This window comes from Acinetobacter sp. UBA3106 (assembly GCA_002365595.1).
Taxonomy (GTDB): domain Bacteria; phylum Pseudomonadota; class Gammaproteobacteria; order Pseudomonadales; family Moraxellaceae; genus Acinetobacter.
The window spans coordinates 1-82,315 of the sequence record DFAM01000024.1 but is presented as its reverse complement, the minus strand read 5'-3'; the positions used below and the strand labels follow the sequence as shown (position 1 = coordinate 82,315).

The 82,315-nt window shown below is 42.4% G+C and carries 76 protein-coding genes and 2 pseudogenes; 33 read left to right on the top strand and 45 right to left on the bottom strand.

Annotation, left to right across the window (positions count from 1 at the left end; translation table 11 throughout):
- Positions 1–284: 284 nt before the first annotated feature.
- The 3 genes from B4C48_RS13495 to B4C48_RS13485 form a co-directional block, all read right to left on the bottom strand.
- A complete protein-coding gene (locus B4C48_RS13495; RefSeq protein ID WP_291357368.1) occupies positions 285–779 on the bottom strand; it encodes a flavin reductase in 495 nt (164 codons plus the stop codon).
- Positions 780–905: 126 nt separating this feature from the next.
- Positions 906–1,934 carry a methionine synthase gene (locus tag B4C48_RS13490; RefSeq protein WP_291357366.1) on the bottom strand — a complete coding sequence of 343 codons (1,029 nt, stop codon included), beginning with the start codon at positions 1,932–1,934 and terminating at the stop codon, positions 906–908.
- A 42-nt stretch (positions 1,935–1,976) separates the two neighbouring features.
- A complete protein-coding gene (locus B4C48_RS13485) occupies positions 1,977–2,978 on the bottom strand; it encodes a putative oxygenase MesX (protein ID WP_291357364.1) in 1,002 nt (333 codons plus the stop codon).
- Between the two features lie 574 nt (positions 2,979–3,552).
- On the opposite strand from B4C48_RS13485, the gene B4C48_RS13480 reads away from it, so the two are divergent.
- Entirely contained in the window at positions 3,553–4,248 is a 696-nt protein-coding gene (locus B4C48_RS13480; protein WP_291357362.1) for a DUF1826 domain-containing protein, read from the top strand.
- A gap of 62 nt (positions 4,249–4,310) precedes the next feature.
- Here the strand turns inward: B4C48_RS13480 and B4C48_RS14225 are convergent.
- From B4C48_RS14225 to B4C48_RS13460, 5 genes and pseudogenes are all read right to left on the bottom strand, one after another.
- Positions 4,311–4,433, bottom strand: a pseudogene (locus B4C48_RS14225) (hypothetical protein); the annotation flags it as partial.
- 60 nt (positions 4,434–4,493) lie between these two features.
- Positions 4,494–4,616, bottom strand: a pseudogene (locus tag B4C48_RS13475) (hypothetical protein); the annotation flags it as partial.
- A gap of 94 nt (positions 4,617–4,710) precedes the next feature.
- Positions 4,711–5,979, bottom strand: coding sequence for a DcaP family trimeric outer membrane transporter (locus B4C48_RS13470; RefSeq protein WP_409515224.1), 1,269 nt, complete (start codon positions 5,977–5,979; stop codon positions 4,711–4,713).
- Positions 5,980–6,085: 106 nt separating this feature from the next.
- A complete protein-coding gene (locus B4C48_RS13465; protein WP_291357360.1) occupies positions 6,086–7,453 on the bottom strand; it encodes an aromatic acid/H+ symport family MFS transporter in 1,368 nt (455 codons plus the stop codon).
- A 307-nt stretch (positions 7,454–7,760) separates the two neighbouring features.
- Positions 7,761–8,675: a LysR family transcriptional regulator gene (locus B4C48_RS13460; protein ID WP_291357358.1), complete on the bottom strand. Its 915-nt coding sequence runs from the start codon at positions 8,673–8,675 to the stop codon at positions 7,761–7,763.
- 115 nt (positions 8,676–8,790) lie between these two features.
- On the opposite strand from B4C48_RS13460, the gene B4C48_RS13455 reads away from it, so the two are divergent.
- From B4C48_RS13455 to B4C48_RS13395, 13 genes are all read left to right on the top strand, one after another.
- Complete coding sequence (locus B4C48_RS13455; RefSeq protein WP_291357356.1) at positions 8,791–9,900, top strand: muconate/chloromuconate family cycloisomerase; 1,110 nt, start codon at positions 8,791–8,793, stop codon at positions 9,898–9,900.
- A gap of 15 nt (positions 9,901–9,915) precedes the next feature.
- The gene (gene catC / locus B4C48_RS13450) at positions 9,916–10,206 is read left to right on the top strand and encodes a muconolactone Delta-isomerase (RefSeq protein ID WP_291357354.1); all 291 of its coding nucleotides are present in this window, start codon (positions 9,916–9,918) and stop codon (positions 10,204–10,206) included.
- A 158-nt stretch (positions 10,207–10,364) separates the two neighbouring features.
- Positions 10,365–11,285, top strand: coding sequence for a catechol 1,2-dioxygenase (gene catA / locus B4C48_RS13445; RefSeq protein ID WP_291357352.1), 921 nt, complete (start codon positions 10,365–10,367; stop codon positions 11,283–11,285).
- Positions 11,286–11,366: 81 nt separating this feature from the next.
- Positions 11,367–12,752, top strand: a complete 1,386-nt coding sequence (benA, locus tag B4C48_RS13440; protein ID WP_291357350.1) for a benzoate 1,2-dioxygenase large subunit — start codon at positions 11,367–11,369, stop codon at positions 12,750–12,752.
- Positions 12,749–13,240 carry a benzoate 1,2-dioxygenase small subunit gene (gene benB, locus B4C48_RS13435; protein ID WP_291357348.1) on the top strand — a complete coding sequence of 164 codons (492 nt, stop codon included), beginning with the start codon at positions 12,749–12,751 and terminating at the stop codon, positions 13,238–13,240. Before benA ends, benB begins: the two co-directional genes overlap by 4 nt.
- A gap of 80 nt (positions 13,241–13,320) precedes the next feature.
- Positions 13,321–14,337 carry a benzoate 1,2-dioxygenase electron transfer component BenC gene (gene benC / locus B4C48_RS13430; protein WP_291357346.1) on the top strand — a complete coding sequence of 339 codons (1,017 nt, stop codon included), beginning with the start codon at positions 13,321–13,323 and terminating at the stop codon, positions 14,335–14,337.
- 300 nt (positions 14,338–14,637) lie between these two features.
- Positions 14,638–15,423 (top strand): benzoate diol dehydrogenase BenD, encoded by a 786-nt coding sequence (gene benD / locus B4C48_RS13425; RefSeq protein ID WP_291357344.1) that lies wholly within the window; start codon positions 14,638–14,640, stop codon positions 15,421–15,423.
- 58 nt (positions 15,424–15,481) lie between these two features.
- Positions 15,482–16,702, top strand: coding sequence for a benzoate/H(+) symporter BenE (gene benE, locus B4C48_RS13420; RefSeq protein ID WP_291357342.1), 1,221 nt, complete (start codon positions 15,482–15,484; stop codon positions 16,700–16,702).
- 37 nt (positions 16,703–16,739) lie between these two features.
- A complete protein-coding gene (locus tag B4C48_RS13415) occupies positions 16,740–17,411 on the top strand; it encodes a 3-oxoacid CoA-transferase subunit A (protein ID WP_004731110.1) in 672 nt (223 codons plus the stop codon).
- A 19-nt stretch (positions 17,412–17,430) separates the two neighbouring features.
- Positions 17,431–18,087, top strand: a complete 657-nt coding sequence (locus tag B4C48_RS13410) for a 3-oxoacid CoA-transferase subunit B (RefSeq protein ID WP_005246228.1) — start codon at positions 17,431–17,433, stop codon at positions 18,085–18,087.
- Positions 18,088–18,274: 187 nt separating this feature from the next.
- Positions 18,275–19,480 carry a 3-oxoadipyl-CoA thiolase gene (pcaF, locus tag B4C48_RS13405; protein ID WP_291357336.1) on the top strand — a complete coding sequence of 402 codons (1,206 nt, stop codon included), beginning with the start codon at positions 18,275–18,277 and terminating at the stop codon, positions 19,478–19,480.
- 93 nt (positions 19,481–19,573) lie between these two features.
- Positions 19,574–20,350 (top strand): 3-oxoadipate enol-lactonase, encoded by a 777-nt coding sequence (pcaD, locus tag B4C48_RS13400; protein WP_291357334.1) that lies wholly within the window; start codon positions 19,574–19,576, stop codon positions 20,348–20,350.
- Between the two features lie 427 nt (positions 20,351–20,777).
- Positions 20,778–21,377 carry a hypothetical protein gene (locus tag B4C48_RS13395; RefSeq protein WP_291357332.1) on the top strand — a complete coding sequence of 200 codons (600 nt, stop codon included), beginning with the start codon at positions 20,778–20,780 and terminating at the stop codon, positions 21,375–21,377.
- A gap of 36 nt (positions 21,378–21,413) precedes the next feature.
- On the opposite strand, the gene B4C48_RS13390 is transcribed toward B4C48_RS13395, so the two are convergent.
- The 9 genes from B4C48_RS13390 to B4C48_RS13350 all read right to left on the bottom strand — a co-directional run bounded on the left by B4C48_RS13390 (position 21,414) and on the right by B4C48_RS13350 (position 31,998).
- Positions 21,414–22,781 (bottom strand): amidohydrolase family protein, encoded by a 1,368-nt coding sequence (locus tag B4C48_RS13390; protein ID WP_291357330.1) that lies wholly within the window; start codon positions 22,779–22,781, stop codon positions 21,414–21,416.
- A gap of 26 nt (positions 22,782–22,807) precedes the next feature.
- Entirely contained in the window at positions 22,808–23,728 is a 921-nt protein-coding gene (locus tag B4C48_RS13385; protein WP_291357328.1) for an ABC transporter permease, read from the bottom strand.
- 27 nt (positions 23,729–23,755) lie between these two features.
- A complete protein-coding gene (locus B4C48_RS13380) occupies positions 23,756–24,850 on the bottom strand; it encodes an ABC transporter permease (protein WP_291357326.1) in 1,095 nt (364 codons plus the stop codon).
- 18 nt (positions 24,851–24,868) lie between these two features.
- Positions 24,869–26,467 carry an ABC transporter ATP-binding protein gene (locus tag B4C48_RS13375; protein WP_291357324.1) on the bottom strand — a complete coding sequence of 533 codons (1,599 nt, stop codon included), beginning with the start codon at positions 26,465–26,467 and terminating at the stop codon, positions 24,869–24,871.
- A gap of 62 nt (positions 26,468–26,529) precedes the next feature.
- Positions 26,530–27,630, bottom strand: a complete 1,101-nt coding sequence (locus B4C48_RS13370) for a BMP family ABC transporter substrate-binding protein (RefSeq protein ID WP_291357322.1) — start codon at positions 27,628–27,630, stop codon at positions 26,530–26,532.
- A gap of 400 nt (positions 27,631–28,030) precedes the next feature.
- Positions 28,031–29,014 (bottom strand): isopenicillin N synthase family dioxygenase, encoded by a 984-nt coding sequence (locus tag B4C48_RS13365; protein WP_291357320.1) that lies wholly within the window; start codon positions 29,012–29,014, stop codon positions 28,031–28,033.
- A gap of 98 nt (positions 29,015–29,112) precedes the next feature.
- The gene (locus B4C48_RS13360) at positions 29,113–30,135 is read right to left on the bottom strand and encodes a BMP family ABC transporter substrate-binding protein (RefSeq protein ID WP_291357372.1); all 1,023 of its coding nucleotides are present in this window, start codon (positions 30,133–30,135) and stop codon (positions 29,113–29,115) included.
- 236 nt (positions 30,136–30,371) lie between these two features.
- Positions 30,372–30,860 (bottom strand): nucleoside deaminase, encoded by a 489-nt coding sequence (locus B4C48_RS13355; protein ID WP_291357318.1) that lies wholly within the window; start codon positions 30,858–30,860, stop codon positions 30,372–30,374.
- Between the two features lie 82 nt (positions 30,861–30,942).
- A complete protein-coding gene (locus tag B4C48_RS13350; protein WP_291357316.1) occupies positions 30,943–31,998 on the bottom strand; it encodes an aromatic ring-hydroxylating oxygenase subunit alpha in 1,056 nt (351 codons plus the stop codon).
- Between the two features lie 267 nt (positions 31,999–32,265).
- Here B4C48_RS13350 and B4C48_RS13345 point away from each other — a divergent pair, with 267 nt between their 5' ends.
- Together B4C48_RS13345 and B4C48_RS13340 are read left to right on the top strand one after the other, a co-directional pair.
- Complete coding sequence (locus tag B4C48_RS13345) at positions 32,266–33,195, top strand: LysR family transcriptional regulator (RefSeq protein WP_291357314.1); 930 nt, start codon at positions 32,266–32,268, stop codon at positions 33,193–33,195.
- A 62-nt stretch (positions 33,196–33,257) separates the two neighbouring features.
- Positions 33,258–34,610 (top strand): 8-oxoguanine deaminase, encoded by a 1,353-nt coding sequence (locus B4C48_RS13340; RefSeq protein ID WP_291357312.1) that lies wholly within the window; start codon positions 33,258–33,260, stop codon positions 34,608–34,610.
- 67 nt (positions 34,611–34,677) lie between these two features.
- Here B4C48_RS13340 and B4C48_RS13335 read toward each other — a convergent pair whose 3' ends face one another.
- Both B4C48_RS13335 and hpxO read right to left on the bottom strand, forming a co-directional pair.
- Positions 34,678–35,565: a DMT family transporter gene (locus B4C48_RS13335; protein WP_291357310.1), complete on the bottom strand. Its 888-nt coding sequence runs from the start codon at positions 35,563–35,565 to the stop codon at positions 34,678–34,680.
- Positions 35,566–35,734: 169 nt separating this feature from the next.
- Positions 35,735–36,892 carry an FAD-dependent urate hydroxylase HpxO gene (gene hpxO, locus B4C48_RS13330; protein WP_291357308.1) on the bottom strand — a complete coding sequence of 386 codons (1,158 nt, stop codon included), beginning with the start codon at positions 36,890–36,892 and terminating at the stop codon, positions 35,735–35,737.
- Between the two features lie 212 nt (positions 36,893–37,104).
- On the opposite strand from hpxO, the gene alc reads away from it, so the two are divergent.
- Together alc and B4C48_RS13320 are read left to right on the top strand one after the other, a co-directional pair.
- On the top strand, positions 37,105–38,112 hold the full coding sequence (gene alc, locus B4C48_RS13325) for an allantoicase (RefSeq protein WP_291357306.1): 1,008 nt from the start codon (positions 37,105–37,107) through the stop codon (positions 38,110–38,112).
- Between the two features lie 11 nt (positions 38,113–38,123).
- Positions 38,124–38,621, top strand: coding sequence for an ureidoglycolate lyase (locus tag B4C48_RS13320; protein WP_291357305.1), 498 nt, complete (start codon positions 38,124–38,126; stop codon positions 38,619–38,621).
- 58 nt (positions 38,622–38,679) lie between these two features.
- On the opposite strand, the gene B4C48_RS13315 is transcribed toward B4C48_RS13320, so the two are convergent.
- From B4C48_RS13315 to ureE, 14 genes are all read right to left on the bottom strand, one after another.
- On the bottom strand, positions 38,680–39,393 hold the full coding sequence (locus tag B4C48_RS13315) for an outer membrane protein OmpK (RefSeq protein ID WP_291357303.1): 714 nt from the start codon (positions 39,391–39,393) through the stop codon (positions 38,680–38,682).
- A gap of 123 nt (positions 39,394–39,516) precedes the next feature.
- Positions 39,517–40,875, bottom strand: a complete 1,359-nt coding sequence (locus B4C48_RS13310; RefSeq protein WP_291357301.1) for a nucleobase:cation symporter-2 family protein — start codon at positions 40,873–40,875, stop codon at positions 39,517–39,519.
- Between the two features lie 31 nt (positions 40,876–40,906).
- The gene (gene uraH, locus B4C48_RS13305; protein WP_291357299.1) at positions 40,907–41,227 is read right to left on the bottom strand and encodes a hydroxyisourate hydrolase; all 321 of its coding nucleotides are present in this window, start codon (positions 41,225–41,227) and stop codon (positions 40,907–40,909) included.
- Positions 41,224–41,727 (bottom strand): 2-oxo-4-hydroxy-4-carboxy-5-ureidoimidazoline decarboxylase, encoded by a 504-nt coding sequence (gene uraD, locus B4C48_RS13300; protein ID WP_291357297.1) that lies wholly within the window; start codon positions 41,725–41,727, stop codon positions 41,224–41,226. The genes uraH and uraD overlap by 4 nt, the downstream gene beginning before the upstream one ends.
- Positions 41,728–41,869: 142 nt before the next feature.
- Positions 41,870–42,832: an allantoinase PuuE gene (gene puuE / locus B4C48_RS13295; protein WP_291357295.1), complete on the bottom strand. Its 963-nt coding sequence runs from the start codon at positions 42,830–42,832 to the stop codon at positions 41,870–41,872.
- An 86-nt stretch (positions 42,833–42,918) separates the two neighbouring features.
- On the bottom strand, positions 42,919–44,049 hold the full coding sequence (locus B4C48_RS13290) for a hypothetical protein (protein ID WP_291357293.1): 1,131 nt from the start codon (positions 44,047–44,049) through the stop codon (positions 42,919–42,921).
- Positions 44,050–44,217: 168 nt separating this feature from the next.
- On the bottom strand, positions 44,218–45,918 hold the full coding sequence (ureC, locus tag B4C48_RS13285) for an urease subunit alpha (protein ID WP_291357290.1): 1,701 nt from the start codon (positions 45,916–45,918) through the stop codon (positions 44,218–44,220).
- Between the two features lie 33 nt (positions 45,919–45,951).
- Positions 45,952–46,263: an urease subunit beta gene (locus B4C48_RS13280; RefSeq protein WP_291357288.1), complete on the bottom strand. Its 312-nt coding sequence runs from the start codon at positions 46,261–46,263 to the stop codon at positions 45,952–45,954.
- A gap of 9 nt (positions 46,264–46,272) precedes the next feature.
- Positions 46,273–46,575, bottom strand: coding sequence for an urease subunit gamma (gene ureA / locus B4C48_RS13275; RefSeq protein WP_291357286.1), 303 nt, complete (start codon positions 46,573–46,575; stop codon positions 46,273–46,275).
- Between the two features lie 323 nt (positions 46,576–46,898).
- A complete protein-coding gene (locus B4C48_RS13270; protein WP_291357284.1) occupies positions 46,899–47,774 on the bottom strand; it encodes an urease accessory protein UreD in 876 nt (291 codons plus the stop codon).
- A 37-nt stretch (positions 47,775–47,811) separates the two neighbouring features.
- Positions 47,812–48,378 (bottom strand): HupE/UreJ family protein, encoded by a 567-nt coding sequence (locus tag B4C48_RS13265; protein ID WP_291357282.1) that lies wholly within the window; start codon positions 48,376–48,378, stop codon positions 47,812–47,814.
- A gap of 14 nt (positions 48,379–48,392) precedes the next feature.
- On the bottom strand, positions 48,393–49,007 hold the full coding sequence (gene ureG / locus B4C48_RS13260; protein ID WP_291357280.1) for an urease accessory protein UreG: 615 nt from the start codon (positions 49,005–49,007) through the stop codon (positions 48,393–48,395).
- A gap of 81 nt (positions 49,008–49,088) precedes the next feature.
- Positions 49,089–49,754: an urease accessory protein UreF gene (locus tag B4C48_RS13255; RefSeq protein ID WP_291357279.1), complete on the bottom strand. Its 666-nt coding sequence runs from the start codon at positions 49,752–49,754 to the stop codon at positions 49,089–49,091.
- A complete protein-coding gene (gene ureE, locus B4C48_RS13250; protein WP_291357277.1) occupies positions 49,741–50,223 on the bottom strand; it encodes an urease accessory protein UreE in 483 nt (160 codons plus the stop codon). Before ureE ends, B4C48_RS13255 begins: the two co-directional genes overlap by 14 nt.
- A gap of 248 nt (positions 50,224–50,471) precedes the next feature.
- On the opposite strand from ureE, the gene B4C48_RS13245 reads away from it, so the two are divergent.
- Complete coding sequence (locus B4C48_RS13245) at positions 50,472–51,176, top strand: phospholipase D family protein (RefSeq protein WP_291357275.1); 705 nt, start codon at positions 50,472–50,474, stop codon at positions 51,174–51,176.
- An 87-nt stretch (positions 51,177–51,263) separates the two neighbouring features.
- Here B4C48_RS13245 and urtE read toward each other — a convergent pair whose 3' ends face one another.
- From urtE to B4C48_RS13215, 6 genes are all read right to left on the bottom strand, one after another.
- Positions 51,264–51,962, bottom strand: coding sequence for an urea ABC transporter ATP-binding subunit UrtE (gene urtE / locus B4C48_RS13240; protein ID WP_291357273.1), 699 nt, complete (start codon positions 51,960–51,962; stop codon positions 51,264–51,266).
- A gap of 10 nt (positions 51,963–51,972) precedes the next feature.
- Entirely contained in the window at positions 51,973–52,791 is an 819-nt protein-coding gene (urtD, locus tag B4C48_RS13235) for an urea ABC transporter ATP-binding protein UrtD (protein ID WP_291357271.1), read from the bottom strand.
- Complete coding sequence (urtC, locus tag B4C48_RS13230; RefSeq protein WP_291357269.1) at positions 52,788–53,861, bottom strand: urea ABC transporter permease subunit UrtC; 1,074 nt, start codon at positions 53,859–53,861, stop codon at positions 52,788–52,790. Before urtC ends, urtD begins: the two co-directional genes overlap by 4 nt.
- 3 nt (positions 53,862–53,864) lie before the next feature.
- Complete coding sequence (urtB, locus tag B4C48_RS13225; RefSeq protein ID WP_291357267.1) at positions 53,865–55,505, bottom strand: urea ABC transporter permease subunit UrtB; 1,641 nt, start codon at positions 55,503–55,505, stop codon at positions 53,865–53,867.
- A 95-nt stretch (positions 55,506–55,600) separates the two neighbouring features.
- The gene (gene urtA / locus B4C48_RS13220; RefSeq protein WP_291357265.1) at positions 55,601–56,881 is read right to left on the bottom strand and encodes an urea ABC transporter substrate-binding protein; all 1,281 of its coding nucleotides are present in this window, start codon (positions 56,879–56,881) and stop codon (positions 55,601–55,603) included.
- A 400-nt stretch (positions 56,882–57,281) separates the two neighbouring features.
- Positions 57,282–59,480 carry an OsmC domain/YcaO domain-containing protein gene (locus tag B4C48_RS13215; RefSeq protein ID WP_291357263.1) on the bottom strand — a complete coding sequence of 733 codons (2,199 nt, stop codon included), beginning with the start codon at positions 59,478–59,480 and terminating at the stop codon, positions 57,282–57,284.
- A gap of 593 nt (positions 59,481–60,073) precedes the next feature.
- On the opposite strand from B4C48_RS13215, the gene B4C48_RS13210 reads away from it, so the two are divergent.
- Positions 60,074–60,514, top strand: coding sequence for a DUF2147 domain-containing protein (locus B4C48_RS13210; RefSeq protein WP_291357370.1), 441 nt, complete (start codon positions 60,074–60,076; stop codon positions 60,512–60,514).
- Positions 60,515–60,657: 143 nt separating this feature from the next.
- Here the strand turns inward: B4C48_RS13210 and B4C48_RS13205 are convergent, their stop codons facing one another.
- Positions 60,658–60,996 carry a hypothetical protein gene (locus tag B4C48_RS13205; protein ID WP_291357261.1) on the bottom strand — a complete coding sequence of 113 codons (339 nt, stop codon included), beginning with the start codon at positions 60,994–60,996 and terminating at the stop codon, positions 60,658–60,660.
- 50 nt (positions 60,997–61,046) lie between these two features.
- Positions 61,047–61,316, bottom strand: coding sequence for a hypothetical protein (locus B4C48_RS13200; RefSeq protein WP_291357259.1), 270 nt, complete (start codon positions 61,314–61,316; stop codon positions 61,047–61,049).
- A gap of 1,031 nt (positions 61,317–62,347) precedes the next feature.
- Between B4C48_RS13200 and otsB the strand changes: the two genes are divergently transcribed.
- Entirely contained in the window at positions 62,348–63,196 is an 849-nt protein-coding gene (gene otsB, locus B4C48_RS13195; protein ID WP_291357257.1) for a trehalose-phosphatase, read from the top strand.
- Entirely contained in the window at positions 63,184–64,617 is a 1,434-nt protein-coding gene (locus tag B4C48_RS13190) for an alpha,alpha-trehalose-phosphate synthase (UDP-forming) (protein ID WP_349678584.1), read from the top strand. Before otsB ends, B4C48_RS13190 begins: the two co-directional genes overlap by 13 nt.
- Positions 64,618–64,709: 92 nt before the next feature.
- Here B4C48_RS13190 and B4C48_RS13185 read toward each other — a convergent pair whose 3' ends face one another.
- The 4 genes from B4C48_RS13185 to B4C48_RS13170 all read right to left on the bottom strand — a co-directional run bounded on the left by B4C48_RS13185 (position 64,710) and on the right by B4C48_RS13170 (position 70,066).
- Complete coding sequence (locus tag B4C48_RS13185) at positions 64,710–65,900, bottom strand: MFS transporter (protein WP_291357255.1); 1,191 nt, start codon at positions 65,898–65,900, stop codon at positions 64,710–64,712.
- A gap of 846 nt (positions 65,901–66,746) precedes the next feature.
- A complete protein-coding gene (locus B4C48_RS13180; protein ID WP_291357253.1) occupies positions 66,747–67,247 on the bottom strand; it encodes a pyridoxamine 5'-phosphate oxidase family protein in 501 nt (166 codons plus the stop codon).
- A 402-nt stretch (positions 67,248–67,649) separates the two neighbouring features.
- Positions 67,650–69,338 (bottom strand): AMP-binding protein, encoded by a 1,689-nt coding sequence (locus tag B4C48_RS13175; protein ID WP_291357251.1) that lies wholly within the window; start codon positions 69,336–69,338, stop codon positions 67,650–67,652.
- Positions 69,339–69,439: 101 nt separating this feature from the next.
- Positions 69,440–70,066 (bottom strand): TetR/AcrR family transcriptional regulator, encoded by a 627-nt coding sequence (locus B4C48_RS13170; protein ID WP_291357249.1) that lies wholly within the window; start codon positions 70,064–70,066, stop codon positions 69,440–69,442.
- A 146-nt stretch (positions 70,067–70,212) separates the two neighbouring features.
- Between B4C48_RS13170 and B4C48_RS13165 the strand changes: the two genes are divergently transcribed.
- The 11 genes from B4C48_RS13165 to B4C48_RS13115 all read left to right on the top strand — a co-directional run.
- Positions 70,213–71,385, top strand: a complete 1,173-nt coding sequence (locus B4C48_RS13165; protein ID WP_291357247.1) for an isovaleryl-CoA dehydrogenase — start codon at positions 70,213–70,215, stop codon at positions 71,383–71,385.
- A gap of 42 nt (positions 71,386–71,427) precedes the next feature.
- Positions 71,428–73,029, top strand: coding sequence for a carboxyl transferase domain-containing protein (locus B4C48_RS13160; RefSeq protein ID WP_291357245.1), 1,602 nt, complete (start codon positions 71,428–71,430; stop codon positions 73,027–73,029).
- Between the two features lie 11 nt (positions 73,030–73,040).
- The gene (locus tag B4C48_RS13155) at positions 73,041–73,841 is read left to right on the top strand and encodes an enoyl-CoA hydratase/isomerase family protein (RefSeq protein WP_291357242.1); all 801 of its coding nucleotides are present in this window, start codon (positions 73,041–73,043) and stop codon (positions 73,839–73,841) included.
- 13 nt (positions 73,842–73,854) lie between these two features.
- Positions 73,855–75,849: an acetyl-CoA carboxylase biotin carboxylase subunit gene (locus B4C48_RS13150; protein WP_291357240.1), complete on the top strand. Its 1,995-nt coding sequence runs from the start codon at positions 73,855–73,857 to the stop codon at positions 75,847–75,849.
- The gene (locus B4C48_RS13145) at positions 75,846–76,748 is read left to right on the top strand and encodes a hydroxymethylglutaryl-CoA lyase (protein WP_291357238.1); all 903 of its coding nucleotides are present in this window, start codon (positions 75,846–75,848) and stop codon (positions 76,746–76,748) included. Before B4C48_RS13150 ends, B4C48_RS13145 begins: the two co-directional genes overlap by 4 nt.
- A 107-nt stretch (positions 76,749–76,855) precedes the next feature.
- On the top strand, positions 76,856–77,563 hold the full coding sequence (locus B4C48_RS13140) for a CoA transferase subunit A (protein WP_291357236.1): 708 nt from the start codon (positions 76,856–76,858) through the stop codon (positions 77,561–77,563).
- A complete protein-coding gene (locus tag B4C48_RS13135; protein WP_291357234.1) occupies positions 77,564–78,193 on the top strand; it encodes a CoA transferase subunit B in 630 nt (209 codons plus the stop codon). It abuts the gene before it with no gap.
- Between the two features lie 418 nt (positions 78,194–78,611).
- Complete coding sequence (gene yddG, locus B4C48_RS13130; protein WP_291357233.1) at positions 78,612–79,538, top strand: aromatic amino acid DMT transporter YddG; 927 nt, start codon at positions 78,612–78,614, stop codon at positions 79,536–79,538.
- Between the two features lie 115 nt (positions 79,539–79,653).
- Complete coding sequence (locus B4C48_RS13125; protein ID WP_291357231.1) at positions 79,654–80,598, top strand: ABC transporter permease; 945 nt, start codon at positions 79,654–79,656, stop codon at positions 80,596–80,598.
- The gene (locus tag B4C48_RS13120) at positions 80,598–81,479 is read left to right on the top strand and encodes an ABC transporter ATP-binding protein (protein ID WP_291357230.1); all 882 of its coding nucleotides are present in this window, start codon (positions 80,598–80,600) and stop codon (positions 81,477–81,479) included. The genes B4C48_RS13125 and B4C48_RS13120 overlap by 1 nt, the downstream gene beginning before the upstream one ends.
- A gap of 77 nt (positions 81,480–81,556) precedes the next feature.
- The coding region (locus B4C48_RS13115; protein WP_291357229.1) for an isopenicillin N synthase family dioxygenase at positions 81,557–82,315 on the top strand (759 nt) is incomplete at its 3' end.

Genomic DNA, 82,315 nt, shown 5'->3' with positions numbered 1-82,315 from the left:
CATTTCTATTTTGGAGTTACAGTTTGATTTCGTATAATGTATATTATGTTAAATTGGTTAACTGATTTATACCTGACAATAACTTCATATCCTTCTTACTTAAACCAAAATTCAATAACTTAAGTAATTTTTATTTCACTTATAAAATATGATATGTTGAGCTTTGAAATAGTTCATACACTTTATTAGGTTTGCTATTAAGAAAATTCATCTAGAAAAAATTTCAAATGGACATCTAATTATTTTGTTGTTTGATTTAGATTCAGCATGTCCATGTTTGTATCCTAAGCAAGTTCTAATTGACCGACTTGATGGTAAGCACGGTTAAAATACACCAAACTTTCCTCTTGCTGACTTTGTTGGATCGCGACCACACGGCATATAAAAATACTATGTGTTCCAACTTCCTGAATTTGTTCAATGTGACAATCAAAACTCACCAATGCATCTTCTAACACAGGTGAACCGGTTTCTAGTGTTGTCCAGGAACCCAATTTAAAGCGTTCTTCAGAGCTGAATTTGCTTGAGGCAAATGCATTCGAAATCTGCTCATGCTGTGCACCCAATACATTCACTGACAGAATTTTATTCTCAATAAAATGTGCATGTGAGCGAGATGATTGATTCATACAGACCAGTAATGTCGGTGGTGTATCGGTCACGCTGCATACTGCCGAAGCAGTAAATCCATGAACACCTGTTGCGCCCCTTGTTGTAATTACATTCACTGCGGTCGTTAACAAAGACATTGCGTTTCTAAAGTCAGTTGCTTCAATCATCTCTTAAATCTCAAATTTGATTATCATTTATCTCTCGCTGAAGTCAGGGCGATTCATTATTCGATTTATCAAAATGATTGAATCAAATAATACTGCACCCTTCCCTTATTTGGCGACGGCGCAAAATTACGCTGTGAGTTCTTGACGAACCATCGCAGCACCTGCACTTAAGGCATGAAGTTTGCCTTGTGCAACTTGACGTGATAAAGGTGCCATGCCGCAGTTTGTTGAGGGATAAAGCTTGTCAGCATCTACAAACTGAAGCGCCTTACGTAAAGTATCTGCAACTTCTTCAGCCGTTTCGATTTGATTAGTTGCCACATCAATGGCACCGACCATCACTTTCTTGCCACGAATCAGTTCAATCAAATCCATCGGCACACGTGAGTTTTGACATTCAAGTGAAACGATATCGATTTTAGACTGTTGCAATTTAGGAAAGGCTTTTTCATATTGACGCCATTCAGAACCCAAAGTCTTTTTCCAATCGGTATTGGCTTTAATGCCGTAGCCGTAGCAAATATGTACCGCAGTTTCACATTTCAGACCTTCAAGTGCGCGCTCTAAAGTCGCGACGCCCCAGTCATTGACTTCATCAAAGAACACATTAAATGCAGGTTCATCAAACTGGATGATGTCTACTCCTGCAGCTTCCAGTTCAAGCGCTTCTTGATTCAAAATTTTGGCAAATTCCCAAGCCAGTTTTTCTCGGCTCTTATAGTGCCCATCATATAGCGTATCGATCATGGTCATTGGACCAGGCAACGCCCATTTGATCGGTTGATTGGTTTGGCTGCGTAAGAACTTCGCATCATCCACAAACACAGGTTTCTTACGCGATACGGCGCCCACCACTGATGGCACACTGGCATCGTAACGCTTACGGATTTGAACCGTTTCGCGCTTCTCAAAGTCAACCCCTTCAAGATGTTCAATGAATGTGGTCACGAAGTGCTGGCGGGTTTGTTCGCCATCGCTGACAATATCAATACCCGCTTGCAACTGCTCATGCAGTGATAGACTTAAAGCATCTCGCTTTGCTGCCAGCAATTGCTCACCCTCCAATTTCCAGGGTGACCAAAGTTTTTCAGGTTCTGCAAGCCAGGATGGTTTCGGTAAGCTGCCCGCAGTTGATGTTGGTAATAAAATGGCCATGTCTAATCTTCTATCTCTATTTTCGTTAATCTCTGCTGTGAATCAGGCAGCGTGTTGTTGGTCAGCAGTGTTTTTAATCTTGAACTCGGCAGCCCATTGCTCAAGAATGTCTTTATAAGGCGTAATAAAGTTTTCTTCAGTCCATTTGCCTTGTTTCACTGCAAGTTGCCCACGCTCTTCACGGTCATAAACAATTTGAGTCAATGAATAATCCTGATATTTCAAACTTGGCTGATAAACTAAACCTGCAGCTGAATTCGTATTGTAAATTTCAGGACGATAAATCTTTTGGAAAGTTTCCATGGTGCTGATCGCACTGATTAGTTCGAAATCGCTATAGTCACGCAACAAGTCGCCTGCAAAGTAGAATGCCAATGGTGCATTGCCATTTTCAGGTTTGAAATAACGTACGGTTAAGCCCATTTTTTTGAAATATTCATCTGTACGCGAATATTCATCATTTTTATATTCCACACCTAATACAGGATGTACATGTGCTGTACGGTAATAGGTTTTAGTAGTCGAAACACTGAGACAGATGACAGGCTGTTTCTTGAACTCAGCTTTGAAGACTTCTGAATGAATTAAGTGTTGATAAAGCTTGCCGTGTAAGTCACCAAAGTTTTCTGGTTTCTCGCCAGTTTTACAGTCCAATTCTGGTAAGACAACGCTAAAGTCATAATCACGTACATAAGATGAAAAGCTATTCCCAATCATGCCTTCAATACGTTGATTGGTTTGGTGGTCAGTAATGGTGCTTTTGAGCATTTCAATGAACGGAAAAGTGTGGCCCTTGCCTTCAACGTCGAGTTCAGCAGAAATAATATCGATTTCAAGTGAATAGCGGTCGCCTTTCGGATTGTCACAACTGGCCAAACTATTAAAACGGTTGTTGATCATCGCTAAAGTTCGACGAAGATTCTCTTGACGGCTTTCACCACGTGCCAAATTGGCGAAGTTTGTGGTTAAACGGGTGTTATTTGCGGGTTGATAGTTTTCGTCAAAACGAATGCGTTTAATTGAACAGGCAAACTCTTTACTCATGGTGATCTACTACCCTAATTTTTTAGATAAAACCAAAATTTCTGTATGAGAGAATTTATACCCTAACTATAAGATGAATAAAAATGATTTAGACTCACACAAAAATGAATAAAATTCATGTTTAGGGTTTTATTGTATTGACGAGAGATGCAAGATAGAAAAGAAGAATTCCCTCTCTTGGATAAGTTAATTCAATTTAACCAATATAAAATGGTGGAGAATAAGGATTTTTAATTTGTCTGATTAATTATAAAAAATGTATAAAATACAATAATTCATAAAAAAATATATCGAAAAAGCTAAAACAGATGTTTAGAAAATTGGCTTTAAAATACATCAATTTAATTCTGTATAGGAGATAAAAAACTTCTCTCTATAAGGCATTTAAATTTTATGATCTGAGTAAATAAGAGCAGTCATGATCTACAGCATATAAAATCACCAAAATGAATTTAGCTCATCTCAAACTTAGAAAATATCAACATATTCACCCTGTCTAAATGTATCTAAATAGGTCGTTATAAAAATAGCTAAGCGTATATAATAATAAATAATTTTTTTATTTTATTTCTCGATGCAACCTCCCTTCTCTAACCACAAACACATTCAAGTCGTATCGACATTTTCTGACCTGATTGATTTACAGCTTCAAGGCGATACCAATGCGGTGTGCTGGTCTAGACAATTACACGGCGATTTTCAGGAAATCGTGAATCAACTGGAATTAATTGAGAATATTACTGAAATTACAGTTGAAGACTTACAAGCCTTACAACTATCAGAACAAGGTATAGTGGCACGAGAAGTCATTATCAAAGATATTGAGCGCCTCACTGAATGTGGTGCATCCCCCTCGCTGAATTTACTGAAAAGTTATGAACGGGATGATGAATTCGATTTCATTTCTACAGATGTCTATTCCTACCATGTAGATCGCTCACCGATCGCAACGGATACCTTTTTATGTACCTACTACGGCGCGGCCAGTGACATTTTGCCGAATGAACAAGCGATACAGAAAATTTTAATACCCGAAATTCGAGCAAAATTAAAAGAACTGTTTGACGGTCCTGAAGCTGAATTTGAGAACTTTTTAGCAGAGTATTTCTTTGATCTTCATTACCAAGCACCTGAAGATGCCACCCCAATTAATCTGGGTGTGGGACATCTTTGGCGCTTGGCAGTTGATCATCCCACACAAGCGGTCTTGCCCTGTGTGCATAGAGCACCTAGTGAAGCTGGTGAATATAGGCTGCTCTTGATTTGTTGAAAATTGATTTGAACCTATATGCACAAGGCAAACCGATTAATTACCTTATGCATTTTTTCATTTTAAGAAGGTTTTGTGGATTCTAAAGATAGGTTGTGTTGACTGCTATTCATCCATCGATAAAGCACTAGCAGCAATACCAAAGTCAGCAAGGTGGATGAAATAATTCCGCCAATAACTACAAAAGTGTATTTCAAACGCATTTCCTTAATAAACGAAAGCCAATGCCTGCTGACATGGATAAACGAGTTAAAAGAGCGTAAGTAATAATCTTGCGTTGCTGCAAAGAATACTAAGCCACTTTGAGTTGCCATAGGACCGTCAATCATTGGCATGCAAATCGGTGCTTTCAAGCTCATTTGAATGCCCAAATGAACAGCTTGAAAAGTAGTGTTTAAATTTTTTTATTCTAATAAGAATGAGGGAATAATAAATTATATTATTCCCTAAGTTTATGACTCATTAAAAGTTATATATCGCCACCAGATTAACGCGGTTATCTTCACCGCCATCACTGCCATTTGGCGCTGCAATAACTGCCTTACGCTCACCATAAACATATTCCACACCAAAGCTTAATGGCTGGGTCGGACTATAAAAAACATTCGCCCAACCTTGCCAAAGCGCTTTATTGATTTCAGTTAAATTAACGACACCCTGTTTATAAGCTTCACTCACATCGGCTTTCATATAGCCATAGCCTAATGTACTGCGCCATTGACTGTTCCATTGCGTAGTCAGGCCCAAGGAAATGGAATCAAATTCATTTTCATCCAGTATGTCACCGGCAGCATTTTTACTCACACCCGGATTGCTCCAGGATACAAAACTGCTATCCCCTTTTACATGGTAATAATCTGCTTTTAAGGTATTGCTGTCATTGACTTTATATTGAAGCCCTAAGCCTATTCCCCACGCCGTAGTTTTATCATTCATGGTGCGTTTTTCATCGGCCATGGCACGTAAACTCATTTTGGCATTATTTCCCAATTGTTGATTTAAACGTGCACTCAACGCTGGCAAGCGCATATTGGAGCTGGCATCTTTGGGGTCTTCTGCCGCCAGGATTAGGGCTGTTTCAGGACTGAACTGATACTGGTACCGCAGTTGTGGCGTACGTTTCACTGCACCGCCCACATAACCCAAGGCATCAATGGTTTCTGGCATATAATCCGGAATGGCAAAGTTGGACCAAGTTTGTCCGACCAGCCAGTTGCCATAATTTAAATAAGCATGGCGTATGCGCAAGTTATCTGAATTTGTACCGCCCAAGAAGTCGACTTCAAGTTTGGCATTCAGCGTTTTGGCATTGACCTGATGATTGATATCCAGTCCCAGACGTGTTGCAGCCAGTGTCGATTTCAATCGGTCACTATTTTCGCCATTCCCTTTTAGAGGCACTTTATTAATGTTGTTATACAGTCGATCTGCCGCGCTGCCTTCTGCCTGATAGGAGGCATCCGCACGGACATTGCCATAAAACTTAAAGCTGTTTGCATTTTTTGATGCTTGAGCTGGTGCATTCGTAATCTTTGCCTCTGGCTGAGCGGTTAAAGGATGATTAATCTTGGAAGATGTCATTTGTTGCTGTTCAATCAAGCTACGTAAATCTTTTACTTCCTGACGTAACTGTTCAATTTCAGTTTTGTCACTCGCGACTGCAACGGTTGGCAGGGTGAACATTGCCATGGTTAAAAGACTGAATTTAAATTTAAATGCAGGTGTGATCATCCTAATCTCACTTATTTTAGATAAAGTTAGACTGGAGATAGCTTAAAAATGGGCTATCTCAAGACTTAGTTAAAATTGATAATTCTTAATAATTAAAGCGGTGCAATTAATGGGTCTTTTCAGCCAATGTACTGACATTTGCTAAATTCTTCTGAGCCGCATCTCCATCGACCGAGGTTTTCAGATTCACCAGGAAGATGGCCAGGGCGGCAATTACACCGGGAATGGCGATGGCAAAGAAGTTCATCTGGTGCGGTAACTCAAAGGTCAATAAAGTTCCGGTCAGTACCGGTCCGACAATGGCGCCAATACGGCCAATTCCTGACGCCCATCCCATACCGGTTGAACGCACCGTGGTTGGATAATACTGGGCCACAAAGGTATACAGTAAAATTTGGGAACCAATGGTCGCTGCACCCGCCACAGCAATCAGCGCATATAACACGAATTGTGGACTGTTAAATCCGAGTAAGATTAACGCTGCCGCACCACATAAGAACATAATGGTCAGGACTTTTTTAATATGGAAACGGTCTGCCAAGGCACCACCGCCAATCGCGCCAATCATGCCGCCAATATTCAAGGCAAATAAGAAAATCATACTGGCGCCGAGTGAATAACCCGCCTGGATCATGAGTTTTGGTAACCAGCTGCCTAGCGCGTAAACCATCAACAGGCACATAAAGAATGCCAGCCAGAACATAAAGGTACTAAAGCTACGGCCCTGCTGGAATAAAGCTTTAAGCGGAGCTTCATCACCTTTTAACACGTCATTCAGGACAAATTTCGTATCCGGCTGAATGCTGAGTTGAGGTGCAATTTTCTGGATAATGCCGTGCGATTTTACGGTCTGATTTTTCGCGGTTAAATACATCAACGATTCAGGCAGGAACATCCAGATAACAGGCAAAAGTAATAATGGAGTACCGGCAAGAAGGAACATGATTTTCCAGCCAAACTGCGGCACCAGCCATGCACCCAATAATGCAGAAGTCATTCCGCCAATGGCATAGCCACTAAACATCACCGCCACCAACGTACTGCGAATACGTTTTGGCGCATATTCAGTCATTAAGGCAACCACGTTGGGCATTACGCCGCCAATGCCTAACCCGGCCAGGAAACGCAGAATACCGAACTCAGTCGGGTTACTGGCAAAAGCACCTAAAAAGGTAAAGCCACTGAATAGTCCGACACAGATCATAATGGTTTTTTTACGGCCAATTTTATCGGACAGGGTCCCGAAACTCATGGCACCGAACATCATGCCAAATAATGCGGTACTGGCCAGTAAACCCGCCTGTACAGTATTGAGGGCCCATTCCTGCATCAACAGCGGGAGCGCCACTCCATAAATCACCAGATCATAACCGTCAAAGATGATGATGATTAGACACCAGATCAGTACGCCCCAATGAAATCGGGTAAATTTTGCTTCATCAATTAGTGTATTGATATTTATTTTATTGGACATGCTTCACCTCCTTATTGTGAAGTCCTGTTTGTGACATCACAATGCAGAAGATGCGGAAAAATGTCCAAAACCGATTGCATATATATTCATACCTTAAAAGTTGAATGCTCTTTTTTTGTTATTGTTGCGATACTTTAAAGATATCTACAAAAGGTAAAATTCAAGCGAATCTTGGTTTTAAGTCATTCTTTTTCTATAAAAGAATATGCAGACCATCCATTTCGTTAGAATGAGTCTGCATAATGGGGTGGTTCTGAAAATTTTGAGTTTATCCGGCCAGAAATTTGCGGTGAATGCCGGTCGAGCTTCAGATCAAGCTACGGTCATAAGCAATGGCTTCCAGGTCATAGACCTGATAAATACAGTCAAACAGCGAACGGACGTGTTCACTTTCATCCATGCTGCGAATGGCCAGAAAGATGGGACTGACCGCAGCATCATCCAGCAAGGGAATATAGTGCAGATGCGGTAACTGAATGGTTTTGGCACTTTCCGGAACGATGCAAATCCCCTCTCCGGCAGCCACCAGACCCAGAGCCAGCTGGATTTCACGTACTTCCTTCAAGCTTTTCGGATCCAGGCTATATTCTGAAAACAGCGATCTGACCTGGGTAGAAAAATTCGGTTTGGGATGGCTAGGATATAAAAACAGGTTTTCATCCACAATATCGGTCAGGAATATTCCTCTTTGATGCTGCACCAGTGGATGGCTGGAATGCATTGCGACCATTAGCGGCTCTTCACGCAACAGGATGCGCCGTACCGCCGGATCGGAAATTCTTAAACGGCCAAAACCGACATCAATCCGGCCTTCTTTTAAGGCCTGGATCTGGTCTTTGGTGCTCATTTCAATCAGTTCAATTTTTAAATGCGGCTGTTGCTGACGAAATAAATAGACAATTTTCGGTAATAAGCCATAAAGCAAAGAACCGACAAAACCCATAGTAATGGTTTTTTCCGCCATACCGACCCGTTGGGTCATAGCTTTAATCTCTTCGGCATTAGACAAAAGTTTAACCGCATGTTGATAAAAGAACTGACCGGCTTCGGTGGTCAATAATGGCCGGCTGCCACGCTCAAAAAGTTGTATACCCAGTTCAGCCTCAAGGTTCTGTATCTGGCGGCTTAAAGGTGGTTGAGCAATAAACAGTTTTTCTGCCGCCTTGGTGAAACTCTGCTCTTCTACGACTGCTACAAAGTAGCGTAAATGTCTTAGTTCCATGATACTCCATACCTTTAAGGCATAACAAAATGCAAATTTGATCTTAGACAACCAATAATCATTCTTTTAAGGTATATCACAAGACGGGCATAAAGCAAGATCGAGAATTTTAAAGATGTACAAATCCATAGAAACGTTGCTGGTGGAAATTCCAACCATTCGTCCACACAAGATGGCGGTGGCAACGATGCAAACTCAAACTCTGGTACTGGTCAAAATCACCACTGAAGATGGTTACATCGGTTGGGGTGAAGCCACCACTATTGGCGGCTTGGGCTATGGAGAAGAAAGTCCTGAAAGTATTAAAACCAATATTGAAACCTATTTTGCACCGTTATTAAAAAGCCTTGCCGGTCTAAATATTGCCCAGACCTTTGCGGTGATTAAACGCAACATCAATGGCAACCGTTTTGCCAAATGTGCCATTCAGACCGCTTTATTAGATAGTCAAGCCCAGCGTTTGGGCTTACCTCTGAGTGAATTGCTTGGTGGCCGTTTACGTGACAGCGTGCCGGTACTTTGGGTATTGGCTTCAGGCAATACCGAAAAAGACATTGCTGAAGCACAAAACATGATTGCGGCAAAACGTCACAATATTTTCAAACTGAAAATTGGTTCTCGTGCAGTCGAAGCCGATGTTGAGCATGTATTAGCGATTAAACAAGCGCTCGGTAAAGATGTTTCCATTCGTGTCGATGTCAACCGTGCCTGGTCAGAACTAGAAGCCATTAAGGGCATTCAGCTGTTGCAAGAGGGCGGTGTCGATCTGATTGAACAGCCCTGCGCGATTGACAACATTGATGCCATGCAGCGTCTGACCCGTAGATTCGATATTGCGATTATGGCTGACGAATCTTTAATGGGTCCGGGTACTGCTTATAAATTGGCGAAAACCAATGCAGCTTCTGTCTTTGCGGTAAAAGTGGCCCAGTCTGGCGGTTTGCTGGAAGGCCGTGATGTTGCCACTGTGGCTGATCTTGCCGGTATCGATTTGTACGGCGGCACCATGCTGGAAGGTCCGGTCGGTACCATTGCCTCTGCACATACCTTCTCGACTTTCACCAATTTGGCTTATGGAACCGAACTGTTTGGCCCATTGCTACTGACTGAAGAAATTCTAAAAACCCCAATGCAATACCAAAATTTTGAGCTCACTGTGCCAAAAACAGCTGGCCTCGGTATTGAGCTGGATGAAGACAAAATTGACAACTTGCGTCGACAGTAATTAAAGGATTTTCCCATGCTTTTCCAAGTACGAATGGATGTAAACATTCCACGTGATCTGCCGGTTGAACAGGCGAATGAAATTAAGGCCGTTGAAAAAGCCTATTCACAAGATTTACAGCGTCAAGGCAAATGGCGTCATATCTGGCGCATCACCGGTCAGTATTCCAACATCAGTATTTTTGATGTGGACAGCAATGAAGAGTTGCACAACATTCTGCAAGGTTTACCGCTGTATCCCTACATGAATATTGAAGTCATGCCATTGAATCGCCATCCCTCTTCAATTCGTGAAGACGATCGCTAATTTTAACCAGATGCAAAAGGGTGAAGTCATTCACCTGCTGCAAAAAAACCACCCTAAAAGGTAACGCCAAGGATTGTGGCCAGCCAGCTTTAGCCAGCAAATGTAAATGCTAAACAGCCTGCCACCAAAAAATGTATACATACTTCAGGAGCAATAGTATGAATCGCCAAGAAATTGATGCACTTGTTAAAAAAATGAATGTCGACACAGCGACAGGTCCTGTCGATGAACGTGTACAACAGGTTGTTGTGCGTTTATTGGGTGATCTTTTCCAAGCGATCGAAGACCTTGATATCTCACAATCTGAATTGTGGAAAGGCCTGGAATATTTGACTGATACAGGTCAAGCCAATGAATTGGGACTTTTGGCGGCAGGTTTAGGTCTGGAACACTACTTAGACTTACGTGCAGATGAAGCGGATGCTAAAGCAGGTATTACTGGCGGCACACCACGTACGATTGAAGGCCCATTATATGTCGCTGGTGCACCGGAATCGGTAAGCTTCGCGCGTATGGACGATGGTTCTGAAGAAGGCAAAATCCCGACTTTAATCATTGAAGGTACAGTGACGGATACTGAAGGCAATCTTGTTGAAGGTGCCAAAGTTGAAATCTGGCATGCAAACAGCCTGGGCAACTATTCATTCTTTGACAAGTCACAGTCTGACTTTAACTTGCGTCGCAGCATTATTACTGCTGCCGATGGTCAATATATTGCATTGACTACAATGCCAGTCGGTTATGGCTGTCCTCCAGAAGGCACGACTCAATTTGTTCTAGACAAACTTGGTCGTCATGGTAACCGCCCTTCTCACGTGCATTATTTCATCTCTGCACCAGGTTACCGCAAATTAACCACGCAATTTAACATCGAAGGCGACAAGTACCTTTGGGATGACTTTGCATTTGCAACCCGTGATGGTTTGGTCGCGACTGCAGTTGATGTAACAGACGAAGCTGAAATTGCAAAACGTGGTCTGAATAAACCATTCAAACACATTCAGTTCAATGTTGAACTTGTGAAAGAACAAGCTGCAGCACCATCGACTGAAGTTGAACGTCGTCGCGCAAGCGCTTAATGAGCTCATGATAAGGAACCGAGATGTCAATTTAATGACATTTCGGGGACTTGCCTTAATTTGGAAAGTCGGAGAACGGACATGCCTCGTATCCCTGTAATTAACACCAGCCATCTCGATCGCATTGATGAATTACTTGTTGAAAACTATGAAACAGGTGAATTTAAGCTTCATCGTTCAGTATTCACAGATCAGGCCTTATTCGATTTAGAGATGAAATATATCTTTGAAGGCAATTGGGTTTACTTGGCACATGAGAGCCAAATTCCGAATAATAATGATTTTTATACGACCTATATGGGTCGCCAACCGATCATCATTGCGCGTAACCGTCAAGGTGAGCTGAATGCCATGATCAATGCCTGTTCACACCGTGGCGCACAACTTTGTCGCCATAAGAAAGGTAATAAAGCAACTTATACTTGCCCTTTCCACGGTTGGACATTTAACAACTCGGGTAAATTGCTCAAAGTTAAAGATCCGAGTGATGCAGGCTATTCTGACTGCTTTAACAAAGACGGTTCGCATGACCTGAAAAAAGTAGCACGTTTTGAAAGCTATAAAGGTTTCCTGTTTGGCAGTTTAAACCCGGATGTTCCACCCTTAGAAGAATATCTTGGCGAAGCCACCAAAATTATGGACATGATTGTAGATCAGTCTGATCAAGGTCTTGAAGTTTTACGTGGTGCGTCTACTTATACCTATGAAGGTAACTGGAAGCTCACTGCTGAAAATGGTGCCGATGGTTATCACGTTTCTGCCGTTCACTGGAACTATGCAGCTACAACTCAGCAGCGTAAAGAAAAAGAAGCTGGTGATAATGTCCGTGCCATGAGTGCAGGATCTTGGGGCAAACAAGGTGGTGGTTCTTACGGCTTTGACAATGGTCACATGCTGCTTTGGACTCAATGGGGCAATCCTGAAGACCGTCCGAACTTTCCGAAAGCGGCAGAATATACCGAAAAATTCGGTGCTGCCATGTCGAAATGGATGATCGAGCGTTCGCGTAACCTGTGTATCTATCCAAACGTTTACTTCATGGATCAGTTCGGTTCACAAATTCGTGTCCTTCGTCCTTTATCTCCCTCTAAGACTGAAGTCACCATTTACTGTATCGCACCTAAAGGTGAAGACAAAGAAGCACGTACACGCCGTATTCGCCAGTATGAAGACTTCTTCAATGCTTCAGGCATGGCAACTCCAGATGACCTGGAAGAATTCCGTGCATGTCAGGCGGGCTATGCCGGTATTGCGCTTGAATGGAATGATATGAGCCGTGGTGCAAAACACTGGATTCAAGGTCCGGATGATGCAGCCAATGAAATTGGTTTAAAGCCAAAACTGTCTGGCATTAAAACTGAAGACGAAGGTTTATATCTTGCTCAGCATGAACACTGGTTACATCTGATGAAAGAAGCGATTGCTTCTGAAAAAGAACTTGCTGCAACTGAAGGAGAAAACGCATGAGCGCGATGACTTTAGAAAATATTGCTCAGTTCCTGTATCAGGAAGCACGCTTTCTGGATGATGAACAATGGGATGACTGGTTACAGTGTTATGCCCCTACTGCGTCTTTCTGGATGCCGGCTTGGGATGATGATGACAAACTGACCCAAGACCCGGAGTCTGAAATCTCCCTGATTTACTACCCTGACCGTCAAGGTTTAGAAGACCGCGTGTTCCGCATTAAGACTGAGCGATCTTCTGCGACCATGCCGGACACCCGTACCAGCCACAACATTTCTAATATTGAGCTTGTCGAGCAAAACGGTGATCAGGTGATGGTTCGCTTTAACTGGAACACCTTGAGTTTCCGTTACAAGACCAACTATAGCTACTTTGGCATGTCACGTTATGTGATCGATTTCTCGGGTGAGAAACCACAGATTTTAAGCAAATACGTGGTGCTGAAAAACGATTACATCAATCAGGTCATTGATATTTACCACCTCTAAAATTTGCCACTACGTCTTCAGCCAAATGGACAGTTGGCTGAAGCAGGTCACACGTTTTAAATATTTATAGGATTCTAGCCATGTCAAACCTTAATGTTGCACTTCAATTTGAAGATGGGGTTACACGTTTTATCAGCGTTGCTCAAGGTGAAACCTTATCTGATGCTGCGTACCGTCAAAAAATCAATATTCCTCTGGACTGCCGTGATGGTGCTTGTGGAACATGCCGTGCGTTTTGCGAGTCAGGTTCGTTTGACATGCCTGAAGAAACCTATATTGAAGATGCATTAACGCCTGAAGAAGCCGCTGAAGGCTACATCCTAGCTTGTCAGTGTAAACCGACTTCAGACGCAGTATTCCAAATTCAAGCTTCATCAGAAGTCTGTAAAACTGAAATTCACGCCTTCCAGGGTACGCTTGAGCGTGTTGAAAAATTATCAGATTCAACCATCACTTTTGATATTCAACTCGATGAAAGTCAACCTGACATTCATTTCCTCGCAGGTCAATATGTCAATGTCGGTATTCCGGGTACGACAGAAACTCGTTCTTATTCTTTCAGCTCTAAACCGGGTAACCGTTTAACCAGTTTCGTGGTACGTAACGTACCGAATGGCCAGATGAGCGAATTCTTAAGTAGCAATGCCAAAGCGGGCGACAAAATGACTTTCGCCGGTCCATTTGGCAGCTTCTACCTGCGCCCTGTAACCCGCCCTGTCTTGATGATGGCGGGTGGTACAGGGATCGCACCATTCATGTCGATGCTGCAAGTGCTGGAAGAAAAAGGTTCAGAGTATCCAGTGCGTTTGGTATTTGGTGTGACCAATGACTTTGACCTGGTTGCCATTGAAAAGCTGAACGAACTGCAAGAAAAATTCCCGTGGTTCGAATACCGTACAGTGGTTGCTAACCCGGAATCTGCACATGAACGTAAAGGTTATGTGACTGGTCATATCGAAAACGAATGGCTAAATGCTGGTGAGGTTGATATCTACCTGTGTGGCCCTGTACCAATGGTTGAAGCGGTTCGCGGTTGGCTGGATGCTGAAGGCGTAAAACCTGCAAGCTTCCTGTTCGAAAAATTCTCTGCGAATTAATGATTTGAAGATGCGTATTTGTTTAGAAACTATTTGATACGCGTAAACGTCATCCGCTGCTGTACGAGGCAAACCAAATTCAGATACATCTAAGTTTCTGCGACAAATTTAACTTACATGATGCAATGGACGAGTTCAGCGGATGACAATGGTTTTGCCTACTTTTGCCAAAACAAAAGTAGGTCGAACCGAAGGTTAAACCTTATGTTGATTTATAAAAGCAAGACTCCGTCTTTCCTAAATCAAATTTAAAGGTTTTTTAATCGCAGATATAAAGATTGGTTCATGAGTTAAAAAAATATGACTTCAAATCAAAGATTTTTAAACAAAGTCGTAATCGTGACCGGTGCCGCGCAAGGCATCGGTCGCGGTGTCGCGTTGCAAATGGCGAGCGAAGGCGCTCAAGTCGTCATGGCTGACCTTTCCCCTTATGTGGAAGAAGTTTTGGCTGAAATTGAAGCGACTGGCGGTGATGCAATTACCGTCAAAGCCAATCTGGAAACGTTTGCCGGTGCTCAGTCAGTCGTTGAAAAAGCCCTTGAGACTTATGGCCGTGTCGATGCCCTGATCAACAACGTCGGTGGCGCGATCTGGATGAAACCTTTCGAGGAATTTTCTGAAGAGGAAATTATCAAGGAAGTGAACCGTTCATTGTTCCCGACCTTGTGGTGCTGCCGTGCAGTTCTGCCTGAAATGATTAAAAATCAGAAAGGTACCATTGTAAACGTATCTTCTATTGCCACACGTGGTATTAATCGTGTTCCCTATTCAGCATCCAAAGGTGGCGTAAATGGCCTGACGGCTTCCCTTGCCTTTGAACATGCCAAAGATGGTATTCGCGTTAACGCAGTTGCAACGGGTGGCACCGAAGCACCTCCCCGTAAAGTACCGCGCAATACCAATCCACTGACTGAATCTGAACAAGAATGGATGCAGCAAGTGGTAGATCAGACCATTGACCGTACGTTTATGGGTCGCTACGGCACAATTCAGGAGCAAGTGAATGCGATTGCATTTCTGGCTTCCGATGAATCATCTTATATGACAGGTACGGTAGTACCGGTCGGTGGTGGTGATCAGGGCTAGTCCTGATCACCACGATTTTTAACAGGCTCATGGTTCGACGCAAGGAGGCACATTACCAATGAACACCCTGTTTCAGACATTAAAAAATGACTGGTCAATTTCAGCGACTGTTGCAGGATTTTTAGCAGTGCTGATTTCCTATTCAGGGCCACTGATCATTTTTTTCCAGGCGGCACAGCAAGCCCAGGTTTCCCCAGCCATGATGATTTCATGGATTTGGGGAATTTCTATTGGTGCGGCGCTCGCAGGTATCTTTTTATCAATTAAATACAAAATACCTGTCGTCACCGCTTGGTCTGCGCCCGGAACGGCACTATTGGTCACACTGTTTCCCGATATTTCGCTCAATGAAGCGGTTGCGGCCTATATCACCTCTGCTGTGGTGATTTTTCTCATTGGGATCACCGGTTATTTCGACAAGTTACTGTCCTGGATTCCTCAAGAAGTGGCTGCCGGAATGATGGCCGGAATTTTACTGCAGTTTGGTTTAGGGTTGTTTACCGCTACCGATACCATGCCCTATATCGTCTTTGGCATGCTGGCGGTATTTTTACTGGCCAAGCGTTTTAGTCCACGTTATGCCATGGTCTGGGTGCTGGTTGCCGGTGTGGTTTTAAGTATGTTACTGGGCAAGATTAACCCGGTCACGGCAGATTTTAGTCTAGCGATTCCGCAATTTATTGCACCAGAATGGACCTGGAGTTCAACCCTGAATCTGGCTCTCCCACTCATTCTAGTCAGCCTGTCTGGCCAGTTTTTACCGGGAATGGCGATTATCAAACTCAGTGGTTATGACATGCCAGCCAAGCCAATTATTAGTGCAACCAGTATTGCCTCGCTTGCAGTGGCCTGTGTAGGGGGTATTACCATCGTACTGGCATCTATCACGGCTGCTTTATGTTTGGGTAAAGACGCGCACGAGCTGAAAGAAAAGCGTTATATCGCCGGTGTGGCAAATGGGCTTTTTTATATTTTAGGCGGCTTATTTGCCGGCAGCATCGTCATGCTGTTTAGCCTGATGCCCAAAGAATTAATTGCGGCTTTGGCAGGACTGGCATTACTGGGTGCGATTGCCACCAACATTTCCGTAGCCATGGGCAAAGAGTCGCAACGTGATGCAGCACTGATCACCTTTTTAGCGACTGCTTCCGGCATGCATTTCTTGGGACTGAGTTCAGTCTTTTGGGGAATTTGCATTGGCCTGGTAGCACATTTTCTGCTGTCACAGAAAAACCGTAATGCTGTTGCGGTTACAGCATCAGATTCAAAACGAGTTTAAAGACATCCATCAGTTTAGGATATGTAAGGACCAGATTATGATAGATAAAAGTTCATTATCATTGAAAGAAGCACTCTCCCAGATCAAGGACGGTTCTACCATTATGATCGGTGGTTTTGGTACAGCAGGTCAGCCTGCTGAACTGATTGATGGTCTGATCGAATTGGGTATTAAAGACCTGATTATTGTCAACAACAATGCCGGTAATGGCGATTATGGTCTGGCAAAACTGCTTAAAGCTGGTGCTGTTCGCAAGATTATTTGTTCTTTCCCGCGTCAGTCTGATTCCTGGGTATTTGACGAGTTGTATCGTGCTGGAAAAATTGAACTGGAACTGGTACCACAAGGTAATCTGGCTTGCCGTATTCAGGCGGCTGGTATGGGCTTAGGTCCAATCTATACCCCTACCGGTTTTGGTACTTTGCTGGCTGAAGGCAAACCGACCATGAACTACGAAGGCAAAGACTACGTTTTAGAAAATCCGATTAAAGCTGACTTTGCTTTAATTAAAGCTTCTAAAGGCGATCGTTGGGGCAACCTGGTCTACCGTAAATCTGCGCGTAACTTTGGTCCGATTATGGCGATGGCGGCTGATGTGACGATTGCTCAAGTTTCTGAAGTGGTTGAACTCGGTGCACTGGATCCAGAGCACATCATCACCCCGGGAATTTTTGTTCAACACGTTGTTCAAGTTAAACCTGCACAATAATTGGCATCGGAGATAAATAATGAGCTATAGCAAACTGACCCGTGACCAGATCGCTGAACGTGTGGCACAAGATATTCCTGATGGCGCTTATGTGAACCTCGGTATTGGTTTACCGACCAAGATTTCAAGCTACCTGCCAAGCGATAAAGACGTCTTCCTGCATTCTGAAAATGGCCTGTTGGCATTCGGTCCTCCTCCTGCTGAAGAAGACCGCGATCCTGAGCTGATTAATGCCGGTAAAGAATTCGTGACCTTACTTGAAGGCGGTTCTTTCTTCCATCATGGTGATTCATTCGCAATGATGCGTGGTGGTCACTTAGATATCGCGGTATTGGGCGCATTCCAGGTGGCTGAAAATGGCGATCTGGCCAACTGGCATACTGGCGCACCGGATGCAATCCCAGCAGTCGGCGGTGCAATGGATCTGGCTGTGGGCGCGAAGAAAGTCTTTATTACGACTGACCACGTGACCAAAAAAGGCGAGCCAAAAATCGTGGCTGAACTGTCTTATCCGGCTACTGGCCTGAAATGTGTCGACCGTATTTATACTGATCTTTGTGTGATTGATGTCACGCCTGAAGGTATGAAAGTGATTGAGAAAGTTGAAGGTCTGTCATTTGAAGAATTACAGTCAATGACTGGTGCCAAACTGATTGATGCGACTCAATCAAATTAAGGGGAAGTCCCTCCTTTCTTGCACTTAGTTTTAAAAGCAGTGCTTTAAAACATGTTCAGGAGGGATTTAGGGAGGATTTTTTTGAAGAATAAAATTACTTCATTAAATCCCTCCCTTGCGAAGCAATGCTTCTCACCCTTTAAAAAGGGAGGAGTTTTCTTCTTTTAAATATGTGAGCAAATACACAATGAAAAACGCATATATTATCGATGCCATCCGTACCCCATTCGGTCGTTATGCCGGTGGCCTCGCGCCTGTCCGTGCAGATGACTTAGGTGCACTTCCAATTAAAGCCTTAATGGAACGTAATCCATCGGTGAACTGGGAACAGGTCGATGACGTCATCTATGGCTGTGCCAATCAGGCCGGTGAAGACAACCGTAACGTCGGTCGTATGTCTTCTCTGCTTGCAGGTCTGCCTTATCAGGTGCCAGCAACGACTGTAAACCGCCTGTGTGGTTCATCGATGGATGCAGTCGCGATGGCAGCGCGTGCGATTAAAGCCGGTGAAGCCCATCTGATTATTGCCGGTGGTGTAGAAAGCATGTCGCGCGCGCCATTCGTGATGGGCAAGTCAGAAACAGCGTATGGCCGTAGCCAAAAGATTGAAGACACCACCATGGGCTGGCGTTTTATCAATCCTAAGCTGAAAGAAATGTACGGCGTAGAAACCATGCCGCAAACGGCTGAAAATCTGGCGGAACAGTTCAACATCAACCGTGAAGACCAGGACAAGTTTGCCCTGACTAGCCAGCAACGTACCGCAGCAGCGCAGGCCAAAGGTTTCTTTGCCAAGGAAATTATTCCTGTGGTGATCCCGCAGCGTAAAGGCGATCCGGTGGTTGTCGATACTGATGAACATCCACGTGCATCTACCACTGCAGAAGCTTTAGCAAAACTGAAACCTGTGGTGAAAGCAGATGGTACGGTTACAGCGGGTAATGCTTCTGGTATTAACGATGGTGCGGCTGCTCTTTTAATCGCATCTGATGAAGCGGTTGCTCAACACGGCTTAAAACCACGCGCCAAAATTATTGGCTCAACTGTCGTGGGGGTTGAACCACGCATCATGGGCTTTGGTCCTGCGCCTGCCATCAAAAAACTGCTGGCACAAACTGGTCTGACTTTAGAGCAGATGGATGTGATCGAGCTGAATGAAGCCTTTGCTGCTCAGGCGTTGGCATGTACCCGTGACTTGGGTATTGAAGACGGTTCAGAGAAAGTCAATCCAAATGGTGGTGCAATTGCTTTGGGTCATCCACTGGGTGCCTCTGGCGCACGCTTAGTCACAACCGCACTGAACCAGCTTGAACAAACTGGTGGTCAATACGCTCTATGTTCAATGTGTATTGGTGTCGGTCAAGGCATTGCTTTGATTATTGAACGCGTCTAACAACCTATTAAAAAGATAAACCTCCTCCCTGAATGTAGATTCAAAGTACTGCTTTGAATGAAATGCAAGAAAGGGAGGTCGGGAGGGATTTCAATGCCAACATTTACATCCAACGATGCCCAGATCAATTACCAGACTTTTGGTAATGCAGCCAACCCAGCCTTGATTTTTTCTAATTCACTTGGAACCAACTATGGGATGTGGCAAAAACAATTTACTCACTTCATAGATGATTATTTTGTGATTTGTTATGACACCCGTGGTCATGGTGCATCATCTGCCCCACAAGGCCCTTATACCTTGCAGCAACTTGGGCAAGATGTGGTCAATCTGCTTAATCATTTAAACATCCAGAAAGCTGCATTCTGTGGTATTTCTATGGGTGGCTTGACCGGTCAATGGTTAGCGATTAACAAACCTGAACGTTTTAGCCATGTGATCGTCTGCAATACTGCGGCCAAAATTGGTCAGGAACATGCGTGGAATGAGCGTGCTGCTCTGGTACGTGAACAAGGTCTGGCTCCGATTGCATCGACTGCAGCATCACGCTGGTTTACAGATAAATTTATTCAAAGCAATACAGCAGAAGTTGAAAAGTTGCAAAATAGCTTGGCAGCCGGCAGCGCTGAAGGTTATGCAAGTTGTTGTGAAGCTTTGGCTAAAGCGGATTTACGCGAACTGCTTAAAGAGATTACTGTACCCGTATTGGTCATAGCAGGCCAGCAAGATCCGGTGACCACAGTGGCTGATGGTCAATTTATGGTTGAGCACATTCCAAACAGTCAAATGCTTGAAATAAATGCTTCGCATATTTCGAATATTGAGCAACCAGAACAATTTAATCATCTCCTGCAATCATTTTTATCTTAATGATCAAAATGGTGGTTAATATTTCATAATGGCAGCCCAATAAAGATACAAGCTAAAGCCACAGAGCTTTCATGGTTCTGCTTTAGCTTGTCATAACCCCTTATAATTACTATTAACTATTTTATTTATACCAATATCTGAGTCATGCAAATGCATTTTCCACTCAATATCATATTTTATATCAACGCTCTTCCATAAAATCATTTGATCAGTTTTTGGATTTTTGGAAAATATGGTTTCTAGTTTGAAATCTTGTTCTTTGTGGAAATTTATCCTGATCTGTTCATCCTCATGATTAGCCAATCTGGTTGGGTGATCTATTCAATTTCTAAATATTTTACCGCATACTTTCTTATGTTTTCTTGAAATTGTCTGGGCACAGCCTCATCTTAAAATTTAAGGCTTATATTTTAAAGTGAGTACCATCATGACTCCTGAACAACGCTTTCAAGCCGTATTAGCCCAATCAAAACAACATGATGATGAAAAATCTCAGCGATCCAAATTGGAAAATAATTTAATTGTCATCAGTCATGAACTTAAAGAACTGGCAGATCGAATTGAAGAACAAGTGACCGATCTGATGTTCATCGAAATGGATCATTTTTTAGAATCGCAAGGCTGGAATTCTGAATTTATAAATGCCAAAAATAAAAGATACAGCCTAAATGATAAAAATATTTATATCAGTGCACTAAAACCCGCGATTGGAAAATTTTTATTTGTGGTCAAGCATGATCTTTTTGAAAGTACTGAACATCATATTGAGGCATGTTTTAAAGACAGTACGACCTTAAGCCATTTTAAAACCGCCATGCAAGGTGGAGATCTTAAAAATGATATTCCCATCAAAGCACTTGAGGAATGGTTAAAGGGCTTACAGTTAACCCTGCAAAAGTTAAAAATAGAAAGTGAAAATCTTCAAGCTGATGGATTGACTTATGAAGTCATTAAGGTGGGCCAGATTCATCATAAAAGACTGCCTAACTTTATCGAAGCTTTTTTATCCATACTGGAACATAGATAAGCCTGTTTAAAGTTAGGTCTATATTTTTTATATCCTTTATAGGCGCTGTAACTCATTCACCACAGTTCCCTGCTCTGACAGCCATTTGTCACGGCGTCTGAATAACGCAGGTGCGGCCTGATTGACCTGATCGATTAAGGCCTGCATATCTGCATGCACCAGTTTACGATTTTCCACCACCACTTGCCCATTGACCATGGTCATATGCACATCTTGGCCTTGTACCGCATGTACCAGATTCGTATGCAGGTTCATTAAGCGTCCGTGATCGATCAAAGGGGTCATTCTTGGCGTCGCCATATCAACGGCAATGATATCGGCCAGTTTACCTGCTTCAAGCGATCCAATCTGATGCTGCATGCCCAGTGCTTTTGCACCTGTCAGCGTTGCCATTTGACAGACTGACCATGAATCGAGTGCTGCGGCATCTAAATTGGAAAATTTGGCCAATAAAGAGGCAGTTTTCATTTCCTCAAACATATCCAGATTGTTATTTTCTTTTTCACCATCCGTGCCTAACCCAACCGCAATGCCATGACGCAGCATTTCGGTAATAGGTGCCGCACCTGAAGCCAGTTTCATATTGGAGATCGGATTATGCGCAACGCCCACATCATAATGCTTAAGAATTTCGATCTCGTCTGAATTGGCCCAGACACAGTGTGCCAACAGACATTTAGGAACATCAAACATGCCTAAACGTTCGAGCGTCTGGATGGGACGCATGCCATAACGTCTAAGGTTTTCTTCCACATCGAACTGGCTTTCATTGCTATGGGTGTGAAAACCGGTCTGATAATCCTGGCAAAGTTTCTGAATACGGGCCAACGCTTTTTCTTCTGCATAAAACAGATGTTCCAGACCGACCCAGACATTAATTCGCCCAGCTGCGCCTTGATGCCATTTTTGAATCAGCGCTTCATTGCTATTTAAGGTTTCAAAATAGTTGTGATCAGGATGTTCTGCCACATAAGGCACCAGTACCGCGCGGATGCCAAGTTGCTCTGCTGCTTCGGCACTGCCATCCATATAACGCCACATATCCACGATGGTGGTGGTTCCTGAAAGCAGTGCTTCGGCATAGCAAAGATAGGAAGCTATTTTGGCATCTTCAGGCGTTAAAATCCGGTGCATCGGATCGATAAACTGCTGCAACCAGTCCCAGACAGGTAAACCTTCGGCGGTGCCTCTTAACAGTCCTGAATGGCAGTGGGTATTGATTAAACCTGGCATCAGTAAACTGTTCGGATATTGACTCACTTCTACATCTGGGTATTGCCGGGTTAATTCTTCCAGTGTACCCACCTGCTTGATATATGCACCCTCAATTAAAATAGCCCCATGGCGAATACAATCCAGCGTCGAATTCATGGTCAGGACATAATCTGCAGTCATGATTTTCATTGTTATATTTCCTCTGCTCTGTCCAGTTAAGGGCTAAATGTCTTACCCAGCGAAGCAGGCAAATTCAGTTTCAGTAGTTTTTTATCACGTGAAATGATCACCAGAACCAAAATCGTTGCGATATAAGGTAATGCCGATAAAAATTCATTTGGGATGTTCAGACCGAGTGCTTGAGCATGAAATTGCAAAATGGTGACCCCGCCAAATAAATAGGCACCCAGCATTAAGCGAGTCGGTTTCCATGCGGCAAAAACGACTAGAGCAATGGCAATCCAGCCACGTCCGGCTACCATGTTTTCAATCCACATTGGGGTATATACGGTTGAGAGGAAAGCCCCGCCAATTCCGGCCATGGCCCCGCCAAAAAGCACCGCGCCATAACGAATCGCTAAAACGTTGTAGCCCATGGCATGTGCGCTTTCTGGCGACTCGCCTACGGCTTTTAACAATAAGCCCAAACGGGTTTTGGCCAATACCCACCACACCACAGCAAATGCCAGAATCGATAAATACACTACATAGTTTTGCTGAAATAAAATTGGACCAATAACAGGAATATCAGCCAGTCCGGGGATATTTAAATTTTGTAATCCCGGCAATGCAGTACTGACATAATTCTGCCCGATAAAAGCCGAAATCCCGATACCGAAAATGGTCAAAGCCAGACCGCAGGCCGACAGATTCGTGCTCATCGATAAAGTGAAAAAGGCAAAAATCAGTGCCATCAAGCTTCCAGCCAGTCCTCCCATAAACAAAGCACTTAAGACACTGGCATCATATTGAGAGGCAAAGGCAAAACCGGCAATCGCACCGACCAGCATCATCCCTTCTACGCCCAAATTAATCACGCCTGTACGTTCTGCAACAAGTTCGCCTAAACCTGCAAATATCAATGGAGTCGCTGCGGCCACAGTACCGGCAAGAATGGCGGTAATTTCTATACTCATCTCTGGTTATCCTTTTTATTGACAGCATTAAGCCGCTGGTTGAACAGTTTCAGCGGGTGGCTGCTTCTTCTTGGCGAAACGGTAGCGATTTTCAATTAGCGCATCAGACGCCAACAGGAAAAACAGCAATAAACCCTGGAAAATACCGGTAATGGCAACCGGAAGCTGCAACTGCATTTGTGCCAGTTCACCGCCCAGATAAATCAGCGCCATAAGCAAGCCGGACAATACAATGCCAATCGGGTTTAAACGGCCCAAATAGGCCACAATAATTGCGGCATAACCATAGCCCGGAGAAATATTTGGATTGAGCTGACCAATCGGACCTGCGACTTCACAAATCCCGGCAATTCCCGCCATTAATCCAGAAATGCCCAAACTGAACCAGATGGCTTTTCTGGACGAAAAACCGGCATATTGGGCCGCCATAGGTGCCTGACCACTGACTTCTAATCTATATGCGCTGACACTTTTACGAATAAATATCCAGAACACAGCCACCGCTAACAGGGTCAGAAAAATAGAGGCATTGACCCGGGTTCCCTCAATTACATAGGGTAAAACCGCACTGTCACTAAACATCACTGATTGTGGAAAATTCATGCCGTCCGGATCACGCCATGGCCCATTGACCAAATACATCAGCAGAAAAAAGGCCACATAGTTCATCATCAAGGTGGTCAGGGTTTCTTCTGCATTAAAATGGGTTTTTAACAGCGCTGGAATCAGCCCCCAAATTGCACCCCCGATGGCTCCCATAATGATCATCAATGGTAAAATCCACCAGCCTAGCTGTTCAAAAAACAGGATCGCAATACCGCCACCAAAAATGGCGCCCATGGTCAGCTGCCCTTCGGCACCAATATTGAATAATTTCGCGCGAAAACCGACCGCCAGACCTAAGGCAATCAAAATCAATGGACTGGCTTTAATTAGCAGTTCACTCAGGTTATAAGCACTACTGAGCGGCTCAATAAAGAAAATATACAAAGCCTGAAGCGGATTGACCCCAAGCATTAAAAACAGCAGGCTACCGACACAGAGCATGGCCAATAGCGCAATAAAAGGAGACAGCCATTTCATAAGTTGAGAAGGATGTTCTCTAGGTTCGAGTAAATGCATCAAATCACCTATTCTTCTCTAAACTGAAATTGGTTGTATTTCAGTTGCAGCCTGAGCGACTGGATTGTTTTTAATTCCAGCCATTAGTAAACCGATCTCTTCAGCATTGGTGTTATGGGTGGCAATCGGTTCAGATAATTTGCCACTGGCCAGCACACAGAGCTGATCGCTAATTTCAAAAAGCTCTTCCAATTCTTCGGAAATTACCAAAATGGCCACTCCCTGACGTGATAGATCAATCAGGGTCTGGCGGATAAACATGGATGCCCCAATATCAACCCCCCAAGTCGGCTGCGAAACAATCAGTACTTTCGGGTTCTGTAGAATTTCCCGGCCTACAATAAATTTTTGCAAGTTACCGCCAGACAAGCTGCGGGCTTCTGCCTGCGGACCGGCTGCCTTGACATTGAACTTTTCAATGCAATGCGCAGCAAAGGCTTTGGTCTTTTCAAAATTGATCAATCCAAAACGGCTTAAACCCTGACGAAATGCAGTGAGGAAAGCATTTTGTGACAAGCTCATATTGGGCACTGCACCGCGTCCCAAACGTTCTTCCGGAACAAAGCCCAAGCCCAAATCACGGCGCTCACCTGCATACAATCGGGAGACATTTCTGCCTTCAAACAGGATTTCGCCCTGATCAGTCAGCTTTTCGCCCGATAGCAACGCCAGCAATTCTGCCTGACCATTACCAGAGATCCCGGCGATACCAGTGATTTCACCAGCTTTTAATTCCAGATCTATATTGCTTAAAGACACGCCAAAGGGATCATCAGATGCATAATTGAGTTGCTTGACTTGCAGCAAGATGCTTTGTTCGCCAGAAAATGCTGAATGCTGATAGGTCGGAAGTTCACGTCCAATCATGAGACGGGCCAATTCACTGGTGCTTTTTTCCCTCGGTTTGACGTGACCCGTCACCCGACCATTTCTTAAAATGGTAGCTTCATCGCACAGCTCTTGAATTTCATGCAGTTTATGGCTGATATAGAGAATCGATACCCCTTGCGAAGCCAGCAATTTCAGGGTTTTAAACAGCTGTTTCACGGCTTGCGGAGTCAAGACCGAAGTCGGTTCATCTAAAATAATCAAAGACGGTTGCTGCAATAAACAGCGGATAATTTCGACACGTTGCCGCTCACCGACGGACAGCGAATAGACTTCACGGCGTGGATCTATCGGCAAGCCATATTGTTCTGAAACTTCGACAATTTTTTGCCTGAGCTCAGCAAGGTCGTATTTTTCATCCAGCCCCAGCAGAATATTTTCCGCAACGGTTAAAGTTTCAAAGAGTGAAAAATGTTGGTACACCATCCCGATGCCAAGCTTGCGCGCAGCAGCCGGGTTTTCGATGCTCACCTCTTTGCCATTCCAGATGATCTGGCCCTGATCCGCCTGTGTCGCCCCATAAATAATTTTCATCAGGGTGCTTTTACCAGCCCCATTTTCACCCAAGATGGCATGAATTTGCCCAGCCTGAACTTTAAGATCAATCTGATCGTTGGCTTTTAGCGAATTATAACTTTTACCAATATTGACCAGTTCCAGGCGTGGAACGGTCAGTTCTACAGCCTGTTGTACGTCAACATATGTCGCATTATCGGATAAGTCATTCATAGACAAGCTCGAAAAAATGAAAAAAGAAAGGCATGAATGAAAGCTCATTCATGCCATCTGTTTTATTTAGGTAAAGCGCCTTCTACGCCTTTGACGTAGTAATTCATTTTGCCTAGCTCTGCATCAGACAAAACTTTACCTTTCGCAATGACCAAACCGCCATCCTGTTTATATAAAGGTCCCTGGAATGGATGCAGCGAACCTTTATGAATCCCACTTTGTGCATTTAAGGCAGACTGTTTCACTTTGGCTGGCACTGCAGGACCAAAGTTTTCAATTCTCACCGCATCCTGTTTAATGCCGTACCACATTGCACTTGGCTTCCAGGTTTTTTGCGCAACTTGTTGTAAGACTGGGGTATAGATTTTTTCCCAATGCAATACTGAAGCTGCCAAGTGGGCTTTAGGACCAAACTTGCTCATGTCCGAGTCCCAACCAAAGGCATAAACGCCTTTTTGCTGTGCAGCTTGGACAACGGCGGGTGAATCGGTGTTTTGCATCAGCACATCAGCTTTCTGTGAAATCAGTGCCAAAGCTGCATCACGTTCTTTACCCGGGTTAAACCACGAATTGACCCAAATCACTTTGGTTTTCACTTTAGGATTGACACTCTGCGCGCCCAAGGTATAGGCATTGATGTTACGTACCACTTCAGGAATCGGGAAAGATGCCACGACACCCAGAGTATTAGTTTTAGTGGTTTGCCCAGCAACTACACCTAGCATGTATGCACCTTCATAGGTACGTACATCATAAATCCCTAAATTTTTGCCCTGCTTGTAGCCAGTGGCATGCATAAAGACGGTATTTGGAAACTGTTTAGCCACCTTTTCCATCTGGTTCATATAACCAAACGAAGTGGCAAAAATGACTTTATTACCCTGCTGCGCCAGATTACGGATTACACGCTCTGCATCTGCAGTTTCTGGCACATTTTCAATATAAGAAGTTGTGTATTTTCCGGCCAAGGCTTTTTCTGTTTTGATACGCCCCTGGTCATGTGAATAAGTCCAGCCATGATCACTGGTTGGGCCAATATAAACAAAGGCCGCTTTGTCAGCCGCATGTGCCAAGCTGATAAAAGATGTCCCCAAAACAGTGGCTGTACTGAATGCCAGTACAAGTTTTTTAAGCTGTGATTTAAAGCTGACTTTTTTTTGCATAAAACTGCTCCATTATGAATGGTGTATTTCTAATTCAAGCAATAACAATGAATTAGAAATGTGAAATTTGAACATCAGTTTAATTTTTCTGTTCACTTTCTCTTAATTAGCAAGTTCTATTCCAAAATTGATAAAAATTAGAACATAAACATTACGTTCTGTTTTTTAGAACAAAAATATTATTTTTTATTGATGAAATACAATGTCTTATATTTTAAAGTTCTTTTATTTTTCTCTTTTTTTTTATTTTTATTTTGACTACAAATCAAAGTTATTCGATCAGCCAGCAGAAATGCTTTTTTTTAGCGCAGGCAGAATAATCACAGTTCAGTAATGATAAAAAAAAGCCCAAACTTGTTCAAAGTTGGGCTTTTTTATTTCTGAGTCAGCTTTTTCGTATTTAAATTTTTTCTAGCACCTTTTGTTCTTCTGCATTTAAGGCATAGGCTTTCATGTACATTTCTTCCATGTGTTCACCTGCGGTGCATGGCTTATAACGGTAACTTTCCGTATCTTTGACTGTGCCGGGCAATGCATAAATATGGGTCATATAATTTGGACCATAAAAGAAAGGGATCGAATAACGAGATTTTCCGTCTGCATACATATTCCGTACCCGGTGTGGATTAGATTTAAATAAATCGTTACTCCAACGTGGAATCAGGTCACCTAAATTGACGACAAAAGTTCCCTCAATGGGTGGTGCAGTGACCCAGCTTCCATCGGGCAGGCAAACTTCCAAACCGCCACAGTTGTCTTGCGCCAAAATCGTAATTGAACCCCAATCTGTGTGCGCACCGACACCAAAGCTGTTTTCATCGGCATCTGCCGGATGAGGCGGATAGCGCAGCATTTTCAAGGTCATCATGGGATCATGACAACACTCATCAAAATAATGCTCATCCAGCTCCAGAGATAAAGCCAGTAACTGCATAATGCGCTTGGCCAGCAGGCTCAGTTCTGCAATATATTCCTGGCAGTATTGCTCCATTTCAGGCACTTCACTCGGCCATTGATTAATGCCATAGCCTTGATATTTGGCTAACACATAGGGATGGTCAGCACTATAAGTTTTACCGCAATAAAAACCTTCCTTAATATCCGGCTTGGCATTGTAATCTGACTTTTGTGCAGACAACTGCTCAAACCCCAAATGACTGGCATTCAGGCTTTGATCATATTTCATTTTAGTGCTTAAAGGCAGGTCAAAAATCTGTTCGCATAGTGCAAATTGACGCTGAATTAAAACTGGATCAATGCCATGATTTTTGACATAAAAGAAACCCGAACTGGTTGCAGCTTGGCGCAGCAGATGTACAACCTCATTGACCTGTTTAGATCCAGCAGCTAAAGCGCCGCTTAAATCAATCACTGGAATGCTCATAGGACAATCTAACCTCTGTTAAATCAGTGCGCTATTTCAAAAAAATAACTCTGAATTTAAAATAAAATGAGTCATTTGCATTTAATTACGCAGTCTGGTTATTTAGGAAAACTTCCTTCTACACCTTTGACGTAATAATTGGTTTTCGCTAAATCTGCATCTGTTAATGAATTGCCTTTTGCCACCAGCAAGCTGCCATCCTGTTTATAGATGGGACCAGTGAATGGATGCAAGCTGCCTTTTTGCAGTGCATTGCGCACGGCAATTGCTTTGGCTTTCATTTCAGCCGTGGTGGATGGACCAAAATTTTCAATGTTCACTGCGCCCTGTTTTACTCCATATTTAATCGCCGACGTTTTCCAGGTTTTGGCCTCAACCTGTTGCATAACCGGCTCATAAATTTTCTCCCAATGCAGCACAGCTGCTGCCAAGTGCGCCTTAGGACCAAATTTACTCATGTCCGAGTTCCAGCCAAAAGCATAGATACCCTTTTGCTGCGCAGCCTGTACCACTGCCGGCGAGTCGGTATTCTGCATCAACACATCGGCTTTTTGTGCAATCAGCGCTAACGCCGCTTCACGTTCCTTGCCCGGGTTAAACCAGGTATTTGCCCAAATCACTTTGGTTTTCACTTTCGGATTGACACTTTGTGCACCTAAGGTATAGGCATTGATGTTACGTACCACTTCAGGAATCGGAAAAGATGCGACCACACCGATGGTATCGGTTTGAGTTTTTTGTCCTGCCACGACACCTAGCATATAAGCACCTTCATAGGTACGCGTTTCATATACACCCAGGTTTTTAGCTTGTTTGTAGCCGGTTGCATGCATAAATACGGTATTTGGAAACTGCTTGGCGACTTTTTCCATCGCGTTCATATAGCCAAATGAGGTACCAAAAATGACCTTATTGCCTTGCTGGGCAAGATTACGGACCACACGTTCCGCATCTGCAGTTTCGGGTACATTTTCAATAAATGTGGTTTGATATTTACCAGCCAGTGCTTTATCTGCCTTTATACGGCCTTGTTCATGTGAATAAGACCAGCCGTGGTCACTGGTAGGTCCCAAATAGATAAAAGCCGCTTTTTCTGTGGCTTGAGTCTGACCGGGAATCATTATAGCCAAACTGCCCAAAACCAGAAAGGCGTTCCCCAAAGTTTTCTTTTTTAAACTCATTAATGCAACTCCATCTATATTTGTTCAAAGAAAATGTTTATAAAAATATTTAAAATCGGTTTGAGTAAAGCAATTAATATTCCAACTGGATAAAAATGAATATTTTTAAGTTAAATATTTAAAAATCTTTTATTAAATTTAAATCGACTTAAAAATAACAATGCATAAAAAATTGATTATCTTTTCGACCAAAAACCATTTTGTAATTGGGCTATTTCATCTTCCAGTTCAGGCACTGGACCAATCAGTTCCACCTCTTTTTGGCAATGGGAAAATACATAGGCAGAGGACACGCTCATCGTCGGGTTTTCATCATGATTACCGGTACAGGCCAGCAGTTTTTCTTCGGTCATGCAATACACAACACGGCCGATATTGGCCCAATAAATCGTGCCAGAGCACATACAGCAAGGTTCTACTGCAGTATATAAAGTACATTGCCATAAATATTCAGCCTGATAGTTCGTAGCTGCAATCCGTGCCAAGGTCGATTCGGCATGGTTCACGGTATCAATATTACATTGGGTCAAAAGTACCGTTTTATGATCCGGAGCCACCAGAACTGCACCAAAAGGATGATGTCCTAAGCTGATGGCACGTTTACCCACCTCATTGGAAAGTTTGAGGAATTTAATAATCTGCGCTTGGCTCGGACTATTTATCATAGGTAATGCTCGTTAATATAAATTTTACAGTGGGCTTAAAATAAAAAAGCACCTGATATATAAAGGTGCTTTTTTAAAATATTTAAACGATATAGCGTTTACTTAATCCCCATTCGGCCAATATACGACGGTAAGTGGTAGATGAACGATCTGCTTCAAAATGGGCTTCCATACTAATATCCAGGGGTAATTCTTCTGGTTTTTGGCTTTCTACCATCTCCTGATCTTCTGCAAAAATTTGTGCATTAAAATCATACACTGCCTGTAAATCTCCAGTGGTGTCGAAGTTACGGGTCAGCGGCACAAATAGTCGGGTTTTATTATGGGAAACCGGACAGCACGCATTTAAAATTTTTAAAATGCCATCATTGGGGAAATACACTTTCAATGTTGCTGAAAATGGCGGATACACATCAAATTCACGGGTCCACATAAAACCTTCCGACTCTAAATGTTGTAGACCATGCGGATAGTTACTGACATTGGAAATATAAATGCTTTTTAAACCGTAGTCTGTACGTTCGGTATGGTACTTCGGCACTACCTGGTTTTCACGGTCTGCAAATGCCTGATGATGCACCCAGGCAAAATGTGCAACATCAATAAAGCCTTCTAGTTGCCGGCCGCTGGAACCATTAATATCCACAAATGGCGGCAAAATGGCCTGATGACCTTCCGCATCCCAGGTTTCCAGCACCGGAAAATTCGTCTCGCTTTGATCACGGTTAAATAGACTGGTCCAAATCAGGCCATATTTTTCTACCACAGGAAATTTGGTCAGGCTAAAACGCTCAGAAATTTTTGTCAGTTCTGGCTGAGCCGGAATTTTCGAACATTTGCCTTCGGTATTGTAATGTAGTCCATGATAAGGACAGACCAGCTCTTCCCCTTGTACCCAGCCTTTGGTTAGTGGGACACCACGGTGCGGACAGATATCCCGGGCCAAATGGATTTGACCGCTTTCGGTTTTATACAGCGCCATTTTTACGTCCAGCAATATGACTTGCTGTGGTGTGGTACTGACGTCCTGAATACGTGCAACCGGATACCAGTGCTGCGCCAAAATATTCCAGTCAGATGGATCAAACGCACTACCATGTGGTTGAGTAAATAGATTAAGTACTGGTATGGCGTTCATATAAAATCCTTCTTTTCAATTTCGTGGCCAAGCCTTTTTCAAGGTCAAAATACTGACCTTTTGCTTTAACTTGTATTTGAAATTAAATGAATTTTTAGCATTCTGTCTATTAGAATGTTTCGTACTTATTATTCTAAAAATTAGAACACTAAGGTGGATTGAAATGTTCTTGCAGACTAAAAATGTGAATTTGGCATAGAACTCGCATAGTCAGAACCATCATGCGCTATAAAAAAGACAGTTAGGCAAACTTGCCTCAATACCTATATGAATACACCCTTTTCACGTTTTTCCGAATATTTTATTGCGGTCGCCAAAACTAGCAGCCTGCGCAAGGCAGCAGATCAGCTGTTTATTTCAGTTTCTGCGGTACATCGTCAAATTGCGCTGGCTGAAGAAGATTTGGGCATCATCTTGTTTGAACGTTTGCCGAATGGTTTAAAGCTGACTCTGGCAGGTGAATTGCTCTATGCTGACTTACTGAAATGGCAAAAGGAGTTTCAGCATACCCGTATCCGTTTTGATGAAATTCAGGGGCTGAATCGGGGCACCATCGAATTTGGCCTGATCTCGGCTTTAAGCGATGGTTTTATCATGCAATCCATACAGTACATGTATGAGAATTATCCCTGGATTCATTTTAATATTCGGGTGGCAGACAGCGAAATTATTGCCAAAAAGATTATGGATGCCGAACTGGATTTTGGATTAATTTTAAATCCCAAAGCGCATCATCATCTGGAGATGATCCATTTTCTGGAATTACCGGTCGGTTTTGTCATGAGTAATGATCATCCGCTGGTTCACGCTAAAAAAATCTATTTTTCCGATACTTTAGGCGATAACCACTTTATTCCGTCGGAACCACTGATTATTCATGATTATGTACAGGCCCTGTATAAGCACCATCAATTTATTCCGGCCAGAAAAACCGAATCTAATGATATTCGGCTGATGAATGCCCTGATCCAGAAAAATTTAGGCATAGGCATTTTAAGTTTTTTAGATGTCTTGCCCTATCTGGAACGTAAAGAGTTGGTATTCAAGCCGATTCTGGAAAAAGGTCTGCATCCACTGACCATTGCTCTTTGTGTTGCTCCGAAACGGCAAATTTCCAGAGCATCGCAGTTAATGATCAAGCATATCAGTGAACAGATGGAAGCGCTAAAACAGCAAGTTCCTGTACTCTCAGCCTAAAATATATCAGTTGGTATAACTCTTGCTTTTTTAAATGAAATTTCACTGATTAAGGCAATGTTATGTCAACAATCTGGATTAAACATCCACTGGCAATTTTTACTGGCAATCAAAGTGATGCACGCGGTGGTCTGGTCATTCAATCGGGAAAAATTGTTGAACTGGTGGCGTTAGGACAAACACCCATTACGCCCTTTGATGAAACATTTGATGCCAAGAATCTGGTGATTTTGCCTGGACTGATCAATAGCCATCATCATTTCTATCAAACCTTGACCCGTGCCTGGGCACCTGTGGTGAATGCGCCGCTTTTCCCCTGGCTTAAAACGCTGTATCCGGTATGGGCCAAGCTAAATTCGGAACAGCTCTATTTGGCGACGCAAGTGGCTTTGGCTGAATTATTGATGTCCGGCTGTACTTTTGCGGCAGATCACCATTATTTATTTCCCCAGCAACTGCATGATGCGATTGATATTCAGGTACAGGCTGCACAAAGTTTAGGTATCCGGGTCATGCTGACCCGCGGTTCGATGAGTCTGGGTGAAGATCAGGGCGGTCTGCCACCGCAGCACACGGTACAGGATATGCAAACCATCTTGCTCGATTCGGAAAGGCTGATTTCGAAATATCATGACCGTAGTGCAGATGCGATGGTGAATATTGCCCTTGCACCCTGTTCTCCTTTTTCGGTCACGCAGGAAATTATGCGTGAAAGTGCCCAACTGGCGCAGCAGCATGATGTGCGGCTGCATACCCATCTGGCGGAAACTCTGGATGAAGAAAACTTTTGTCTGGAAAAATTTGGCATGCGCACAGTTGATTATCTGGGCAGTGTTGGCTGGTTGAATCATCGTACCTGGCTCGCACATGGTATTCATTTCAATGCCGATGAGATTCGCCGTTTAGGTGCAGCGCAGGTCGGCATCTGTCATTGCCCGCATTCCAATATGCGTCTGGCTTCCGGGATTTGTCCGACTATAGATTTAATCCAGGCCGGCGCAAAAATTGGTTTGGGTGTGGACGGTTCAGCCTCCGGAGATGCATCCAATTTAATTCTGGAAGCGCGTCAGGCCATGTATCTGCAACGTCTGAAATATGGTGCTGAAATGATTACTCCTGAACTGGCCTTGAGTTGGGTGACCAAAGGTTCAGCACAATTGCTGGGTCGAGATCAGCATTTGGGGGAAATTGCCCCTGACTTTCAGGCGGATTTGGCTTTTTATACACTAGATGACATCAAATTTTCAGGCAGTCATGATCCTGTTGCAGCGCTGCTGCTCTGTGGCGCAGACCGTGCAGAACATGTCATGGTTAAAGGCAAATGGGTGGTCAAAGATCAACAAATATTGGGTCTTGATATGGACAAGTTATTGGCTGAACATCGTCAGGCCGCAAAAGATTTATTAGCTGCTTAAACCATGAACTCTATGTATCTTAGTCGTTGAACTGAGGGCTAAGATACAACTTGTAATTTCAATCGAACTAGGCCCAAATCACCAGTATGGCGGCAATCACCACCAGTAATAATCCCCAGTGCTCTGCTTTGGCCAGTTTTTCCTTAAAGAAATAAGCAGAAATGAGCAAGCTAAACAGGATTTCAATCTGTCCCAGTGTTTTGACAATCGCGACAGATTGCATGCTCATGGCGGTAAACCAGCCCAAGGAAGCGATAAAACTGCAGACACTGACTTTAAAAGTCAGGCCTATTCTTGCCCACATCGCCTTTAAAGTCTGACGACTCAATAAACTTAAATAGATCAGCATACTGAGACATTGAAAGCCAATAATACTGACCAATACCCATGCGGCGCGATGAATAAATGGCAATTGCGGCAATTCCAGGCTGGCTTCACGTACCAATAAAGAGGTAAGGGCAAAACATAATCCACTGCCAATTCCAATCAATAAGGTCGGCAGGGAAAGTTTTTCTGTTCTTGGTCCTTTACTGAGTAAAAATACGGCAAGGCCACCCAAGGCAACTCCGAACCACGCCAGTAAACTTAACTGATCACTCAATAATGAAGCACCAATCAGCGCAGCCAAAATGGCTTCACTTTTCGCTAGCCCCACCCCAATGGCATAGTTTTTCTGTTTAAATAGCTGCACCATCAAGGCTGTTGCTGCAATCTGGCTGATCCCGGCAATCACAATGTAAATCCAAAACCTTGGAGTAAAAGTAATGGCAGTCCGGATAGGCTGGTAATGATATAAACCTGTCAGGTAAATGAGAGCAAAAGGAAAACCGAAAAGAAACCGTGCCAGAGTCACGCCATAGACATCTACAGTTGTACTGAGCTGCTTTTGAAACGCATTACGCCAAGCCTGCATAAATGCAGCCATAAGGGTAAAGAGAATCCATGTAGATGCCATCACTTGACCTGTTTTAAGCGTTAAAGTGCAGTAATGTACTCCTTCAGCACTGAATTGACGAATCTTTTTCCATGAAAATAGTTATTTCTCCCAAGCAAGTTGAGTCATTTTTTATAATAAAAAACTCTTCATCACGAAGGGTTTCTAAACAAAAAACCGAGTCCAATAATTAATCTAATGGATTACCAATAATATTGCTGATAATGCCTTTCATAATATGTGGCCCCTGTTCCTTTCTTAATTCTTCATACCATTCTTTGGTCACCACTTCATCTTTCATATGAGTCACATCACAGCGTTTTCGTGCACGTAGTACCAGCTCATTGGCGCGTTCATTACGTTTATTTTGATAACGCTTTAAAGCATCCTGTAGACCCAAAGTATTAATTTGTAAGGCACGGGCCAAATAAATCGCATCTTCCATGGCCTGGCAGCCGCCCTGACCAATATCCGGCGTGGTACTGTGTGCTGCATCGCCGACAATCACCACACGGCCTTGATAAAATTGGGCAAAAGGCTCAATGTCATGAATTTCTACACGGTTGGTTTTTTGTTCATCTAAAGCATCAATCAAGTGCTGAACCGGTGCACACCAGCCATTAAAATATTGTTTCAGTAAAGTTTTATATTCTGCTTTATTGTTTTCTAAACCTACCGGTAACGGCACATCAAAAAAGAAATAGAATTTTCCATCTGCAACAGGCATCAGCGAAACACGTTTACCCTCACCAACAAAAGTTGTCCACTGGTCTGCCGGAGAAAGATCATCACTAATTTCGACCAAGCCATTCCAGTTGACATAACCCGCATAACGACGTGAAACCTGTTCACCCAGCACATAAGCACGCGTAATCGAGTGGGTTCCGTCGGCACCAATCAACAATTCGGTTTTAATTTCGCTACCATCGGCAAATTGAACAAGTACACCATCCCTCTGTTCTTGCAGCGCAACCATTTTTTTGCCAAGTTGGATATTTTCACGGCCAAACTCATCCATCAACATATTTTGCAAGTCGGCACGTGCCACCGGATACGGACGTTGTCCGACCTCTTCAATCAAGGGCAATAAACTGAACTGGGTCATGGTATCGCCCGTCAAGCCATCTATATACGCCAGCTGATCCATCTGACCGCCTAACTTAGCAACCTGTTCAGTCAGCCCCAGGTAATTCAAACACTTCACACCATTGGACCAAAGCGAGATGGCTGCGCCGACAGGTAAAATTTGTTCTGCTTGCTCATAGATGGTGACCTGATGCCCAAACTTTTTTAGTGCAATTCCCGTGGTCAATCCGCCCATGCCTGCACCAATAATTGTAATCTTCATCTATTTTCTCCTCTGAATATATTGTTTCTGCTCCTTAAAAAGCTAAAAGCGTGCCATTTTCAAAAAAACATGCACCGATTTTTTTCAAAAGTTGGCACAAGCTGTGCATCAACATGGATGTAAACATGAGTTTTTATAAGGCTTTAACTTAGATTTTGGCTGTTTATAAAAATTAATATTCACGTTATTCATAATTTGAATGGAAAATGACTATGGCAACATTAATTGCACCTATTTTTGATATTCCTGTGTATTTACAACAGCTGACTAACTTGGCTGATAGCCGAATTGGCGCAGAAGTACTTGAATGTTCAGATGATTTTTTTGCTGAAGCAAATCGAATGCTGCAATTTGATGCCCCTATTTTTGTGGAAGACAAATTTGATGATCATGGTAAATGGATGGATGGATGGGAAACCCGCCGTAAACGTCATGCCGGTTATGACTGGGCCATTGTTCAGCTTGGCGTAGCGGGAACCATTCAGGCGCTGGATATTGATACTACCTTTTTTACCGGCAACTATCCGGCATCGGCGGCGGTCGAAGCCTGTTATGCACCAAATGGTGACTTAAGCACTGCCACCTGGCACTCAATTTTACCAAATAGTAAATTAGGTCCCGGACAGCATCATATTTTTGAGGTTTGTTCAGAGCAGGTATTCAGCCATGTGCGTTTAAATATTTTCCCGGATGGCGGTGTAGCACGTTTTAAAGTGTATGGTGAAGTTAAGATTCAGATTCAGGATAGTGACCAGGTACTGGATCTGTTGGCCCTGGAAAATGGCGGTCGGGTCATTGCTTATAGCGATGCACATTTCGGGCATCCGCGTAACCTGATTAATCCAGGTCGTGGCATAAATATGGGTGATGGCTGGGAAACCAAACGCCGACGTGAACCCGGTTTTGACTGGTGCATTCTGGCTTTGGGCCAAAGTGGTTCAATTGAAAAAATTGATATTGATACGGCGCATTTTAAAGGCAACTACCCTGCACAAGTTTCTATACAGGCGATTTATATCGAAGATGCGACCGATCAGCAACTGATTCCGCAAAGCATGTTCTGGCCGTATCTTTTAGAAGCACAAGATATGCAAATGGATCATATTCACAGCTTTGTAGAGGAAGTTTTACAGCACGAGAAAATATCGCATATTCGCGTGAACATGATTCCGGATGGTGGGATTAGTCGTATCCGTTTATGGGGAAAAACTGCAAGATAAATGTGAATATTATGATAATACCGACTCTAAAAATTCAGCCTTTAACTGCAACAAACTTTGCGCCTTTTGGTGAAGTTATTGCCTGTCAAAGCAACGATTTTTTTTATATTAATGAGCAGCAGACTGAACGTTATCATGCGCTGGCGGAAGTGGAAACCGATGCAAAAGTTGGGTTGAGTATTTTCAAAAATATTCAATCCACCCAAGTGCCTTTTGAAATTTCCATGCTAGAAAGGCATCCGCTAGGCTCACAGGCCTTTATTCCTATGCAGGGTCAAGCTTTTTTGATTGTTGTTGCACCAGCGTTAGATGCTGAAAAGCCCGATCTGAATCAAGTTCAAGCCTTTATCAGCGATGGTTCACAAGGGGTCAATTACCATGCCGGTACATGGCACCATCCTTTATTGACACTGGAAGCACCCAGTGATTTTGTAGTGATTGACCGGATTGGAACTGGTCCAAACTGCGATATTTATTCTTTTGCACATCTCATTTCCATAGCGTATTAAAGCAATAAAAAAGCCCTTGAAAATAAGGGCTTTTAACATAGTTCTGTAATATGTTTACTTAGAAATGATATTTCACTAAAGCACTCACGTTATTTTCATCTGCATTTGGAATGCCAAATTTGTTGTTCCATATTGAGTGTTCGATGCCCAGATACAAATTCGTAGTTGGAGAAATGTGTTTACCTACATTCCATTTCCACTGTGTGGTCCAGTTCATCTCGCTATCATGATCATCTTCTTCTGTAGACCAATCCAGGAAGCCATCAACCAAAAAATCTTCAGTTCCCAGTTTAAATGGAACACCATAGGTCAGGGTTAACTGGTAGTCATCATCCATATTTTCATTATTTACACGATACAGGTTGATGCTAGCATAACGGAAATATGGAATATTCAGATCAAAACCCACCCCATACAAGAAGTTATCAAAACCTTCTCCACCTTCCCAAGTTGTTGAAACCAAAACATCTTTTACCGGACCAAAAGCAAGTTTCTGACCAGTGACTTCACCCAGACTTAACCGGGGTGACAATTCAAAATAACTTGATTTGCCGTCATCAGCACCGCGCATACGGTCAATAAAGAAGAATACATCTGCATATTTAATTTTTGCAGCATATTCAACAGTTAAAGTGGTTTGCTTTTCGTTTACTACTTCATAGTTTTCACCATAAAGACCACTCAGGCTGAAATCTTGCCAGATCGGTTGTGCTTGTGCCGATACCGCACCGAATGCGAGTAATGTTGCAACAGTAACTTGAGTGAATTTCATAAATAAGGTACCCCAATGAAAATTAAAAAATCACATATTAAGTCAAGCAAAAATGAAGCCAACTTTTTTAATTTTTGATAAAAAAAACCTATGACTGGCATAGGTTTTTTGAAGATGGAAATATTAATGCAATGTTTCTGGAATGTTCTTTGGAGCCTCGGCATGTCCAGGTTTGAACAGGCTCAGATGATTAAAAAGCAGGTTTAAAATAATCGCCATCAGGCAGGTAGAACTGATGCCTGAATGAAACAGGGTTTGAATCCATTTCGGAAAATTTGCATAGAAAGAATGATCAATGATCGGAATCATCCCGGCTGCAATGGCAGTCGCGACAATAATCAGGTTTTTTTGCTCGTTATAATCAATTTTCGCCAAGGTACGAATACCACTTGCAGCTACTGTTCCAAATAGCACCAGACCTGCACCACCAAGTACCGGTACGGGAATTGCTGCAATTAAACGCCCCATAATTGGTAATAAACCCAGTACCACTAAAATCATGCCGCCAGCTGCAACTACAAAACGACTTTTGATGCCGGTAATTGCGACTAAGCCAACGTTTTGGGCAAAGGCACTTTGCATAAATGATCCAAAGATGGGTGCCACCGCACTGGATAACATATCCGCCCGTAAACCATTGGAAATACGTTCTGAATCTACCTTGGTTCCCACAATTTCGCCCACAGCAATAATATCTGCCGTGGTTTCGGTCATGATCACCAGAGTCACAATCAGCATGGAAATAATGGCCGTCAGTTCAAAAGTAGGCATGCCAAAAGCAAACAGGCTTGGAAACTGCACCCATGCACCATTGCCGACTTTACTAAAATCGCCAAAGCCCATCAGATAAGCCAGTACTGAGCCCATCACAATAGCTAAAAGAATAGATAAACGGCGAATTGAAGCATTCTTGGTCAGGTTCAAACAGATCACAATGCCCAGCGTCAATAGTGCCAACCCAATATTTTCCACACTTCCCCATTCCGGTGCATTCTTATTGCCGCCCATCATCCAGCGAACAGCAACAGGCAAGAGTGATAAGCCAATAATCGTAATCACACAACCCGTTACTACAGGTGGGAAAAAGCGAATAATTCTGGAAAAATAGGGAGCCAGAAAGAAACCAATCAGCGAGGCAATAATCACCGCGCCATAAACGGCAGATAAACCACCGCCTGTGGTTACAATTGCGACCATCGTCGCCACACCGGCAAAGGAAACGCCTTGTACCAGCGGCAATTTGGCTCCAATATATTTTACGCCTATGGTTTGCAGTATTGTTGCCAGACCTCCGACAAATAAGGCAGCAGCAATTAATAAACCAATGTGCTGCGCAGATAAACCCGCTGCTGTACCCACAATTAATGGTGGCGCGATAATTCCGCCATACATGGTTAATACATGTTGTAAGCCGTATGCTGCACTTTTTCCTGCGCCTAAATATTCATGTTCTGGTGAAATGGTTTTGCTTTCTTCAGTCATTCTTTTTCTTCCCTCAAATTAAAAAATTAAATTAGCTTCCGCGATATGTGGAGTACGCAAATGGGCTAATCAGTAAAGGAATGTGATAATGCTGTGACGCATCTTTGACATAGAAATGGATTAGGGCTTTAGGAAAAAAAGTTTCCTGTCCCAAAGCATCAAAATAAGCAGAAGTCGCGAATTCCAGGCTATATGCACCACTATTGAATTCAGTTAAACCGAAATCAGTCACTCGGCCATCGGCATTGGTACTTGCTTCACCGAGTAAGCTGCCCTCTGCATCGAATAATTTAATCAGCACATTGGCTGCCGGCTTACCTAGGTTAGTATCTAAAATATGTGAACTAATCATGCTTGCAGCTCCTGAGCTAATCTGTGTAAGGCAATTTCAGCCAGTTGATGATGGACAATGCGCTTTTCAGTTTCAGGATCATTTAAAAGACGGTATTTCAGGGCTTGAAGAACTTCTTCACTGTTTAGACCGAATGCTTTAATCAGGAAGATGTAGCCATATTTCTTTTCATAGGCAATATTGCCCTTGAGTAAAGCCAGTTGGGTTTCTTCATCTGGGCTAATAGCGGACTGTTCACGATTTGAAAAGTTTTTCTCGACTTCGCTCAATTCAGCCTGTGCTTTTTTTTCGCCTATGCGTGGATGTTTGGCTAAAGCCGTTTTGATTTCATCCCAAGTCCAAGTCTTTGCTTGTTGTTTTGCAAAGTCGATAGCATCTTCAACCGAGGCATAAGGACGATTCGCTGAAAGCTGTTCCGCCCAGCTCGGTATTTGCACACAGTGTGCTAAAAAGGTAATAGCACCTTGTTGAGATGCTTTATTAAATTCAACGAGTTGCACTATTAAATCGCCTAAAATATTGAATGTTTGTTCAAAAGTAATTTTGCAATATCAGTGCCAAACTTTGATTTTCTGCATTTTTTATAAATGGGATAAATAAAAAAAGAGAAGCTAAACTTCTCTTTTTAAAAAAATTTATATCTTATAAAGCATGGTTTTTATACCAGTGTTCAGCGATATCGCCACGGCGGCAAATCCAGACATTGTCGTGACTTTGAATATAATCGAGGAACTTTTGTAGTGCCTTAAAGCGTCCCGGTCGCCCTAAAATACGACAATGCATGCCGACCGATAGCATTTTAGGTTCAGTTTCACCTTCTGCATACAGCACATCAAAGGCATCTTTTAAGTATTGATAGAACTGTTCCCCACTGTTGAAACCGCCCGGTGAGCTGAATTTCATATCATTACTCTCTAAGGTATAGGGAATGATTAAATGTGGACGTGTTGCACTATTTTTATCAGTCAGGCTGCTCCAAAATGGCAAGTCGTCGCCATAGTAGTCACAGTCGTATTTAATCTGCGGAAATTCAGCCAGTAATTTGCGGGTATTCGGGCTATCGCGACCGGTATACCAGCCGATTGGCGCTTTACCAAACAGTGCTTCGAGTACACTTATGGCCTGATCCATATGCTGACGTTCAAGCTCGATGGGCATGTCCTGATAATGCAGCCAGCGCTGTCCATGAGAAACCACGTCATAATTGGCTTCTTTAATCGCTTCGACAATGTAGGGATTACGTACTAATGCCATGCCCACGCCAAAAATGGTCATGGGTAAATTGCGCTTTTTAAACTCGTTATGAATACGCCAAAAACCTGCACGTGAGCCGTATTCATACATGGAATCCATCGACATATGTTTGGCTGGAAAGCTTGCTGCCCCGATAATCTCGGAAAGGAACTGTTCTGAACCTGCATCGCCATGTTCAACGTGATTTTCCCCGCCTTCTTCATAGTTCAATACAAATTGAACCGCGACACGAGCGCTATTTGGCCATTCTACTTTGGGTGGTTCACCATGATAGCCAATTAAGTCCCGTGAATATGGCTGGCTTCTAATTTGATCTATGAGTTCTTGTCCGCGTAGATATGTTGTTGGCACGTTTAATCCCTGATGTGTTATATCAAACAGTAAAATTGATTAAGCGTGACAAGCAATTTATGCGCCAAAAAGATTCATTTTAAATATTAATTATCTTTGCCTTTAACTATATTAACTACGCTAGAAAGTTGATCTAATCCATCAAAAGTATTTGGAATTTTATCATCCGAAGATACTAAGGGCGAAAAAATTACGCTTTCAAATTTTTCAAATCCTTCAGGAGGTTTGGCTTTCAATTCTGCAGCATATTCCGCATAACTTTGAATAAAACGACATAAGGTCATCCGCAAATCAAGTTGTAGAAGCTGAGATTGAACAGAGCGCATAGTTTGTAGAATAATTTTAAAGAAATATAAAAGTAAAAATATTAATAATGTAAATGGGATTGTTATTGCAAGTAATGTTGGAATATCAATAACTTTACTAATTTGAATAATTGATTTTATAGAATGTAATTCATATGCGAATGTACCGAATATTACACATCCTATTAAAGCTAATCCTATTCTAGACCACCATAATTCATTTTCTTTTTTTACATGTAATTTATTGAAGCCTTCAAAAATACCAACAAAATTAAAAGCATCTTTGTATGACTCTAATGATTTTTCAAGCCTAGTTACTTCAGCTTCTTTATCTGATAATGATTTATCCCAATTGCTAAGTGTCTCTTCTATTGCATTAAATTTTTCAATAGTAGTATTTAAATTTTTTAACCCGCTTGTATTTAAAATTTCTTGTAAAATTTTGAAGGGTATATCTCTATCAGCAAATTTTAAATACCTCGCATATATAGGGTGATCTTTAAAATATTCACTAATAAATTGACTCAAACTATTAACTTCAAAACCAATCGATTGATGTAATCCTCCAATTCTAAATTGAAGTTCACTAAGATAAATGTAAAATAAGTTTAAACTTAAACTAAATATTTCTTCTAAGTCATCGTTACTTTTAGTCTCATCATATTTATAAATTAGTTTTCGAATTACTTCCGGGAAATTTGATACAGGTTGTGCGCGAGTATATGAAGTGAGATCATCGAAATTCGACAAATCAATATTTATATTAAAAATTATTTTGGCAGTCTGTATGTAGGATGCAAAATTATTAATTGTTTCTGAATAGTTTTCAGGACTCTTTTTGACTTTATCTGCTAATAATATAACCTCTTCAAAAGCATGTTTAAATTCTCTACTTTCAAATTTAAAAGTCATTATTTCCCCAATATTTAATTATTCATTTTTATTAAATCATCACGTATTTTAATAAAATTTGCAATAAAATCTTCCTCTTGACGGTCTCCCAAAGGGAGAAGTAACTTTTCCAAAATTTGTTTAAATAATGAAAATTCCCTCTCCTTTAAGGAGAGGTTTAAATAGTAGTTAAAACAAAAAATACCGCTGTGCCATCGGCAATACATCCGCAGGCTCACAGGTCAAATGTACCCCATCAGCACGAACTTCATAAGTTTCCGGATGCACTTCCATCACCGGACAGTAATTATTATGTTTCATATCCTGCTTAGTGATCTGACGCGTGTCTTTACATGGTGAGATCAGCTTTTTTAAAGCTAATTTTTCATGCACGCCATCATCAATTGCGAATTGTGACAGGAAAGTAATACAGGTGTTATGCACCCCACGCGGATAAGCACCAAACATTGGACGGTAATGCACAGGCTGTGGTGTTGGAATAGAAGCATTAATATCGCCCATAGGCGCTGCCGCAATCATTCCACCTTTAATGATCATGGACGGTTTAACACCGAAAAATGCCGGTTTCCAGAGGACTAAATCGGCCAGTTTACCTTCTTCGACCGAACCAATTTCGTGACTTAAACCATGGGTAATTGCAGGGTTAATGGTGTATTTGGCGATATAACGTTTGACCCGGTTATTGTCTTTATAGACTGTATCACCGTCTAAAGGCCCGCGTTGTACCTTCATTTTATGTGCGGTTTGCCAAGTACGTAGAATCACCTCACCGACACGCCCCATGGCCTGCGAGTCTGATGACATCATGGCAATTGCACCCATATCCTGCAAAATATCTTCCGCAGCAATAGTTTCACGGCGAATACGGCTTTCCGCAAATGCCACATCTTCAGCAATGGATGGATCTAAGTGATGACAGACCATTAACATATCCAGATGTTCATCAATGGTATTGATGGTATATGGACGGGTCGGATTGGTTGAAGATGGCAATACGTTGGCCTGACCAATGGCTTTTAAAATATCAGGTGCATGTCCACCGCCTGCACCTTCAGTATGATAAGTATGGATGGTTCTGTTTTTAAAAGCCGCCAAAGTTTCTTCTAGAAAGCCACTTTCGTTTAGTGTGTCTGTATGAATGGCAACTTGCACATCGAACTGATCGGCCACAGTTAAGCAATTATCAATGGCTGCTGGTGTTGAGCCCCAATCTTCATGCAGCTTTAATCCAACAACACCGGCTTTAATCTGCTCTGCAATCGGTTCAGGCTGGCTTAAATTCCCTTTACCCAATAGACCAATATTCATCGGCAAATCATCTATGGCTTGTAGCATGGTAGATATGTGCCATGGACCCGGTGTTACTGTAGTCGCTGATGTTCCTGCTGCAGGACCTGTACCGCCACCAATCATAGTAGTAATACCTGACATCATGGCTGTTTCTACCTGTTGCGGACAGATCCAGTGAATATGGGTATCCACCCCGCCTGCAGTGAGAATTTGGCCTTCACCGGCAATCACTTCAGTTGCAGCTCCAAGCGGAATTGAAATATCTGGTTGAATATCCGGATTACCAGCCTTGCCAATTTTCCAGATTCGGCCATTTTTTAAGCCGACATCGGCTTTGATAATACCCCACCAGTCAATAATGAGTGCATTTGTAATGACAGTGTCAGCCACTTCGGATGACAAAAGCTGTGATTGGCCCATGCCATCACGAATGACTTTTCCGCCACCAAATTTGACTTCTTCGCCATAAGTGGTGAAGTCCTGTTCAACTTCAATAAATAATTCGGTATCGGCAAGACGGACACGGTCCCCGACCGTCGGTCCAAACATTTCGGCATAAGCACGACGTGACATTTTCATGATTTATAAACCTTTATAATTCTGATGCAATTTTTATGAATCGAGCTTGCCCATTACCCGGCCTGCAAAGCCGTAAACTTCACGTTTCCCGGCAAGTGCCACCAATTCCACATCGCGCTTTTGACCCGGTTCAAAACGGATGGCTGTCCCCGCTGCAATATTTAAGCGGAAACCCTTGGCCTGCTCACGGTCAAACTGCAAAGCGTCATTGGCTTCAGCAAAGTGAAAATGTGAGCCGACCTGAATAGGACGGTCGCCGATATTGGCTACGGTAATCTTTAAGGTTTCACGCCCGACATTCATTTCAATGTCGCTCTCTGGTGTAAAAATTTCCCCAGGAATCATATGCCGCTCCTAAACAATCGGTTGATGGACAGTGACCAGCTTTGATCCATCCGGAAATGTCGCTTCGACCTGGACTTCAGCAATCATTTCAGCAATGCCATCCATCACATCATCACGGGATAGCAATGTTGTGCCGTAATGCATCAATTCACTGACGGTCATGCCGTCACGCGCACCTTCAAGTAATGCCGCAGAAATATAGGCAATCGCTTCAGGATAATTCAGCTTTAAACCGCGTGCTTTACGACGTTCCGCCACCAAGCCTGCTGTGAAAATCAGCATTTTGTCTTTTTCTGTTGGATTGAGTTCCATATCTCTTTCCTAATTTATATCAATGTATTGAATGCAAAATGTGTGCAAGTTATGTCCTAAAATTCTCTCTCCTTTTAGGAGACGAGAAGCATTGCTTCGTAAGGGAGAGGTTATTAACTTTTGCATCGGTTTCCCTCCCTCTAAAATCCTATAGCTTTAAATGTTAGATACTCCTCTTCTCCCTCTGAGAGATGAGAAGCACTGCTTTGCAAGGAGGGATTACATGAATATCCTCACCCCAACCCTCTCCCATAGGGAGAGGGAGATTGATTACAGAATTTATTCCGGAAACTTTCCCTCTCTTTGTAAGGGAAGTCTAAATATTATGTCCGCCAAATTCTTGGAAATGCTTCATCCAGATCAAACCAGTAGCGTCGTAATCGGGCACGTATGGCTGCAAAACCATCATGACAGTGACGTACATCATCACCCAAAAAACGTGCACAAATGACATCACCCAATATGGTTAAAGTAATCGGCACATCCATGCGCATGATCAATTCGCGAGTCAAATCGATATATGCTTCCAGATGAATACTTGCACGATATTTTTCAGGCGGCACAGCCCAGAAACTGCCCATAACTGCATGGCCATTCATGCCTAAACATGAACTCAGCCAGCGGTCATCTCCCTTAAAACTTAAGGTATCGGCAACCAGAATCTTGTCATTTCGCCACAGCTGAAACCGGTTTTGATAAGCCCCTTGTACAAACTGTTCATCACGAGCTTGCCGGCCGATCACCAGCATGTCCCAACCAATAAAGCTGGCTGCAGCATCCAAATGGACGATTGTTTCAGAACTGGCATTGGCACCATCAAACAGCATGGTTTCCTGCGGCAACCATTCAAAAACCGCATTGTCATTTAAGCGGATATGAATATGCTGAAAGGCTTGTTTACCATTGGTTCGATACCATTTCCCTGCGCCCGGCGTGGTCACCAAGGCATGCGCATTGGCATCCACCTGCATATCGAAAGTCAGATGATCACCACCGGCTATACCTGCTGGCGGATGCACGATAATGGCGTGACAGATGCCATTGCTTTCAGGCCATAGCATTTTCTGGATACGTACCGGACCATGATGCTTACGGTGCTGCAAAATGGTCCGCGCAGTCTGCTGCTGGACCTGGAAACCCATTTCCAAACGTGCGTACCATAAATTCTGGTTCATGCTTCTTTCTGCAAGGTCATGCATCAAACAATCAACTCAGCATCAAAATTATTGAACAGCATTAAGCCAGACCAATCACGGCGACAACCGCTGCCAGAGCGCCAATCATTTGCTTGCCATAAGGCACATATTTATTCACGAATGCACCAAGAGCTAAGCCGATGCCATAGATCAATGCCATCGCTGTCACCATGCCGATAATCAGTAAAGATACATGTCCAGCTTGACCAAGTTCGCTACCATGCGCCACACCGTGGAAGCTGGCTAAAAGTACCGCTGCCACAGGTAAAACCTTGTTGGATTTGCTCCATAAAGCTACAGCTACCAGTAGCAGTGAAGCAATAATGCCTGACTCCGCCAGTGAGGTGGATAGCATGCCTTCAGCACCCAGCATAAAGCCTGCGATCATGGCTGCTGCCAGACCCAGCAGACCTGTAATTTTCCAGCGCTGATTTGCAGTCCACATCAATACACCAAAAGCAATTGCCATCATGAGATGATCTAAACCGGTAAAAGGATGCATAAAGCCCGCCCAGAATCCGCTGTGATGGTCGTGCCCCGGATGAGCCATTGCCAGCTTTGGCAAAGCGGCAAGTCCCGCGACCAGTAAGTGTTTAAATAGACGCATAATGAATTTCCCCTTTAAGACTTAAATAAACCTTGTTTTTCGATAAAGCTGATAATGTCGTTCAAGCCATCTTGAGTTTTCATATTGGAAAATAAAAATGGTTTATCGCCACGCATACGCTTGGCGTCCTGATCCATCACTTCAAGACTCGCTCCAACCATTGGCGCCAAATCCGTTTTATTGATAATCAATAAGTCTGATTTGGTAATGCCTGGTCCACCTTTACGCGGAATCTTTTCACCACCCGCCACATCAATCACATACAATGTTAAATCTGACAATTCAGGACTAAAGGTTGCAGCCAGGTTATCGCCGCCACTTTCAATGATGATCAGTTCCAGACCATCAAACTTTTCACACAGATCATCAATGGCAGCCAGATTAATGGAGGCATCTTCACGAATTGCGGTATGCGGACAGCCACCTGTTTCCACGCCAACGATTCGTTCAGGCGACATGGCTTCATGACGGGTTAAAAAGTTCGAATCCTCCTTGGTGTAAATGTCATTGGTGACCACTGCCATATTGTATTTTTCACGCAGTGCAAGACATAAATTCAAGGTTAAAGCGGTTTTTCCTGATCCGACTGGACCACCAATTCCCACGCGTAATGGACTACGTTCTGACATGTTGATTTCCTTTATTACATTTTATTTGCATCAGCTTTAATGATGCTTTTCAATCTTTTTACTCATGTTCTGATCTGAAAATTAAGACCGGAATAAGCGTGAATATTGTGTTTCGTGCGACATGCTCAACATGGCATATTGCGGTAATGCACTGCTGATCTCGTGATCTTCCAAACCCAATGCAGTCTGCACCGCTGCAGGCATATGCTGATGCAATTGCCATAAAATCCGCTGGCCACTCATTTGACCCAGCGGAATGGTTTTAACCGCAGCCAACACCTGATTTTCCAGTACGGTAAAACTGTAGGCCGTTAATACATCGGCAAGGTCTAAACCCAGCTCTCCGCATAAATGTGCATAAACCGGCACAAATCCCAGCTGCTTTTTCACACTTGGCGTTTGTTTCAATACATCTCTAATCCATGCATTCAAAGAAAATGCCAATTGTTGCGATTCAGCCAATAATTCTTTAGATTCACGGCTGGCACGATAGAATTCTGCCCAATACTGAAACCGTTCAGCATCATCAAAAGATTCAACCAGACGCTTGAGTAGCGGTAATTCAAAACGGACCAGCAGCATCTCCAGCACTTCATTAAAATAGCTCACGCAAGAGGCTTCATCGTGCAGCATGCCTTTTTCAATCGCGCTTTCTACCCCTTGCGAATAACAGTACGCCCCAATCGGCAGCGCTGTTGAAGACAAGGTCAGCAAGCTGAGCAGTTGTGATGCATTAGTGATGGACATGATGTAAAGCCTTGATTGGGCTTAATCGTTGGTCATGTTGATGCTGGGCATAGGCGCCACTTTCTGGTTCAAAAGGGTGCATCACTTCTTTCACTTCAAGGCCTAAACCTTGCACCATTTCCGCCAGTACATGATCTGGTTCAAAGTACAAAGCTGAAGGTGTCAGCATCAGCGGTACATGACGATTTCCCAGGTGATAAGCCGCTTTTAATAAGTCAAAACTATTATCTGTTGTGACTTGCATCAGTTTTTCTGGCTTGGCATCTACCCGTAAAATTTCCCCCTGTTCTGTGGCAATAAAGGAACCACTACGCAAAATTCCTGTACGCGGCAAATCTGCACCAATATCGACACCATTTTTTAAAGTTGCACGAAAACGGCTCTTTTGGCGCGTATCAAATGTGAGTTCCAAAGACTCAAAATTGTGTTCAGATGCAATGTTTTCTAAACGCTGCGTATAAATTTTCATAACTACCCTACTGATGCTGATAAATCCTGTATTTGTTCCAAATTGAGACCAAATGTTTTTTAGAATTATAAATTTGCATCAAAATAAAGCAGTTATCGTGCCAACTTGATTTATCGGATGTTATAAAGTTATACGGAAGGTAAAAGTCTGAAGTTTTTTAATTGAGCGTCCATAAGCCAAATTATTTTCTTGATTCAAAAATTTAAGCTAATATCTCTACAATTATTAAATAAGAAGTTGAGGGATACATGGCAAAATTTTTGAATACAAGCGGAACAAATTTCTTTTTAGAAGAACTTATTAAAAATGCCAAAGAACGTTTAATTTTAATTAGCCCATATTTACGTCTCAATGATCGCATTAAAGAATTATTAGAAGACAAAGATCGTCTTAAAATTGATATCCGTATTGTTTATGGAAAAAGTGATCTGCACCCTGACGAAATTAAATGGATGCAAAAACTGGATTATGTGCGTCTGAGTTTCTGTAAAAATTTGCATGCGAAATGCTATTTGAATGAATCTGAGTGCATTATTTCAAGCTTAAATCTTTATGAGTTTAGCCAAGTTAACAATAATGAAATGGGGATTCTGATCCGTAAATATGAAGATAATGATGTATTTAAAGAAGCTTATGAAGAAGCACAACGGATTATTCGTATTAGTGACGAAGTCCGTATTACATTGGATGAAGTAAAAACAGAATCCATCCCAGCGGAAGATAATAAATCCGAAGAAAATACCGCTTTCACAAAACTGACTACAGCGAAGCTGGCATCAAAACTTGGCTTAAAAACAGCGGACACTTTTGAAAAATTAATTACAAAAGGCTATCTGACACTAAATGAAAATGGAAAGCACTTTTTAACTGATGAAGGCAAATCTGCGGGTGGAGAATTCCGTACAGGTCAATATGGCATGTACTTTTTATGGAGTGAAAATACAGAGATTTAACAGCATTTATAAATCCCTCCAAACCTCCCTTTTATAAAGGGAGGCTTCTTTCCCTCTCCCTTTGGGAGAGGGTCAGGGAGAGGGAATTTAAATCGCCACCAAATCGCGAATCCCTTTTCTAGGCATTTCACTTCCTATACCTTGAGCAATCACCTGCCCACGTGCCATGACTGTATAACCATCTGCCAGTTCTTCTGCAAAGTCATAAAACTGTTCCACCAGCACGATTGCCATTTCTCCGCCATCGGCAAGTTTACGAATCACCTTACCGATATCCTTAATGATCGATGGCTGAATCCCTTCAGTCGGTTCATCCAAAATAAGTACACGCGGTTCAGAAGCCAGTGCTCGGGCAATCGCTAATTGCTGCTGCTGCCCACCGGATAAATCTCCACCGCGACGATGCTTCATTTCATCCAGCACCGGGAAAATTTCATAGAGATGTTCCGGCACTTTACGGGTTTTAGCACCTTTAAATTTCGCCATCCCAATCAGGATATTTTCCTCGACCGTTAAGGTCGAAAAGATATCGCGTCCTTGTGGAACATAAGCCAAACCTGCACGGACACGCTGTTCCGGACTGAGTTTGGAAATGTCCTTACCATCCAGCAAGATCTGACCAGACTTAATTGGCAAAATACCCATTAAACACTTGAGTAGCGTGGTTTTACCCACACCGTTACGCCCCAGCACCACCGAACATTCACCGACAGGCGCATGAAACGACACATCACGCAAAATGTGACTGCCGCCATAAAACTGATTTACATCTTTTACTTCTAGCATCAGTCACTCCTTAACGCCCGAGATATTTTTCAATGACATCTTCATTGGCTTGCACTTCGGCCAATGTGCCTTCGGCTAAAATCGCCCCTTGGGCCAGAACCGTAACTTTTTCACTAATGGTATCGATGAAACTCATGTCATGTTCGACCACGACCAGCGTATGATTCTTTTTCAGTTCCAGACACAGCTCAGCGGTACGTTCAGTTTCTGCATCGGTCATCCCCGCGACAGGTTCATCCAGCAAAATCAGTTTTGGACGCTGCATCAGTAACATGCCAATTTCAAGCCACTGCTTTTGACCATGAGATAGCAAGCCCGCAGGTTTATTGATAAATTCCTGCAAGCGGATTTGCTGTAAAGATTCATCCAGGGCATTTTGTGCATCGGGATCAAGCTTGCTGAAAAAGCTTTTCTTCACCCGTTTATCTTTCGGTGCGGCTAACAGCAGATTTTCCATCACGGTAAAATTTTCAAATACAGTTGGTTTCTGAAATTTTCGTCCGATGCCTGCTTCAGCAATTTCCTCGGTACTCATTTTCGCCAGATTATAAGTCTGACCAAAAAATGCAGTCCCTTCAGTAGGCCGGGTTTTTCCGGTAATCACATCCATCAAGGTGGTTTTACCGGCGCCGTTCGGCCCAATAATGCAGCGCAATTCACCTTCTTCGATATACAGCGATAAATCATTTAAGGCGCGGAAAGCATCAAACCAGACACTGACTTTTTCCAGGTACAAGGCAATGCCATGACTAAAGTCCGGACCTTGTTCTTTCGGTCGACCATAACTTTCAGAAGCATGGCCGCCATGAGGTTGTAGAATCTCACTCATTCGCTACGCTCCTTTTTAAAACGGTCAAATAACCCAATCACACCTTTAGGCAGGAAAATGGTGACCACAATAAATAACGCTCCCAGAATCAATAACCATGCTTCCGGATAAGCCACAGTAAAGTAAGTTTTGACGGCATTGATTAAGCCCGCACCCAAGATCGGACCGATCAGCGTGCCGCGCCCACCTGCCGCTACCCAAACGGCCATTTCAATCGAGTTCACTGGGTTCATTTCACTGGGGTTAATAATGCCGGCTTGTGGCACATATAAGGCCCCTGCAATCCCCGCGATCGCCGCAGAAAGTACCCAGGCTGAAAGTTTGTACCACAGCGTGCGATAGCCCAAATATTGCAGACGGTTTTCACTGTCACGAATTGCGCCCAGCACACGGCCATAAGGCTTGTTCATCAAATGGCGTAGGCCAACAAAACACAGTAACAATACTAATGCGGTGATAAAGCACAGGCTGGCACGCATCGGTGCTGAAGTAATGTCCATACCCAAAATGGTTTTAAACCCGGTAAAGCCGTTATTACCACCGAAACCCGTTTCATTACGGAAGAATAAAAGTGCTGCCGCAAAAGTCATCGCCTGAGTGATAATCGAGAAGTAAACGCCTTTGATTTTGGAGCGGAAGGCAAAGAAACCAAAAATAAAAGCAATCAGTCCTGGTACTAAAACCACAAGAATCATTGCCCACCAAAAGTGATTGGTTCCGACCCAAAACCAAGGTAATTCAGTCCAGCTCAAAAAGCGCATAAAGTCAGGTAGGCCATCACCTGCGGATTGACGCATCAGGTACATGCCAAAAGCATAGCCGCCCAAAGCGAAATACAAGCCATGCCCCAAACTTAAAATACCGGCATAACCCCAGACCAGATCAAGCGCCAAGGCGACCAGAGCCAGACACATGATCTTGCCGATCAAGGTGATCCAATAGGCAGAAAGATGCAAGGCAGAATCTGCGGGCAATAAATGTAGCCACGGCAAAGCCAGTAAAATGGCAAAACATACGGAAATAGCAATTGCGCTATGAGGCTTATCTGACAGTAATGATGTGATTTTCATAGCTTACTCCACAAAGCGTCCTTTCAGGGCAAATAAACCTTGTGGACGTTTCTGAATAAACAAAATCACAAGAACCAAAAGAATAATTTTTGCCAGTACTGCCCCCATGCCAATTTCCAGCACGGTACCACTCACGCCTAAGCCTAAAGCTGCAAGTACTGCACCCCAGACTTGACCGACACCACCAACCACCACCACAAGGAAAGCATCAATAATATAGTTTTGACCGAGATCTGGCCCGACATTACCGACTTGAGCCAAGGCGCAACCGGCTAGACCAGCTAGACCCGACCCCAAACCGAAAGCCATCATATCAATGCGGCTGGAACGAATGCCCACTGCACGTGCCATTTGACGGTTTTGGGTCACGGCACGAACAAAAAGACCAAAACGGGTTCTATTGAGCAGATAAACCAGAAGCAGTAATACGGCAATCGTGAATACGATGATAGCAATGCGGTTATAAGGCAGCATCAGGCTAGGCGTAATGGAGATTCCCCCAGAAAGCCAAGAAATATTCGAGACTTCTACGTTTTGTGCCCCAAAGATCATCCGCACCAGCTGCATGAGGATCAAGCTCACCCCAAAAGTTGCCAATAAGGTTTCCAGCTGACGACCATATAAAGGACGAATCACGGTACGTTCGATCAGCATACCGATGATTGCGCTGACCATAAACGCCGCGGGAATCGCAGCAATCAGGTACCAGTCCACCAGACCACTGAAATGAGACTTAAAGAAAGTTTGCACCACATAGGTGGTATAAGCCCCAATCATGATCAGCTCACCATGCGCCATATTAATCACACCGAGCAGTCCGTACGTAATGGCAAGACCTAGTGCTGCGAGCAATAAAATGCTGGCCGTGCTAAATCCTGAAAATACATGTCCGGTCCATTCACTGGCTTGAATCCGGGTTTTGATACTGCCTTGGGCAGCTGTTAATGCCGCTTTCAGATCGGGATGCAAATTTGGTTGGTTCAGCTCTTGCTCTACCAAAGCCAATACATCTGGACGATTGGATTCTTTTAAAACTTTTGCCGCCTGAATTTTGACCAGCAGATCATCAGACTGATAATCCAGACGGGCTTTTAACTGGGCAAAACGGGCTTTGACACCCTTGTTTTTTTCATTTAAATACAGCTGGTTGATGGCTTTGGCATCCAACTCGGATAAATTATTTTCTAAAATATCGATGGCTTCAAGACGTTGAGAGGCTTCTTCTGAATTTAATTTCTTCTTTGCCTGACCAAAGGCCAATGCCTTGCTTAAGGTATTGACCAAAGTGACTTGGGATAAATCTGACGGCCAGCTTTTGATGGCTTTTTTATCCGGATAACTGAGCAGTTTGTCTTCTGCTTCCAGAATATAGGTATTGCCTGCACTATCGGTATAAAGTTGATCTTTTTCTACAAATTCGGCCAGCTGATCGAGCTGTTCAATACTGGATCGCCATTGATTAAGCAAGGCACGGCGCTGGGCAAAATCACCACGGACAAATTGCTGAATCGCATCTTCTGTAGGACTAACTTGAGTCTTATGCGCTGTTTCTATTATCGTTTGAGTTTCAGCATGAGCTATATTGAGCCATAGGCACTGACTCAAAATCAAAAATATAACCGTGAAATTTAGGCGAGTGAACATTCGTGTCCTCCCTATTTATAAAGATAAAGCTGTCCCAAACGGGAAATGAAAATCAAGAAAAAGCCTGCTGCCAACGCAGCAGGCTAGAGAGAGCATTATTTAATATATGGGCTCCAAGGCTCAGCTGGAATGGTTTTTGGTGTCTTGTAGACCACATCAAACTGGCCATCGCCACGAATCTGACCAATCATCACCGGTTTATGTAAATGATGGTTGCTTGCATCCATTTGCAGCTTATAACCTGAAGGCGCATCAAAAGACTGTCCTGCCATTGCTTCACGGACTTTATCAACATCGGTCGAACCGGCTTTTTCAACCGCCTGTTTCCACATGTTGATGCCGACATAAGTCGCTTCCATCGGGTCATTGGTAACAAACTTGTCTGCATTCGGCAATTTGTATTCCACCGCATACTGTTTCATTTTGCCAATAAACTCAGTATTTTTCGGATTTTTAACCGACATGAAATAGTTCCATGCTGCCAGATGTCCAACCAGTGGCTTGGTATCAATACCACGGAGTTCTTCTTCACCCACCGAGAATGCCATGACTGGAATATCTGCAGCTTTAATGCCCTGGTTACCCAGTTCACGATAGAAAGGTACGTTGGAGTCGCCGTTGATGGTCGAGATCACTGCCGTTTTCTTACCTGCAGCAAATTTTTTCACATTGCCTACAATGGTTTGATAATTGCTATGCCCGAATGGCGTGTACTCTTCCATGATGTCTGCATCGGCAATGCCTTTAGACTTCAGGAAAGCCCGTAAAATTTTATTGGTGGTTCGAGGGTAGACATAGTCTGTACCTAACAATACAAAACGTTGCGCCTTACCGCCTTCTTCGCTCATCAGGTATTCAACAGCCGGAATCGCTTGCTGGTTAGGTGCGGCACCGGTATAAAAAATATTTTTAGATTGTTCCTGGCCTTCGTATTGAACCGGATAGAACAATAAGCCGTTCAGCTCTTCCACTACAGGTAATACAGATTTACGTGAAACCGAGGTCCAGCAACCAAAAATGACGGCAACTTTGTCTTGAGTAATCAACTGACGGGCTTTTTCAGCAAAAAGTGGCCAGTTCGATGCCGGATCAACCACTACAGGTTCTAGTTTTTTCCCCATCACCCCGCCATTGGCATTAATTTCATTAATGGCCATCAGTGCGGTGTCTTTCAAAGAGGTTTCTGAAATGGCCATAGTCCCTGATAGTGAGTGAAGAATCCCCACTTTAATGGTATCGCCACTTGCAGCCGGTGCCTGGGCTTCAATTGCCGGTGCTTCTGCCTTTTCTGCCGGTTTAGAGCAACCGGTCAATACCATACTCCCCATCATTGCTACAGCAAGTAAACTTTTTGAAAATTGTTTTTGTTGGAACATGTTATGTCTCTCCAAACCTTTTTAAGATATTTTTAGTGAATCCGGGAGAGTGCATTCAAATTGTATGCCAATATTTATTTTTTAAAATTAAATCATTGTATTTTCTTAATTATTTTTAATTTATAAAGCTATCACTTAAATCTATCAGCGTACCAAAAATAATCTATGCGCTAAAATGGATAAGAAATCAGTCAGTTATTCCAGCCAAAATTAATAAAGCTCTTATACAGAATGCTCTTTTTCTGATCATTTCTTTAGCTTACGTCTGATCCATGATTCAACGGTACAAAAATGATTGTTCTAAACTACATACAAAAGAAAACGGCTTATTCATGATGAATAAGCCGTTTTCTTGCTGAAATCAGCCTTAGCGAAAAAGCTGAAGTCTTTATTAATGACTTTATTTTGCTAGCGTTCTGCCTCGTGCTGCATGCAGTTTTTTATAGCTGTCGATCAGACGTAAATGACGATCTAAACCTTCAAGTTGCATGCTGGTTTCAGTGAGGCCATAAAAACGGATGCTTCCGTCCATCGAGCCGATCACCGCATCCATACGTTCATCACCAAACATACGGCGGAAATTGGCTTCGTAGTCATTCAGATCCATGTCATCGTCAAGTTCTACTTCCAGCACTACATTCATGCACTGATAGAACAAGCCACGCTCGACTGTGTTGGTGTTGTATTGCAGGAAAGTTTCAACCAATTCTTTGGCTTCTTCAAACTCTTGCAACGCAATATAAATCAATAGTTTTAGCTCTAAAATGGTGAGCTGTCCCCAAACCGTATTGTCGTCAAATTCGATACCGATTAAAGTACTAATCTCGGTGTAATCATCTACTTCAACTTCTTCCAGACGTTCAACCAAAGCCACCAGCTGGTCTTCATTCAGACGATGCAGGTTCAGGATATCTTCACGGAACAATAATGCCTTGTTGGTGTTATCCCAAATTAAATCTTCAACCAGATAAATTTCAGAATAACCAGGGACCAAGATACGGCAAGCTGTTGCACCTAAATGCTCGTACACGGCCATGTATACTCCTTTGCCCATATCTTCAAGAATGCCGAACAGGGTCGCGGCTTCCTCAGCATTACTGTTTTGGCCTTCATTGGTGAAATCCCACTCCACAAACGGGTAGTCAGACTTGGCACTAAAGAAACGCCATGACACGACACCGCTAGAGTCGATAAAGTGCTCGACAAAGTTATTCGGCTCGGTAACGGCGTTAGTGCTGAATGTCGGTTTAGGCAGATCATTCAGGCCTTCAAAACTACGGCCTTGTAGCAATTCAGTGAGGCTGCGTTCCAGAGCCACTTCCAGTTTCGGATGTGCACCGAAAGAAGCAAATACACCGCCAGTACGTGGGTTCATCAAGGTCACGCACATTACCGGGTACTGGCCACCTAAAGAAGCATCCTTAACCAGTACCGGGAAGCCCTGTTCTTCCAGACCTTTGATCCCTTCAACAATTTTTGGATATTTTGCCAGTACATGTTCAGGGACATCTGGCAGTGCGATTTCACCTTCTAAAATTTCGCGTTTAACGGCGCGCTCAAAAATTTCAGATAAACACTGGACCTGGGCTTCAGCCAAGGTATTCCCTGCACTCATACCATTAGAGAGATATAAGTTTTCAATCAGGTTAGAGGGAAAATAAACCGTCTCACCATCTGAATGGCGTACAAATGGCAATGAGCAGATGCCGCGCGCAGTATTGCCCGAGTTGGTATCATATAAATGTGTGCCGAGCAGTTCATCTTCAGAGTTATAAATTTCTAAAGTGTATTCATCAAGAATTTCTTTCGGCAATTCCCCATTTGGACCTGGCTGGAACCATTTTTCATCCGGGTAATGCAAAAATTCAGCATTGGCAATATCTTGCCCCCAGAACTGGTCGTTGTAGAAAAAGTTGCAGTTCAAGCGTTCAATAAATTCACCGAGTGCCGAAGCCAAAGCACTTTCTTTGGTCGCACCTTTACCGTTGGTAAAGCACATCGGAGACTGTGCATCGCGAATATGTAAAGACCATACATTCGGTACAATGTTGCGCCATGATGCGATTTCAATCTTCATCCCCAGATTTGCCATAATACCGGACATATTGGCGATGGTTTCTTCTAAAGGCAGATCTTTACCGGGAATATAGGTGCTGCTTTCTGAAGTCAAGCTCGGCATCAGCAAGGCTTGTGCATCGGCATCAATACTTTCTACTTCTTCGATCACAAATTCTGGACCGGTTTGGATCACTTTCTTTACCGTACAGCGATCAATGGAGCGCAAAATACCTTGGCGGTCTTTTTCGGAAATATCGGCTGGCAATTCAACCTGAATTTTAAAAATCTGCTTATAACGGTTTTCCGGGTCAACAATATTGTTCTGCGACAAACGGATGTTATCAGTCGGAATATCACGTGCCGCACAGTACACTTTTACAAAGTAAGCTGCACATAAGGCTGACGAGGCGAGAAAATAGTCAAATGGACCTGGCGCTGAACCGTCGCCTTTATAGCGAATGGGTTGATCGGCGATTACCGTGAAATCATCGAACTTGGCTTCTTGTCGAAGGTTGTCAAGATAATTGACCTTAATTTCCATGCGGGCACCTAACTGTTCTTATGTGTCAGTGCAACACATAAAAATCAAAAAATAAAATATAAGCCGAATTCCAGATCAGAAATTGACTTAAAAAATAGTGTGACTAGTGCCATTCGTATACCCTAGCAAACGACTGACCCCTAGAAAGGATGGAGGGTATTATAAAGGGATTTTACCTGATTGATAACTTTTGTCTGTGCTTCTCACCTATTTATAAGAAATACCTAAAATAGGACAACTTAGATAAGACCCTATTCAGTTAAAAGTTCAGTCAAAAACTTCCAAACACTTCATCAAATAGTTAAGTCTTACTTCATCTACGTCACAAAAAAATGATGTGGAACTGAATCATGAATTGTGAAACAAAGTAAATTTCCAGCAAATTATGTAGAAAAATAAAATAAAAATTACACTAAATTAAAGTGTTCAAAACATAAGCTCATAGAAATTTCCACAATACATACTAAATATTTAAATAAGCTTGTAGCTACAAACTGCAAACCTGCATTTTGTACCTGTTGAAGTCTGGAATTGAATTCCGGCTTTAATTGTTTCTACAAAAAAGGTTTACTCAAATCAGTTGAGGTCAAATGATGATAAAAACAACGCTAAGTATACTCGGACTGTCTCTTGTTTCCACCCTAGCTTTGGCTGCTGATCCATTACATGGGACCAAATGGAAAACCATTGACGATGTAACCAAAAAACCACTATCTGTCGTTCAATTTACTGAAACATCAAATGGTGTACTTTCAGCAAAAATTGTAGATGTACTGGAAGATAGTGAAAGCCAAAAATGCAATAAATGTAAGGGTAAATTCTACAATAAACCTTTACAAGGAATCCAAATCGTCACTGGATTGAAAAAAACCGGAACCCGCAGTTACGATGGTGGCAAAATTACTGACCCTAAAAATGGTAAAACCTATAGTTTTAATGCCAAACTCTCTGAAGATGGTAAAACTTTAAGTGGTCGGGGCTATATTGGGGTTTCCGCACTTGGCCGCAGCCAGACCTGGATACGCACCAATTAAAAACACCTGATTCAATCAAATAAAAGCGACTTCAAGAAGTCGCTTTTCTATTTGCACCTCACAAACAACCTATGCGACGGCGCTACTTAGCGCTTTGCCTGAGATTTTGGACGGGTGCTTACTACAAAATAAATCGACAATAACTATTCATCAGCCTTTTTGAGCTGATAACCCATTTTTTCAACTGTATTCAAGGTATTATGTTTTACCTTAAAAATCGCCATTTTCCCATCTGCAGCACCACATAAAGTGACATGCATCATTTGATCACTACCAATTTCAGCAGCAAAAACTTTAATATTTGCCTGTTCTAATTCAGCTTTAAGTTGCTGAAGCTGATCTTCAGCATTGACTTCGGAACACTGTTTGGTTCCTAATGATTTTGTAATCATGATAAAGGAATCTTTATCTGTGCTATGAGTTTGACATCCCGCAAGCCCTAACAGTGCCATGGCTACAAAGAATATATTTTTCTTGATCATATTTATTTCATCCCTAAGGCAAAGATCATAAAAATGTTTTTAACTCGTCATTAATTTATCTGTCTAAGTACCCATTGTAAAAATAATTTTTTATCAAGAAAATCAGGAGAGTGGCTTGAATCGATTACTTTTTGGATACCGTTAAATTTTCCCAAAAAGCTATAAGAATTCTTAACCTCAAAAAAACCGCCATCCATTTCATGGATTTCATAAAAAAATTCTTTTAGCTTCTCAAACTGGGTATTTTTATGGAAATAAGGACGCATAAGTAAAAAATTATAAATTTGTTCTAAACTACATAATTCATTTTGCATTTTCATGCTCTTCACCCTGTTTAAACATGTTGGTATTGATTTAACGACATCTTATAAAAATTTTGTTTTAACTATTTAAAAACGTATTTTTAAATAACCTCCATAGCTGAATTTCCGTGGTTTCAACTATCCAGAAAGACAATCTAATCTTATGAATTAACTCAGATTATTGTTCAATTATTTGAAATAACTGAATATTCATATATCCCTTTGTTTCTACATATTTTATTAGCCATCTAGTAAAGTAATCAGCTTGATCTGGATTAATAGGATTGAAATTTTATTCAGATTCCACTCAATCGCAAATTAAACCAGCTAAATACCATCACAATATTTTTTTCTAAAGTCATCTTTATTTAAATTTCTATTTTAAAATATCTATAAAGCAAAATGAACTTATAACTAATATAAAAAAGTGCATAATTCGCAATAATAGATAGTAATAAAATTATACTCCTTATTATAAAGTAAAAAATTATTTGTTAATTTAAACACAATCTCAAATTAAACCTTATTTACAATATTTTGAAATAACTATTTCAAAATAAGACCAATAATAAAATTATCAGATAACTATGTTTCAGAATTGTAAATAATAAAATTTGATATTTCGTGTACAGAGAAAATATTGCATTACAACAAATATAGGTCAATGTACCTTCTTGTAACGCAATTTATATGCACTGTAACTTTGCTGGAATAGAGTATTAATTAATATTGTTTATTACTTTATTTTTCATGTATTTATTATTTAAAATTCAAGGCTTAAAGTTTAATTTTTCACTAACTTTGCAGGTATTTTTCATCCTTTATTAAAAGTAAAAAAATAGAAAAAATGTGACTTAATACTCATTTTTAGCATTTTAAAGGCTCAAGTTTAAGTATTTACTGGCCTGTCTAAAGCAGCTTACCAAAAAAGAATAAGAATAAATTATGTAAAATTTATTTATTTTATGTAGTTTTAATAATATTTTAATACCCTAATTATTTTTTTAATGATATTTATAAATCAATTGAATAATTAATAGACATTAAATATGTGTAGATCTGATTCTTATTATCCCGACAATCAACATTATTCTAATAATTTGTTACAGCTTATTCTCCCTTGCTTAGCTACTGATAAACAGTACTGTTTATTTCTGGATATTGATGGAACCCTTTCAGAGTTTCATCCAGATCCAGCTCAAAGCTATATTCCACAAACGACTTTAAAAACTTTACAACAATTAAGTGATTTGAATGTTTCAGTAATTTTTCTTACCGGACGTTCAGTCGAGATCGCCTCAAAATTATTATTTCCTTTAGAGCTGCCGATTGCGGGCACGCATGGGCTAGAAATAAAAATGGATGAACATACTCAATTCAACATTTCTAGCGATGAAATTAATTTTTCTTTACTTCAACAAGACATTCAAAAACGCTGTGAACCCTATCGTCAATTGTTAATTGAAAACAAGAGTTATTCGGTTGCTCTACATTATCGTCAATGTCCCGAGCTTGCTGAGATTGCAAAAACAATTGCTGAAGAAGTACTGGACAGTTATCCAGGCTTTAAGATCAATGAGGGTAAATATGTATTTGAATTAGTGCCCAAGCAGGCTGATAAGGGACAGGCTATTCAAACGATATTGGACTATTTAAATTTCAATCATGTTTTACCTATTTTTATTGGAGATGACATCACAGACGAATCCGGTTTCAAGACTATAAATCAGTATCAGGGAATTAGTATAAAAGTCGGTTCAGAACCTACTCATGCCCATTATCGACTTAAAGATGTTGCTGATGTCGCTGACTTTCTTAATTTATTTTCACAATTCTTAAAAACAGGTTTTTTAAGACAGTCTCAAGTATCAGATGGAGAAAAAGCATGTCTAGATTAATCATATTATCAAATCGTGTCAGTTTACCTAATCCTGATAAAGTGACGGCTGGCGGTCTGGCTGTTGCATTACAAGATGCGCTTGCCGATATTGGCGGAATTTGGCTGGGTTGGAATGGTGAAAAAATTGAAAATCATCAAACTCCACATTTTAACCAGACCGAATATAAAGGTGTGGAATACGTGACTTGCCCTTTAACTGAAGAGCAGTACCAGAACTATTATTGTGGCTTTGCAAATAATACTTTATGGCCGGCAATGCATGACCGTGCAGATTTAATTGAATACCAAGCCCAACAATATACAACCTATCAAGATGTTAACCTTCTATTTGCCAAACAGCTCAAACAGATGGCCGAGCCTGATGATTTGATCTGGGTACATGATTACCATTTTTTTAGTGTGGCGCGTCATTGTCGTGAAATGGGCATGAAAAACAGAATTGGCTTTTTCTTGCATATCCCCTTCGCTGGCTTAAACATCTGGAACTCCATTCCTACAGCCCGTTTACTAATTGAAGACTTGTGTCAGTATGATGTGGTGGGTTTACAAACCAAACATGACCAAAAGCAGTGTATGGACGTATGTAGTCATTACTTGGCTAGTCATCCACTGCACAGTCATATATTGACCCTCAACCATCATCCGGTCACAGTTCAATGTTACCCAATTGGAGTTAACCCTGAGCTGATTCAAAAAATCGCGCAACAAAACAGTAAAAATAGCTCGACTGTATTTGAATTTGATGAATTAAGTGATCAGCAAACCATTATCAGTGTTGATCGCATTGATTATTCCAAAGGATTAATTGAACGATTTGATGCCTTGGAAGCATTTCTACAAAGTAATCCTGAATATCATAAGCACCTTACCGATTTACAAATAGCCTGTCCGTGCCGTATGGAAATCAAAGCTTATCAAGAGTTATATGAGGATATGCAATCCAAAGTCGATTTGATTAATCAGGAATTTTCTCAGGATAACTGGTTACCTATTAATTGTACCCATGACGCGATTTCACATGATGAATTAATGAAAATTTATCGGCAGGCTAATATTTGCTGGGTCAATTCATTACGTGATGGTATGAATCTGGTTGCGAAGGAATTTATTGCTGCACAAAATCCTGAAGATCCGGGTGTTTTAATACTTTCTAAATATACCGGTGCCGCTGAACAGATGTCCGAAGCTTTAATTGTCGATCCGGAAAACTGCGACAGTATGATTAAAGGGCTAAAAACAGCCTTAACCATGTCTAAATCGGAACGTATAGAGCGTTACGAATATCTAATGAATGGATTAAAACGTTTTGATATCAATGACTGGCGTAATGCGTTTTTAGATGATTTGAGAGGGGTTAAAAAGATAGATATTATTCCATCAATTGCTAAAAAAATTCATCCAAAAATTGTGAATTATTAAGCCTTTAAATGGTATCATTTATATTTTTTAGCTATAAAAAAACGAGTATATCTACTCAACAAGATATACTCGTTTTGTTTTAGCAAAGTCGCTTAGGAAGCTTTGACCTGAGTAAAATGGTTTAACAAAGCAATCATTGAAAGTAAAGCGGCAATAAATGCAAACACTACCGTCAAGCCCATCACTTCACTGCTAATGCCGACTAAAGCAGGTCCCAATAAAGAGCCTGTATAAGCCATAGTAGAAACACATGACAATGCGGCTGCTTTAGACATGACATTTTGGCGGCCTACGCGTGAAAACATCACGGGAACAATATTAGAACAGCCTAATCCAAGTAAAACATAACCCAATAAAGCCACGATCCAGTGTGGAGCCATGACCACAGTAAATAATCCAAGTGCTGCACAAATTGCACTGTAGATAATGATATTCTTTTCACCCAAGGTCTTGATTAAATAATGCCCTGCAAAACGCCCCGAAGTCATGGCAATAGCAAAGCAGGTATAAGCCAACCCAGCTAAAGCAGGTTTTACTCCATATTCATTTATCAGATAAATCCCGCTCCAGTCCATTGCTGAACCTTCTGAAAGAAATGCAATAAAACAAATCAATCCCATCAAGATAATCAACGGACTCGGTAATTTTCTGGTCTTGCTTTCGACTTCAGCAGAATCAGTTTTTTGTTCTTTTTCAATGACGGATAAACTGTTAGGCACAGCAATAACACTCAAGATGACCAATAAGCTGCAAATTGCCAAAGCGCTCATCAAAGGGCTTACACCTACTGCAAGTAAGGCAGTAACAGTCATCACTCCAGTCAAGCCACCTAAACTGCACATTCCATGAAACTGCGACATCATACTTTTAGCACTGTTTTTTTCTACAATCACAGCTTGTAAATTGATGGCCACACCCAAACTACCGGCAGCCGTACCAAACAGGAATAGTGCGATAGACATGGTGACAATACTGCTACTTAAGGCAAAAGTAGGTAAAACCATAAGCAACAATAAAACTGCTATAGAAATAATGACACGACAACCCACTTTTTGGATCAACAAACCTGTAGCAGGCATCGCCAGCATCGAGCCAGCACCGATAGACAGCAATAAAGTACCAAAATCGGCATGATTCAGATGAAGCCGCTGCTGTGCATAAGGAATAAGCGGTGCCCATGCTGCAGTACTTAAACCTAAACTAAAGAAGCTAAGTAATGTGGACAGACGCTGTGCAGCGTGCTGAGTTGTATGATCCAGATGTGCTGTTTTAGTTAAAAACATATGTGTGCCACCACAAAAAAATAAGTTTTTTGGCTGTCCCTTTCAGGAGTATTTCCATAGAAAAACCCCTGCACACTTATAGTTATTTCCTATAAATATGCAAGGGCTTCAATTTGGCGAAATTATACACAAAAAAATTATTAATCAATCATATTTTTTAAGTAATTTTAAACTATTTTGTAACTGAAACAGCCTACTCCTAAAGTGCTTAAATCAGGGTTTTTAATTCACTTTAAAAATCAGCAACTAGCCTTTAGACTTATAGTTTTAACCAGAATGAATTTGCTCCCCAATCTTAAAATTATTGAGGATAAAAACTCTGTTATTAGCTTAAATTTAGAAGTGTAAAATGGAAGAGTAAATGATCAGTATTTAAAGCATGGCTTCATAATGCTCATACATTTATAAAATGAAATTAAGTTAAATCTTCGAAATATAAGAAAATATATGTGAAATTTATAGTTTATTTATCCTAGTACAACATTTGTGTTGTGTAAATTTTGTCCTTAACTTAATTGTTGTGTAGCCTTCCATAGAATCAATTATATTGAAAATAACAACAGTACGATTGAGGATAAAGCTTATAAAAGCCGAAAACATTATCTTTTCTACCCAGTGTATGCTCTATTACGGAAACTAATGGTCACGATTATCTACTAAGGTACATTACTGTGTTTATGATCAACTACAAATGAATAATTCTCTTAGCTTACAATAATTCAGTTTTAAGTTATTTAACCTTCATTTAGAGAAAAGAAATAAGTGCTAGCCCATACTCAGATTTAGAGATTTAAACTGAATACGGGCTACAAAATATGCGGAAATTATACAAGCTAAGCGTGGTGCTTATAAATCAAGTTTTTGGTGCTGCGCATCGGGCTCATTGGTTTTGCCGCTCAAGCTGCCTTTTAGAACCTTAAACAGCTGGGTCACTTTATTGTCGGTAACATTCCAGTATTCTGCACTAATTGCTTCGGCCACCAGTACACGTACGCTAGGATCGTTTTTTCCTTCAAACCAGTTTTCTGCCCATGGATTCCAGAGCTTCTCAATCAGCGCTGCATCGGTACTGATCTGTGCATGGGCGCTCATAGAAACGTAAACACTATCTGCAGGTTCGGCAAATGATAATCCGATATGATTACGTCCGGAATTGATGGCTTTGACCAAATCATTAGTATCTTTCAGGATGAAATAGAGATTTTTATTTTCATTCATATGTTCTGTATTCAGCATGGTCATAGGCTGAGAATGAATTTCCTGACTATCGGTGGTATGACTAATCATGGTGAAACGCACACCTTTGATCAGTTTCCATAATTTTTCACGGTTTTGATTGTCTGTCATGATTATTCTCCAAAAGTTCAGCATTCATACGAAAAATAAATAATTAAATTTTGTTTACTGTTCTGTTTTTAGATTAATTGTATTTTGCAGTTTGAATATGCCATCTCACGTAACTTATACATTTCAATAATCAAAGATGAGATTAACCATCATAAAAAATAACGAAAACCAATTCAGTTACATTTCATTTTAAAAAGAAAGTAAATCAGGAGGTTTTTTTGAATATGGTATGATAAAAATCTGTATTCAATAGGCAGCTGTACAGCTAGCAGATCAATCATAGATTTAATTTGAAGCAGTTAATGCGTAATCTGGAATTAAATGCCTTAAAAAGCTGAATCCCGCTTTATTTCTGGTGAGGGAATAAAGAGGGATTCAAATAACTAAGCTATTCAGTGCATTTTAGGCGATTTCTTCGAGTTGCAACTCCTGACGCATCAATTCCTGTAACTTGAATTTTTGCGCCTTGCCTGAAGCAGTCATTGGAAATTCGGTAAAGAAGCGTACATAACGTGGCACTTTATTGTGAGAAATATGCTCTGCACAATACTTACGAATCGCTTCTTCATCGACCTGATGATGCTCGTGCAAAATAATACAGGCACAGAGTTCTTCACCATATTTGGCATCTGGCAGTCCAATCACCTGTACATCCGAAACATCCGGATGGGTATAGAGGAAATCTTCAATTTCTTTCGGGAACAGGTTTTCACCGCCACGAATAACCACATCTTTAATTCGGCCTTTGATTTTAACAAAGCCCTCTTCGTCCATTTCTGCAATATCACCGGTATGCATCCACTTGGCAACGTCAATGACTTCCTGAGTTTTGTCATTATCTTCCCAATAACCCAGCATAACCGAATAGCCGCGCACACAGAGTTCACCCAGTTTTCCACGTGGTACAACTTTGCCATTTTCATCGACAATTTTGATTTCCAGATGTGGATGCACCCGGCCAACAGTTCCAACACGGCGTTCCACAGAATCTGAAGTGGAACTTTGCACACTGACCGGTGCTGTTTCAGTCATACCATAACAGATGGTAATTTCTGACATATGCATACGGTCAATCACACGCTGCATAATTTCACGCGGACACGGGCTGCCTGCCATAATTCCAGTACGTAAGCTGCTCAGATCAAATTCATCGAATTGCTCATGTTCAAGCATGGCAATAAACATGGTCGGCACACCATAGGCTGCGCTGCATTTTTCTTGTTGAATCGTTTTAAGCGTATCCAGGGGATTAAACACGGCAGATGGGTACACCATGGTAGAACCATGCGTAATACAGGCCAAATTCCCCATAACCATGCCGAAACAATGAAATAGGGGTACCGAAATACAGACCCGATCCTGGGGAGTTAAATGAATCGCTTCACCGACAAAATAACCATTATTCAAAATATTATTATGCGTCAGCATGGTTCCTTTCGGATTACCCGTGGTACCCGAGGTAAATTGAATATTAATGGTTTCATCAAACTGTAAATCAGCGGCAATGGCTTGCAATTGATTTAACTGGGTAGCAGTAGGTTCTGGCAATAAATCAGCAAAACGGTGAATACCAGTATGCTGTTCAGGATCAATTTTAATCACGTGCTGTAAATGTGGCAGGCGTTTTGCAGAAAGTCGTTTATCTACCGATTCGCTAAGCTCAGGAGCAATTTTGGTTAAAATTTCCTGATAATTACTGGTTTTAAATTGCGCTGCAATGACCAATGCCTTGCAGGATACTTTATTTAGCACATATTCAAGTTCACTGCTTTTATAGGCAGGATTCAAATTGACCAAAATCATGCCGGCTTTAAAGGCTGCAAACTGGGTGATGGTCCATTCCACACAATTGGGCGACCAAATCGCAATCCGGTCGCCCTTTTCCAAGCCTAATTCCAGCAGGCTACAAGCAAATGCATTGACCTGATCCTGTAGCTGTTTATAGCTTAAGCGTACATTTTGGTGCACGCTGACTACAGCATCCTGTTCAGCATATTGCTGACATGCCTGATCAAACTTTTCACCAATGGTCATCCCAAGTAAAGGCTGACTGCTTGTTCCATAGGCATAACTTAACCGTACTTGTGTCATTGAATCACTCTCCTTGATTCTTTATCATTATGATTCTTTCACTTTAATTATTTTGACTCAGACGACTTTCCCAAACAGCCTTATTTTTTGTGTTTAACTGATCACTCACCCTCCTTTAAAACAACACCACTCACACAAAAATCGGCAATCTGTTTGACAAAATAGTCTTTATACGCCTGATCAAACCTGACATTTTTAGAAGGATTCAAAGGTTCAATCACCACAAAAGTCATTGCGCCAACGACGCACAGCGCTGCGGTATTTAAATCTTCAAATCCAAACTCACCATTGATTTTACCTTCGGCAAGTATTTCATTAATGCTTTGTTTAATCAGTTGCTTGCTGCGAAAACGCTCATGTTCCAGCAAAGGATCGACAGGCTCGAACATCAGCGAATACGCAAGTTGGGGGCTATTCAATGCACGTCTAACGAAAGTCGTCACTGCCTTGTGTAATTTTTCAGATGCAGAAAGATCACTTGCAGCAATGTTATTCAAAATTTGAATTTCATACTGAATGGCTTCTGACAATACTTCAATTAATACCTGACTTTTGTTATCAAAATAACGGTAAACCAGACCACTGGATACGCCTGCACGTTCAGCAATCGCCTGAATTTGCGCATCTTTAAAGCCCCCTTGAGCAATCAGTTCACGCGCAGACTGCAAAATCGTTTGACGATTTTGCTCCATTCGTTCCTGCATCAATGATGATCTTTTATAACTCATAATCTTATTCTCAACCAGATAAAATGAATTGTAAATCATTTTGTGAATTTATATTCACTTTTTTAAAAAATAGTTGTATTGTAAAAATCAAGCACAACAAAAATGCTTTTGGAACAACAAATATAACCATCAGGATGAATGAAGAAATGAATCTACAAAGTTTAAATTTCGGTTTGGATGAAACGCTAATTGCCCTTAAAGATTCAATCGCAGCATTCTGTGCAAAGGAGATTGCACCGATTGCCCAGCAAGTTGACCAAGACAATAAATTCCCTGCTCACCTTTGGAAAAAGTTTGGTGATATGGGACTGCTTGGCCTGACTGTAAGCGAGGAATACGGTGGAACTAACCTCGGTTATTTGGCCCATATTATTGCCATGCAAGAAATTTCCCGTGCATCAGCATCGATTGGCTTGTCCTACGGCGCACATTCTAACTTATGCGTAAACCAAATTAAGCGAAATGGTAGCGAAGAACAAAAGCAAAAGTATTTACCTAAACTGATTTCCGGTGATTTTGTTGGTGCCTTGGCGATGTCAGAGCCGAATGCCGGATCAGACGTGGTGAGCATGAAATTAAAAGCCGAAGATAAAGGTGATCATTACCTGCTGAATGGTTCAAAAATGTGGATTACCAATGGTGGCGACGCTGACGTATTGGTGGTGTATGCCAAAACTGATCTTCAAGCCGGTTCTAAAGGCATGACGGCTTTTTTAGTTGAAAAAGGCATGTCGGGTTTTAGCCATGGTACTCATCTGGATAAATTAGGCATGCGCGGTTCAAACACCTACCCGCTTTTCTTCGACAATGTAGAAGTGCCGAAAGAAAATGTGCTGGGTGGCGTGGGTAACGGTACCAAGGTATTAATGAGCGGTTTGGACTATGAACGTGCAGTTTTAAGTGCCGGTCCACTGGGCATTATGGATGCCTGTATGGATACCGTGATTCCTTATATTCATGACCGTAAACAGTTTGGTCAGGCGCTGGGGGAATTCCAGTTGATGCAAGGCAAAATTGCCGATATGTATTCCACTTGGCTGGCATGTAAAGCGCTGGTTTATGCCGTAGGCGCTGAATGTGACAAGGCTGAACATAGCCGTAGCTTACGTAAAGATGCAGCAAGTGCCATTTTATATGCGGCTGAAAAGGCCACCTGGATGGCAGGTGAAACCATTCAAACTTTAGGCGGCAATGGTTATATCAACGAATTTGCAGCGGGCCGTTTATGGCGCGATGCCAAACTTTATGAAATTGGTGCAGGAACTTCTGAAATCCGTCGCATGCTGATTGGTCGCGAACTGTTTAATGAAACAGCTTAAATCACGATTCATAAGCACACTGAATAACAAGGAAGTTCGAAGATGAATACATTACAAAGCAAAATTAATATTCGAAGCGAAGATTTTAAAACCAACCAGGCTGCCATGCAGATTTTGGTCGATGATTTAAAACAAAAAGCGCAACAGATTGCTTTAGGCGGCGGTGAAAAAGCCCGTGAAAAACATTTGGCTCGCGGCAAACTGTTACCGCGTGAACGGGTTGATCATCTGATTGATGCCGGAACTGCCTTTTTAGAAATTGGGCAATTGGCGGCTTATAACGTCTATCCCGATGATGTGCCTGCTGCCGGTGTGATCGCCGGAATTGGTCAGGTGAATGGCGTCACCTGCATGATTGTGGCCAATGATGCGACGGTAAAAGGTGGCACCTACTATCCGCTGACGGTGAAGAAACATTTACGTGCCCAAGAGATTGCAGAACAAAACCATTTACCGTGTATTTATCTGGTCGATTCAGGCGGTGCTTATTTACCGATGCAGGATGAAGTATTCCCGGATCGTGATCACTTCGGCCGTATTTTCTATAATCAGGCGCGTATGTCGAGCCAAGGGATTGCCCAGATTGCGGTGGTGATGGGTAGCTGTACTGCAGGTGGTGCGTATGTGCCCGCCATGTCGGATGAAACCATTATTGTGCGTAATCAAGGCACCATTTTCCTCGGTGGTCCGCCATTGGTGAAAGCCGCGACTGGCGAAGTGGTCAGTTCTGAGGACTTGGGTGGCGGTGATGTGCATACCCGCCTTTCTGGGGTAGCCGATCATTTGGCTGAAAATGATGAACATGCGATTGCGATTGCCCGCAACATCGTGGCGAACTTAAATAAAAAACCCAATAAAACCGCAGATCAAATTGAAGCGCCATTATTTGATGCAGATGAGCTGTACGGCATTGTACCCAGTGATGCGCGTAAACCTTTTGACGTACGTGAAGTGATTGCCCGTATTGTCGATGGTTCACGTTTTGATGAATTTAAAGCCCGCTTTGGTACGACCTTGATTACAGGTTTCGCTGAACTTTTTGGTATGAAAGTCGGCATCATTGCCAATAACGGCATTCTGTTTTCGGAATCTGCACAAAAAGGTGCGCATTTCATTGAACTGTGTACCCAGCGCAATATTCCCCTGCTCTTTATTCAGAATATTACCGGTTTTATGGTCGGTCGGCAGTATGAAAATGAAGGCATTGCCAAAAATGGTGCCAAACTGGTGATGGCGGTTGCCAATGCCAATGTGCCTAAACTGACTCTGGTGATTGGTGGTTCATTTGGTGCCGGCAACTATGGCATGTGTGGTCGTGCCTATTCTCCACGTTTCCTGTGGACCTGGCCTAACTCGCGTATTTCGGTGATGGGCGGTGAACAGGCTTCAAGCGTATTGTCTACCTTAAAACGCGATCAGATTGAACAAAAAGGTGAAACTTGGTCAGCCGAACAGGAAGATCAATTCAAACAACCGATTCGTGATCAATACGAGCGCCAAGGTCATCCTTATTATGCTTCAGCGCGTCTTTGGGATGACGGTGTGATTGATCCTGCACAAACGCGTCAGGTCTTGGGCTTAAGTTTGGCAGCGGCGCTGAATGCACCGATTTTACCAACCAAATTTGGCGTGTTCCGCATGTAAGGGTGAAAAGAATGAGCTATCAATTTTTACAGCTCGAACAACAGAATCAGGTCGCGACAGTCTGGATTAACCGTGCTGAACTGCACAATGCCTTTAATACCCAGGTGATTGAAGAACTGCATACCTGCTTTCAGTCGTTAAATGACCGTGACGATATACGTGTCGTGGTTTTGGCGGGTCGAGGCAAGAGCTTCTCGGCCGGCGCCGACCTGAACTGGATGAAACAGGCTGGACAAGCTTCGCAAGCAGAAAATGAAGCCGATGCGCTGAAACTGGCGAAAATGTTGCAAAGTTTGGCGACTTTAAAACAGCCAACCATTGCTCGGGTACACGGCATTGCTTTTGGTGGTGGTATGGGTCTGGCTTCAGCTTGTGATATCTGTATTGCCAGCACCGATGCTAAGTTTGCCACTTCCGAGGTTCGTCTAGGTTTGGCGCCTTCCACCATTAGCCCTTATGTGATTCGCGCCATTGGTGCGCGTCAGGCTTCGCGCTATTTCTTAACCGCAGAACGCATCACTGCCGAGCAAGCGCAAAAAATTGGTCTGGTGCATGAAGTCACGGCTATTGAAGAACTGGATGGCAAGATTGATGAAATTGTTCAAGCCTTGCTCTTGGGTGGCCCTGAAGCACAGACATCATCCAAACAACTGATTCAACTGGTCGACCAACAGGTTCTAACCGAAGAATTACTGCTGCAAACAGCGCAACATATTGCTCATGTACGCCAAGGATTAGAGGCAAAAAATGGCTTGAGTGCTTTTTTAGATAAGCAAAGTCCTTCCTGGATTATCCCTACAGCACAACAATAATAAGGATCATACAATGTTTGAAAAAATCTTAATTGCAAACCGTGGTGAAATCGCCTGCCGTGTGATTCGTAGCGCAAAAAAACTGGGAATCGCAACGGTGGCGGTCTATTCCGATGCCGATGCACAATCACAACACGTGAAACTGGCCGATGAAGCGATCTATATTGGTGAATCCCCTGCGGCACAAAGTTATTTACAGATTGATCGCATTATTCAAGCCGCTGTAAAAACTGGCGCACAAGCCATTCACCCGGGTTATGGTTTCTTGTCGGAAAATGACCAGTTTGCCGAAGCCTGCCAAGCCCACAACATCACTTTTATTGGTCCACCAGTCGCAGCCATTTTAGCCATGGGTTTAAAAGCGACGTCTAAAGCCTTGATGGAAAAAGCCGGTGTTCCGCTTACACCAGGTTATCACGGCATCAATCAGGATGCTGATTTTCTCAAACAACAGGCTGATGGCATTGGCTATCCAGTGCTGATTAAAGCCAGTGCCGGTGGCGGTGGTAAAGGCATGCGTCTGGTTGAACGCAGTGAAGATTTCTTGGGTTCACTGGCTTCTTGTAAAAGCGAAGCCAAATCCAGCTTTGGTAATGATGAAGTCTTAATTGAACGCTATGTGATTAATCCACGTCATATTGAAGTACAAGTATTTGGTGACTCACACGGCAACTATGTTCATTTATTTGAACGGGATTGCTCGGTACAACGCCGTCATCAAAAAGTGCTTGAAGAAGCACCTGCACCACTGGTTGCGCAAGATAAACTCGATGCCATGCGTCAAGCCGCGATTGATGCTGCACGTGCGGTAGATTATGTCGGTGCAGGCACAGTCGAGTTTATTGTGGAGCAAGACGGAACCGCGTATTTCATGGAAATGAATACCCGTCTACAGGTTGAACATCCGGTCACTGAGATGATCACCGACGTTGATCTGGTGGAATGGCAATTGCGTGTTGCCTTTGGCGAGCCATTACCAAAACAGCAAGATCAGTTAAAAATTCATGGCCATGCCATTGAAGCACGCGTGTATGCAGAAGAACCGGAAAAAGGCTTTATTCCTGCCATTGGTCAGATCAGCTATCTGCACTATCCAGAACAAAATCAGCATGTTCGCGTCGACAGCGGTATTGTTCAAGGCGATGAAATCAGCAGTTATTACGATCCGATGATTGCCAAACTGATTGTCTGGGGTGAAAACCGTGAAGCCGCTTTATTGCAAATGCATCATGCCTTAGGACAGTTCCATGTCGATGGTTTGGGCAACAATATTGCCTTCCTGGACCGCATCATTCGTTGTGACTCTTTTAAAAATGCCAAACTGGATACCAACCTGATTCAGCGCGAAGATGAATTTTTGTTTAAAAATATTCAATCACTGCAACCTGAGTTGGTCGTGGCAACGGCATTGACCGAGTTATTGTTGCGTTTTAGCAAAAACAAGCCAGCGAGCAATCCGGTTTGGCAAAGTGAAACGCTATGGCGCGTCAATATCAGCCCAAGCTATGCCATTAAATTAAAGCTCGATGAAGCACTTTTTCAAGTCAATTTAAGCGCTGAAAAAGAAGGTTTTGTTGCTGAATATCAAGGTGAAAAATTTCATATTTCTGGACAGCTATTCAATAGCAATACTGCGCATTTCAAGATTAATGGCAAACAAGACAAAATTGCGTTTAGTCAAAATGCACACGGCCTCACTATTTTCAAAAATGGTCAAAGCCACAAGTTTGCTTATTTGAATCAGAAATTCAGTTCTGAGGATGCGCAAAGTACTGAAGGCAATTTAAAAGCACCGATGCCAGGCGTGATTACCCAAGTTCTGGTTGCGGCGAATGATCAGGTGAAAAAAGACGATGTGCTGATGACCCTTGAAGCCATGAAAATGGAATATTCAATTCGTGCACCGCATGACGGTATCATTGCAGCGTCCTATTTCCAGGCCGGTGACCAGGTCAAAGCCGGTGATGAACTGGTGGAGTTTCAGGCTCTGGCGGAGGAAGTTGCATGACTGATTTCGTCAAAATTGTAGAGGTCGGGCCACGCGATGGCCTGCAAAATGAAAAGACGCCGCTGACGCTAGATGACCGGAAAAATCTGATTCTGGCTTTAATGAAAACTGGTTTGCAGGCGATTGAAGTAGGTTCCTGTGTTTCGGCGAAATGGGTGCCGCAAATGGCAGACAGTGATGTGCTGTTTGCCCAATTGCCGCAAGATCCGAATATTCAGTTCAGCTTACTTACTCCAAACCTGAAAGGTTTCGAATCTGCACTGGCTGTGGGATGTAAAGAGGTTGCAGTGTTTACCGCAGCTTCTGAAAGTTTTACCCGCAAAAACATCAACTGTTCCATTGATGAAAGTTTTGAGAAGTTTACCGATGTGATGGCAGCAGCCAAAGCCAATGATATCAAGGTTCGCGGTTATGTGTCCTGTATGGTCGATTGCCCTTATGAAGGCGCTATTGATCCACAGCAAGTTGCCAAAGTCAGTAAACGCTTATTGGACATGGGCTGCTATGAAGTGTCCCTGGGAGAAACCATCGGTACAGCGACTCCCGATCGGGTGAAAAAGGTGTGGGAGGTTTGTCTTGCCGAATTAGACAGCCAGGTTTTGGCCGGTCATTTTCATAATACTTACGGCATGGCAATTGCCAATATCTATCAATCGCTGAATCAAGGCATTCGGATATTTGACTCTTCAATTGCCGGTCTAGGCGGTTGCCCCTATGCCAAAGGGGCTTCGGGAAATGTGGCCACGGAAGACTTGTACTATTTATTGTCCAAGATGGGTTTTGAAACTGGTATTCACCTGGATGCCTTAATGCAGGCCAGCCGTAACATTAGTCAGGTATTAAATCGTAATAATCCATCGAACTATGCCAATGCCTATTGGCAAACAAAGTGTGCTTAAAACTAAACTGCATGATTTTTTCATGGTTAAAAAGTCATGCAGAAAATTTATAAAAAGTTGCAATTCGGTCATACCTAGGACTGACCAGAAATAAAAAGAGGGATCAAATGCCAAATAAAGTTTATGAAAATGCACAGGCTGCATTACAAGATATTGTTCAGGATGGTCAAACCCTGGCGGTCGGCGGCTTCGGTTTATGTGGTATCCCGGAAGCACTCATTGCGGCACTCAAAGACACAGGCGCCAAACAACTGACCTGTATTTCCAACAATGCTGGCGTGGATGGTTTCGGTTTGGGTCTTTTGCTGGAAACCAAACAAATCAAAAAAATGATTTCATCTTATGTGGGTGAAAACAAAGAATTTGAACGCCAGTATTTAAATGGTGAACTGGAAGTCGAACTGACTCCGCAAGGGACACTGGCTGAAAAACTTCGTGCTGGCGGTGCCGGTATTCCGGCCTTTTTTACCCAGACTGGTGTCGGCACTTTAATTGCCGAAGGTAAAGAAGTTCGTGAATTTGAGGGCAAAGAATATATTCTGGAAAATTCCTTAACTGCCGATATCGCGCTGGTCAAAGCCTATAAAGCCGATAAAGCCGGGAATCTGATTTTCCGTAAAACGGCACAAAACTTTAATCCGGTCTGTGCCATGGCGGGAAAAATCAGCATTGCTGAAGTGGAAGAAATTGTCGAAATTGGTGATTTGGATCCCGATGAAATTCATCTTCCCGGCATTTATATCAACCGGATTGTTTTAAATAATAATCCTGAAAAACGCATCGAACAAATGACATTAAAAGCGGAGGCTGTATAAATGGCTTGGACTCGTAATGAAATGGCACAGCGTGCCGCTTTGGAACTGGAAGATGGGTTCTATGTCAATTTAGGCATTGGCTTACCGACACTGGTCGCAAACTATATTCCTGAAAATATGGATGTCTGGTTACAGTCAGAAAATGGCCTGCTCGGGATTGGTGAATTTCCAACGCAGAAAACGGTCGATGCAGACCTGATCAATGCCGGCAAACAAACGGTCACTGCCCGCAAAGGCGCGGCATTTTTCTCTAGCGCTGACTCTTTTGCCATGATTCGTGGCGGTCATGTCAACATTGCCATTTTAGGTGCCATGGAAGTTTCCCAAACTGGCGATTTGGCCAACTGGATGATTCCGGGCAAAAAAGTCAAAGGCATGGGCGGTGCCATGGACTTGGTCGCAGGCGTACAAAAAGTCGTGGTATTGATGGAACACTGCGCCAAAGATGGCACGCCAAAAATTGTAGAACAATGTGCCCTGCCGCTGACCGGTAAAGGCGTGGTACACCGGATTATCAGTGATTTGGGTGTAATGGATATTACCGCTGAGGGGGTCAAACTGGTGGAACTGGCGAAAGACGTCAGCTTTGATGAGATTCAAAAAGTGACCGGTGTAAAACTGCTTCAGTAATGCCGTCTTGATGTGATCTTCTATTCTCCATTTCCCCTTAAAGCTGACTAAAGTTTTAAGGGGAAATAATTTCTGGCATGGATTTTCCTGCTTTAAAAATAAAAGTTTCAACTATAAAAAGGACATTAAAAGTATGGATAACTCGCAGATGCCCGATGCGTTCTAACCGATGTGCCGTCTGTCTGACATAATGTTCTGCAACCGGACTGAGTTGCAAAAATAATCAGATCATCATTATTTAAAAATGCCGCCTCAACCGGTGGCTTTTTTTCCATCAAAACCTCAATTTAAGCATTTATTTTGATTCTGCTGATCAATCTAGGTGGCTAATTTATTAATAGCTTCAAGTGTAAATTGCTATAATCATCAATCTTTTTATCTTCCCAGAACCTGCCCTGACAGCTTCTTAGCACTACATATGTCTAGAAATCTTGCAACATTGATCGGTTTTAGTGCAATTTTGCAATGGTCTTCAATTGTGGGTTTACTGAAAAAAATCAGTGCCAGTATCGGTGCAGATTTGGCGGTCACTCTGATGTATAGCTTCAGTGCCTGTATCCTGTTGCTGTTATTTGGTATCCCCACATTAAAGCAGGTTCCCAAAAGTTATCTCATTTTTGCAGCCGTTCTCTTTGTCATTTATGAGCTGTGTTTTTCATATGCGATTGCCCTGTCGCAAACACCACAACAAGCGATTGAAGTAAGCCTGGTCAACTATTTATGGCCGAGTTTAACTATAGTCATGCTGATTATTTTTAAAGAAATCAAGTTTAATGGTTTCGTTGTGGCGGGCTTAGCCATCAGCTTATTGGGAATTGTACTGACGCAAACCGGCAACCAGTCGATGAGCTGGGCGACCCTTTCAGAAAATATACAAATCAATCCGACCAGCTACCTGCTGGCTTTTCTGGGTGCAAGCCTGTGGTCACTGTATTGTGTGATGACCAAAAAATATAGCCAAGGACATAATCCGATTGCTCTGTTCTTTGTGGCCATTACTTTGGTGCTCTGGACTAAACTGTTTTTCACTCATGACTTCACCGCAATCCCGCACTTTGATCTCAGCACATGTCTATATATATTGCTGGTGTCCTGTGTCACTGCGCTTGGCTATGCCGCCTGGAATGTCGGCATTATTCAAGGCAATATCACCATTTTATTGACCTTGTCCTATTTCAGTCCTATCTTTTCTACCTTAATTTCCATGCTGATTTTACAAACCCGGCTGTCGAGTGAATTTTGGCAAGGGGCAATTTTAGTGACCATTGGTTCTTTTATCTGCTGGATTTCCACCAATTGGCAAGCGATCAAAGTAAAACTGTACGGGTTTTTTAAAATTTCATGAATTGCAAGCAATAGCCAACTGCCTTATATGAATAAAAAAATTATTTAAAAAGTGGCATCCATTTTGCTTAACAGTATTACGTTTTATAAAATTTGTAATATTGAGGGGCAACACTATGAGTTACGTTGCACGTGAACTCAGTCAAAGAAATAAATTGCTGTTTGGCTTGGGGTCTTTTTTAATACCAATTCTGATCTGGTGTGCAGTAAGTTACTTGCCCTTTATTTGGCATCCACAAATTCAAATTACCCACTCAGGCAGTGTTGCCTATTTTCAGGTCGAAAGCCGGATCGATAAAGCGGTGTTTTATGCAGAAGCGCAAAATGCGGTCAATGCAGGCGCTGAACCGCCGCAAGGCTTGCTGGTCAATCCAATCTATTTACCTGCACCGCATGAAGTGGCCAAAGCTCTAGTAACCGCATTTATTACTCCACCGGCTCAAGCGGATGCACCCTGGTTTCATCAAAGTCTTTGGCACAGTATCAAGCTGGTATTTAGTGCCTTTTTCATTGCTTCGCTGATCGGTATTCCATTAGGAATCCTGTGCGGTTTTTCACAAAAAATATCTCAGCTGACTGAACCCTTTGTCGAGTTCTTCCGTTACTTGCCTGCTCCAGCCTTTGGTGCATTGGCAGTGGCTATTTTAGGGATTAACGATGCACCAAAAATTGCCATTATTGTGATTGGAACCCTGTTTCAGCAAATCCTGATTATTGCCAATACCACCCGCATGGTCGATCGTGGCCTGATTGAAGCGGGTTTTACCTTGGGCACCAATAAATTCAAAAGCCTACTGCATGTGGTGATTCCTGCCGCCCTGCCTGAAATTTACCGCAATCTGCGTGTGCTGCTCGGCTGGGCATGGACTTACCTGATCGTAGCAGAACTAATCGGCAGTACCTCCGGGATTACCTGGTTCATTACCCAGCAAGCCCGTTATCAGAACTTTGATAATGTCTTTGCCGCGATCCTGATCATTGGGGTGATTGGTCTGCTTTGTGATGTGATTTTAATGAAACTGGGACAACGCTTATTTAAATGGAAACCGGGAGCCAACTGATGCAAAACACTGAATTTAATACCCGCGAATACTTTGACAAGATTTATAGCCGTCCGGTGATTCTGGAAGCGAAGCAATTGACGCAAAAATTCAGTCATGGCAAAACCGAGCGTACGGTTTTAAATGCACTAAATTTGAAAATTCATAAGCGGGAGTTCATCTGTGTGATTGGGCCTTCCGGTTGCGGCAAGTCAACCTTTAGCCGTGTAGTCGCCGGTCTGGATCCTTATAGCAGTGGTGAGATTCTGGTGGATGGCCAGCCGATTACCCGCCCAAGTCCAGAGCGTGGCATGGTGTTCCAGGGCTATACCCTGTTTCCATGGAAAACCGTCAAGGAAAATGTCATGTTTGGCCCGCGCATGAAAGGCCAAAGTAGTGCAGCGGCCGAAGCGCAGGCACGTGAATGGATCAATATCATTGGTCTGGAAAAGTATGAAAACCAGTATCCGCATGAGTTGTCTGGCGGGATGAAACAGCGTGTCGCGATTGCCCGGGCTTTGGTCAATGAACCGAAAATCCTGTTGATGGATGAACCTTTTGGGGCACTTGATCCACATACGCGGCAAAAAATGCAGCGTCACCTGATGGACCTGTGGCAAAACATTGATATCACCATTATTTTTGTGACCCACGATATGGATGAAGCCATTTTACTGGCCGACCGTATTGTTGCACTGAAAGCCAATCCGGGTGAAATCAAGGAAATTATTGAAGTTGATCTACCTCGTCCACGCCATCCAGACGTCATGCTTAGTCCTGAATTTAAACAGTTAAGACAACATGTCGATTATCTGGTGCATGCTGAAGAAGATGAATTGGATCCGGCACTGGCAGAACTGCCAGTCATTCCGCGTATGACCAAGGTCAGCAGCAATAAATAATCTTATTCAAAATGCCTTCAGGACGACCCGAAGGTTTTAATCGCTGTGTTGGACGACCAACATTAGAGGTGATTGTCATGCAAGCGCAATATGTACTCCCACTGGTTGATATTTCAAAATTACAAAGTCCGGATTTAGCCGATCGTATTGAAGTTGCTCATGCTCTGGATCATGCCTGTAAAGAAGTCGGATTTCTTTATCTGCAAGGTAGCCAGTTTAATTTTGATTACGCCAAAGCCCTGATTGAAATGACCCAGTCCTATTTTTCTCAGGATCTGGACACCAAAATGCAGCACTATATTGGCAAATCAAAAAACCATAGTGGCTATGTGCCGATTGGCGAAGAACAGTTTGCCGGCAACAGTTATGACTTAAAAGAAGCCTATGATGTCAATTATGATTATCAGGGGGTAAGAAAAGGCTGTCCTTTACTTGGGCCTACCTTATGGCCAGACCATCCGGATTTCAAGTCTATTGTCAGCCAATACTACAGCCATCTGCGTGAGATCAGCCAGCAGATTTTTTCTGCTTTTGCACTGGCCTTGGGCGTTCGTGAGGATTTTTTTGAAAGCAAAATTACTGATGCACCAAGTCAGCTACGCTTGATACATTATCCCTATAATCCAGAAGTGAAAGACGCCGAAGGGATTGGCGCACATACCGATTACGAATGCTTCACCTTGCTGTTACCCACCGCGCCCGGCTTACAGGTTTTGAATAAAGCCGGTGAATGGATCGACATTCCACTGATTGAAAACACACTGGTGATGAATATCGGTGACATGATGGAAATTCTGTCAAATGGTAAATATCTCGCCACCAAGCACCGCGTGAAA

Bases quoted from the DNA above. Each gene is read 5' to 3' on its own strand.
- B4C48_RS13495 (WP_291357368.1), bottom strand. From the start codon at position 779: ATGATTGAAGCAACTGACTTTAGAAACGCAATGTCTTTGTTAACGACC.
- B4C48_RS13490 (WP_291357366.1), bottom strand. From the start codon at position 1,934: ATGGCCATTTTATTACCAACATCAACTGCGGGCAGCTTACCGAAACCA.
- B4C48_RS13485 (WP_291357364.1), bottom strand. From the start codon at position 2,978: ATGAGTAAAGAGTTTGCCTGTTCAATTAAACGCATTCGTTTTGACGAA.
- B4C48_RS13480 (WP_291357362.1), top strand. From the start codon at position 3,553: ATGCAACCTCCCTTCTCTAACCACAAACACATTCAAGTCGTATCGACA.
- B4C48_RS13470 (WP_409515224.1), bottom strand. From the start codon at position 5,979: ATGATCACACCTGCATTTAAATTTAAATTCAGTCTTTTAACCATGGCA.
- B4C48_RS13465 (WP_291357360.1), bottom strand. From the start codon at position 7,453: ATGTCCAATAAAATAAATATCAATACACTAATTGATGAAGCAAAATTT.
- B4C48_RS13460 (WP_291357358.1), bottom strand. From the start codon at position 8,675: ATGGAACTAAGACATTTACGCTACTTTGTAGCAGTCGTAGAAGAGCAG.
- B4C48_RS13455 (WP_291357356.1), top strand. From the start codon at position 8,791: ATGTACAAATCCATAGAAACGTTGCTGGTGGAAATTCCAACCATTCGT.
- catC (WP_291357354.1), top strand. From the start codon at position 9,916: ATGCTTTTCCAAGTACGAATGGATGTAAACATTCCACGTGATCTGCCG.
- catA (WP_291357352.1), top strand. From the start codon at position 10,365: ATGAATCGCCAAGAAATTGATGCACTTGTTAAAAAAATGAATGTCGAC.
- benA (WP_291357350.1), top strand. From the start codon at position 11,367: ATGCCTCGTATCCCTGTAATTAACACCAGCCATCTCGATCGCATTGAT.
- benB (WP_291357348.1), top strand. From the start codon at position 12,749: ATGAGCGCGATGACTTTAGAAAATATTGCTCAGTTCCTGTATCAGGAA.
- benC (WP_291357346.1), top strand. From the start codon at position 13,321: ATGTCAAACCTTAATGTTGCACTTCAATTTGAAGATGGGGTTACACGT.
- benD (WP_291357344.1), top strand. From the start codon at position 14,638: ATGACTTCAAATCAAAGATTTTTAAACAAAGTCGTAATCGTGACCGGT.
- benE (WP_291357342.1), top strand. From the start codon at position 15,482: ATGAACACCCTGTTTCAGACATTAAAAAATGACTGGTCAATTTCAGCG.
- B4C48_RS13415 (WP_004731110.1), top strand. From the start codon at position 16,740: ATGATAGATAAAAGTTCATTATCATTGAAAGAAGCACTCTCCCAGATC.
- B4C48_RS13410 (WP_005246228.1), top strand. From the start codon at position 17,431: ATGAGCTATAGCAAACTGACCCGTGACCAGATCGCTGAACGTGTGGCA.
- pcaF (WP_291357336.1), top strand. From the start codon at position 18,275: ATGAAAAACGCATATATTATCGATGCCATCCGTACCCCATTCGGTCGT.
- pcaD (WP_291357334.1), top strand. From the start codon at position 19,574: ATGCCAACATTTACATCCAACGATGCCCAGATCAATTACCAGACTTTT.
- B4C48_RS13395 (WP_291357332.1), top strand. From the start codon at position 20,778: ATGACTCCTGAACAACGCTTTCAAGCCGTATTAGCCCAATCAAAACAA.
- B4C48_RS13390 (WP_291357330.1), bottom strand. From the start codon at position 22,781: ATGAAAATCATGACTGCAGATTATGTCCTGACCATGAATTCGACGCTG.
- B4C48_RS13385 (WP_291357328.1), bottom strand. From the start codon at position 23,728: ATGAGTATAGAAATTACCGCCATTCTTGCCGGTACTGTGGCCGCAGCG.
- B4C48_RS13380 (WP_291357326.1), bottom strand. From the start codon at position 24,850: ATGCATTTACTCGAACCTAGAGAACATCCTTCTCAACTTATGAAATGG.
- B4C48_RS13375 (WP_291357324.1), bottom strand. From the start codon at position 26,467: ATGAATGACTTATCCGATAATGCGACATATGTTGACGTACAACAGGCT.
- B4C48_RS13370 (WP_291357322.1), bottom strand. From the start codon at position 27,630: ATGCAAAAAAAAGTCAGCTTTAAATCACAGCTTAAAAAACTTGTACTG.
- B4C48_RS13365 (WP_291357320.1), bottom strand. From the start codon at position 29,014: ATGAGCATTCCAGTGATTGATTTAAGCGGCGCTTTAGCTGCTGGATCT.
- B4C48_RS13360 (WP_291357372.1), bottom strand. From the start codon at position 30,135: ATGATTCCCGGTCAGACTCAAGCCACAGAAAAAGCGGCTTTTATCTAT.
- B4C48_RS13355 (WP_291357318.1), bottom strand. From the start codon at position 30,860: ATGATAAATAGTCCGAGCCAAGCGCAGATTATTAAATTCCTCAAACTT.
- B4C48_RS13350 (WP_291357316.1), bottom strand. From the start codon at position 31,998: ATGAACGCCATACCAGTACTTAATCTATTTACTCAACCACATGGTAGT.
- B4C48_RS13345 (WP_291357314.1), top strand. From the start codon at position 32,266: ATGAATACACCCTTTTCACGTTTTTCCGAATATTTTATTGCGGTCGCC.
- B4C48_RS13340 (WP_291357312.1), top strand. From the start codon at position 33,258: ATGTCAACAATCTGGATTAAACATCCACTGGCAATTTTTACTGGCAAT.
- B4C48_RS13335 (WP_291357310.1), bottom strand. From the start codon at position 35,565: ATGGCATCTACATGGATTCTCTTTACCCTTATGGCTGCATTTATGCAG.
- hpxO (WP_291357308.1), bottom strand. From the start codon at position 36,892: ATGAAGATTACAATTATTGGTGCAGGCATGGGCGGATTGACCACGGGA.
- alc (WP_291357306.1), top strand. From the start codon at position 37,105: ATGGCAACATTAATTGCACCTATTTTTGATATTCCTGTGTATTTACAA.
- B4C48_RS13320 (WP_291357305.1), top strand. From the start codon at position 38,124: ATGATAATACCGACTCTAAAAATTCAGCCTTTAACTGCAACAAACTTT.
- B4C48_RS13315 (WP_291357303.1), bottom strand. From the start codon at position 39,393: ATGAAATTCACTCAAGTTACTGTTGCAACATTACTCGCATTCGGTGCG.
- B4C48_RS13310 (WP_291357301.1), bottom strand. From the start codon at position 40,875: ATGACTGAAGAAAGCAAAACCATTTCACCAGAACATGAATATTTAGGC.
- uraH (WP_291357299.1), bottom strand. From the start codon at position 41,227: ATGATTAGTTCACATATTTTAGATACTAACCTAGGTAAGCCGGCAGCC.
- B4C48_RS13290 (WP_291357293.1), bottom strand. From the start codon at position 44,049: ATGACTTTTAAATTTGAAAGTAGAGAATTTAAACATGCTTTTGAAGAG.
- ureC (WP_291357290.1), bottom strand. From the start codon at position 45,918: ATGAAAATGTCACGTCGTGCTTATGCCGAAATGTTTGGACCGACGGTC.
- B4C48_RS13280 (WP_291357288.1), bottom strand. From the start codon at position 46,263: ATGATTCCTGGGGAAATTTTTACACCAGAGAGCGACATTGAAATGAAT.
- ureA (WP_291357286.1), bottom strand. From the start codon at position 46,575: ATGGAACTCAATCCAACAGAAAAAGACAAAATGCTGATTTTCACAGCA.
- B4C48_RS13270 (WP_291357284.1), bottom strand. From the start codon at position 47,774: ATGCATGACCTTGCAGAAAGAAGCATGAACCAGAATTTATGGTACGCA.
- B4C48_RS13265 (WP_291357282.1), bottom strand. From the start codon at position 48,378: ATGCGTCTATTTAAACACTTACTGGTCGCGGGACTTGCCGCTTTGCCA.
- ureG (WP_291357280.1), bottom strand. From the start codon at position 49,007: ATGTCAGAACGTAGTCCATTACGCGTGGGAATTGGTGGTCCAGTCGGA.
- B4C48_RS13255 (WP_291357279.1), bottom strand. From the start codon at position 49,754: ATGTCCATCACTAATGCATCACAACTGCTCAGCTTGCTGACCTTGTCT.
- ureE (WP_291357277.1), bottom strand. From the start codon at position 50,223: ATGAAAATTTATACGCAGCGTTTAGAAAACATTGCATCTGAACACAAT.
- B4C48_RS13245 (WP_291357275.1), top strand. From the start codon at position 50,472: ATGGCAAAATTTTTGAATACAAGCGGAACAAATTTCTTTTTAGAAGAA.
- urtE (WP_291357273.1), bottom strand. From the start codon at position 51,962: ATGCTAGAAGTAAAAGATGTAAATCAGTTTTATGGCGGCAGTCACATT.
- urtD (WP_291357271.1), bottom strand. From the start codon at position 52,791: ATGAGTGAGATTCTACAACCTCATGGCGGCCATGCTTCTGAAAGTTAT.
- urtC (WP_291357269.1), bottom strand. From the start codon at position 53,861: ATGAAAATCACATCATTACTGTCAGATAAGCCTCATAGCGCAATTGCT.
- urtB (WP_291357267.1), bottom strand. From the start codon at position 55,505: ATGTTCACTCGCCTAAATTTCACGGTTATATTTTTGATTTTGAGTCAG.
- urtA (WP_291357265.1), bottom strand. From the start codon at position 56,881: ATGTTCCAACAAAAACAATTTTCAAAAAGTTTACTTGCTGTAGCAATG.
- B4C48_RS13215 (WP_291357263.1), bottom strand. From the start codon at position 59,480: ATGGAAATTAAGGTCAATTATCTTGACAACCTTCGACAAGAAGCCAAG.
- B4C48_RS13210 (WP_291357370.1), top strand. From the start codon at position 60,074: ATGATAAAAACAACGCTAAGTATACTCGGACTGTCTCTTGTTTCCACC.
- B4C48_RS13205 (WP_291357261.1), bottom strand. From the start codon at position 60,996: ATGATCAAGAAAAATATATTCTTTGTAGCCATGGCACTGTTAGGGCTT.
- B4C48_RS13200 (WP_291357259.1), bottom strand. From the start codon at position 61,316: ATGAAAATGCAAAATGAATTATGTAGTTTAGAACAAATTTATAATTTT.
- otsB (WP_291357257.1), top strand. From the start codon at position 62,348: ATGTGTAGATCTGATTCTTATTATCCCGACAATCAACATTATTCTAAT.
- B4C48_RS13190 (WP_349678584.1), top strand. From the start codon at position 63,184: ATGTCTAGATTAATCATATTATCAAATCGTGTCAGTTTACCTAATCCT.
- B4C48_RS13185 (WP_291357255.1), bottom strand. From the start codon at position 65,900: ATGTTTTTAACTAAAACAGCACATCTGGATCATACAACTCAGCACGCT.
- B4C48_RS13180 (WP_291357253.1), bottom strand. From the start codon at position 67,247: ATGACAGACAATCAAAACCGTGAAAAATTATGGAAACTGATCAAAGGT.
- B4C48_RS13175 (WP_291357251.1), bottom strand. From the start codon at position 69,338: ATGACACAAGTACGGTTAAGTTATGCCTATGGAACAAGCAGTCAGCCT.
- B4C48_RS13170 (WP_291357249.1), bottom strand. From the start codon at position 70,066: ATGAGTTATAAAAGATCATCATTGATGCAGGAACGAATGGAGCAAAAT.
- B4C48_RS13165 (WP_291357247.1), top strand. From the start codon at position 70,213: ATGAATCTACAAAGTTTAAATTTCGGTTTGGATGAAACGCTAATTGCC.
- B4C48_RS13160 (WP_291357245.1), top strand. From the start codon at position 71,428: ATGAATACATTACAAAGCAAAATTAATATTCGAAGCGAAGATTTTAAA.
- B4C48_RS13155 (WP_291357242.1), top strand. From the start codon at position 73,041: ATGAGCTATCAATTTTTACAGCTCGAACAACAGAATCAGGTCGCGACA.
- B4C48_RS13150 (WP_291357240.1), top strand. From the start codon at position 73,855: ATGTTTGAAAAAATCTTAATTGCAAACCGTGGTGAAATCGCCTGCCGT.
- B4C48_RS13145 (WP_291357238.1), top strand. From the start codon at position 75,846: ATGACTGATTTCGTCAAAATTGTAGAGGTCGGGCCACGCGATGGCCTG.
- B4C48_RS13140 (WP_291357236.1), top strand. From the start codon at position 76,856: ATGCCAAATAAAGTTTATGAAAATGCACAGGCTGCATTACAAGATATT.
- B4C48_RS13135 (WP_291357234.1), top strand. From the start codon at position 77,564: ATGGCTTGGACTCGTAATGAAATGGCACAGCGTGCCGCTTTGGAACTG.
- yddG (WP_291357233.1), top strand. From the start codon at position 78,612: ATGTCTAGAAATCTTGCAACATTGATCGGTTTTAGTGCAATTTTGCAA.
- B4C48_RS13125 (WP_291357231.1), top strand. From the start codon at position 79,654: ATGAGTTACGTTGCACGTGAACTCAGTCAAAGAAATAAATTGCTGTTT.
- B4C48_RS13120 (WP_291357230.1), top strand. From the start codon at position 80,598: ATGCAAAACACTGAATTTAATACCCGCGAATACTTTGACAAGATTTAT.